This is a genomic window from Xenorhabdus ehlersii (assembly GCF_003610465.1).
Classification (GTDB): Bacteria; Pseudomonadota; Gammaproteobacteria; order Enterobacterales; family Enterobacteriaceae; genus Xenorhabdus; species Xenorhabdus ehlersii.
In genome coordinates this window covers 1-115343 of the sequence record NZ_RAQI01000006.1, presented here as the reverse complement: position 1 = coordinate 115343, position 115343 = coordinate 1, and the positions used below count along the sequence as shown (strand labels likewise).

General features: G+C 44.2%; 124 protein-coding genes, 1 other RNA gene and 4 pseudogenes (1 of these 129 running past the window's edge). 32 read left to right on the top strand and 97 right to left on the bottom strand.

All coding sequences use genetic code 11. From position 1 onward, the window contains the following. The 4 genes from cysW to BDE27_RS16905 form a co-directional block, all read right to left on the bottom strand. On the bottom strand, nucleotides 1–420 hold the 5' portion of the coding sequence (cysW, locus tag BDE27_RS16920; RefSeq protein WP_099132074.1) for a sulfate/thiosulfate ABC transporter permease CysW. The gene continues 414 nt to the left of window position 1, outside the view; 420 of the gene's 834 nt are visible here — the first part of the coding sequence; it begins with the start codon at nucleotides 418–420; its stop codon lies beyond the left edge, outside the window. Further along, nucleotides 420–1250, bottom strand: coding sequence for a sulfate/thiosulfate ABC transporter permease CysT (cysT, locus tag BDE27_RS16915; protein ID WP_099132075.1), 831 nt, complete (start codon nucleotides 1248–1250; stop codon nucleotides 420–422). The genes cysW and cysT overlap by 1 nt, the downstream gene beginning before the upstream one ends. Further along, nucleotides 1250–2248, bottom strand: coding sequence for a thiosulfate ABC transporter substrate-binding protein CysP (cysP, locus tag BDE27_RS16910; RefSeq protein WP_244208833.1), 999 nt, complete (start codon nucleotides 2246–2248; stop codon nucleotides 1250–1252). The genes cysT and cysP overlap by 1 nt, the downstream gene beginning before the upstream one ends. A 304-nt stretch (nucleotides 2249–2552) precedes the next feature. Beyond that, the gene (locus BDE27_RS16905) at nucleotides 2553–3128 is read right to left on the bottom strand and encodes an RpoE-regulated lipoprotein (protein ID WP_244589804.1); all 576 of its coding nucleotides are present in this window, start codon (nucleotides 3126–3128) and stop codon (nucleotides 2553–2555) included. 331 nt (nucleotides 3129–3459) lie between these two features. Here BDE27_RS16905 and BDE27_RS16900 point away from each other — a divergent pair, with 331 nt between their 5' ends. Then, complete coding sequence (locus BDE27_RS16900; protein WP_099132078.1) at nucleotides 3460–3702, top strand: hypothetical protein; 243 nt, start codon at nucleotides 3460–3462, stop codon at nucleotides 3700–3702. A 94-nt stretch (nucleotides 3703–3796) separates the two neighbouring features. On the opposite strand, the gene BDE27_RS16895 is transcribed toward BDE27_RS16900, so the two are convergent. Beyond that, nucleotides 3797–4219: a GNAT family acetyltransferase gene (locus tag BDE27_RS16895; protein ID WP_074019750.1), complete on the bottom strand. Its 423-nt coding sequence runs from the start codon at nucleotides 4217–4219 to the stop codon at nucleotides 3797–3799. A 320-nt stretch (nucleotides 4220–4539) separates the two neighbouring features. On the opposite strand from BDE27_RS16895, the gene BDE27_RS16890 reads away from it, so the two are divergent. Both BDE27_RS16890 and BDE27_RS16885 read left to right on the top strand, forming a co-directional pair. After that, on the top strand, nucleotides 4540–5757 hold the full coding sequence (locus BDE27_RS16890; protein WP_099132152.1) for a tyrosine-type recombinase/integrase: 1218 nt from the start codon (nucleotides 4540–4542) through the stop codon (nucleotides 5755–5757). 133 nt (nucleotides 5758–5890) lie between these two features. Next, nucleotides 5891–6169 (top strand): helix-turn-helix transcriptional regulator, encoded by a 279-nt coding sequence (locus tag BDE27_RS16885; RefSeq protein ID WP_208638606.1) that lies wholly within the window; start codon nucleotides 5891–5893, stop codon nucleotides 6167–6169. 173 nt (nucleotides 6170–6342) lie between these two features. On the opposite strand, the gene BDE27_RS19530 is transcribed toward BDE27_RS16885, so the two are convergent. Further along, entirely contained in the window at nucleotides 6343–6528 is a 186-nt protein-coding gene (locus BDE27_RS19530) for a YlcI/YnfO family protein (RefSeq protein WP_038205529.1), read from the bottom strand. 311 nt (nucleotides 6529–6839) lie between these two features. Between BDE27_RS19530 and BDE27_RS16875 the strand changes: the two genes are divergently transcribed. The 11 genes and pseudogenes from BDE27_RS16875 (at nucleotide 6840) to BDE27_RS16825 (ending at nucleotide 18117) form a co-directional block, all read left to right on the top strand. Then, entirely contained in the window at nucleotides 6840–7247 is a 408-nt protein-coding gene (locus BDE27_RS16875) for a hypothetical protein (protein ID WP_099132081.1), read from the top strand. A 2-nt stretch (nucleotides 7248–7249) separates the two neighbouring features. Beyond that, nucleotides 7250–9664 carry a primase-like DNA-binding domain-containing protein gene (locus BDE27_RS16870; RefSeq protein WP_099132082.1) on the top strand — a complete coding sequence of 805 codons (2415 nt, stop codon included), beginning with the start codon at nucleotides 7250–7252 and terminating at the stop codon, nucleotides 9662–9664. 525 nt (nucleotides 9665–10189) lie between these two features. Further along, on the top strand, nucleotides 10190–11155 hold the full coding sequence (locus BDE27_RS16865) for a hypothetical protein (RefSeq protein WP_099132083.1): 966 nt from the start codon (nucleotides 10190–10192) through the stop codon (nucleotides 11153–11155). After that, on the top strand, nucleotides 11152–11547 hold the full coding sequence (locus tag BDE27_RS16860) for a DUF1240 domain-containing protein (protein ID WP_099132084.1): 396 nt from the start codon (nucleotides 11152–11154) through the stop codon (nucleotides 11545–11547). The genes BDE27_RS16865 and BDE27_RS16860 overlap by 4 nt, the downstream gene beginning before the upstream one ends. Before the next feature lie 124 nt (nucleotides 11548–11671). After that, nucleotides 11672–12823 (top strand): phage major capsid protein, encoded by a 1152-nt coding sequence (locus tag BDE27_RS16855; RefSeq protein ID WP_099132085.1) that lies wholly within the window; start codon nucleotides 11672–11674, stop codon nucleotides 12821–12823. A 44-nt stretch (nucleotides 12824–12867) separates the two neighbouring features. After that, the gene (locus tag BDE27_RS16850) at nucleotides 12868–13416 is read left to right on the top strand and encodes an HK97 family phage prohead protease (protein WP_099132086.1); all 549 of its coding nucleotides are present in this window, start codon (nucleotides 12868–12870) and stop codon (nucleotides 13414–13416) included. 2 nt (nucleotides 13417–13418) lie between these two features. Further along, nucleotides 13419–13853: pseudogene (locus BDE27_RS16845) on the top strand (phage portal protein); the annotation flags it as partial. Between the two features lie 272 nt (nucleotides 13854–14125). After that, complete coding sequence (hemF, locus tag BDE27_RS16840; RefSeq protein WP_099132087.1) at nucleotides 14126–15034, top strand: oxygen-dependent coproporphyrinogen oxidase; 909 nt, start codon at nucleotides 14126–14128, stop codon at nucleotides 15032–15034. A gap of 248 nt (nucleotides 15035–15282) precedes the next feature. After that, nucleotides 15283–16353 (top strand): M4 family metallopeptidase, encoded by a 1071-nt coding sequence (locus BDE27_RS16835; protein ID WP_099132088.1) that lies wholly within the window; start codon nucleotides 15283–15285, stop codon nucleotides 16351–16353. Between the two features lie 233 nt (nucleotides 16354–16586). After that, nucleotides 16587–17645: a M4 family metallopeptidase gene (locus tag BDE27_RS16830; RefSeq protein WP_099132089.1), complete on the top strand. Its 1059-nt coding sequence runs from the start codon at nucleotides 16587–16589 to the stop codon at nucleotides 17643–17645. A gap of 235 nt (nucleotides 17646–17880) precedes the next feature. After that, entirely contained in the window at nucleotides 17881–18117 is a 237-nt protein-coding gene (locus BDE27_RS16825; protein WP_099132090.1) for a protealysin propeptide domain-containing protein, read from the top strand. A 233-nt stretch (nucleotides 18118–18350) separates the two neighbouring features. On the opposite strand, the gene der is transcribed toward BDE27_RS16825, so the two are convergent. From der to trmJ, 22 genes and pseudogenes are all read right to left on the bottom strand, one after another. Then, complete coding sequence (gene der / locus BDE27_RS16820) at nucleotides 18351–19847, bottom strand: ribosome biogenesis GTPase Der (protein WP_099132091.1); 1497 nt, start codon at nucleotides 19845–19847, stop codon at nucleotides 18351–18353. A 162-nt stretch (nucleotides 19848–20009) separates the two neighbouring features. Next, on the bottom strand, nucleotides 20010–21182 hold the full coding sequence (bamB, locus tag BDE27_RS16815) for an outer membrane protein assembly factor BamB (RefSeq protein WP_099132092.1): 1173 nt from the start codon (nucleotides 21180–21182) through the stop codon (nucleotides 20010–20012). A gap of 16 nt (nucleotides 21183–21198) precedes the next feature. Next, nucleotides 21199–21819, bottom strand: coding sequence for a YfgM family protein (locus BDE27_RS16810; RefSeq protein WP_099132093.1), 621 nt, complete (start codon nucleotides 21817–21819; stop codon nucleotides 21199–21201). A 14-nt stretch (nucleotides 21820–21833) separates the two neighbouring features. After that, nucleotides 21834–23111, bottom strand: coding sequence for a histidine--tRNA ligase (hisS, locus tag BDE27_RS16805; RefSeq protein ID WP_099132094.1), 1278 nt, complete (start codon nucleotides 23109–23111; stop codon nucleotides 21834–21836). Nucleotides 23112–23214: 103 nt separating this feature from the next. Further along, the gene (gene ispG / locus BDE27_RS16800; RefSeq protein ID WP_099132095.1) at nucleotides 23215–24336 is read right to left on the bottom strand and encodes a flavodoxin-dependent (E)-4-hydroxy-3-methylbut-2-enyl-diphosphate synthase; all 1122 of its coding nucleotides are present in this window, start codon (nucleotides 24334–24336) and stop codon (nucleotides 23215–23217) included. Nucleotides 24337–24427: 91 nt separating this feature from the next. Continuing rightward, complete coding sequence (gene rodZ / locus BDE27_RS16795; RefSeq protein ID WP_099132096.1) at nucleotides 24428–25444, bottom strand: cytoskeleton protein RodZ; 1017 nt, start codon at nucleotides 25442–25444, stop codon at nucleotides 24428–24430. Between the two features lie 123 nt (nucleotides 25445–25567). Beyond that, complete coding sequence (locus BDE27_RS16790) at nucleotides 25568–25939, bottom strand: fimbrial assembly protein (protein ID WP_244208827.1); 372 nt, start codon at nucleotides 25937–25939, stop codon at nucleotides 25568–25570. A gap of 127 nt (nucleotides 25940–26066) precedes the next feature. Beyond that, a complete protein-coding gene (gene rlmN, locus BDE27_RS16785) occupies nucleotides 26067–27245 on the bottom strand; it encodes a dual-specificity RNA methyltransferase RlmN (protein ID WP_099132098.1) in 1179 nt (392 codons plus the stop codon). Between the two features lie 238 nt (nucleotides 27246–27483). Then, on the bottom strand, nucleotides 27484–27912 hold the full coding sequence (ndk, locus tag BDE27_RS16775) for a nucleoside-diphosphate kinase (RefSeq protein ID WP_099132099.1): 429 nt from the start codon (nucleotides 27910–27912) through the stop codon (nucleotides 27484–27486). Between the two features lie 327 nt (nucleotides 27913–28239). After that, nucleotides 28240–28563, bottom strand: coding sequence for a hypothetical protein (locus tag BDE27_RS20080; protein WP_244208826.1), 324 nt, complete (start codon nucleotides 28561–28563; stop codon nucleotides 28240–28242). Between the two features lie 39 nt (nucleotides 28564–28602). After that, nucleotides 28603–28689, bottom strand: a pseudogene (locus BDE27_RS20570) (helix-turn-helix domain-containing protein); the annotation flags it as partial. Between the two features lie 300 nt (nucleotides 28690–28989). Further along, nucleotides 28990–29418 carry an enhanced serine sensitivity protein SseB C-terminal domain-containing protein gene (locus BDE27_RS16760; protein WP_099132100.1) on the bottom strand — a complete coding sequence of 143 codons (429 nt, stop codon included), beginning with the start codon at nucleotides 29416–29418 and terminating at the stop codon, nucleotides 28990–28992. A gap of 99 nt (nucleotides 29419–29517) precedes the next feature. After that, the gene (pepB, locus tag BDE27_RS16755; RefSeq protein WP_099132101.1) at nucleotides 29518–30813 is read right to left on the bottom strand and encodes an aminopeptidase PepB; all 1296 of its coding nucleotides are present in this window, start codon (nucleotides 30811–30813) and stop codon (nucleotides 29518–29520) included. A 168-nt stretch (nucleotides 30814–30981) separates the two neighbouring features. Then, on the bottom strand, nucleotides 30982–31176 hold the full coding sequence (gene iscX, locus BDE27_RS16750) for a Fe-S cluster assembly protein IscX (protein ID WP_099132102.1): 195 nt from the start codon (nucleotides 31174–31176) through the stop codon (nucleotides 30982–30984). 14 nt (nucleotides 31177–31190) lie between these two features. After that, on the bottom strand, nucleotides 31191–31526 hold the full coding sequence (fdx, locus tag BDE27_RS16745; protein WP_099132103.1) for an ISC system 2Fe-2S type ferredoxin: 336 nt from the start codon (nucleotides 31524–31526) through the stop codon (nucleotides 31191–31193). Between the two features lie 2 nt (nucleotides 31527–31528). Then, nucleotides 31529–33376: a Fe-S protein assembly chaperone HscA gene (gene hscA / locus BDE27_RS16740; protein ID WP_099132104.1), complete on the bottom strand. Its 1848-nt coding sequence runs from the start codon at nucleotides 33374–33376 to the stop codon at nucleotides 31529–31531. A 123-nt stretch (nucleotides 33377–33499) separates the two neighbouring features. After that, nucleotides 33500–34021 carry a co-chaperone HscB gene (gene hscB, locus BDE27_RS16735; RefSeq protein ID WP_099132105.1) on the bottom strand — a complete coding sequence of 174 codons (522 nt, stop codon included), beginning with the start codon at nucleotides 34019–34021 and terminating at the stop codon, nucleotides 33500–33502. A 42-nt stretch (nucleotides 34022–34063) separates the two neighbouring features. Beyond that, the gene (gene iscA, locus BDE27_RS16730) at nucleotides 34064–34387 is read right to left on the bottom strand and encodes an iron-sulfur cluster assembly protein IscA (RefSeq protein WP_099132106.1); all 324 of its coding nucleotides are present in this window, start codon (nucleotides 34385–34387) and stop codon (nucleotides 34064–34066) included. A gap of 78 nt (nucleotides 34388–34465) precedes the next feature. Further along, on the bottom strand, nucleotides 34466–34852 hold the full coding sequence (iscU, locus tag BDE27_RS16725) for a Fe-S cluster assembly scaffold IscU (protein WP_099132107.1): 387 nt from the start codon (nucleotides 34850–34852) through the stop codon (nucleotides 34466–34468). 24 nt (nucleotides 34853–34876) lie between these two features. Then, nucleotides 34877–36091: an IscS subfamily cysteine desulfurase gene (locus tag BDE27_RS16720; RefSeq protein WP_099132108.1), complete on the bottom strand. Its 1215-nt coding sequence runs from the start codon at nucleotides 36089–36091 to the stop codon at nucleotides 34877–34879. Nucleotides 36092–36153: 62 nt separating this feature from the next. Further along, nucleotides 36154–36654, bottom strand: a complete 501-nt coding sequence (gene iscR / locus BDE27_RS16715) for a Fe-S cluster assembly transcriptional regulator IscR (RefSeq protein ID WP_099132109.1) — start codon at nucleotides 36652–36654, stop codon at nucleotides 36154–36156. A 255-nt stretch (nucleotides 36655–36909) separates the two neighbouring features. After that, nucleotides 36910–37644 carry a tRNA (cytosine(32)/uridine(32)-2'-O)-methyltransferase TrmJ gene (gene trmJ, locus BDE27_RS16710; protein WP_099132110.1) on the bottom strand — a complete coding sequence of 245 codons (735 nt, stop codon included), beginning with the start codon at nucleotides 37642–37644 and terminating at the stop codon, nucleotides 36910–36912. A gap of 125 nt (nucleotides 37645–37769) precedes the next feature. Between trmJ and suhB the strand changes: the two genes are divergently transcribed. Beyond that, nucleotides 37770–38573 carry an inositol-1-monophosphatase gene (suhB, locus tag BDE27_RS16705; protein WP_099132111.1) on the top strand — a complete coding sequence of 268 codons (804 nt, stop codon included), beginning with the start codon at nucleotides 37770–37772 and terminating at the stop codon, nucleotides 38571–38573. A gap of 101 nt (nucleotides 38574–38674) precedes the next feature. Here the strand turns inward: suhB and BDE27_RS16700 are convergent, their stop codons facing one another. Beyond that, nucleotides 38675–39904 carry a 3-phenylpropionate MFS transporter gene (locus BDE27_RS16700; protein ID WP_099132112.1) on the bottom strand — a complete coding sequence of 410 codons (1230 nt, stop codon included), beginning with the start codon at nucleotides 39902–39904 and terminating at the stop codon, nucleotides 38675–38677. An 87-nt stretch (nucleotides 39905–39991) separates the two neighbouring features. Then, on the bottom strand, nucleotides 39992–41245 hold the full coding sequence (gene glyA / locus BDE27_RS16695) for a serine hydroxymethyltransferase (RefSeq protein ID WP_099132113.1): 1254 nt from the start codon (nucleotides 41243–41245) through the stop codon (nucleotides 39992–39994). Between the two features lie 359 nt (nucleotides 41246–41604). Between glyA and hmpA the strand changes: the two genes are divergently transcribed. The 3 genes and pseudogenes from hmpA (at nucleotide 41605) to loiP (ending at nucleotide 43993) form a co-directional block, all read left to right on the top strand. Beyond that, entirely contained in the window at nucleotides 41605–42795 is a 1191-nt protein-coding gene (gene hmpA / locus BDE27_RS16690) for an NO-inducible flavohemoprotein (RefSeq protein WP_099132114.1), read from the top strand. Between the two features lie 108 nt (nucleotides 42796–42903). Then, a pseudogene (locus tag BDE27_RS16685) lies at nucleotides 42904–42999 on the top strand (IS982 family transposase); the annotation flags it as partial. A gap of 241 nt (nucleotides 43000–43240) precedes the next feature. After that, entirely contained in the window at nucleotides 43241–43993 is a 753-nt protein-coding gene (gene loiP, locus BDE27_RS16680) for a metalloprotease LoiP (protein WP_099132115.1), read from the top strand. A 137-nt stretch (nucleotides 43994–44130) separates the two neighbouring features. Here the strand turns inward: loiP and glnB are convergent, their stop codons facing one another. The 6 genes from glnB to purL form a co-directional block, all read right to left on the bottom strand. Then, nucleotides 44131–44469 (bottom strand): nitrogen regulatory protein P-II, encoded by a 339-nt coding sequence (gene glnB / locus BDE27_RS16675; protein WP_045971762.1) that lies wholly within the window; start codon nucleotides 44467–44469, stop codon nucleotides 44131–44133. Nucleotides 44470–44484: 15 nt separating this feature from the next. Continuing rightward, on the bottom strand, nucleotides 44485–46107 hold the full coding sequence (locus BDE27_RS16670) for an NAD+ synthase (RefSeq protein WP_099132116.1): 1623 nt from the start codon (nucleotides 46105–46107) through the stop codon (nucleotides 44485–44487). Between the two features lie 173 nt (nucleotides 46108–46280). Beyond that, the gene (gene glrR / locus BDE27_RS16665) at nucleotides 46281–47618 is read right to left on the bottom strand and encodes a two-component system response regulator GlrR (RefSeq protein ID WP_099132117.1); all 1338 of its coding nucleotides are present in this window, start codon (nucleotides 47616–47618) and stop codon (nucleotides 46281–46283) included. Nucleotides 47619–47620: 2 nt separating this feature from the next. Further along, nucleotides 47621–48493, bottom strand: a complete 873-nt coding sequence (gene qseG, locus BDE27_RS16660; protein ID WP_244208825.1) for a two-component system QseEF-associated lipoprotein QseG — start codon at nucleotides 48491–48493, stop codon at nucleotides 47621–47623. Between the two features lie 5 nt (nucleotides 48494–48498). Further along, a complete protein-coding gene (locus BDE27_RS16655; protein WP_099132119.1) occupies nucleotides 48499–49938 on the bottom strand; it encodes a sensor histidine kinase in 1440 nt (479 codons plus the stop codon). Between the two features lie 708 nt (nucleotides 49939–50646). Beyond that, complete coding sequence (gene purL / locus BDE27_RS16650; protein ID WP_099132155.1) at nucleotides 50647–54534, bottom strand: phosphoribosylformylglycinamidine synthase; 3888 nt, start codon at nucleotides 54532–54534, stop codon at nucleotides 50647–50649. 265 nt (nucleotides 54535–54799) lie between these two features. Here purL and mltF point away from each other — a divergent pair, with 265 nt between their 5' ends. Beyond that, nucleotides 54800–56335, top strand: coding sequence for a membrane-bound lytic murein transglycosylase MltF (gene mltF, locus BDE27_RS16645; protein WP_099132120.1), 1536 nt, complete (start codon nucleotides 54800–54802; stop codon nucleotides 56333–56335). Nucleotides 56336–56339: 4 nt separating this feature from the next. Here mltF and tadA read toward each other — a convergent pair whose 3' ends face one another. The 4 genes from tadA to BDE27_RS16625 all read right to left on the bottom strand — a co-directional run bounded on the left by tadA (nucleotide 56340) and on the right by BDE27_RS16625 (nucleotide 59314). After that, complete coding sequence (gene tadA, locus BDE27_RS16640; protein ID WP_099132121.1) at nucleotides 56340–56867, bottom strand: tRNA adenosine(34) deaminase TadA; 528 nt, start codon at nucleotides 56865–56867, stop codon at nucleotides 56340–56342. Between the two features lie 48 nt (nucleotides 56868–56915). Beyond that, nucleotides 56916–57608: an HD domain-containing protein gene (locus BDE27_RS16635; protein WP_099132122.1), complete on the bottom strand. Its 693-nt coding sequence runs from the start codon at nucleotides 57606–57608 to the stop codon at nucleotides 56916–56918. A gap of 65 nt (nucleotides 57609–57673) precedes the next feature. Next, nucleotides 57674–58411, bottom strand: a complete 738-nt coding sequence (locus BDE27_RS16630; protein WP_339352909.1) for a DNA-3-methyladenine glycosylase family protein — start codon at nucleotides 58409–58411, stop codon at nucleotides 57674–57676. A 255-nt stretch (nucleotides 58412–58666) separates the two neighbouring features. After that, a complete protein-coding gene (locus BDE27_RS16625) occupies nucleotides 58667–59314 on the bottom strand; it encodes a hypothetical protein (protein ID WP_099132124.1) in 648 nt (215 codons plus the stop codon). A gap of 252 nt (nucleotides 59315–59566) precedes the next feature. Between BDE27_RS16625 and BDE27_RS16620 the strand changes: the two genes are divergently transcribed. After that, nucleotides 59567–59827: a YfhL family 4Fe-4S dicluster ferredoxin gene (locus tag BDE27_RS16620; RefSeq protein WP_099132125.1), complete on the top strand. Its 261-nt coding sequence runs from the start codon at nucleotides 59567–59569 to the stop codon at nucleotides 59825–59827. Nucleotides 59828–59829: 2 nt separating this feature from the next. Here the strand turns inward: BDE27_RS16620 and acpS are convergent, their stop codons facing one another. The 12 genes from acpS to trmN form a co-directional block, all read right to left on the bottom strand. Further along, nucleotides 59830–60210: a holo-ACP synthase gene (acpS, locus tag BDE27_RS16615; protein WP_099132126.1), complete on the bottom strand. Its 381-nt coding sequence runs from the start codon at nucleotides 60208–60210 to the stop codon at nucleotides 59830–59832. After that, nucleotides 60210–60941 carry a pyridoxine 5'-phosphate synthase gene (gene pdxJ / locus BDE27_RS16610; protein WP_099132127.1) on the bottom strand — a complete coding sequence of 244 codons (732 nt, stop codon included), beginning with the start codon at nucleotides 60939–60941 and terminating at the stop codon, nucleotides 60210–60212. Before pdxJ ends, acpS begins: the two co-directional genes overlap by 1 nt. A 68-nt stretch (nucleotides 60942–61009) precedes the next feature. Beyond that, on the bottom strand, nucleotides 61010–61747 hold the full coding sequence (gene recO / locus BDE27_RS16605) for a DNA repair protein RecO (protein WP_099132128.1): 738 nt from the start codon (nucleotides 61745–61747) through the stop codon (nucleotides 61010–61012). 9 nt (nucleotides 61748–61756) lie between these two features. Further along, nucleotides 61757–62662, bottom strand: coding sequence for a GTPase Era (era, locus tag BDE27_RS16600; protein ID WP_099132129.1), 906 nt, complete (start codon nucleotides 62660–62662; stop codon nucleotides 61757–61759). Further along, on the bottom strand, nucleotides 62659–63339 hold the full coding sequence (rnc, locus tag BDE27_RS16595) for a ribonuclease III (RefSeq protein WP_099132130.1): 681 nt from the start codon (nucleotides 63337–63339) through the stop codon (nucleotides 62659–62661). Before rnc ends, era begins: the two co-directional genes overlap by 4 nt. Before the next feature lie 228 nt (nucleotides 63340–63567). Beyond that, nucleotides 63568–64539: a signal peptidase I gene (gene lepB / locus BDE27_RS16590; protein ID WP_099132131.1), complete on the bottom strand. Its 972-nt coding sequence runs from the start codon at nucleotides 64537–64539 to the stop codon at nucleotides 63568–63570. A 22-nt stretch (nucleotides 64540–64561) separates the two neighbouring features. After that, complete coding sequence (gene lepA, locus BDE27_RS16585; RefSeq protein WP_099132132.1) at nucleotides 64562–66358, bottom strand: translation elongation factor 4; 1797 nt, start codon at nucleotides 66356–66358, stop codon at nucleotides 64562–64564. 229 nt (nucleotides 66359–66587) lie between these two features. Further along, complete coding sequence (gene rseC, locus BDE27_RS16580) at nucleotides 66588–67052, bottom strand: SoxR-reducing system protein RseC (RefSeq protein ID WP_099132133.1); 465 nt, start codon at nucleotides 67050–67052, stop codon at nucleotides 66588–66590. Next, nucleotides 67052–68011 (bottom strand): sigma-E factor regulatory protein RseB, encoded by a 960-nt coding sequence (gene rseB / locus BDE27_RS16575; RefSeq protein WP_099132134.1) that lies wholly within the window; start codon nucleotides 68009–68011, stop codon nucleotides 67052–67054. Before rseB ends, rseC begins: the two co-directional genes overlap by 1 nt. After that, nucleotides 68011–68658: an anti-sigma-E factor RseA gene (gene rseA / locus BDE27_RS16570; protein ID WP_099132156.1), complete on the bottom strand. Its 648-nt coding sequence runs from the start codon at nucleotides 68656–68658 to the stop codon at nucleotides 68011–68013. Before rseA ends, rseB begins: the two co-directional genes overlap by 1 nt. 46 nt (nucleotides 68659–68704) lie before the next feature. Continuing rightward, nucleotides 68705–69280 (bottom strand): RNA polymerase sigma factor RpoE, encoded by a 576-nt coding sequence (gene rpoE, locus BDE27_RS16565; protein WP_099132135.1) that lies wholly within the window; start codon nucleotides 69278–69280, stop codon nucleotides 68705–68707. A gap of 279 nt (nucleotides 69281–69559) precedes the next feature. Further along, nucleotides 69560–70327 carry a tRNA(1)(Val) (adenine(37)-N(6))-methyltransferase TrmN gene (gene trmN / locus BDE27_RS16560; protein ID WP_099132136.1) on the bottom strand — a complete coding sequence of 256 codons (768 nt, stop codon included), beginning with the start codon at nucleotides 70325–70327 and terminating at the stop codon, nucleotides 69560–69562. A 143-nt stretch (nucleotides 70328–70470) separates the two neighbouring features. Between trmN and srmB the strand changes: the two genes are divergently transcribed. Continuing rightward, nucleotides 70471–71811 carry an ATP-dependent RNA helicase SrmB gene (srmB, locus tag BDE27_RS16555; RefSeq protein ID WP_099132137.1) on the top strand — a complete coding sequence of 447 codons (1341 nt, stop codon included), beginning with the start codon at nucleotides 70471–70473 and terminating at the stop codon, nucleotides 71809–71811. A 76-nt stretch (nucleotides 71812–71887) separates the two neighbouring features. On the opposite strand, the gene BDE27_RS16550 is transcribed toward srmB, so the two are convergent. Both BDE27_RS16550 and grcA read right to left on the bottom strand, forming a co-directional pair. Then, nucleotides 71888–72931: a Tle-like phospholipase domain-containing protein gene (locus tag BDE27_RS16550; RefSeq protein WP_244208824.1), complete on the bottom strand. Its 1044-nt coding sequence runs from the start codon at nucleotides 72929–72931 to the stop codon at nucleotides 71888–71890. Nucleotides 72932–73115: 184 nt separating this feature from the next. Further along, complete coding sequence (gene grcA / locus BDE27_RS16545) at nucleotides 73116–73499, bottom strand: autonomous glycyl radical cofactor GrcA (RefSeq protein ID WP_099132138.1); 384 nt, start codon at nucleotides 73497–73499, stop codon at nucleotides 73116–73118. A 335-nt stretch (nucleotides 73500–73834) separates the two neighbouring features. On the opposite strand from grcA, the gene ung reads away from it, so the two are divergent. Beyond that, nucleotides 73835–74515: a uracil-DNA glycosylase gene (gene ung / locus BDE27_RS16540; RefSeq protein ID WP_099132139.1), complete on the top strand. Its 681-nt coding sequence runs from the start codon at nucleotides 73835–73837 to the stop codon at nucleotides 74513–74515. A gap of 66 nt (nucleotides 74516–74581) precedes the next feature. Here the strand turns inward: ung and grpE are convergent, their stop codons facing one another. Continuing rightward, complete coding sequence (gene grpE, locus BDE27_RS16535) at nucleotides 74582–75163, bottom strand: nucleotide exchange factor GrpE (RefSeq protein WP_099132140.1); 582 nt, start codon at nucleotides 75161–75163, stop codon at nucleotides 74582–74584. Between the two features lie 124 nt (nucleotides 75164–75287). On the opposite strand from grpE, the gene nadK reads away from it, so the two are divergent. The 3 genes from nadK (at nucleotide 75288) to bamE (ending at nucleotide 78429) form a co-directional block, all read left to right on the top strand. After that, on the top strand, nucleotides 75288–76166 hold the full coding sequence (gene nadK / locus BDE27_RS16525; protein ID WP_099132141.1) for an NAD(+) kinase: 879 nt from the start codon (nucleotides 75288–75290) through the stop codon (nucleotides 76164–76166). 132 nt (nucleotides 76167–76298) lie between these two features. Then, nucleotides 76299–77972, top strand: coding sequence for a DNA repair protein RecN (recN, locus tag BDE27_RS16520; RefSeq protein ID WP_099132142.1), 1674 nt, complete (start codon nucleotides 76299–76301; stop codon nucleotides 77970–77972). Nucleotides 77973–78084: 112 nt separating this feature from the next. Beyond that, entirely contained in the window at nucleotides 78085–78429 is a 345-nt protein-coding gene (gene bamE / locus BDE27_RS16515) for an outer membrane protein assembly factor BamE (RefSeq protein ID WP_099132143.1), read from the top strand. 51 nt (nucleotides 78430–78480) lie between these two features. On the opposite strand, the gene BDE27_RS16510 is transcribed toward bamE, so the two are convergent. Next, nucleotides 78481–78774 (bottom strand): RnfH family protein, encoded by a 294-nt coding sequence (locus BDE27_RS16510; RefSeq protein WP_099132144.1) that lies wholly within the window; start codon nucleotides 78772–78774, stop codon nucleotides 78481–78483. Further along, entirely contained in the window at nucleotides 78767–79201 is a 435-nt protein-coding gene (locus BDE27_RS16505; protein ID WP_208638605.1) for a type II toxin-antitoxin system RatA family toxin, read from the bottom strand. The genes BDE27_RS16510 and BDE27_RS16505 overlap by 8 nt, the downstream gene beginning before the upstream one ends. Nucleotides 79202–79358: 157 nt before the next feature. Between BDE27_RS16505 and smpB the strand changes: the two genes are divergently transcribed. From smpB to BDE27_RS16490, 3 genes are all read left to right on the top strand, one after another. Further along, nucleotides 79359–79841 carry an SsrA-binding protein SmpB gene (gene smpB, locus BDE27_RS16500; RefSeq protein ID WP_047768254.1) on the top strand — a complete coding sequence of 161 codons (483 nt, stop codon included), beginning with the start codon at nucleotides 79359–79361 and terminating at the stop codon, nucleotides 79839–79841. A gap of 50 nt (nucleotides 79842–79891) precedes the next feature. Beyond that, nucleotides 79892–80255: a transfer-messenger RNA gene (gene ssrA, locus BDE27_RS16495) on the top strand. Between the two features lie 1174 nt (nucleotides 80256–81429). Beyond that, nucleotides 81430–82218, top strand: coding sequence for a hypothetical protein (locus BDE27_RS16490; RefSeq protein ID WP_099134084.1), 789 nt, complete (start codon nucleotides 81430–81432; stop codon nucleotides 82216–82218). Between the two features lie 127 nt (nucleotides 82219–82345). Here the strand turns inward: BDE27_RS16490 and BDE27_RS20075 are convergent, their stop codons facing one another. From BDE27_RS20075 to BDE27_RS16285, 40 genes are all read right to left on the bottom strand, one after another. Then, on the bottom strand, nucleotides 82346–83527 hold the full coding sequence (locus BDE27_RS20075; protein ID WP_244208823.1) for a phage tail fiber protein: 1182 nt from the start codon (nucleotides 83525–83527) through the stop codon (nucleotides 82346–82348). A gap of 24 nt (nucleotides 83528–83551) precedes the next feature. Then, nucleotides 83552–84205, bottom strand: a complete 654-nt coding sequence (locus BDE27_RS16480) for a hypothetical protein (RefSeq protein WP_099134085.1) — start codon at nucleotides 84203–84205, stop codon at nucleotides 83552–83554. 6 nt (nucleotides 84206–84211) lie between these two features. After that, on the bottom strand, nucleotides 84212–84511 hold the full coding sequence (locus BDE27_RS16475) for a hypothetical protein (RefSeq protein WP_099134086.1): 300 nt from the start codon (nucleotides 84509–84511) through the stop codon (nucleotides 84212–84214). Next, nucleotides 84508–87888, bottom strand: a complete 3381-nt coding sequence (locus tag BDE27_RS16470) for a TipJ family phage tail tip protein (RefSeq protein ID WP_120211390.1) — start codon at nucleotides 87886–87888, stop codon at nucleotides 84508–84510. Before BDE27_RS16470 ends, BDE27_RS16475 begins: the two co-directional genes overlap by 4 nt. Nucleotides 87889–87891: 3 nt before the next feature. Beyond that, nucleotides 87892–88620, bottom strand: coding sequence for a tail assembly protein (locus tag BDE27_RS16465; RefSeq protein ID WP_099133932.1), 729 nt, complete (start codon nucleotides 88618–88620; stop codon nucleotides 87892–87894). A gap of 37 nt (nucleotides 88621–88657) precedes the next feature. After that, nucleotides 88658–89020, bottom strand: coding sequence for a hypothetical protein (locus tag BDE27_RS16460; RefSeq protein ID WP_099133931.1), 363 nt, complete (start codon nucleotides 89018–89020; stop codon nucleotides 88658–88660). Nucleotides 89021–89066: 46 nt separating this feature from the next. Next, nucleotides 89067–89786, bottom strand: a complete 720-nt coding sequence (locus BDE27_RS16455; protein ID WP_099133930.1) for a C40 family peptidase — start codon at nucleotides 89784–89786, stop codon at nucleotides 89067–89069. Nucleotides 89787–89788: 2 nt separating this feature from the next. Then, entirely contained in the window at nucleotides 89789–90541 is a 753-nt protein-coding gene (locus BDE27_RS16450) for a phage minor tail protein L (RefSeq protein ID WP_208638609.1), read from the bottom strand. 9 nt (nucleotides 90542–90550) lie between these two features. Continuing rightward, entirely contained in the window at nucleotides 90551–90883 is a 333-nt protein-coding gene (locus BDE27_RS16445) for a phage tail protein (RefSeq protein WP_099133928.1), read from the bottom strand. Then, nucleotides 90883–94347 carry a tape measure protein gene (locus BDE27_RS16440; RefSeq protein ID WP_099133927.1) on the bottom strand — a complete coding sequence of 1155 codons (3465 nt, stop codon included), beginning with the start codon at nucleotides 94345–94347 and terminating at the stop codon, nucleotides 90883–90885. Before BDE27_RS16440 ends, BDE27_RS16445 begins: the two co-directional genes overlap by 1 nt. An 8-nt stretch (nucleotides 94348–94355) precedes the next feature. Beyond that, complete coding sequence (locus BDE27_RS16435) at nucleotides 94356–94622, bottom strand: phage tail assembly protein T (RefSeq protein WP_099133926.1); 267 nt, start codon at nucleotides 94620–94622, stop codon at nucleotides 94356–94358. Nucleotides 94623–94630: 8 nt separating this feature from the next. After that, a complete protein-coding gene (locus BDE27_RS16430; RefSeq protein WP_099133925.1) occupies nucleotides 94631–95011 on the bottom strand; it encodes a phage tail assembly chaperone in 381 nt (126 codons plus the stop codon). 4 nt (nucleotides 95012–95015) lie between these two features. Beyond that, nucleotides 95016–95477: a phage tail tube protein gene (locus tag BDE27_RS16425; protein ID WP_099133924.1), complete on the bottom strand. Its 462-nt coding sequence runs from the start codon at nucleotides 95475–95477 to the stop codon at nucleotides 95016–95018. A gap of 34 nt (nucleotides 95478–95511) precedes the next feature. Further along, complete coding sequence (locus BDE27_RS20070; protein ID WP_244208822.1) at nucleotides 95512–95694, bottom strand: hypothetical protein; 183 nt, start codon at nucleotides 95692–95694, stop codon at nucleotides 95512–95514. A gap of 149 nt (nucleotides 95695–95843) precedes the next feature. Beyond that, nucleotides 95844–96287 carry an HK97-gp10 family putative phage morphogenesis protein gene (locus BDE27_RS16415; RefSeq protein ID WP_099133922.1) on the bottom strand — a complete coding sequence of 148 codons (444 nt, stop codon included), beginning with the start codon at nucleotides 96285–96287 and terminating at the stop codon, nucleotides 95844–95846. Continuing rightward, the gene (locus BDE27_RS16410; RefSeq protein ID WP_099133921.1) at nucleotides 96284–96604 is read right to left on the bottom strand and encodes a phage head closure protein; all 321 of its coding nucleotides are present in this window, start codon (nucleotides 96602–96604) and stop codon (nucleotides 96284–96286) included. Before BDE27_RS16410 ends, BDE27_RS16415 begins: the two co-directional genes overlap by 4 nt. An 8-nt stretch (nucleotides 96605–96612) precedes the next feature. Next, nucleotides 96613–96939 carry a head-tail connector protein gene (locus BDE27_RS16405; RefSeq protein ID WP_099133920.1) on the bottom strand — a complete coding sequence of 109 codons (327 nt, stop codon included), beginning with the start codon at nucleotides 96937–96939 and terminating at the stop codon, nucleotides 96613–96615. Nucleotides 96940–96986: 47 nt separating this feature from the next. Next, the gene (locus BDE27_RS16400; RefSeq protein ID WP_099133919.1) at nucleotides 96987–98204 is read right to left on the bottom strand and encodes a phage major capsid protein; all 1218 of its coding nucleotides are present in this window, start codon (nucleotides 98202–98204) and stop codon (nucleotides 96987–96989) included. 14 nt (nucleotides 98205–98218) lie between these two features. Then, a complete protein-coding gene (locus tag BDE27_RS16395) occupies nucleotides 98219–99073 on the bottom strand; it encodes a head maturation protease, ClpP-related (protein ID WP_167450631.1) in 855 nt (284 codons plus the stop codon). Next, nucleotides 99066–100328 carry a phage portal protein gene (locus tag BDE27_RS16390; protein ID WP_420882905.1) on the bottom strand — a complete coding sequence of 421 codons (1263 nt, stop codon included), beginning with the start codon at nucleotides 100326–100328 and terminating at the stop codon, nucleotides 99066–99068. Before BDE27_RS16390 ends, BDE27_RS16395 begins: the two co-directional genes overlap by 8 nt. Then, nucleotides 100329–101855: a terminase large subunit gene (locus tag BDE27_RS16385; protein ID WP_099133917.1), complete on the bottom strand. Its 1527-nt coding sequence runs from the start codon at nucleotides 101853–101855 to the stop codon at nucleotides 100329–100331. A 9-nt stretch (nucleotides 101856–101864) separates the two neighbouring features. After that, nucleotides 101865–102338: a terminase gene (locus BDE27_RS16380; RefSeq protein WP_099133916.1), complete on the bottom strand. Its 474-nt coding sequence runs from the start codon at nucleotides 102336–102338 to the stop codon at nucleotides 101865–101867. A 188-nt stretch (nucleotides 102339–102526) separates the two neighbouring features. Beyond that, nucleotides 102527–102865, bottom strand: coding sequence for an HNH endonuclease (locus BDE27_RS16375; protein ID WP_099133915.1), 339 nt, complete (start codon nucleotides 102863–102865; stop codon nucleotides 102527–102529). Nucleotides 102866–103082: 217 nt separating this feature from the next. Beyond that, on the bottom strand, nucleotides 103083–103304 hold the full coding sequence (locus BDE27_RS16370; protein ID WP_099133914.1) for a hypothetical protein: 222 nt from the start codon (nucleotides 103302–103304) through the stop codon (nucleotides 103083–103085). Continuing rightward, nucleotides 103301–103888 carry a BRO-N domain-containing protein gene (locus BDE27_RS16365; RefSeq protein WP_099133913.1) on the bottom strand — a complete coding sequence of 196 codons (588 nt, stop codon included), beginning with the start codon at nucleotides 103886–103888 and terminating at the stop codon, nucleotides 103301–103303. Before BDE27_RS16365 ends, BDE27_RS16370 begins: the two co-directional genes overlap by 4 nt. 314 nt (nucleotides 103889–104202) lie before the next feature. Further along, nucleotides 104203–104940: a PP2C family protein-serine/threonine phosphatase gene (locus tag BDE27_RS16355; protein ID WP_099133911.1), complete on the bottom strand. Its 738-nt coding sequence runs from the start codon at nucleotides 104938–104940 to the stop codon at nucleotides 104203–104205. After that, nucleotides 104937–105707, bottom strand: coding sequence for a serine/threonine-protein kinase (locus BDE27_RS16350; RefSeq protein WP_099133910.1), 771 nt, complete (start codon nucleotides 105705–105707; stop codon nucleotides 104937–104939). The genes BDE27_RS16355 and BDE27_RS16350 overlap by 4 nt, the downstream gene beginning before the upstream one ends. A gap of 204 nt (nucleotides 105708–105911) precedes the next feature. Next, nucleotides 105912–106178: a DUF4752 family protein gene (locus BDE27_RS16345; RefSeq protein ID WP_244208745.1), complete on the bottom strand. Its 267-nt coding sequence runs from the start codon at nucleotides 106176–106178 to the stop codon at nucleotides 105912–105914. Nucleotides 106179–106220: 42 nt separating this feature from the next. Continuing rightward, a complete protein-coding gene (locus BDE27_RS16340) occupies nucleotides 106221–106307 on the bottom strand; it encodes a hypothetical protein (protein ID WP_120211383.1) in 87 nt (28 codons plus the stop codon). Nucleotides 106308–106390: 83 nt separating this feature from the next. Beyond that, on the bottom strand, nucleotides 106391–107095 hold the full coding sequence (locus BDE27_RS16335) for an Rz1 family lipoprotein (RefSeq protein ID WP_099134119.1): 705 nt from the start codon (nucleotides 107093–107095) through the stop codon (nucleotides 106391–106393). A 63-nt stretch (nucleotides 107096–107158) separates the two neighbouring features. Beyond that, nucleotides 107159–107395, bottom strand: a complete 237-nt coding sequence (lysC, locus tag BDE27_RS20565; protein WP_422645823.1) for an Rz1-like lysis system protein LysC — start codon at nucleotides 107393–107395, stop codon at nucleotides 107159–107161. Beyond that, complete coding sequence (locus BDE27_RS16325; protein WP_099134121.1) at nucleotides 107310–107702, bottom strand: hypothetical protein; 393 nt, start codon at nucleotides 107700–107702, stop codon at nucleotides 107310–107312. The genes lysC and BDE27_RS16325 overlap by 86 nt, the downstream gene beginning before the upstream one ends. Then, the gene (locus BDE27_RS16320; protein ID WP_099134122.1) at nucleotides 107699–108100 is read right to left on the bottom strand and encodes a structural protein; all 402 of its coding nucleotides are present in this window, start codon (nucleotides 108098–108100) and stop codon (nucleotides 107699–107701) included. Before BDE27_RS16320 ends, BDE27_RS16325 begins: the two co-directional genes overlap by 4 nt. Further along, nucleotides 108097–108420 carry a phage holin, lambda family gene (locus BDE27_RS16315; RefSeq protein WP_244208771.1) on the bottom strand — a complete coding sequence of 108 codons (324 nt, stop codon included), beginning with the start codon at nucleotides 108418–108420 and terminating at the stop codon, nucleotides 108097–108099. Before BDE27_RS16315 ends, BDE27_RS16320 begins: the two co-directional genes overlap by 4 nt. 441 nt (nucleotides 108421–108861) lie before the next feature. Then, nucleotides 108862–109638: an antitermination protein gene (locus BDE27_RS16310; RefSeq protein WP_099134024.1), complete on the bottom strand. Its 777-nt coding sequence runs from the start codon at nucleotides 109636–109638 to the stop codon at nucleotides 108862–108864. Between the two features lie 2 nt (nucleotides 109639–109640). Then, a complete protein-coding gene (locus tag BDE27_RS16305) occupies nucleotides 109641–110609 on the bottom strand; it encodes a DUF7146 domain-containing protein (RefSeq protein WP_167450630.1) in 969 nt (322 codons plus the stop codon). A gap of 5 nt (nucleotides 110610–110614) precedes the next feature. Then, on the bottom strand, nucleotides 110615–112225 hold the full coding sequence (locus tag BDE27_RS16300; RefSeq protein ID WP_099134026.1) for a DEAD/DEAH box helicase: 1611 nt from the start codon (nucleotides 112223–112225) through the stop codon (nucleotides 110615–110617). A gap of 228 nt (nucleotides 112226–112453) precedes the next feature. Further along, nucleotides 112454–112828 carry a hypothetical protein gene (locus BDE27_RS16295; protein ID WP_099134027.1) on the bottom strand — a complete coding sequence of 125 codons (375 nt, stop codon included), beginning with the start codon at nucleotides 112826–112828 and terminating at the stop codon, nucleotides 112454–112456. A 230-nt stretch (nucleotides 112829–113058) separates the two neighbouring features. Beyond that, nucleotides 113059–113343, bottom strand: a complete 285-nt coding sequence (locus BDE27_RS16290; protein ID WP_167450627.1) for a hypothetical protein — start codon at nucleotides 113341–113343, stop codon at nucleotides 113059–113061. Next, a complete protein-coding gene (locus BDE27_RS16285; RefSeq protein WP_099134028.1) occupies nucleotides 113333–113572 on the bottom strand; it encodes a transcriptional regulator in 240 nt (79 codons plus the stop codon). The genes BDE27_RS16290 and BDE27_RS16285 overlap by 11 nt, the downstream gene beginning before the upstream one ends. 150 nt (nucleotides 113573–113722) lie before the next feature. Between BDE27_RS16285 and BDE27_RS16280 the strand changes: the two genes are divergently transcribed. The 4 genes and pseudogenes from BDE27_RS16280 to BDE27_RS16265 all read left to right on the top strand — a co-directional run. Next, entirely contained in the window at nucleotides 113723–114334 is a 612-nt protein-coding gene (locus BDE27_RS16280) for a helix-turn-helix domain-containing protein (RefSeq protein ID WP_099134029.1), read from the top strand. 340 nt (nucleotides 114335–114674) lie between these two features. After that, nucleotides 114675–114962 (top strand): hypothetical protein, encoded by a 288-nt coding sequence (locus BDE27_RS16275; protein ID WP_099134030.1) that lies wholly within the window; start codon nucleotides 114675–114677, stop codon nucleotides 114960–114962. Beyond that, on the top strand, nucleotides 114959–115120 hold the full coding sequence (locus tag BDE27_RS20560) for a host cell division inhibitor Icd-like protein (protein ID WP_099134031.1): 162 nt from the start codon (nucleotides 114959–114961) through the stop codon (nucleotides 115118–115120). The genes BDE27_RS16275 and BDE27_RS20560 overlap by 4 nt, the downstream gene beginning before the upstream one ends. A gap of 31 nt (nucleotides 115121–115151) precedes the next feature. Continuing rightward, nucleotides 115152–115343, top strand: a pseudogene (locus BDE27_RS16265) (hypothetical protein); the annotation flags it as partial.

The following is a 115343-nucleotide window of genomic DNA, read 5'->3' as shown; positions in this document are numbered from 1 at the left end:
GAACATCAATTGGATGTCATAACTCCCCAACCAGCCATTCGCACCATAAAACAACAGATAAAGTAATCCTGCTACAACCGGCGAAATCGCAAACGGAATATCAATTAATGTCAGCAATAATTGTCTGCCTGGGAATTGGAAACGTGTCACTAACCATGCCGTCATCACACCAAAAACTACATTAAGGGGAACGGTAATAAGCGCAATCATCACGGTTAGCCAGATAGCGTGCAGCATATCGGAATCGAAAAGGTTCTGGGCAACCATGTCGATTCCTTTAGAAAAGGCAGTCAAGAAAATCCATGCTATCGGTATGACCAACAACAGAAGCGAAAAAAATACACCAGTGCCGATCAGTAACCATTTCCCCCAATTTATAGCGGGACGTTGTGCCACTGTGTATGTGGAAAATTCAGTCATTAATGTCCCCCTATCCGTTTACCAAAGCGGCTTTGCAATATATTGACGCTAAACAGCAGTAATAACGACGCTGCGAGGATAACGGAAGCGATCGCACTAGCAGCCGGATAGTCAAATTCTTGCAGGCGGACAAAGATCATCAGTGAGGCAACTTCGGTTTGCCAGGCAATATTGCCGGCAATGAAAATCACGGCACCAAATTCTCCCAGACTACGAGTAAAAGAGAGCACAGTTCCGGCAATCAATGCAGGTGAAACCTCTGGTAATATCACCCGCCGAAAAGTTTGCCAACGGCTTGCTCCCAATGTCTGTGCCGCTTCCTCATATTCAGGGCCTAGTTCTTCAAGCACAGGCTGAACAGTGCGCACCACAAACGGCAGGCTAGTGAATGCCATTGCGACCGCAATCCCCAGCCAGGTATTGGCGACTTTGATATCAAAATGACCAAGCCAGGCCCCATACCACCCAGTTGCAGAAAAGAGTGTCGCTAGCGTTAAACCAGCAACCGCCGTCGGTAAAGCAAATGGCAAATCCATCAAACCATCTAATAAACTACGTCCAGGAAATTGATAGCGCGTTAATATCCAAGCCATCAACATGCCAAAAAACATATTGAACAAACTGGCAACCGCTGCGGCCAACAATGTCACCTTATAAGCGGCAACAACCTGTGGGTTGATGATGACTTGCCAATATTGCACCCATGTCATACTGGAAAGCTGTACTACCAGAGCACTTAAAGGCAATAGCAGGATAAGGCAGACATAAAACAGGCTACAGCCTAAACTCAGCCCAAATCCGGGCAAGACTCGTTTGCTAAATACCCACATTATTTGTGCCCTTCTTTCAATAACTGATCAAGCATACCGCCAGTATTGAAGTGAGTTTTCATTACTTGAGGCCAGCTACCGAATTGTTCTTCGAGGAGAAACAGTTTGGTTACAGGAAAACGGGAGTGCTGTGCTTTCATAACATTTTGATCGATTACACGATAATTGAAGCGGGCTATGATTTGCTGGGCTGCCGGACTATACAGATAATCTAAATACGCTTTAGCAACTGCTTCCGTACCGTTTTTCTGAACACTCTTATCCACCCAGGTTACAGGGAATTCAGCCAAAATATTCACTGGAGGTACAATGACTTGGTAATTATCTTCCCCATACTGTTTACGAATGTTATTGACCTCAGATTCGAAGCTAATCAACACATCCCCTATTCCCCGCTCAATAAAGGAAGTTGTTGCCCCACGACCTCCGGTATCAAACACCGCTACATTCTGTAAAAAATGCTGCATCAGTTGGCGAACCTTAGCGGGATCATGCGGATTTTTTTGCTGAAAAGCGCCCCATGCGGCCAAATAGGTATAGCGTCCATTACCTGACGTTTTTGGGTTTGGGAAAATTAACTTGACGTCATTTCGCACTAAATCTTCCCAAGTTTGGATATGCTTGGGATTACCTTTGCGCACCAAAAATGCCATGGTGGAATAATATGGAGAACTGTTATTCGGCAAACGCTGCTGCCAATTAGCGGGAATGAGATTGCCGCGATCGTGCAAGATCTGAATATCTGTGACTTGGTTATAAGTGACGACATCTGCCCGCAATCCATGCAAAATGGCCAATGCTTGTTTAGATGAACCTGCATGGGACTGCTTTATAGCTAGTTTATCCTGCGGGTTCTGTTCATTCCATTGTTTTTCAAATTCCGAATTCAAGCTCAAGAATAATTCTCGTCCAATATCATAAGAACTATTCAGCAACTCAACAGCCAAGGCGTTAGAGCTATAAACGTTGAGACAGGCACAAAACAACAGGCTAGTCATTCCGCTTAATAATTTATTTTTTATTGCCACTATTTTCATCTAACACCTTACTCATCACACCATTTGACAACACTTTCTCTACTGTATCCAGAATCTTTATAACAGGGTAGTTTACTGACTCCTGTTTTATATACCGAATTTTTATGAGAAATGATGAAAAGCGATAAGATGTAGAAAATATCAGGTTACAGGTGCCAGCCGCTTTTCAAGTAACTGAAACGGTTTGAACTCTGGCACTCTGCCCTCATCATACAAATGGATTAAAAGATTTTTTACTTGATATAAAGCTAGTTGTAGGCGTTTATCAGGATTTCCAAATAATACGCGAAACTTTCCAGCTCTTCAAAACATCATCAGAAGGCATTAACCCTTCAGGGCCTTCCCAAGCTCCGGTAAAAACATAACTGATATGCTGACTTTGTGGAGCAGTGCAAATGACTGTAGGTGGCACAGTGAAATCATGGGAGCGCTGACATTTTCCAAATGCCTGCTTATAGAGATCGGAGAAAGGTGTGCCTATTTTCGTTCCCCAAACTGTTTTAACCTCATCATCCAGCACGTCAATACGATTAACTTTACCATTGACCAGACCATGAAATTCCAGTTTTACCTGACCTTCTTCCATGCCCTGAATAACACTCACTAACTTGCCATCTTGCATCTCCATACCACTACGCAGACGATATTTTCCCGCCAATCCTTTTTCGATCGCAGATTGGGACATATCCGTCTGTTTATTGATTTTTCCTATACCCTGCTCAGAAACGCTTAAAGAACTACCAAACCAATTAAAAGGTGATAAAGTAGGCCATGACATTCTTAAAGTTCCAGCACAAGCCGTCAATAAGAATGAGCATCCGACTAAACTGCTGGCTACCATAACTCTCTTCTGTTTAGAACAGAAATTAAATGCAAAAAATTTATCCATCGCTGTTTTCTTACCTTTGGCTCTATGGCGTTGTCATTTGATATCTATCAGACCACATTCTAAAAAAAACATTCAATTGTAAATATACAAACCATTCATCAACAGAAACATCAAAATCATGTTTAAAAGATGTTATTTATCAAGTATTGCACATCTATTTATAAGATAAACTGTATGGTCAAATAGTATTTTAAATCTTCATCCGTACCTGACTGCCAATGATTATTTTCATATTTCCCTGTTATGGCTCATTGGCTAGGTGATATAACCCAAGAGAGAAATAATGAATACTCCTTATCAATATCATGTTAATTATCAACAGCCTTCTGACTGGATTGTATTAAAAGGAAAGTCCACATACTCTATACCTGAGCATTATTTTCTATCTAAGGATGAGAATGGGAATATTAAAGTGATACTTTACATTGACAATGAAAAGCCGGTAATGTCAAAAGATCTTCTTGTTATAAAAAACAAATATATGAGAAGATGGGTACACTCTATTCATGCTTCATCAAAAAAGTAATGATTCAAAAAGATAATGGCTAAATAGAGAGGTATATAAATAGTATGATTCCATTCAGCCATTTCATGGCTTGTATATTTATCTAACGATTCATTTAATCAATAATCAATCGCTTGCTAAACATGACATTTTCTTGGCCCAAATAATCATATTCCATTTTTTCACACATGCAGATTGTTGCATCATTTTCTTCTGGAACCACAATCAAAATACTGGGGCAACCTCTGGCCAATAATTTCTTTTCCAAGCGGGAGATCAATGCATTGGCTATTCCCCTGCCTCTGAATTCAGGATGCACTCCCAGATAATAGGCATGACCACGATGTCCATCATAACCGCCCATAACTGTACCAACCACTTCTCCCGCAACTTCAGCAACCAGAAATAAATCAGCGTCATGAGTAAGTTTACGCTCAATATCTATTTCTGGATCATCACCAGAGTTAATCAAATCACAACGTTCCCAAAGTGTGATAACGGCTTCAAAGTCGTCTTGCCGAAATACCCGAATTTCCATAGTTAGTAAGCCTATTTAATAAGCAGTTGAATCAATGTTAATTATCACTGCTTTTATTTTGGAATCAATATGAAAATGCGTTTATTGGTACTAGCAGGTATACTGCATATCTTTATAAACTAACCAAAATGAAAGCAGAAATGAATATACCTAATATATATTAGTTTAATGTTTCGATGTTTGTCTATGATTATTGTTTTTATTTTAAAATCAAATGATTAATTATTTATCTACCTGTATATTGTTCCAGTGCTTATTGACGTTTTACCTCTCTTGCAGCACACTATGTATAAACAATTATATAAATATCTTTAATGATCATGGCTGCCGAATTAAACAAGCTCAGTGATAAAAAACTTAAAACCCTACACGGAAAAGAAAGGAATAAGATTGAATTTTTTGCCGATGGCGCTGGATTGAGTGCAAAAGCATCTAAAGTTGGTGGTATTAGTTGGGTCTTTACCTACCGACTTGATGGTAAAAAGTTAAACCGTCTCACCATTGGGCGCTACCCTGATATGCCCCTCAAGCAAGCCCGTGAAACACGGGATAAATGCCGTAACTGGTTGGCATCCGGTAAAGATCCAAAGCTGCAATTTAATTTAACGATGCAGGAATCATTAAAACCAGTCACCGTAAAAGACGCCATTGAGTATTGGATCGAACACTATGGCAGAGACAATCGAGCCAATATTGATGCCCTCATTCGCCAATTAGAAAAGCATATTTATCTCTATATTGGTGAAATGGCATTATCTGACTGTGAAATAACATATTGGCTACAATGCTTTGATAAAATGAAAAAGGAAGCTCCTGTGGCTGCTGGCGGGATGCTTCAATTATGCAAACAATCTCTAAAATTTTGCCGTGTAAGAAGATATGCAATTAGCCATGTATTGGATGATTTGACTATTTCTGATGTCGGAAAAAAACAAACTAAAGGCCAGCGTTATTTAGAAGATAATGAACTTGGTCAATTATGGGAATCTATAAGATCAGGAAGCTACCTGCCCTATTATAATAAGTTATTGAAAATTTTGATTGTATTTGGTTGCCGGACGAGAGAGATCAGATTATCTAAATGTTCAGAATGGAATTTGAATTCTATGTTATGGACTGTCCCAAAAGAAAATAGCAAGACAGGTGAAAGAATTATTCGCCCGATACCTGAGCGTATGAAATCATTCTTAGAAAACCTTGTTTATCAAAATAATAAAAATGATTATCTATTAGGAGAACTTAAAAGCACCGAAACAGTATCTGAGTATGGAACGAAGATATGGAGAAGATTAGGCCATGTAGATAAATGGTCTCTGCATGATTTAAGGCGCACTTTTTCCACAAAATTAAATGATATGAAAGTAGCTCCACATATCGTAGATCAACTTTTAGGTCATATCTTGCCGAGCGTCATGGCGATATACAACAAGAGCCAATACCTACCAGAGAAACGAGTTGCTTTAAACCAGTGGTGCGAGCGACTGGATCTATTAGCGGGTAATCATGATAACGTGGTTATATTAAAAACAGCTCAATAATGGGAACTAATGAGTTTGATGATGAACATGATCATTGTGATATATACGTAACAAATGTGGCTTTCTTTCGTAATAATTTCTATTAAGTAAAATACCCTCACAAAAACAATTAAACAGTGAGGGTAACATAATCATGCAATACAGCACTCCTACACCAGAAGAACGTCGCTCCATCCTTTCCGAATATGGTGAACCTTATGATCGTCTTATCCGTGAAAAAGAACGCCAGCACATCACCTCTATTTCCAGAACGTCAGCATGGAAACTGGAAAATGAAGGCCGTTTCCCTGCCCGTAAGCCATTAGGTCGCAATTCCTGTGCTTGGTTGCTCAGTGATTTGCTGCATTGGGTACGTAATCCGCCCACAGTAGAAAACGTAAATAACCCGTATAGCCGTAAACGTACCAATTAAAGAATAACATCATGGAAAAATTAACAACCTTAATTGGTTGCGATCTAACTCACTCTAAAATCAGCTTAATTTTTGGGAATCAGTGGATTAATGGTAAGTACTAGCTATAGAGGTTCTTTAAGATTAAGCAGCCATCAATTTGAGAGACAACCCTCTTTTAGAGGGTTAATTGATTATTCTTGCTCAGATGATGCTTTGGATTTGCGCTGGCGGCGTTTAATTTCACCTGTCATAGCCGAAATTATAAATTGTGCGGTACTTTCACCCTCTTCTTTAAGTTTTTCCATTGAGTCAACAAGTTCATGCGGTACACGTGCTTCTAATTTTTTTGACTTTGCATTTATTGCTTTCGTTGCCATATCTGTATCCATTAGTAGTTGGTGGCTGACAGTATACACAAAAAATTTTCATGAAAAAGGATTGACGTGGCTGACACTTAAAAATAACATAGTGGCTGACACCTTGAATCATTCAAGGAACAAAAACAGCGACGCCCCGAAGTGCGGTAACACTATCGAGGCGTCTAACCACAACATTATCGGAGCTAATGCTATGGCTGACATACAGTCTAACCAAACTCGCCTAAAATTTACATTCCTAATTGCATCCGGCACTCAGCGGCTGGCTGGTATGTCCTCACTGATCTTCGTATCACGTCAGGAGATACACCATGAGTAATAAACCTATCTCATTAAAACAGGCGCTATATCGCGCAAGTCTGGGTGTTTCACTCTTCACATTTATTACCAAAAAAGCCAAAGATGAATGCGAAATCAACTTAAATAATCTGATTGCACTGGCGGGCGATATTCATCAGGAGGTTCACCGAGCTTTGTTGAAACATTCTCCACAGCCTCTTGTGAATAAATTATTAAATTGCGTTGTGTATAGGAAATCCGACCCATTAGATCAGGCCGCGTTTCGGGCGGGTTTATGCATCTCTTTATATGAGATCATTCTTGAACAGTCTAGCCAGCACTGTTCCGAAGAATTACATGATTTGCTTTCACTGGCCTGTGATATCAATCAGGAAGTTTACTATTCGCTTTATGCGGCTGTTAATGGCGAGGACAAGTGATCATGAGTCAGGGAAATAATATTCAAAAAAGCCGTCCGTTAGATGTTATTCGTGCAGTGAAGCAATCCGCCGCCAATTATTGGCAAAACCTGTTACCCGCTTGTGGCGTTGATATTCCCGCCAAGGGAAAGCATGGTGCTTGCCCGATATGCGGCGGAACTGACCGTTTTCACTTTATCGATGATAACCATAACGGCGACTGGCATTGTCGCCAGTGCGATGAGCCGAATCACGGTGATGGGTTGGATTTGGTGGCAAGAACCAAAGGGATCACCGTCTTTGCCGCGGCTAAGCTGGTGGCGGATGTGCTGGCAATGCCTTTGCCGGAACCCAAGATCGCCAAAGAACAATCTAGAGCAGCAAAACCTATTGCTGAACGCATCATGGCACTGGTTGCCACCGCTGTTAAGGGCGAATCTCAATATCTGCTGAAAAAGGGGCTGCAATGCCCCAATCAGCGGTTATTAAAAGATGGTTCGTTGCTGCTGGTGACTCAAACGCTGGATGGCACAATCACGGGCGCACAAACCATCAAGCCGAACGGTGAAAAACGCCTTGTTGCAGGTACGCAGAAGAAAGGCAGTTTTATCCCCATATCCAAAATTACCGGAACGCCGGACATTTTCATTATCACCGAAGGTTACGCCACCGCTTTAACGGTCAGGCAGTTACATAAAGGCGTTGTGCTGGCGGCCATTGATGAAAGTAATTTACTCACGGTTGCCGAACAGTTCAGAACACAGTGGCCCAACGCAAAAATCATCCTTGCTGCTGATAACGATTGGCACGAACCGGAAGAGCGGGACAAAAATGGTAGGTTAAAAAAGAATGTCGGCAAGATAGCGGCAGAAAAAGCCTCTATAGCGATTAACGGCTGGGTAACGTTACCGCCTACGGAATTAAAATCTGATTGGGACGATTATCGCCAGCGCTACGGCATTAAGATGGCAAAGCAGGCATTCAGCAACGGGTTATATCAGGTTGGGGAGCAAAAACTCATGGAAGCAGAAGCGGTGATTATCCACGAAACAAAGCCCAAAAAGGCCAATAACAATCTGGCACAAATGGCAGCCAGTCAGCGCGGGGCGCTATTGGTTGAGCGATACAGTAAAGTGGCAGTTAATCCTGATAGTGAAATGGTTTACCACTATAACGGTACAACATGGGAAACCGTGTCGGATAATGAGCTGCGCCGCGCAATGGTGGCAATCTTTGACCAGCACGAAACTCCTTACAGCCCGAACGGGATCAATAACGCTATCTATGCCATGAAATTACAAGTGCCTGTTATCGGCGAGCAGCGGCAGGATTTAATCGGGTTTCGTAATGGAGTGTATGAATTATCGACACAACAATTTACTCCTCATCAGTCGGAACACTGGTTAATGAACCATAACGGCATTGCATTCACCCCGCCTGCTGTCGGTGAAAATTTGCCGGATCATGCCCCAGATTTTTACCGCTGGTTATCTCATGCGGCAGGAAGCAATGAAAACAAAATGAATCGCATCAAAGCGGCCTTGTTTATGATTCTGGCAAACCGCTATGACTGGCAGCTATTTATTGAAGTGACGGGCGAAGGTGGCAGCGGTAAAAGCATCTTTACCTATATTGCAACCTTATTAGCAGGGGAGCACAATACCGCCAGTGGCAACATGCGAGCGCTGGACGAAGCCAGAGGCCGCTATCAATTCGTTGGGAAAAGCCTGATTACGCTGCCCGATCAGGTTAAATATGTCGGTGAGGGCGCAGGCATTAAGGCGGTGACAGGCGGCGACCTGATTGAAGTAGACGGAAAATATGAGAAACAGTTCTCAACTGTGATTAAAGCCGTGGTACTAGCCACCAATAATGAACCGATGAGCTTCACCGAACGCAACGGCAGCATAGCACGGCGGCGGGTGATATTCCCGTTTAACATTCCGGTCAAAGAGTCAGAGAAAGATCCACACTTGCCGGAGAAAATCCGTCGGGAACTGCCCGTTATTATTCGCCATTTATTAAACGAATTTGCCGACCAGAACAAAGCTAAAAAGCTACTACAGGCACAACGCGATTCTAACGAGGCGTTAACGGTGAAAAGCAATTCAGATCCGTTATATCGTTTTTGTGATTATCTAATACCTGTAGCCGATACTGTCGGGATGAAAATGGGTAATAAGAATATCAGCCCACGCGCACCGAGGCTGTATTTGTATCACGCTTACCTCTCTTTTATGGAAGCACACGGCTTTGAACGCCCGCTTACACTGACCAAGTTCGGCGAATCACTGCCTAAAATTATGATGGAATACAAAAAGGAGTATCGGAAAGTGCGAACCAAGAAAGGTTACTCTTATAACGTTGAGTTATCAGAGGAGGCCGAAGAGTGGCTGCCGTCTGTGCCTGAGTGTGGAGGATTTAAATCCCCTCAATAAACTTTTTATGTTTTAGTCTGCATCCCCTACATCATTTTAAATATCTATCTGTATTTAAAGGAAAATAATAGAGGTATAGTTATTTCTTAGCTATACATCAAATATACATTCTCTTCATTAGGATAAAAAAGGGGTGAATAGGGGTTACAGTTAATGAATATTATATTAATTGCCAAAAACCCAGATGTAGCAAGGCTTTCAGGGGAATGTGCAGAGGGTGCATAACTGAGAGGAGAAAAAAGATTTATAGGGGGTATCTCTGGCAGGCAAATAAAAGCCGGATGAGTCTGGGATAATAAATTTAGTGCATAATTTTTTTATTATGGTATGACTGAAATTAAAATTAAGTAATTGTCTGATTTTGCTTAAGAATAGAGATTCATCACAAATTTAAAGGAGGATCTTTTCCATGCTGGAATGGGTAAGCATTGTTGTTATATCCTGCTTAATTGATGCTAAATCGGAAATCTTGACACAAGTCAATCAATTATTAATTTGATATTGAGTGCTACGGAGAATTGAGGAATGACACATAAGAAATATAATCCCACTTGGGATGGCTATATGGGGGATGTTTTAAGGGGGAATGTGGGAATTAATCAGCTAAAGCCTCAACATGAATTTTTTGATGCTATTGGTCTAGAAAAAGTATTGAGGGATAATACCCAGTATCACTTTGTTCTCACATTATCAGAAGCTCAAAGCATTATTGAGGATATCAGTCCCCGCCGTCCACAAAGTCCAAATCATGGAGAAGCATTTGCAAGAGGTATGAACGAAACACACCTAAGTTATGAAGAAGCATTTGCAAGAGGTGTGGACGCAGGAAACAAGAAAAAAGATCCTATGGCGCGTGTATTTTCTGTCACTGATCCCATATCTACCTACGCAGGAAACATCTATGATTCACGTGGATTCCATGATGTTGTTCGAGAATTTAAGAGCTTAAGCATTAAAGCGGTAGAACATGTAGGAAAAAATGGGGAAAGGTATATTCACATATCAGGGCATGCAGGTCTTCGGAATCGTATCATGGGGACACGATATCGTGCCCAAAATCCCCAAATGCTTGGAATGGGAATTGGGCAGCAGGGTCTTAATGCAAGCGTTGTTCAAGGAATTAGATTCTCCATCATTTTTTCTATTGGATATCGAGTAATAGAAAGTATTTTTAAGGATGAATATATGCTAGCCGATTTTCTTGGAAATGTAACCATGGATATGGCTAAAACTGCTATTATTGCTGCTTCCTCCTGGGTTGTAGGATCACTTTTAACTGCCACTGCATTTTTAGGTGGAAGTATTATTGCCGTTGCTCTGATAGTTTTAGCTGTTGGAGTTCTAGCGGCTTATATTTTAGATACTCTTGATAAGCAATATGGGATAAGTGAAAAATTAATAGCACTTTTGAAAGAAGAAATGAAAAGAAAACCAAGAACACCGGAAGCGGATTTACAGCATTTTTTTAATGAATTAGGAAGGTTTAGGTGAATAGTAAATACCTCCAAGCATTAGGTGTGCTAATATTATTATTGTTAGTAATATTTACGGTTATTTTCGTTATTGGCGATGCTGTTTCATTAATATTAATGAAAGATGAAATAACATTTTCTGCCACTGTTGTTATTGGTGTCATGACTTCACCTCTATTATTTTACGCGTTATTATGCTCTATTTTTTTCTTTATTTTTAATAGGCAACCTAAATTTAATAAAGTGATTGTTAACTTTATGGTTTGGTTGGCAATTTTATCATTCATCATCAGCTTACCTGTCTCTTTTTATGTTAGCTATAAGTTAAAAAATGATGGTTATCTGACATGTGATAAAATATCGTGGATGTCACCAACAACCTACGTAAAAAATTTATTACTTTGTAAATGAAATGTTTTGTAAATATTTTATCTTCATGTTTCCCCTTGTTTAGCCTCTAAATCACAGAGGCTTTTTTATTATTTTTCACGGTGTTAAATAGTGTTTTAAAGAAAATAACTATTCCAAAAACACCATGAAAAAACTACTCGAATTACGCCAACAGAAAGCCGATTTAACCCAGCAAATGCGTTCGCTGCTCACCAAAGCCGAAGACGAAAAACGCTCACTCAATCCCGATGAAGCCAAACAGTTCGACGAGCTGCGCAGTCAGTCCGATGCCCTGAATGCAGAAATTGCCCGTTATGAGGCGTTATCGGATGAAGAACGCAATCAGGCCAAGAACCAGCCTACCAATGAAAAACTCAGCAATGACGAACTCCGCCACTATATTGTGACCGGAGAAACCCGCACCTTGTCTACAGGCGTCCCCTCCGAAGGTGGCTATACCGTTATCCCCGAACTGAATAAGCAGATCATGCAGCAATTGGCTGATGAGTCAGTGATGCGCCAAATCTGTACGCTCAAAACCACTCGCAGCAACGAATATAAACAGCTTGTTTCGGTCGGTGGTGCGGCGGTGGCACACGGCGAAGAAGGTAAGTCACGCGGCGAGACAACCACTCCGAAAATGGAAGAAGTCAGTATTAAGTTGTTCCCTGTCTACGCCTATCCCAAGACCACGCAAGAGATTATCGACTTTAGCGATGTGGATATCTTAGGCTGGCTGACCGCCGAGATTGCCGATACCTTCATTGATACCGAAGAAACGGATCTTGTCAGCGGTGACGGCAGCAAAAAAGCCAAAGGCTTTCTGTCTTATCCCCGTGACACCCAAGCTGACAAGGTACGTGCATTTGGTACGCTGCAAAAGCTGGAAGTTGCCAAACTGGAAGCCGATAGCCTAATTGACCTGAAATTTCTGCTCAGGAATAAGTACCGTAAGAATGCGGTGTGGGTAATGAACTCCACGACCGCCGCCCAAGTGCAGAAGCTGAAAAACGGTAATGGGGATTACATCTGGCGCGAACGTTTACAAGCGGGTGATCCCGATATGTTGCTAGGCTTACCTGTCCATTATCTCAAATTTATGCCCGATGGCGTGATCGGTCTGGGTGACTTCAAACGCGGTTATTTCATTGTTGACCATGAAACAGGTATTCGTACCCGTCCCGACAATATCACCGAGCCGGGATTCTATAAGGTACACACCGACAAGTACTTAGGTGGCGGTCTGGTGGACTCCAACGCCATCAAGGTGCTGGAAGTGAAAGCAGCCAGTAAATAAGCGAGAGGGGCGAAAAGCCCCTTGACTGCCTTGGAGTCCATAAGATGAATAATGATTTTGAAATCCGCACTGCCTCCCTGTCTGCCAGTGATAAAAAACTGACCGGTTATGTGATTAAGTGGAACAGCCGATCCCAAATCCTGTGGGATGAGTTTGTCGAACAGTTCGCCCCGAATGCATTTAGTGCCAGCTTAACAGCAAGTGCAGATGTCAGGGCATTGTATGAGCATGATCACATGAACCTGTTAGGCCGTACTACATCTGGCACGTTGAAGTTGACCGAAGATGCCACCGGATTACGCTTCGAACTAACCCCGCCTGATACGCAATTGGGGCGTGATGTGCTGACTCTGGTTGAACGGGGTGATATTTCCGGTATGTCCTTTGGATTCAGGGCGCTAAAAGATCAGTGGGATATTGGTCAGGAGCCTTATATCAGGACGGTATTAGAAGCGGAACTGAGGGAAATCACCATCACCAGTTTGCCCGCCTATCCTGAAAGCGGTGTTGAGATTGCCAAGCGCTCTTTGAATGCTCTCAAATCCCATGATGTGGATTTGTGTCATTACTGGCTGCAACTGTCTGAGGTGTAGTTATGTGGCCTTTTAAGCGTAAAGCCGCTGAGACTCGTAGTATCAGTATTGATGAGTTTCTTTCTCTGGCGGGTATGTCTAATACCAAATCCGGCGAGCATGTTTCCCCCTCAACCGCCGAGGGTTTACCTGCCGTGATGAATGCCGTCACGGTGATTAGTGAAGCCATTGCCACCATGCCCTGTTATCTCTATCGGGTTCAGCACCAGCACGGGAAAGAATCCCGCGAATGGTTGAGCGATCACCCGGTAGATTATCTGCTTAATGAATACCCGAACGACTGCCAGACCCCGTTTCAGTTTAAGCGAACACTGATGCGCCATTGCTTACTGAATGGTAATGCGTATGCGGTCATAGTCTGGGGAAAAGACGGACAGCCACAATCCTTGCACCCTTACCCGCCGTCAGCCGTTGTCGCGCAACGATTATCTTCTCACTAGCAGTAACATTCGTAGTTGTCCCTCCTAAAAACTTTCAGCGAGATAAACCGCAACTTCTTCACAAGATCAGAACGGTTAGCACATTAGCCTCGTTTTATTGATCACAAATTCACTCTTATTCTTTCTTTTCTCTCACATTGTTCTTATCTTATGTTTTGTTTATAGGTTTGTTCAGCGTTCTATGTATAAACAATTATATAAACAAACAAAAGATATCTCATTAAAAAATGAGGTTTATTTATTTAATATCAATTAGTTACATTATAAATATGAATATACCTAATATATATCAAGTTAAGAATTTTTTCCTCTCATTACAGGATCACCTCTGCAAGCAGTTAGAACAACTTGATGGTCAATCAATCTTCATGGAAGATTGCTGGCAACGAGAAGATGGTGGTGGCGGAAGAAGCCGTGTGTTGACGGAAGGTAAGGTTTTCGAAAAAGCTGGCGTGAATTTTTCACATATTTCCGGAGATTCAATGCCCGCTTCTGCTACGGCTCATCGTCCTGAGTTAGCAGGTCGCAGTTACCAAGCAATGGGAGTTTCTCTTGTCATTCATCCACTTAATCCCTATATCCCAACCAGCCATGCAAATGTACGTTTCTTTATTGCTGAAAAAAAAGGTGAACCTCCTGTATGGTGGTTTGGCGGTGGCTTTGATCTCACGCCTTATTATGGTTTCGAAGAAGATGCTATTCATTGGCACACCGTTGCCAAAAATTTATGTCAACCGTTTGGCGATGATATTTATCCTAAATATAAAAAATGGTGTGATGATTACTTTTTTATTAAGCACCGTAATGAACCACGTGGCATTGGTGGCTTGTTTTATGACGACCTGAATACGCCTGATTTTGATACCTGCTTTAATTTCACGCAAGCTGTCGGACATGGATTCCTATCTGCCTATTTACCTATTGTAGAAAGAAGAAAAGATTTAACCTGGGGTGAGCATGAAAGACAATTCCAATTATATCGTCGAAGCCGCTATGTTGAATTCAATCTTGTTTGGGACAGGGGAACGCTTTTTGGCCTGCAAAGCGGTGGAAGAACTGAATCCATATTAATGTCCATGCCCCCATTAGTACGTTGGGAATATGGCTACTCCCCAGAAGCAAACTCTCCTGAATCTGAATTATATACTTCATTTCTGATAAAAAAAGATTGGGTATAACAATTCAAAACAGGAATACAAGACAATTTCTTTATTCCTGTTTTACTCCTTGTTTATAAAAAATTTAATCTGAAAAAGATGGGTTATTTATCATAATACTGATAAAAACATTTATTATTTTTCATTAGCAATACCCTGCCATAAAAAGTCAATACTCACACTAATGACTCTCCTATTAATTACAGCTAGTATTCACTCCGGGCCCGAAAAAACGAATACAACATCTAACAACAAAACAGGGTATTATTATGAGCAATAATCAAACCAACATATACAGCTTAATTCCTCCATTTGTTCTGGAACATATCTCTGATGACTGTGATGCATATACTAATCAATATGTATTAAAGACATTAGGTCATGTTTATCAATTGATGAATGCTCCTGCTGAAGAAACTATTTCTCAACAGGATAAACAAGAAGCTAAAAAAGAGGTGAACGATAAACTACATCGCACTATCTATGATGCTAAGAATAAAGAGGAATTTCCAGGGGAAGAGTTATCTCGCAGTGAAGGTATGCCAGAGAGTTCAGATGATTCAGTTAATGAGGCTTATGAGTATATTGGTAAAACTCATGAATTCTATAAAAAAGTTTTCGGTCGCAATTCTCTTGATAACAAAGGAATCAAGTTAGTTGCTACAGTACATTATGGAAAAAATTATCTGAATGCATTCTGGACCAGAAAACAAATGGTATTTGGTGATGGTGATGGAAAATACTTCAATCGTTTTACCTCTGCCATTGATATTATAGCTCATGAGTTAACCCATGGTGTTATCGAAAGCGAAGCTGGACTGGATTATATCTATCAGTCTGGCGCACTTAACGAATCCATCGCAGACGTATTTGGCATTATGGTAAAACAATATGTTAATAACCAAAAAGTCGATGAATCCAATTGGCTATTAGGCCAAGGTTTACTGGGACCAAAATTTAACCCAGAAAATAAATCCGATGTTAGCTTACGCACCTTTATTAACCCCGGAAGTGCATTTTCTGGAGATAAGCAAGTTGGTCATATGGATCAATATGAAGATTTCCCCTTCATCATTGATAATGGCGGCGTTCACATACACTCAGGCATTCCTAACAGGGCATTTTATTTAATGGCGATGGAGTTAGGAGGCTATGCCTGGGAAAAAGCAGGAAAAATTTGGTATGAAACGCTACTGGATAAACGTCTATCTTCAGATGCAGATTTCGAAGATTTTGCCAAACTGACGATTGATAATGCTGAAAAATTATTCAACAAGAAAACGTCAGATATTGTTAGTCATGGTTGGAAAGAAGTTGGTGTTCTACTTTCCGAAGAATAATTAAATTACCATTAATAAAATACTAATTCATATTTTAAGCAGTAACGTTAAGATAATCCTGAAATAAATGATAAAGGGTTAAGGATAACCCTTTATCATATTTATAAATTAATATTTTATATCCCAACAAAAACACCTTCCATTAGTAGAAAAAATCATCATTTAGATTAATAATTAATTAAAGTCCCTAGAGATAAAAATATGCATAACATCTAAAAAACGGGGGTATCATTATGCGCAATCATCAAGACAAATTAAATAAATCTGGTATCATCCCACCATATTTATTGGAATACGTTGTTAAAATTTGCGGCCAAATCGATAAAGCATACATATTAAAAACATTAGATCATGTTTACAATCTAATGAACAGCTCTGCTGAAATGGATATATTAATTCATGGATATCAGCCAGGTTTTGACAACAAATTAAATAGAACTATTTACAATGCTGAATATAATGATCAATACCCAGGGGATAAATTAATTTTATGCGAAGGCATGGCTGTGATTGATGATATTGCAGCTACTGAGGCTTATAATTATCTTGGTAAAACATATGAATTTTACCAGGAAATTTTTGGCCGTAATTCTATTGATAACAAGGGTCTTAAATTAGTTGCTACTGTGCATTACCAAAAAAACTATATGAATGCATTTTGGGATAATAATCAAATGGTCTTCGGTGATGGTTATGCCCCTTATTTTAACTATTTCACTTCCTGCATTGACATTACTGCACATGAACTAACTCATGGAGTAACTGAAAGTGAAGCAAATCTTGACTATGCCTATCAATCGGGTGCATTAAACGAATCGATCTCAGATGTATTCGGTATTATGGTAAAACAGTATGCAAATAACCAAAAGGCTAACGAATCTGATTGGTTGATAGGTCAGGGAATATTTGGCCCTGCACTTAATCCGGACAATGATCCTAATGTTGCCTTGCGCTCATTCAAAAATCCTGGAACAGCAAACCCGAAAGATAATCAAGTTGGTCATATGGACCAATATCAAGATTTATCCGTCAGAGATGATAATGGAGGTGTCCACAAGTATTCTGGTATTCCTAATAAGGCATTCTATTTATTGGCAACAGAGTTGGGAGGGTATTCTTGGGAACAAGCTGGAAAAATTTGGTATAATACATTATTAGACAAACGATTATCCCACAAAGCCAGTTTTAATGATTTTGCACAGCTAACCGTTGATAATGCTAGCACATTATTTGGCAAGGAAATTTCAGATATTGTGACTCATTCATGGAAACAAGTCGGAACTTTACTCTAAAAGTTGTAATACCTCTCTAATCATTCAAGACCAGGGAAGGTCTTGATTACGTTTATATATTTACTCTTAATTTAATTAAACTAATCATCTTATCCCTCCATGCCATATCATAAAAAGTCATATCATAAAAAAATTTACATTTTTAGTAGTGACTAACATGGTTAGTTTGGCTACTATTCAGATTGGGACAAATATACACCAACACCATAACATACATACAAAATAGGGCATTATCATGATTGACAATAAAGCAAAAAAACAAAATATAATCCCCCCTTATTTATTGGAGTATATTGCAAAAACCTGTGATGCTAATGACAAAGAGTATGTTTTGAAAACATTAGATCATGTTAACAAACTCATGAAGCAATCAACCAAAGAAGATGCCTTAAACTCTGAGGATGATCCTTTATTGTATAAAAATAGAAAAAATCCTGAACCAGAAGATAGTTATTCATTACCAGTAAAGTAGCGTTACTATCTGATTTATATACTTTTTAATATAATAAAAAAGAAATACCTAAATTAATAAAACTCAATATACAATAAATCCATTGATAAGTTTGAAAGATTTTAAAGCTAATTAGATTAATTTTTAAAATCATTTCTATCTGCTCTGTTTTATGATGGTTAAACTATTCTTTAAATACATAAATAATAAAGGGCTAAGAATAGCCCTCTATTTATATCAATATTTTTAAATAATTACCGTTTTTTCAGATGTTCCATTAAACGCTTACGTTTACGGAGCTGAGTTGCTGTTAATGTATTTTTCTTATCCGCATAAGGATTAGCCCCTTCTTTAAATTGGATGCGGATAGGTGTTCCCATCACCTTCAAAGAACGACGGAAATAATTCATCAAATAACGCTTATAGGAATCAGGTAAATCTGTTACTTGATTACCGTGGATAACCACGATAGGTGGGTTATATCCACCTGCATGGGCATATTTCATTTTCACCCTACGACCACGGATCATTGGCGGCTGGTGATCATCTTCTGCCATGCGCATTATACGGGTCAATAAGGAAGTACTAACGCGGCGAGTTGCACTTTCATAGGCTTCCAGAATTGACTCAAATAAATTCCCAACACCACTACCATGTAGTGCAGAAATAAAGTGAATACGGGCAAAATCAACAAAACCCAAACGTAGCTCAAGCATATCCTTAACGTGATCTTTGTCTTCCTGATTCATACCATCCCATTTGTTGATGGCAATAACCAGGGAACGACCACTGTTAAGAATAAAACCAAGCAGAGAGAGATCTTGATCAGAAATCCCTTCACGAGCATCCACTACCAGTAACACAACATTGGCATCTTCAATCGCCTGAAGCGTTTTAATCACAGAGAATTTTTCAACCGTTTCAGTGACTTTTCCACGCTTACGAACGCCCGCTGTATCAATCAAAATATATTCACGGCCATCACGCTCCATGGGAATATAAATGCTGTCACGGGTCGTACCAGGCATATCATAAACGACAACACGCTCTTCACCCAGAATACGGTTGGTTAATGTGGATTTACCCACATTAGGACGGCCAACAATTGCAAGTTTCAGAGGCAAAGTTGTAGGATCAAATGCCTCCTCCTCTTTTTCTTGTTCAGCAGAAGCATCCAATTCGGCTTGCTCCATTTCTGCCCAATAAGCTGCGTTAGCCTCTTCTTCCGTTAATTCAACGTCTTCTTCCGTTTCTTCTTTATCAGAAAACGGCAACAACACACGTTCAATCAATTGTGTTACACCACGGCCGTGAGAAGCTGCGATGGAATAAACATCCCCTAAACCTAGTGAATAAAACTCAGCTATAGAGGTATCAATATCGATACCATCGGTTTTATTCGCCACCAAAAAAGTTGCTTTTTCACGACTACGCAGATGCTTGGCAATCGAATGGTCAGCAGGCATCAATCCCGATCTGGCGTCAACCATAAATAGAACAATGTCTGCCTCTTCTATGGCCATAAGAGATTGCGTAGCCATATGCGTTTCTACGCCTTCTTCCGTACCATCGATACCCCCCGTATCAATGATGATGAATTCCTGCCCTTCAACCTCTGCCCGTCCATACTTACGATCACGGGTTAAGCCAGGGAAATCCGCTACCAGCGCATCTCTGGTTCGGGTTAATCGGTTAAATAAGGTGGATTTTCCAACATTGGGGCGCCCAACCAGCGCAACAACAGGTATCATTTTCTTGATGCCTCATGACTAGATTTAAATCGATACCCTGCTGAAAGTGACATCTCAATATTGTTCATCACAGCAAGATACAAAGATACTAAAAAGACGAAACGGCCCCTGTTATTGTCCAGGAGCCGTATAATTTCGTGTTATTTAAAACACGCTCTGAAGTTAGCGGGTATACAGATAAACTGTCCCGTCCTTCGCTTGCAACATCAGTTTATCGCTGGCAACAACCGGACGACTCAACAGGCCGGAACCATCAACCTTGTTCTGCGCCACAAATTTGCCATCAGCCATATTCAACCAATGCAAGTAACCTTCAGCATCACCAACAACCAGATAGCCATTGTACATTTCCGGAGCTGTCAGGTTACGGTGCAAGAGATCATTTTGCGACCATAATGTCACGCCATCACTCTTGCGCAGGGACAAAATACGATCATCTTGATCAACAATGAAAATGTTGCTGTCAGTGACCACCATATCATGCACCGATCCCAGATCACGCTTCCAGATGATTTGGCCTGAACGCATATCCATTGCCACCAAATTGCCATTATAAGCAATCGCGTAAATAACATTGTCAGAAATGACCGGAGTCATATCGACATCATTCAAGCGATCTATTTCGGTAGAACCCGTTACCTGAGAAATACGCTGTTGCCAAATTAGTTGCCCCTCAGACAACAGCACCGCACTAATACGGCCATTGTCACCACCTACAATAGCTGCACCATAGGCTACGGCAGGAGCGGATTCACCACGAACGGATAATGAAGGTGTATCCATGTTAACTGACCAGGCAATATTACCATCAGTTTCGTGTAATGCCTGCAACATACCATTGCCGGTATGAATCAAGACAAAACCATCACTCACTACAGGACGGGACAACGCTTCGCCAGCAACCGTCGATTCCCATTCAACCTTACCGTTCGTTGCATCCAGCGCGATGATTTTTGCTTTTTCTGTTCCAACATACAGACGATCACCGGATACAGTCAAACCACCAGAAAGCAGCGCTGGCAAACGAGATGACAATAAACCTGCTTTTTCTGACAGATCCGTTGCCCATATCTCTTTGCCGCTGTCTATATCAAATGCTTTGACAACACCATGACGGTCAGCAACATAAGCTGTTGAACCCTGCCAGGTTGGTGATAAATGAGAGTAATACTCCCCCGTACCACTCCCAACGGACTTATCCCAAACGATACGAGGTTTGAATTGATTTTCAACCTTCGGTAACGGTGACATTGTTACCGTATCCTGTTCACTTGAACAACCTGCCAGCAGAACAGAAGCAACCAGCCCAACCAAGAGTGTTTTTCGCAGCTGCATTATGAAGTTGGCTCCCTTAGTTGGATAAATTATTAAGTTTGATTTTCATAAAATCCTTAATTACCTGCGGGCCATCAAGTCCAAGCCCTGTGGAATAAGCTGCACGTGCGCCAGCAATATCCCCTTTTTTAGCCAGAATATCCCCACGAATATCCTCAACCATAACCTGCCAGCCTTTGCCTTTGACCAAATCCAGCGTTTTCAACGCAACTTCTGCTTTATCTTCCGCCAATTGAACCCGAGCCAGACGAAGGTTAGACAATGCCTGCATATTCTCATCTTTGGCTTTACCGGATGCCGCTAGCAAATTTTTCTCTGCCTGAGCCAGATCATTCTGAGCAATAGCCTGTTTTGCCAGTTCCAGATCAGCCATAACACCGTAGACATTGCCCGTTTCATTAGCGAACTTTTCTACGGCAACAACATTTTCTTTCGACCCCGACGCCAATGATTTGTTCAATTCTTCAAATACTGCCGCCGTATTATGTAATTGGTTGGTTTGATGACTCTGCCAGTAACGCCAACCCAACAAAGCACCAATGCCTAGCACCAGGCCAACAGCAAGGTATTTACCGTTGGTAGATAAAAAACGCTTGATCGCGTCAACTTGTTCAGTTTCTGTGGTATAGACTTGCACTAGAGTCTTTCTCCTTAGCCTAACAGTTCGCTCAAACGCGCTGCGACCGCTTGTTGTGACAACGTTTCTTGTTCACCGTTGCGTAAATCTTTCACTGTAATATTGCCTGCCTGAATTTCATCTTCTCCCAAAATCAAGGCAACTTTGGCACCGTGTTTACTTGCACGTGTTAACTGTTTCTTAAAGTTACCACCGCCATGGTTGGTCATCAAACGCAATTCTGGCAGTTGATCACGGATTTTTTCGGCCAATATCAATGCCGCTTGCTGGCTACCTTCACCAAAGGAAGAGAAATAAACATCGGCAACGGTCAGATCTGCAACAAAGTCAGGATTGACCTCCTGCACCAACAGGACCATACGTTCCATGCCCATGGCAAAACCAACCGCTGGTGTTGCCTTACCGCCCAATTGTTCAACCAAGCCATCGTAACGACCGCCGGCACAGACGGTTCCCTGCGCACCCAACGCTGATGTCACCCATTCAAAAACCGTACGGTTGTAATAATCCAGGCCGCGAACCAGACGCTGGTTAATGCGGTATTTGATCCCTGCGCTATCAAGTAGCTGACACAATCCATCAAAGTGCTCTTTTGACTCGGCATCAAGATAATCAAACAACTCCGGCGCATCATTTAAAAGTTGCTGAATTTCAGGGTTTTTAGAGTCCAATACACGCAGTGGATTGGTATACATACGGCGTTGACAATCCTCGTCCAATTTCTCTTTATGTTGTTCAAGGAATGCCACCAGTGCCTCACGATAATTTGCACGGGCTTCTAATGAACCAATTGAGTTCAATTCAAGTGTGACGTGATCAGCAATGCCGAGCTCGCGCCACCAACGTGCTGTCATTAAAATAAGTTCAGCATCAATATCTGGCCCTTGTAAGCCAAACACTTCAGCGCCTAACTGATGGAATTGACGGTAACGGCCTTTTTGTGGACGCTCATAACGGAACATAGGCCCGATATACCATAAGCGCTGTTCCTGATTGTACAGCAGACCATGCTGAATACCGGCACGGACACATCCTGCGGTATTTTCTGGGCGCAGGGTCAAGCTTTCACCATTGCGATCGTCAAAGGTATACATCTCTTTTTCGACAACATCAGTTACTTCCCCAATTGCACGTTTGAATAACGGGGTCTGCTCTACAATCGGTGTCCGAATTTCGCTAAAACCGTAACCTGACAGCACACGCTTTACTGTAGATTCAACTCGTTGCCAGATGGCCGTTTCAGCAGGAAGGCAGTCGTTCATGCCACGAATAGCTGGGATATTTTTTGTCACGTTTTATCTCTTATTAATATTTATACAATGCCACCGATTATAAAAGCGAATACTTGCAAGGTTCAATCTGCAAGCAAATCTATATGCTCATATCCCCAATAAATTACTCATCAAGCTGATTGATGCTGATTCGGTTCTTAGCATCAAGGATAGCTGCCTTCGCCCGAATCTTCGCCTCAAGTTGATCAATCAAGTTGTTATTGTCAAAACGCTCTTTTTGACGAATACCATCTTCATAAAAACCGCTTTTTGTTTTCGCTCCCGTTACGCCAAGCGTTGAAACTTCAGCTTCCCCAGGGCCATTCACGACACAACCAATGATAGAAACATCCATTGGGGTAATTAAGTCTTCAAGACGCTGCTCAAGCGCATTAACCGTCCCGATAACGTCAAATTCTTGGCGCGAACAAGTTGGACAGGCAATGAAATTAATGCCCCGTGAACGAATACGCAATGCTTTCAGAATATCAAAACCGACTTTAACTTCTTCTACTGGATCTGCGGCCAACGAGATACGCAGCGTATCGCCAATTCCTTCTGACAATAAAATGCCAAGCCCAATTGAAGATTTCACCGCACCAGCACGGGCTCCGCCTGCTTCCGTAATCCCCAAATGCAGCGGTTGATCAATTTTTTGCGCCAGTAAACGGTATGCCCCTACCGCCAGAAAAACGTCCGAGGCCTTGACGCTTACCTTAAATTGATCGAAGTTCAGGCGATCAAGAATATCTACATGGCGCATTGCCGATTCAACCAACGCTTCTGGTGTGGGTTCACCATATTTTTCCTGTAGATCTTTTTCCAGCGATCCACCATTAACCCCAATGCGAATCGGAATGTTATTGTGGCGGGCACAATCCACAACCTGACGAATACGCTCTTCGTTACCGATATTGCCAGGATTGATACGCAGACAGTCAACACCATATTCTGCAACTTTCAAGGCAATGCGGTAATCAAAATGAATATCGGCAACAAGAGGGACATTGACTTGCTGTTTGATGGACTTGAACGCTTCGGCTGCATCCATTGTTGGAACAGACACCCGAACAATATCAACACCTACACGCTCTAACGCCTTAATTTGATTAACTGTCGCTTCAACATCTGTTGTTCGTGTGTTAGTCATTGATTGCACTGCAATCGGTGCGTCATCCCCGATGGGAACATTACCGACATAAATACGTGTTGATTTACGTCTTTTTATCGGTGATTCATTATGCATTTTTACATTACTCCCCTACATCCCTGTATTTTTGTTTATAAGAATTACAACTATGCTGTGGTGAATAACTCTGCCAAAACAGTTAAGGCATTTATTTTAGTGTCAGTTTAGCCGTGATGCCTTTCTTCACGAAGGAACTCAGATCCACGGGTTTTCCCTGGAATTGAACCTTAACCTTGGCAGGTGCGCCAATATTCACCGAATAAGGTAATTTACCGGAAAGTTTTAGACTATCCCCTTTCTTTTTGATGCCGCTAAACAAAACCTTACCTTTAGCATCTTTGACTGCCAGCCAACATTCATCGCTGAAATCTATCACTAATTCATCGTTACTGGCCGTATTGATATTATTTACATCAGTCGATGAGGGACTCACAACAGCGCTATTCACCTCTGCATTGGCAGCAGCAGTTGTATTTTCTGGCGTTGCATTGGTTGCAGACTGATTTGTTGTTGTGGATACCGGCACGCTGGAAGATACTGGAGCATTACTGTTTACTTCAGTGCCATTTGCCTCTGCCGACGATGTTTTTCCTTGGGAAACACCATTTTGAGCAGCCGTTACGGATTGATTTTCTTTAAGAGGTGCTACATTATTTTCCCCAGCACTTGGAGCCAGTCGGTTATTTTCAGAATCTGTTATCTGACTATTCTGAGCATTTGATTGTGTGGCCATTGAAGACAGTTCTGTTTGTTGTACTTTATAGTTCTGCCACCACCACAGGAATGTCATTCCCAACAACACAATAATAACAGCCCATGTTATCTTCATTAACCAACCGTCACGTTTCTTGCGTTTTTTCCCCGCTGAAAAACTTTGCATAGGCGCCGTTTTTATAGCCTTGGAGGGGATCTGTTTATCCAAGGTACTCAAGATTTCAGATTCAGGCACCTGAACCAATTTTGCATAGGCACGAATATAACCACGAAGGAATGTTGGTGAAATATTTGACGGGATATTATCTTCTTCAATATCACGAACAGTGGACAGTTTAAGACACAAGCGATCTGCCACAGTTTGCTGAGAAAGCTCATGTTTTTCACGAGCCTGACGCAGAATCTGACCTGTTGTCAGATTGGCTTCTTCTGGATAAGTTTCAGTCTTCATTAGCAAGGGATACTGGTACTGTTCTGGGTTAAAGAATTTACGCAAATTAAGTTAATAGAACATATCACTTAATTTGTGTAGCGAAATCATCTAAATACTGCATACTGCGTTGAACGCGAAAAATCATTTATCACAGCGATAACGACCTGTGTCGCTTTTCATGCTTGCCGTACTTTCCATGATCAATTGCTCAGCTTTTTCATACTGCTTTTGTTCACAAAGAAAAATATAGTAGTGATGCACTACGGTATCACTTTCAGCCGCATACTGCATCGCCATTCTATAATGCTGACTGGCGGTTTCTGGGCGGCCTGCATATTGTTCATGCAGTGCCATGCCCAGATGTGCCTCTGGATGATGAGGTTCCGCCAGCAAGACTTTTTGAAAATGATACTTAGCGGCCGGTAAATTTCGTTCCGCCAAATAAGCCTTCCCTAGCTGCAATCGTGTATCTATGGCAACAACCTGATGGGCGCGATGCGTTGATCGTTCCACACATCCCGTTAACAGGACAAAACAAACTATAGACCAAATTATTGATTTCCGTATCATACCATCTTCATTTATAAGGATATGTTAAACTTTGCCAGATTTTTAGCCATTAATAGATATTAAACAAAAATTAGACTGTTTTTACCTGAATAGGTTCACCTGCAAGGCGTTTTTTCATGGTTCGCTTGGTTCTGTCAATGACATCACCGGCAAGCTGCCCACATGCTGCATCAATATCATCTCCCCTCGTTTTACGCACGATGGTTGTAAAACCGTATCCCATCAGGACCTTGGCAAAACGATCTATACGGCTGTTCGAGCTGCGCCCATAAGGTGCACCTGGGAACGGGTTCCACGGGATCAGATTGATCTTGCTAGGAGTATCTTTCAGGCATTCGGCCAATTGATGCGCCTGCTCAACGCTGTCATTGACATGATCAAGCATCACATACTCCACCGTAACACGTCCCTGGTTAGCATTAGATTTTGTCAGGTAACGACGTACTCCCGCCAAGAACTCGTCAATATTGTACTTGCGGTTAATGGGCACAATTTCGTCGCGAACGTCGTCAGTGGGTGCATGTAAAGAAATTGCCAGTGCAACATCGATCATATCTCCCAGTTTATCCAGTGCAGGAACAACACCAGACGTTGACAATGTCACACGGCGTTTCGACAAACCAAAACCGAAGTCATCCATCATGATTTCCATTGCTGGCACGACATTATTCAAATTGAGTAATGGTTCTCCCATTCCCATCATCACTACGTTGGTAATGGGGCGACGGCCACTGGATTTCAGTGATCCTATAATCTTGGCGGCGCGCCAAACCTGACCAATAATCTCGGAAACTCGCAGATTACGGTTAAAGCCCTGCTGAGCAGTAGAACAAAATTTACACTCTAAAGCACATCCCACCTGAGATGAAACACACAATGTCGCGCGATCATCTTCTGGGATATAAACCGTTTCAACCTGTTGATCACCTACGGTAATCGCCCATTTGATAGTGCCATCAGCAGAGCGTTGCTCTTCTGCAACTTCGGGTGCTCTGATTTCGGCAACTTGTTGCAATTTCGCCCTGAGCACTTTGTTGATATCGGTCATCTGCTCAAAATCGTCATAGCAATAATGGTAAATCCATTTCATGACCTGATCGGCACGAAAAGGCTTCTCTCCCATATCGACAAAAAATTGACGCATTTGTTTACGGTTAAGATCGAGCAAATTGATTTTACCGTTTTTCTTTTCAGGTGTGACAGATACGGCGGAAGTTGCAGGTGATACGGTTTCGTTAAGTTGGGACATTGTTACATCGCCTCGTTGTTACACTTTCGGCTCTATGCTGATCTGATTTCAGCATTAAGTTTTCATGCGGTGACTGCCAATTCAATGATCATTCTCTCTTTTAATCAGAGCCATATTGAATGGACATTGAAATAAAATAATAAACGCCCCGCTGAATCAAATCAGTGGGGCGCATCATTGTACAAACTTTACTGTTTATATGCTACTTAGAAGCTATTGCTACATACAACGAAAAGCGTTAGCAGCGAGGGAAGATTTCATCATCACTGAAAAAGTAAGCAATTTCACGACTTGCAGATTCAGTAGAGTCAGAACCGTGAACCGCATTTTCAGTAAAACTATCGGCATAATCTGCACGCAGAGTACCAGCCAAGGCATTATCAGGATTAGTGGCACCCATCAGATCGCGGTGACGTTGAACGGCATTTTCACCTTCCAGAACTTGTACCATAATTGGGCCAGAGGTCATGAACTCCACCAGACCATCAAAGAAAGGGCGGCCTTTGTGTTCAGCATAAAAACCTTCCGCTTGTTCGCGCGTCAAATGCAACATTTTGGCTGCGATAATTTTAAACCCTGCACTTTCAAAACGGGCATAGATAGAACCGATAACATCTTTCTTCACTGCATTGGGTTTAATAATGGAAAAAGTACGTTCAATTGTCATTGCGTAACCTCTTTGGCACTTTCAGTGATGATTCATTTTAATTTTTACGCCCCAAACAAAACTGAAGGGCAACTCTACCCTGTATCTGACAGGGATAAAAATAGGTGTTGATTATAGGAGGAGAGTTTCTGCTTGCCTACAAAAAACACAACATTTTATTAAAACTTTCTTAGCGAAAATATCATTTTTTAGCATAAATCACATTTTCGCTTCGTTATACACGATGAAAATAATCATTTTATAAAAATAATGCCTGTTCAGGCGATAAATTCCCAAACAGGCATACTGACCAAGATCATTGAATTAGTATTTTTCACTCAATGTCGATTATAAAACCTTCTCTGTTACACATTGAATAAAAGGCTTAATTTCGTCAGCCCTTTTCTTGCTTATATCTTGTTTACTTTCATCAGAGACTATAAATTTTCCTGTGAACTTTTCTTTAGGATCCTGGGTAGTTTTATCTGACGTACCAATAATATTGATAGTATATTTGTGTCCCGTCGGTAATAGATCTGTACACTCTCTTAGCATTCCCTGACGGGAAGATCCCTGATCTGTTATTTTTTGACTATTAGTTACTGATGTATCAGCAAATGAAGCAGGTATATAAAATGCGCCCAGCAGCAAAACAAATAAAAAATTTTTCATCTTTTTTCCTCACTGTTTACGTTGAATTAATAATAACCACTATGCTATTGACTTGCTCTCATCGTCTTTGAATTCCAGTACATCTCCCGGCTGGCATTCTAAATATTGGCAAATGGCATGTAAGGTAGAAAAACGCTCTGATTTTCATCGTATATATCACATGTTTGGTAAAGAATACGTGAAATGATAGTCAGGCAAACTGAATACGTCTTATATTTATACCCCATGTTCTTGCCAACTTTCGACGTCCATCACAATATTTGTTTAGCCAGCGTTATCAAATTACATGAAAGTAGATTACAAGAAAGTCACAGGGCAGAATAGATGAAACAGCAATGTTATGCGTTACGTTTAAAATAAATTCTATTGCTGTAGTAGCTGGTTTCATGACGAAGAAAATAGTGTCATGGTAAAGCAATCAAGTTGTTATTGATTAACAATAGGGATGGTATCACGTAACCAACTCCCTAATTTTCGCTGATAAAAGGGTTGGGTATGATGAATCAAGAAATGGCTGATACCCCCTTCTTGTTCATCAAGCAGGCAAAAATCGACAGATTCCTCTTCATCAAGATATTTGCAAGCCAGTTCGCCGGCTTCTTGAATCAACAAATTAATCTCATTTTCTGTCAATGTCACACTGAATTCCAAGCCAATTAATACATTGGGTTTTTCATCCACACTTTTATCATGGGCCATAATTAAAAAAGCCTGTCGAACAGATTTATGTTGTTTAAATAATTCAATTAGTGACTCAATAAGCTGAGTCGGCTGTTCTTCTGGCTGACTTAGAGTAATAAGGCTTCCGCCAGGAACCTCTATTTCAGTAGCGATAGATCCATTTAATAAGCTCATGAAAATCTCCGACGGTACTGTTTGAATTGAAGTTAAGGTCATCGATAAATTCAACAATAGCTCCCCACAAGAGGAGCTATTAAGAATAAGTGTTTTAGTTTATTTCGCTTTTGTCAGCAATAAATTGGCAATGGTACGTACACCATATCCCGTTGCACCCGCAGCCCATTGTTCAACAGAGGATTTACGGTAAGTTGCTGAACAGTCAATATGTACCCAACCTTTTTTGTAATTTTCGACAAAGTGCGACAAGAATGCTGCTGCGGTACTTGCTCCTGCCGAATGTGCCGGTGACGCAATGTTGTTCAGATCAGCAAAATTGGATGGCAGATGGCTACGATGGAATTCAGCTAGCGGTAAGCGCCAGAATAATTCATTTTCATTATCAGCCGCTGCCATTAAGTCAGATACCAGTTGATCATCAAAACCTAATATTGAGTGGTAATCATTTCCTACTGCTGTTTTCGCTGCGCCAGTTAAAGTGGCAGCATCAATAATAAGTTGTGCTTTTTCTGCACTGGCATCAATCAAACCATCAGCCAGAACCAGACGCCCTTCCGCATCTGTGTTCATCACTTCAACAGTTTTACCATTGCGGTAGTGAATGATATCGCCCAATTTGAAAGCATTACCACTCACCATATTATCTGCGATACTCAGGAACAGTTTTACACGATGTTTTAAACCACGGCTGATTGCCAGAGCCAGTGCCCCCGTTAATGTCGCTGAACCGCCCATATCTGATTTCATAGAATCCATGAAATTAGAAGGTTTGAGGCTGTATCCACCGGAATCGAAGGTAATACCTTTACCAACCAAACAGGCAAAAACAGGTGCTTTTGCATCTTTTGTTGGATTGAAATCTAATGCCAAGAACACGGGATCACGAGAAGAGCCACGGCCGACGGTATATACCCCCGCATATCCCTGTTCACGCAACTCATCCCCTTTGATGATGCGATAACTAACAGCATCACCCGCTACCCCGCGCAATAAATCGATAGCTCTTTGGGCAAGCTGTTCTGGTCCCAAATCTTCTGCCGGAAGGTTGATGGTATCACGCACCCAATCAATGAATTTGATCCTTCTCTCCAGCTCCTGTTTTTCCGCCGCAGGGAGTTGTGGCCATTCAATTGTACGTAATCCCTTAGGTGAACGAAAGCCCAACCAAAATGACCAACTTTTTTCCAGATCCCAGCCATCACCCACTAAAGCAATATTGCGAATTCCTTGCCCGTCAATTTTACGCCCAGCACGTTGAATTGCGCCCAGCTTGCCATTGCCTTCCAAATGAATCGTGATCCCCTGCTCATTTGAGCTAATTAGTGCTTTTTCACCCCAGCAAGCGTTAGCTGGCTCATAAGACAGTGTTATGGGCATGATTTGTTTTGTCATTTTTTCTCACTTCTTATCTTATTTGTTCACTGTTTCACAGTGAGGGTTTATAAAAAAACTGGCGATTGCCAGTTTTCCACTAAATACAGACTATGCCAAGCTATTGAGCAAGAATCGGTGAGCTTACACTATTTTTTATTTGAAGTTTTGCCTTAGGCAAATTGCTCACTATTCATATTCATCCAGCCATACCAGCAAGATAGCTTCCAATATTTTTTCGTTGGATTTCTGTGGATCGTCATCAAAACCATCCAGCTCACAAATCCATTCATGCATGTCGGTGAAACGCACTGTTTTTGGATCTACATCAGGAAATTTATCATACAGTGCTTCGCCAATATCACGACTGTCAGACCATTTCATTTTCTGTTCTCCTGTCAGTGTTCGCGTGCATGGTTAATGGTGTATTTGGGGATTTCAACGACTAAATCCTCATCGGCAACTTTGGCCTGACAGCTCAATCGACTTTCTGGCTCCAATCCCCATGCCTTATCCAACATGTCATCTTCCAGTTCAGAGCTTTCTTCCAGTGAATCAAAGCCTTCCCTGACAATACAGTGACAAGTGGTACACGCACAGGATTTTTCACAGGCATGTTCAATTTCAATGCCATTACGTAATGCAACATCCAGAATGGATTCGCCTTCCTTCGCTTCCAATACTACCCCTTCAGGGCAAAGTTCGTTATGAGGTAAAAATACAATTTTAGGCATAATTAAATCTCATCCACAGAATGACCCGCCAAAGCCCGGCGGATTGATGTGTCCATACGGCGTGCTGCAAATTCTTGCGTTTGCTTGTCCAATTGTTTTATTGCACTTTCAATTAGCTCAGGAGAGGTTCCCTGAGCACTTTCAATTAATACATGTGCAGCAGAATCAATAGCAGCCAGCTCTTCTTGACTCAGTAAATCCGCATCTTTTTCCAATGCACTGGTTAAATTTTCCAGCATTCGAGCTGCTTCTACTTTTTGTTCAGCTAATTTGCGGGCCTGAACATCTTCCTGTGCATTAGACATGGAGTCTTTGAGCATATGGGCAATTTCTTCATCCGACAAACCATAGGAAGGTTTCACCTGAATCGAAGCTTCAACACCTGTGGATTTTTCTAATGCACTGACGCTTAACAGACCATCGGCATCAACCTGAAAGGTCACACGAATGTGTGCACCACCAGCCGGTAATGGCGGAATACCACGCAGTGTGAAACGCGCCAGTGAACGGCAATCATTTACCAGTTCTCTCTCGCCTTGCACCACATGAATGCTCATCGCACTTTGCCCATCTTTGAAAGTGGTAAATTCTTGCGCTTTGGCAACAGGAATGGTGGTATTACGTGGAATGACTTTTTCAACCAGCCCTCCCATTGTCTCCAGACCAAGTGACAGCGGGATAACATCAAGTAGCAGCATTTCGCTGTCTGGTTTGTTGCCCACCAAAATATCAGCCTGAATTGCAGCACCAACAGCTACCACTTTGTCTGGATCGATAGCAGTTAATGGTTCGCGGTCAAAAAACTCCCCCACCATGCTACGTACCAACGGCACTCGCGTTGAACCACCCACCATGACGACCTGCAAAACCTCGTCAATCGTTACACCTGCATCTTTCAGCGCCCGACGGCAGGAGAGTAATGTGCGTTTGACCAAAGAGGCAATCAATGCGTTAAATTCGGTACGGGTAATACTGCCTTGCCAGTCAGCAATATCGATTTCCGCCTTATCAGCCTCGCTCAAGGCAATTTTGGTTTGGGTAGCGACATCCAGCAATTGACGCTGTAATCTGTGATCGTTATCGTTGATCCCAGCCTGTTCACGTATCCAATTTGCTAACAGCGAATCAAAATCGTCACCACCGAGGGCAGTATCTCCCCCCGTTGCCAGCACTTCAAACACCCCTCGGCTAAGGCGAAGAATAGAGACATCAAATGTTCCGCCACCAAGATCGTAAACGGCGATTATCCCCTCCTGACCGGAATCAAGACCATAAGCCACGGCTGCCGCAGTGGGTTCATTCAAGAGACGAAGAACATGTAAACCCGCCAAACGAGCAGCATCTTTAGTGCCCTGACGCTGGGCATCATCGAAATAAGCAGGCACGGTGATCACAACACCATCAAGTTTACCATCCAAGGTTTCTTCTGCCCGTTGCGCCAACGATTTCAATATCTCAGAAGAAACCTGAATAGGATCTACTAGCCCCGCCACGGTATTGATCAATGGCAAACCATTTTCACTGGCCTGGAACTGGTATGGCAGGTTAGGATAACGCTGTTGAACGTCAGCCAAAGAGCGTCCCATCATCCGCTTGACTGAACTGATTGTATTAGTAGGATCAGACGCAGCCTGTTGACGCGCTTGCCAACCAACTAGAATCTCTTCTTTGCCATACTGTACAACAGAAGGAAGTAAGTGACGGTTATCACTGTCTGCCAATGTTTCCGCCTGACCGCTACGGACGGTCGCAACCAGAGAGTGAGTTGTACCAAGATCAATCCCCGCAGCCAGCCGACGCTGGTGCGGTGCGGCAGATAAACCCGGTTCGCTGATTTGTAATAAAGCCATATGTGCCCCTATAAATCTATATCAGCATAAATCTATATCAGCCGAAATTTATTCAACTGAAATTCATTCAGCCAAAAATCATTCTAAACAATACGATTCAGCTAAAAATCAGTCAAAAGTCCGCTAAAAATCATCCAACAACCGCTCTTCCAGTTGTTCAACCTGCTGTTGCAATTTATCCAGAAAGCGTAATTTACGGACTGTATCGGCTGCAATTGACCATTCGGCAGCATTGAGTTGCTGTTCCATCTGCTCACTACGTGTTTTAATCATTTTATGCAAGCGAGAGGAAAACTCGTTCAAGGCTGTTTCTGAATCTACGCGATGTTCAATGGCATCAAGCTCTTCACGCAATTCCAACTGCTGCATCAAAAAAGCCGTATCCTGCATCGTGTGCTGCTCATTGGACAGATCAAATCCTTGCTGAGACAGCATATATTCTGCGCGTTTCAGGGGATGTTTTAGGGTCTGATAACCATCATTGATGGTAGCAGCTTGTTGGAGTGCCAGCGTTTTTTCACGTTCTGGCTGGTTGGCAAAACGATCAGGATGAAACTGGCGTTGCAATTCCTGATAACGAGTCGCCAACTGTTCACGATCAATCGCATAACGTGCCGGCAACCCAAACAAAGTAAAATAGTCCATAAGTTACTCTTAGTTTCGCAAAATGCGGGTCAAAAAATGGGGTTAAACGTGGAAACTTTCTCCACAGCCGCATTCGCTGGAAACATTGGGGTTGTTGAATTTAAAGCCTTCATTCAGACCTTCTTTAACGAAATCCAACTCAGTACCATCAAGATAAATGATGCTTTTACCATCAACGATGACTTTCACGCCCTTATCTTCAAAAATCTGATCTTCTTCATTTATTGCATCAGCAAATTCAATCACATATGCCATACCAGAGCAGCCGGATGTTCTCACTCCCAAGCGCAACCCGACACCTTTTCCTCGATTGGTAAGAAAAGCCAAAATACGTTGGGCTGCACTTTCCGTCAGGGAAATTGACATACAACACCTCACTTTAAAACCAGTAAAGGTGGATATTGCTGCAATATCCACCAGAATTATTTTCTTTTTGTGAAAAAGTTATTTGGCCTGGCGCTTGCTCTTGTAATCAGCAATAGCCGCTTTGATAGCATCTTCTGCCAAAATAGAACAATGGATTTTCACTGGTGGCAGTTCTAACTCTTCAGCAATATGAGTGTTTTTAATTGCCTCAGCCTGTTCCAACGATTTACCTTTCATCCATTCTGTTACCAAAGAACTGGATGCAATTGCTGAGCCGCAGCCATAGGTTTTGAAACGTGCGTCTTCAATGATACCTTCATCATTGACTTTGATTTGCAGCCGCATGACGTCACCGCAAGCGGGTGCCCCTACCATGCCACTACCCACTGTTGGATCTTCGTTATCGAATGAACCAACATTACGTGGGTTTTCATAGTGATCAATTACTTTGTCGCTGTAAGCCATGTCGTTACTCCTGAAACCGTCTGATTAATGATGAGACCATTCGATGGTGCTAATATCCACACCCTGCTTGAACATTTCCCACAATGGAGAAAGATCACGCAAGTGGCCAATCGCGTTGTGAATCAACTTGATTGCATAGTCTATTTCTTCTTCTGTGGTAAAACGTCCCAAAGAGAAACGAATAGAACTGTGCGCCAGTTCATCATTCATGCCCAATGCGCGCAGGACATAAGAAGGCTCCAGACTCGCTGAAGTACATGCCGAGCCAGAAGACACTGCCAGATCTTTCAATGACATCATCAATGATTCACCTTCAACATAGTTGAAGCTGACATTCAGAATGTGTGGCGCTCCCTGTTCCAAATCACCATTCAGGTAAACTTCTTCAATATCTTTGATACCGTTCCACAAACGCAGACGCAAACCACGCAGACGTTCTGCCTCTGATTCCAGCTCTTCTTTCGCGATACGGTAAGCTTCACCCATGCCAACAATCTGGTGAACAGGCAATGTACCTGAACGCATACCGCGTTCATGACCACCACCATGCTGTTGGGCTTCAATACGTACGCGAGGCTTACGGCGAACATACAGTGCACCAATTCCCATCGGGCCATAAAGTTTATGGGCAGAAAAGGACATCAGATCAACTTTTAGCAGGCTGAGATCAACAGGCAATTTACCAACACTTTGGGTGGCATCAACATGGAAAATAATGCCACGACTGCGGCATAATTCACCAATGGTCATGATATCCTGAACAATACCAATTTCGTTATTGACATGCATGATGGAAACCAGAATGGTGTCTTCACGCATGGTCGCTTCCAACTCTTTCAGATCAATCAGGCCGTTGTTCATTGGCGCCAGATACGTGATCTCAAAACCTTCGCGCTCCAGCTGACGACAAGTATCTAAAACCGCTTTATGCTCAGTTTTGCTGGTGATAATGTGCTTGCCTTTCTTCTGATAAAATTTTGCAGCACCTTTAATTGCCAGGTTATCTGATTCTGTCGCACCTGAAGTGAACACGATTTCACGTGGATCCGCACCAACTAAGTCAGCAATTTGATTGCGTGCAATATCAACCGCTTCTTCAGCCTGCCAACCAAAACGGTGTGAACGGGAAGCTGGGTTACCGAAGACTCCGTCAATAGTCAAATAGTTCATCATCTTTTCAGCAACACGTGGATCGACTGGTGTTGTTGCTGAATAGTCCAAATAAATGGGTAATTTCATTGCTCACATGCTCCGTAAGACACTTTTAATACTTTCATTGCCACACAAGTATTTGCCGCAAGTTACGCACGCAGATTAACGTTAATCGTCTCTTGAAGTCTGCCGTTAGGGCCAGGGGTACGGCGCTTATCGCCGTCTTGACGATCAGCAACATCCAATACTTCTTGGTTATTTACTAATTCTTCTAAACTGATGCTACTCAGGAAACTGGTGATACGATCACTTAGGTCACGCCACAAGGCATGAGTCAAACACCGATCGCCGCCTTGACAACCTTCTCGGCCCTGACAACGAGTGGCATCTACAGATTCATCAACGGCTGAAATCACTTCGGCAACGAAAATTTTACCGGCATCTCTGCCCAATAAATAGCCGCCACCTGGACCACGGACGCTAGAAACCAGACCATTTTTACGCAGGCGGGAAAACAACTGCTCAAGATAGGAAAGGGAAATACCCTGACGTTCAGAAATATCGGCTAACGGCACCGGCCCTTCTTGTGAATGCAATGCCACATCTAACATAGCTGTTACCGCATAACGTCCTTTTGATGTCAGTCTCATAACAAAAACTCCGTGGTGAAATATGGGTAAAATTGTGGCATTCCTGAGTATTTTAGTCAACTATTTAACCGAGTAATTTACTCAACTATTATTTGACGCCCTTTCACTTTTTCACGTGCCTATCCCACAGCTTTCCCAACTGCTTTCCGCTATTATCCAGTTACATATTTTGTCCCGTTACACTGTATTTCCTATCGGCTGCTTCCTGTTACTTTCTGCTACAGTTTTAACTGTACATTTTTTAACTGCATCAATTTATTTTTTATCCCACTTCTCCATGGAAGTCAGTATACCACGCAGGATATTCAGCTCTTGGGTTTCTGGCCGTGCACGAGTATAAAGACGTCTTAATTTGTTCATTATCTGGCCCGGATGCGCTTTGCGAATGAACCCAGACTTTTTCAATATCTGTTCAAGGTGCTGATAAAAACGCTCCATATCTTCGACAGGTGGATACTCTACTTCGTGCTCTGGAGACGTTGCTTCTTCTAATTGCTCTTGAGCCGCAAGGTATGCCATGCGAATTTCATAGCTAACCAGCTGAACCGCCATCGCCAAATTCAACGAACCATATTCCGGGTTAGTTGGGATATAAAGGTGATAATTACACTTTTGCAACTCTTCGTTAGTCAAGCCAACACGTTCACGGCCAAAGACAATAGCAACGGGAGAGTGACTGGCGGTTTCGACACAGCGTTCACCACATTCACGTGGCTCAACCATCGGCCAGGATAGGGTTCGGGAACGGGCACTGGTGCCAATGACTAACTCACACCCAGCCAATGCCTCATCCAACGAATTCACAATCGTTGCATTGCCGATAACATCACTTGCACCGGCTGAAAGTGCGATAGCGTGAGAGTCAGGTTGAACAAGCGGATTCACCAGATACAGGTTGGTCAATCCCATTGTTTTCATGGCCCTGGCGGTTGATCCCATGTTCCCCGTATGGGAGGTTTCTACCAGAATAATGCGGATATTCTCTAACATGACGGCTTTTAAATTCAGTATAAGAGCCGAATATCTTAACACAGCATTAGTCATTTTGACGAACTACTGCTATAATGCGCGCCAATTTATTTCCCGTTCTTTAAAATTCTGGTGGAAGATACCCCATGCATCCGATGCTAAACATCGCTATACGCGCTGCGCGTAAGGCCGGCAACTACATTGCCAAAAGCTACGAAACTCCTGATGCTGTTGAAGCAAGCCAAAAAGGCAGTAATGATTTCGTTACCAATGTTGATCGTGGAGCAGAAAAGCTGATCATTGACATCATCCGTAAATCTTACCCTAAACATACGATTATCACCGAAGAAAGTGGTGATCACATAGGAGAAGAGGATGATTTCCAATGGGTTATCGATCCACTGGATGGCACAACCAACTTTATTAAACGTCTTCCCCATTTTGCTGTTTCCATCGCTGTGCGTATTAAAGGCCGCACAGAAGTATCCGTAGTTTATGATCCAATGCGCAATGAGCTGTTCACTGCAACTCGTGGGCAAGGCGCTCAATTGAACGGCTATCGCCTGCGTGGTACTAATGCTCGCGATCTGGATGGAACGATCATTGCAACGGGTTTCCCATTCAAAGCCAAACAACACACTATCCCTTACATGAATGTACTGGGTAAATTATTTGAGCGCTGTGCAGATTTCCGGCGCACTGGTTCTGCAGCACTGGATATGGCGTATGTCGCTGCCGGACGGGTAGATGGTTTCTTCGAAATTGGCCTGAAGCCATGGGATTTCTTGGGCGGAGAGTTGTTGGTACGTGAATCAGGTTGTATTGTTTCTGATTTCGTTGGTGGCCATAACTATGTCAACTCCGGCAATATCGTTGCAGGTAGCCCACGTATCGTTAAAGACATTCTGTCTGAAATGCGTGAAGAATTGACTGAAGCATTGAAACGTTAATTTGTTATTATTAAATAAATATAATTTGAGCAATGTTGTTTTTAGGGTACCTATCATCAGGTGCCCTTTTTTCTTACCTTCGTTTTTAATTAGCGCGAGAGTCAATGGGCTTCAACTTTTGGTCTCAGGAACAGGGCAGGCAACACAACCAGTGCCATCACCCAAAATATACCATTTCCTATCTGTTCATACATGAAACCAGCAATCATACTCATGACGGCAATACCGCCCCCCATTGCTACAGCAGAGTAAGTCGCCTGCAACCGGATGATTTCGTTTTCTTTTCTGGCGCCAATAAAACGCATCGCAGCCAAATGGCAGACTGTAAAAGTACCACAATGCAGGATTTGAATAATAATCAACACCGATAATTCGGTCGAGATTCCCATGAGCCCCCAGCGAACAACACCACAAATTCCTGACAATAACAGCAGATTACGGGCGCTCCAACGGCGGAATAATTGCTTGCTAAAAGTAAAGATAACAACTTCCGCCACCACGCCCAAAGACCAGAGATAACCAATGGTTGATGAGGAATAACCCGCTTGCGCCCAATAAATGGAGCCAAAACTGTAATACCCCGCATGAGCAGCCTGCAATAAAGTTACACAGAGTAAAAACTGCCACACTGATTTTTCGGATAAGAGTTCTTTAAAAGAAACGGCATTGATATTGGCGGCTTTAATCTTACCTGCCGGCATGATGGAAGGTTTCAACATCATTGCCAATGACATGGCTGTAACACTGAATAACAAAAAAGCAAGAATGATATGGTGTGTGCCAAATAACTCGCGACCGATCCAATGATTTAAACTGTCAAACGATATATTCCAGCCAAAATTCAGGCTGCTGATTGAGAAATTTATCCCATTGGCAGACATCAATATGCCCGCCAATGAAGAACTAATAACAAATGCAATCGAACCCCAAACCCTTACCTTGCCATAATCAAACGTAAACTGCTTTTGCCATGTTCCTGCCAAAGCATCTGATAAGGGAACGAGTGGTGAGAAGAATAAGTTGAAACCAATCATGATAAAGAAAAGCCATGCCCAATGGCTGTCGAATACAAAGCCAATGGTAAAAAGCAATGCCAACAATGAGAGGAGACGTAATGCTTTAATTAATTTAGCGGGGTCTTTTACCGTAGGAGAGATAACCAGACTGCCGACAAAGCGAGCTACCATTCCAACACCTAGCAATATCCCTATCATTGAGGCATCAATACCTTCACCTTTTAACCAGACAGACCAAAAAGGCAAGAATATGCCGTAAGAGAAAAAATAGGTGAAATAGCCCAAGCTCAACCAAAATGTCGATGGAACAACCATCCAAATGCCCCCGTTTTTGATACAAAAAACCCGCTCAAAACTTACGTTATGAGTCGGGCTTATTACTGATACTACATTTTATTTAAATTATGCGTAAACCGGATATTTTGCGCAGATATCCAATACCTTTTGCTTAACACTTTCAATGGTTGCTTCATCATTGATGTTATCCAGCACATCACACATCCAACCAGCCAGTTCACGGGATTCTGTTTCCTTGAAGCCACGGCGGGTAATTGCAGGCGTTCCGATACGGACACCAGAGGTGACGAATGGGCTGCGTGGATCATTAGGTACGCTATTTTTGTTAACAGTGATATTGGCACGCCCCAAGGCCGCATCAGCATCTTTACCCGTAATGTCTTTGTCCACCAGATCCAGCAAGAACAAATGGTTTTCAGTTTCCCCAGAAACCACTTTGTAACCGCGTTGCAGGAATACTTCTACCATTACTTTTGCGTTCTTAGCAACTTGATGTTGGTAGGCTTTGAATTCAGGCTCCATCGCTTCTTTCAATGCAACTGCCTTACCGGCAATAACGTGCATCAACGGGCCGCCCTGAGAACCAGGGAAAACAGAAGAATTCAGTTTCTTGTAAAATTCTTCATCGCCGCCCTTCGCCAAAATCAGGCCACCACGTGGGCCAGCCAATGTTTTGTGCGTTGTTGTTGTCACAACGTGTGCATGAGGAACTGGGTTTGGATAAACCCCTGCTGCAACCAGACCCGCTACGTGAGCCATGTCAACGAACAGATAAGCACCAATTTCATCCGCAATTTCACGCATCTTCGCCCAATCAACAACGCCAGAATAAGCAGAGAAGCCACCAATGATCATTTTAGGCTGATGTTTTTGCGCCTGGATGCGAATATCGTTGTAATCGATCTTACCTTTTTCATCAATACCATAGGGTACGATGTTATAAAGTTTACCAGAGAAGTTAACTGGAGAGCCGTGAGTCAGATGGCCACCGTGCGCCAGATTCATCCCTAAAACTGTATCGCCGGGTTTTAGCAGCGTCATATACACCGCAGCATTTGCCTGAGAACCAGAGTGTGGCTGGACATTAGCATAATCTGCACCAAACAGCGCTTTTGCGCGGTCAATCGCAAGCTGTTCAACTACATCGACATACTCACAGCCACCGTAGTAACGTTTACCCGGATAACCTTCCGCATACTTGTTAGTAAGCTGAGAGCCTTGTGCCTGCATTACTCTTGGGCTGGTGTAGTTTTCAGAAGCAATCAATTCAATGTGTTCTTCTTGACGACAAACTTCCTGTTCCATCGCTTGCCACAGTTCGGGATCGTAATTCGCAATATTCATTTCACGCTTTAACATTTGGTTCTCCTGACTCAGCTACATCTCTAAAAAATACCCCTGAGGGCCAGAATGGCACACAGTGTAAACTCTTTTTATCGAATGAGATAGTCTTGACAAAATAAATTACGCAAACGTTTGCATTACACCTTGGCAGCCCATTAGAAGCTAAATAACCTACTGTTTCGCTAATGATTACGGATTTATTACTGATATTTGTGATCCTGGTCGCGATTCATGGTAATTAAAATTCTATTTTTTTGATTTAAGGAAAGATAATTATCTTTTTTCAATTTGATATATTCCCAAACTCTATAAGTTGCATTTAAAATACAACTTATAGATTCCAGCATTATGTGAGAAAAATTCAGGAGATCCCCATGCTAGACAGTCAGGTTATCGCAACCATAAAATCGACCATTCCATTAATTGTTTCTACAGGTCCTAATCTCACTGCGCATTTTTACGAACGTATGTTCAAGCATAATCCTGAATTAAAAGATATTTTTAACATGAGTCACCAGATCAACGGTGATCAACGTGAAGCGCTTTTCAATGCCCTTTGCGCTTATGCTGGCAATATCGATAATCTGTCAGCACTCTTACCTGCCGTAGAAAAAATCGCCCATAAACATGCCAGCCTCAGTATCCAACCTGAGCATTATCAAATTGTAGGTAAGCACCTACTGGCAACGATTGATGAAATGTTTCATCCTGGTGACGAAGTTCTTAATGCCTGGGGAAAAGCCTACAACGTATTAGCTAATGTCTTTATCAATCGAGAAGAGGAAATTTATCACAGCGGTGAATCCCTGGAAGGTGGTTGGCGTCATCTACGTCAGTTTCGTGTTAGCCGAAAACAACCACAAAGTGATGTCATCACTAGCTTTGAGTTTGTGCCTGTTGATGGTGGCAAGGTCATGGATTACAAGCCAGGGCAATATTTGGCGATCTATATAGAAGATCCAGCACTTGAAAACCGTGAAATCCGCCAATATTCGCTGACCGCCGCACCAAACGGAACCCGTTACCAAATTGCCGTCAAGCGTGAACCTCAGGGCAAAATTTCAAACCACCTGCACGATAAGGTACAGGAAGGGGATATTGTGATGCTGGCAGCACCACACGGTGATTTCTTCCTTGATGTGCAATCTGATACGCCAGTCACGCTGGTTTCTGCTGGAGTTGGTTTGACTCCGATGATGAGTATGCTGCAACACCTGCATAACCATAATCACGTTGGCTCAGTAAATTGGTTCCATGCCGCAGAGCATGGCGGCCATCATGCTTTTGCAAATAAGGTAAATGAAATTTCCCAATCTATGCCTAATTTGTATTCACAAGTTTGGTATCGTGAACCTAGGGACGTAGATCAGAAAGGCATACATTACCAACATACTGGGCTTATGGATCTATCCCTCGTGGAGAAAGCAATAACGGCAGAAGGAATGCAATTCTATTTCTGTGGACCAGTGGCTTTCATGCAACATATCGCCAAACAATTGCTGGCAATGGGCATTGATGAGCAACATATCCATTATGAATGTTTTGGCCCACATAAAGTCATTTAGTACGGTTTACCTAATACACCCGAATTCTGGATAAGAAATTGAACCAAAAGCCTGTTCCAAGATCAGTATGTTAGACCAATAAAATACCGACCTAAAAAGGAGCAGGTTATGGATAAATTAGTTGAAATTTTCTGTGATATCGATGATTTTTGCCGTTTTTTCCTTCCTCAATGGGAACAATGTTGTCTCGACAACGGGCGTCGTCGGTAAGAGAAAATGAGCTGGCATTTTAAGAACTCATTTAAATAAACGAAAAGCCATTTTGTTAAAATAATTTAAACTAAATTATTTTACTTATGATTTGATTATTTTTTAAAAATGTTACCGCATTCACATAATCATAAATATTAGAGTTTATTCCTATTGTTATTTTTAGCAAAATTCATAGTCTTTTAACGCTTTTAAAAAACTATAGTTGCGTGTATTGCAAAGGAAAAACAATATTATGAAAATTAAAGCTCTTGTTGCAGTCGCTGTTTCTGCTGCAATTCTGACAGGTTGTAAGAATATTGATCAGGGAATGCTGACTCATTCTGGAATGCAATTATTCCAAGCGGCAACACTAAGTGATTCTGATGTCAAACAGTTATCTAACCAAGCATGTAAGGATATGGATGCACAGAATAAAATTGCACCGGCATCCAGCCAATACACTAAGCGTCTGAACAAAATCGCCAAAGCATTAGGTAGCGAAGTTAACGGTACATCGGTTAACTATAAAGTTTATCTGACTAAGGATGTGAATGCATGGGCAATGGCTAACGGTTGTGTGCGTGTATACAGCGGCCTGATGGACATGATGAACGACAATGAAGTAGAAGGCGTTCTGGGCCATGAAATGGGTCACGTTGCACTGGGCCACACCCGTAAAGCAATGCAGGTTGCTTATGCTACAGTTGCTGCACGTACCGCAGCTGCATCAGCCGGCGGTGTCGCCGCGCAACTGAGCGATTCTCAGCTTGCAGCACTGGGTGAAAAACTGATCAACTCGCAGTTCTCGCAACATCAGGAAAGTCAGGCTGATGACTTCTCTTATGATCTGATGAAAAAACGCAATATCAAAACTGAAGGTTTAGCAACCAGCTTCGAGAAACTGGCTAAACTGGGCAGTGGTGAAACCAGCATGTTTGATTCACACCCACCTTCACAGGAGCGCGCTCAACACGTTCGTGATCGTATCGCAGCAGATAAGAAATAATAATTTCTGTACAATACAAGTAAGATAAGTGATAACGGATTGAAAATCGGACATCCCCGCACGTCATCTCACATTAGGGTGTGGGCTAACCGATAATATTCCCGTTATCACTTTTTCAGATGATTTTAGTGACTTAATTAAATCGCTTCTTCGTCCTGCTCACCGGTACGGATACGCACAACACGGGCAACATCGAAAACAAAAATTTTGCCATCGCCAATTTTGCCTGTTTGTGCAACCTGCATGATTGTCTCGACGCAGGTATCAACAATATCATCCGGTACGACAATTTCTATTTTTACCTTTGGCAGAAAATCTACCATATATTCTGCGCCACGATACAGTTCAGTATGCCCTTTCTGACGGCCAAATCCTTTCACTTCTGTCACGGTCATACCAGTGATACCCACTTCAGCCAGAGCTTCACGCACATCATCCAGCTTGAAGGGTTTGATAATTGCATCAATCTTTTTCATGAAGTTTTCCTGTAATTACCAATTGTTACGTCCGAAACCGGAAGTTATCGGGTAACGCCGATCTTTACCAAAATCACGCTGCGTAATGCGTGGGCCAATAGGTGCTTGGCGACGTTTATATTCATTAATGTCAACCAGTCGGATCACCTTGCGCACAATGGCGTCATCAAAACCTTCAGATACCAGATCAGCCACTGATTTATCTTTTTCAACATACCCTTCGAGAATCGCATCCAAAATGTCATATGGAGGAAGGCTGTCCTGATCCAGTTGATTTGGTGCCAACTCCGCTGACGGTGGACGATCAATCACACGCTGAGGAATAGCTGGGGATACTGTATTACGATATTTAGCCAATGCAAATACCATCGTTTTAGGGACATCTTTCAAAGCATTAAAGCCACCTGCCATATCACCGTACAGGGTTGAGTACCCTACTGCCGATTCACTTTTGTTACTGGTGGTCAATACCAGGCGACGACGCTTGTTAGACATTGCCATCAAAATAACTGCGCGGCAACGTGCCTGTAAATTCTCTTCTGTCGTATCTTTTTCTGTTCCCGCGAACATGGGTTCAAGCTGTGCCATAAACGCATCAAACATGGGTTCGATGGAAACAACGTCAAATTCAACCCCCAGCAATTCTGCCTGTTCTCTGGCATCGTGGATACTCATTTCTGAGGTATAGCGGAATGGCATCATGACCGCCTGCACGTGATCTTTGCCCAAAGCATCCACAGCAATCGCCAATGTCAATCCGGAATCAATCCCACCTGACAAACCAAGCAAGACGCCTTTAAAACCGTTTTTTTGCACATAATCACGTACAGACAGCACCAGCGCCTTATAAATTTGCGCCAGAGGGGGCAATTGAGGGATCGGATTTGCCATTGGTTCAATCTTCATCTCATTGAAACGGCATTGCTCAACCTGTTCCTCAAATGCCGCCATGCGATGGGTTATTTCACCATTGGCATCAAAGACCTTAGAACAGCCATCAAAGATAAGCTGATCTTGCCCACCCACCTGATTAAGATAGATAATTGGCAAATGAGTACGCTGACAGTGGGACTTAATTAATGTACTGCGGATATTCGGTTTTTCACGATTAAAAGGAGAGGCGTTAATCGACAAGATGATTTCTGCACCAGCCTGTTTCAAGGCATCAATTGGGGCATCAAACCACAAATCTTCACAAATCAACAAACCGAGGTTATAACCCTTGAATGGTATAACACAGTTTTGATCCCCCGCTTTGAAATAACGCTCTTCATCAAAAACGCCATAATTTGGCAGTAACTGTTTGAAGTAACGTGCCACAATTTCCCCTTGCCAAAACAGGGAAAGTGCGTTGTAAAGTTTGCCATCCTGTTGCCACGGATGCCCTACCAAAATACCAACCTGAGCGCTTGCTTGTTGCAAACGTACCAATTGTTCACAACAACGCTGATGTAAATCAGAGCGGAATAACAAATCTTCAGGAAAATAGCCAGACAGCGCCAGCTCAGAAAACATAACCAGATCAGCGCCTTTTGCCTGCTGCTCCCGAACTGTCTGCAACATACGTTCGCTGTTGCCTTCAATGTCTCCTACCAACCAATTTAACTGGGCAAGAGCGATATTAAGAGTACGACTCATAGAATGCGGCTCTCCTGGGCCATAAATCATCTATCTTCTTTACTGGATTTCAGCAGCAAAGCAATTCAATCTCTATACCCGGTGCTTTTCAAGCTGCTTGTATTTCGCAATCTGAAACTTAACGGGGTATATAATTTCCATTCAGTGTAAGAATTTCTGCGGTAGCAGAAAAGTTATTCCTTAAAATCGTTAGAATCCAGTTCGTGGCGTGCCAGCAATTTATAAAATTCTGTCCGGTTACGCCCTGCCATGCGGGCAGCATGGGTCACATTACCTTTGGTTATCTGCAACAATTTACGCAGATAATTCAGTTCAAACTGCCCACGGGCTTCCACGAATGTCGGCAATGCCGTATTTTCCCCTTCCAATGCCTGAGTAACCAGAGCATCACTAATGACCGGAGCCATCGTCAATGCCACACACTGTTCAATGACATTGACTAATTGACGCACATTACCCGGCCAACTTGCTGCCATCAGGCATTTCATGGCCGTGGTAGAAAAGCTGCGAACAAAAGGTTTATGGCGTTTGGCAGCATCACGTAACAGATGATTAGCCAATAGAGGAATATCTTCTGCACGTTCGTTCAAAGCAGGAATTTTCAAATTAACAACGTTTAATCGATAGTAGAGATCTTCCCGAAACTCATTACGCTGCATGGCCTTAGGCAAGTCTCGGTGAGTGGCAGAAATAATTCTGACATCAATATCGACATCCCGATTACTCCCCAATGGGCGAACTTTGCGCTCTTGTAACACTCTCAAGAGCTTAACTTGCAACGCCATCGGCATATCACCGATCTCATCAAGGAATAATGTTCCTCCTTGCGCCGCTAAAAATAGTCCTTCTCGGCTGCTGACAGCGCCCGTAAATGCACCTTTGGCATGGCCAAATAATTCAGATTCAAGCAATTGTTCAGGTAAGGCACCACAGTTAATGGCAATAAAAGGCTTCTTCACTCTAGGACTTACCCGATGAATAGCCTGAGCCAGAACCTCTTTACCAGTTCCACTTTGCCCGTTAATCAGCACACTCACATCGGATTGAGCCACCATCTTTGCCTGTTCCAATAGGCGCAGCATCAGAGGGCTACGGGTAACGATTTTCTCGCTCCATTGTCCATCAATGGCTGGTGTTGATAGTTCCAACGCATCATCAATGGCTTTATAAAGTGCGTCACGATCAACAGGCTTGGTCAGAAAACTAAATACACCTTGCTGCGTTGCTGCCACCGCATCAGGAATAGAACCATGTGCAGTCAGAATAATGACAGGCATACCGGGATGCTGTTTCTGAATTTCCACAAACAGCGCCATACCATCCATTTCATCCATGCGTAAATCACTGATCACTAAATCTACTTTTTCTCTCGCCAGTATGCGTAACGCCTCAAAACCACTCTCTGCGGTCGTGACACGAAAGCCTTCACTGGTCAAACGCATTCCCAATAGTTTTAGCAAGCCAGGATCATCATCAACTAAAAGAAGATGGGCGGAATTGCGTACTGTCATTATTATTCGGCTCCTTTTTCTTCTGATTTTTCTTCTGAAGGATTGGCTTCCGCTTTAGTATCCGCGTTTGTTGCGGGTTTGTCTTTCAGTTCTGCTTTATTATCCGATGAAGTGTTCGCATTAGGAGTAGCAACACTACTTTGTTCTTGTTTACGGGAGGAAAGTTGGCGTTCAATATCGGTCAGATTTTCTAGTTTGCGGGACATTGAATGAAGCTCATATTCTAAACGTGCTCGTGTTTCTTTCAGACGATCAATTTTGCTATCACTGTCAAACTGGAAGCGCTGGAATTTGACTCTTTCTTCAGCAAGATTAATTTTCAGATATTGCTGTTCACGCCACAATTGAAGTAATGGCCGCAAAGCGATAGGAAATTGTGCACTATACCGATTAAAGTATTCCACCGTTTTCCTGCGTTCAGCTAACACAGAAGTCGCCCTGCCAATTAAAATACTTTGCTTAAGCACTTGATGCCAATCAGTCGGAGTCTCTGGGGCAAAACGTTTCGCCGTCTCACGAGCTTCTGCCGAAGACAACCGATCCGTACAATCGATAAATCTCAACCAATAAAGTCCGTTTTCCATCGCCGCTGGCTTCGTGATGTCCCAGATTGAATCACAATCCTTAAGACGATAATCCGTAACACTCTGTTCTGGTAAGATAGACTGCGCCAGGGTTGTCAAATTGTCTGAGCCACTCGTTTTAACACATCCTGCCAGCAAATAGGGAACGAACAATAGCAATATGGCCCGCAAGCGCAGGGTCGAAACACGTGCCAAGATAGATGGCCTGACAGCCATTTTTTTCATTGGGTTAATCACAATATTTTGCTGTTCCGTCTCCGTCATAAAGCGGTAAGTAAACCTGTTATACATATTATTTAGTCATTCTCTGCGGTTAATGGCAGTTCAATTCGAAAACATACATCAGCAAATTCGGATTCTACCAGGCAAAGCTCCCCCTGCATTTGTTTAATGCAATCTTGCGCGATGCTCAAACCAAGACCGCTTCCTTTAACTGCACCTTTTCGTTGAAGTTTTCCTTGGTAAAATGGCTCAAAGATCATACTTTTCTCTAACTCTGGGATAGGCGTTCCTGTATTGGCAATGTCAATTTGAAGGTTTTCCCCCACTTGCCGACTAGAAATCCAAATGTTACCGGATTCAGCGCCATAGTGCACTGCATTGGAATAGAGATTATCAATCACCCGTGTTAATAAACCACGCTCCGCCCAACAATAATCCATATCCAATTGAATTTCTGTATAAATATTTTTTGTCCGTGCTGGCAATTGGTGTGATAATACGACACCATCCACAATTTCTTTTAAAGAAACAATCTGATGTTCGGCTGCGCCATCCGCTAATTTGCGGTTATATTCCAGTAATTGCTCAATAAGCTGCTGTAAATGCCTGCTACTGCTATCCAAGATACTGACAACTTCCCTTTGATCTGCCGTCAGAGGCCCTGCAATTTCGTCAGCCAATAGCTCCGTTCCTTCACGCATACTTGCCAGAGGGGTTTTCAGTTCATGGGAAATATGGCGTAAAAACTCATGACGCTGAGACTCAAGCCAGGATAAACGTTCACTCAGCCAAATAATGCGTTGAGCCAATGATCGTAATTCCCGTGGTCCTTTAAAGGAATCAATCTGATTTTCCAGTGATTGCCCTTCTCCAAGCCGATTGATCATCCGCTCAATGCCTTTTACTGGCCCAATGATCATACGCGTAAACAAGGCTATCAAGAAGGCGCTTAGCAAGAATAAAATAAGGCTCTGCCAACCGAAAAATTGCCCTTTATCGGCGATATCTTTTTGCAGTTGTTCACCACGGCTAAAAATAATATTACGGGTTTCCTGTACCAAAAGATTATTAGCCCTGGAGAATTCTTCAAGTAATTTAGATGAAGCCGCTTCTGGTGCTCCATTACTACAAGAAATTTTGCTCAAACCTGACAGTAATTCATTGAATTTCTTCGTATACTTTGTATTAGCTAACATCGCCATCTGATTACCAAGCATATTCATGTACTGCCGATACTGGCGTTGATAAAGCTTTTCTAGCCGACTATCGCCTAATACACAGTATTGGCGGTAACTACGTTCCATCTCAAGGGCGACTCCAACCATCGCTTCGCTACGGCGGGCATCCACCAGCGTTGAACGATTAATCTCAGCCGCTTGGGTACTAAGCTGATCAAGACTTTGATAAGCCTGATAAGCCAAAACTAATAGTGGCAATAATACCAGCCAGAAAGCCATGACAACCAATTGGCGCAATGAGCGTGGAAATAAACGCCATTTTTTCAAAGAAATCATCTCATAACCTGTAATTACATTGATGCTACAGTTACTTTTATCTTCTTATTGAAAATGGTCAGAATAATAGTTGAAAACAGCGGATAATTGAAATAATCGGTAAATTGGAATATGCAGATGCATACATAAACACAGCGGACAGGAACAATCTGCAATAATGATGGCGGGACAGTAACTTTTTACCATCCCGCCAATGAGGAACCTTCATGCTATTCAATGAACATGTAGGTGGTGCCTCACTCCACGTGTCGCCCTGTGTTTGATAAGGCCCGAAGGCGAGTATCATTAAGTTGGACGGTAGGCACCTTACTTCGGCGTCATTCTGGGCTTTATGTGGATGTTCCCACCTCATTGCGGGCCGACATAAAAAGATGAATGAGCAACTGCTCCATATTATGCATATTACATGCCAACTTGAAAAATTATTTTTAACCAGTTGATATAATTGGAAATAAATAAAAATGTATATTTACTGCATTTTCTTATCGATACTTCTTCATATTTGATATGGATTAGTGTCGCTTATTTATGACATATTACTATCTAAAAATATTTTTCAATTTATATCAAATAATTAAACGTCTCTTTTTTGAGACACCATAAAACACCATTGTCGCAATACAGAGACACTGCCAGAAAAAATGATGAATAACACCAAAGCGTCAGATAAAAAACAGAGGCCCTGATGAATTTTCAGGGCCTTTTCTATTAACCTAACTGTTTGCGGGCATTACGGAAAATACGCATCCACGGGCTATCTTCTCCCCATTCTTTAGGATGCCAAGAGTTGCTAACAGTGCGGAATACCCTTTCAGGATGAGGCATCATCACCGTGACCCTTCCGTCAAGGCTGGTCACAGAAGTAATACCGTTCACAGAACCATTTGGGTTCGCTGGATAGTTTTCTGTCACTGAACCGTAGTTATCCACAAAACGCAATGCAACCTGCTGATGTTTTTCAAGCTCCATCAAACTCAAGTGGTTTCTGAACTCCACCTGTCCTTCACCATGAGCCACTGCGATCGGTAAGCGAGAACCCGCCATATCTTTCAGGAACAATGAAGGGCTGTTTGCCACTTCTACTAAGCTAAAACGGGCTTCATAGCGTTCTGAACGGTTACGGACAAAACGTGGCCAGTGTTCTGTGCCAGGGATCAATTCATGCAGATTAGATATCATCTGACAACCATTACACACACCAAGTGTTAAGGTATCCGGCCTTGCGAAGAAGCTCGCAAAATCATCACGTACCCGTGAATTAAACAGAATGGATTTCGCCCAACCTTCACCCGCGCCAAGCACATCCCCATAGGAGAAGCCACCACAAGCAACCAATGTTTGGAATTGATCTAATGTGATCCGCCCCTCCAATAAGTCACTCATATGAACATCTACCGCCTCAAAGCCTGCTCGGTGGAATGCCGCCGCCATCTCAACATGAGAGTTAACTCCCTGTTCACGCAATACAGCAACGCGCGGACGCACTTGTTTTGCAATATAGCAAGCAGCAATATCTTCCGCGGGGTCGAAAGTTAATTTCACATTCAAGCCAGGATCATTCATATCCTGTTTTGCCTGATGTTCTTGCTCTGCGCACTCAGGGTTATCACGCAGACGCTGCATTTGCCACGTTGTTTCTGCCCACCATAAGCGCAATGTGCTGCGCTTCTGACGATAAACTTCCATATTGCCACTGGAAATCACAAAATCATCGCCCGTCTGGGCCTTACCCAGATAGTGCACACATTCATTTAATCCATAATCTGCCAACAGGTTTTCAATTTGCTCTCTGTCAGTCTCACGAATTTGAATTACCGCACCCAGTTCTTCATTAAACAATGCGGCCAGGATATCTTCATCAAATGCACTGATATCGGCATACAAGCCACAATGGCCTGCAAAAGCCATTTCAGCTAATGTCACCAATAGCCCACCATCTGAACGGTCATGGTAAGCCAGCAATTTTTGTTCTGAAATCAAGTGCTGGATCGCATTAAAGAAACCCGCTAATTGCTCAACGCTGCGAACATCTGCGGTTTTATCCCCAAGTTGGCGATAAACTTGAGCCAATGCCGTTCCACCCAGCGCATTTTGCCCTTTACCCAGATCGATCAGCAGCAACGCATTGTCATCTTCAGTAGATAACTCTGGTGTCACGGTACGGCGCACATCTTCTACTCGCGCAAAGGCACTGATAACCAATGAAAGTGGTGAAGTCATTTCACGCACTTCCTCATTTTGACGCCAGCGGGTTTTCATTGACATCGAATCCTTGCCAACTGGAATGGTCAATCCCAATGCCGGGCACAACTCCTCACCCACTGCCTTGACGGCGGCATACAAACCTGCATCTTCACCTGCATGGCCTGATGCCGACATCCAGTTAGCTGATAACTTCACGCGTTTCAGATCCTGGACATAGGCGGAAGCGATATTGGTCAGTGCTTCACCCACCGCCATACGTGCCGATGCCGCAAAGTCCAATAATGCAATCGGTGCTCGCTCGCCCATTGACATGGCTTCGCCATAATAGCTGTCCAAACTGGCGGTCGTAACAGCACAATCTGCGACTGGAATTTGCCAAGGGCCAACCATTTGGTCACGGGCAACCATACCAGTGATGGAGCGATCTCCAATCGTAATCAGGAATGTTTTTTCCGCCACGGCAGGCAAATGCAAGACACGTTTAACCGCTTCTGCTAGCTCTATGCCCTTGCGATCCAAACTTTGCCCTGGAGCTTGCAAAACCTGCACATTTTTCAGCATCTTTGGCGTCTTACCGAGCAAGACATCCAGCGGCATATCGATTGGCTGATTATCAAAATGAGTGTCATTCAGCAACAAGTGCCGTTCTTCCGTTGCTTCCCCAACCACAGCATAAGGAGCACGTTCACGACGGCATATTTCTTCAAACAGGGCTAACTGCTCTGGTGCTACCGCCAAAACATAACGTTCCTGGGATTCATTGCACCATAACTGCAATGGACTCATGCCGGGTTCATCGTTAAGAATATTGCGTAACTCAAAACGCCCGCCTCGACCGCCATCACTGACTAATTCAGGCATGGCATTTGACAAACCACCAGCCCCGACGTCATGGATAAATAAAATCGGATTTTTATCCCCCAATTGCCAGCAACCGTCGATAACTTCCTGACAACGGCGTTCCATCTCCGCATTGTCACGCTGCACAGAGGCAAAATCCAAGTCAGCATCAGACTGACCGGATGTCATTGAAGATGCCGCACCGCCTCCCAAACCGATATTCATGCTTGGCCCACCCAACACAATCAATTTTGCGCCGACCGGAATATCCCCTTTCTGAATATGTTCTTCACGGATATTCCCGATCCCGCCAGCCAACATGATGGGTTTGTGATAACCACGCAATTCTGTACCATTATGGGAACAGACTTTTTCTTCATAGGTTCTGAAATACCCTAGCAATGCTGGACGCCCAAATTCATTATTAAACGCTGCACCGCCTAATGGACCTTCCAGCATGATGTCCAATGCACTGACAATGCGATCAGGTTTACCAAAATCTTCTTCCCACGGCTGTTCAAACCCAGGAATTCTCAAGTTTGAAACCGAAAAACCGACCAGTCCGGCTTTCGGTTTAGCTCCCCGTCCGGTTGCACCTTCATCACGTATTTCGCCACCTGATCCCGTTGCTGCACCAGGCCAAGGTGAAATTGCGGTTGGATGGTTATGAGTTTCCACTTTCATTAAGATATGAGCAGGCTCTTGATGGTAGTCATAAACACCAGTTGTAGAGTCAGGGAAAAAGCGGCCAACATGAGAACCCTCCATAACCGCCGCGTTATCTTTATAAGCAGAAAGCACGTAATCCGGCGTTTGTTCAAACGTGTTTTTGATCATTTTGAACAAAGACTTGGGTTGGGTCTGACCATCAATAACCCAATCTGCATTGAAAATTTTGTGGCGACAATGTTCAGAATTTGCCTGCGCAAACATATACAGCTCAACATCCGTCGGATTGCGTCCCAACGCCTGAAAAGCGCTCATCAGGTAATCAATTTCATCTGTAGCCAGAGCCAGCCCTAATTCAATATTTGCCGATTCCAGTGCTGCCCGCCCCGATTGCAAGATATCAATCTGTTTTAACGGCGCAGGTTGCTGGTGAGAAAACAGGACTTCGGCTTGTTCAAACTGAGTGAACACACTTTCCATCATGCGATCGTGCAATAATGCCGACAACGTTTGCCATTGCCCGTCATCCATATCAATACTCTGAATATAATAGGCGATCCCCTTTTCTAAACGGACAATCTGCTTCAGTCCACAATTGCGGGCGATGTCTGTCGCTTTCGATGACCAAGGGGATATCGTGCCTGGACGAGGTGTGACTAATATTAGTTGTCCTTTAGGCTCAAGTTTGGCCAAAGAGGGGCCATATTTTAATAGCTTATTTAATTTCTCTCGCTCATCTTCCGTAATTGGGGCATTAACTTCTGCAAAATGTACATATTCTGCATAAATGTCGGTAACAGGGAGATGTTGATCTTGACACTGGGAAAGGAGCTTAGTGATACGAAATGCCGATAAAGCGGGTGAGCCACGCAGAATTTCCATAATAATAGGTTCTCTCATCTTAGAAGCAAAGCCTGACTGATGCCTCAGGGAAACAGCAAGCATTATAGAGGAATGTTTCCTCTGACGAAACCGTTTGCGTGGTGATTTATCCACCCAACAATACACTCAATAAAATGCCGAAATGGGTTTAATAGGGTTGCACATCCCCCTTTTGTTGCGCAAAATTCCCGATTACTGGAAATTTAACCATGCTATTATCTTGCACTTCACACGGTTTCCAATCGTTCGGGAAAGAGATAACTACTTGAATAACATAAAGATAAATTATTTTGTTATCGTAATTATCGCGCTCCTCTCTGCTGCCATCATCGGCCTTAATATCAATTGGCCCAATAAACAGCAGGAGCAGATAAACAAAATTCTGGCACGAGGAGAGCTACGGGTTAGTACTATCAGCTCTCCTCTGATCTCTCTTAACAGCAAAAATGAACCAACAGGATTCGACTATGAGTTAATCAAGCGGTTTGCCGATTATCTGGGAGTTAAACTTGTGATTAAGTTTCGTCCCAACATTAAGCAACTTTTTGACGACTTGGAAAACGATAAAACCGATTTCCTGGCTGCTGGGCTTATCTACAATAAAGATAGGCTGGACCAAACACGCACTGGCCCTGCCTACGCTTCAGTCATACAACAACTGGTTTATCGCAAGGGGGCGGCACGTCCACATTCGTTTGGTGATCTAAAAGGCAAACTCATCGTCACGGCAGGTTCAGCCCATGTAAGCGAACTGAAAAAGTGGAAAGAAAAGTCTTATCCTGAGTTAACTTGGGAAGAAACACCCCACAAAAATACACAGCAATTGCTCGAACAACTCTCTGAGGGAAAAATCGACTATACAATCAGTGACTCCCTCAGTTTAGCTTTGCAACAGCGTATTCATCCCAATTTGGCAGTTGCGTTTGATGTCAGTGAAGAGAATCCCCTGACCTGGTATTTAAAGCGCAATAGTGACTATAGTCTCTACTCCGCTATGCTCGATTTTTTCAGTATGTTGACTGAAAACGGTATCATGTCACGGTTACAAGAAAAATATTTCAGCCATATCGGTTCATTCGATTATTTCGATACGATTTCCTTTATTCGCGCCATCAATAATCTCTTACCAACCTATCAGCCAATTTTTCAACAATACGCGGGATCGCTTGATTGGCAATTAGTGGCAGCTATCGCATGGCAAGAGTCACATTGGGATCCACAAGCCACTTCACCCACTGGCGTTCGAGGTTTGATGATGCTCACTCGCCCGACAGCAGAATGGGCTGGAATTCACGATCGGCTGGATCCAGAAGAGAGTGTCAAAGGAGGAATGGCTTATCTGAACTATCTGATGGAGCGTTTGCCAAAAACCATTTCTGAAGATGAACGCATTTGGTTTGCCCTTGCAGCTTATAACATGGGATATGGACACCTTCTTGATGCCCGTAAATTAACTGCTGCGCAAAAAGGTAATCCAGACAGTTGGCTGGATGTTAAAACCCGTCTTCCCCTGCTCAGCAAGAAAAAATACTACGCCAATACAACATATGGTTATGCCCGTGGCTATGAAGCTTATCGCTATGTTGAAAATATCCGGCGTTACTATTTGAGCCTGGAGGGATATCTTAGGGCAAAAGCCAACCGCGAGAAAGCAGAGAGAAGCGAAGCACCAACGGATACCACCATAATCAGCACTCCCCAAGTGGAAAATAACAAAATAACAAGCAATAATGCTGAGTCTCACGAAAAAGCGTCGGAGAATAAAACGCCGACGCAATCTGAAACAGCCACTAAACCATAACTGGCTATGGCATTTCCTGTTGCTGAGTTTTCAATTTTTTCAATGCCTTATGCTGCTCCCTACGTTGTTTAAAAAAAGAACTCAGCATAGTGGAGCACGCTTCCGCCAGTACACCGCCGGTAATTTCAATTTGGTGATTCATACCTGGATGGCGCAAGATATCAATCAATGATCCCGCTGCTCCCGTTTTCATATCGCTGGCACCATAAACTAACCGTTGTATCCGGCTGTGTACCATCGCACCTGCGCACATGACACAAGGCTCTAAAGTGACATACAGTGTCGTATTCAACAAACGATAATTCTGCAATTGTCTCCCGCCCCGCCGTAACGCAATAATTTCTGCATGGGCAGTAGGATCATGGTCAGTGATTGGATGGTTAAACCCCTCAGCAATAACCTTATTATCTGCTACCAATACAGCACCAACCGGAATTTCCCCCTTGGCTTGTGCTTGCATTGCTAAATCTATTGCCCAACGCATCCAATATTCATCACTAAAATTTTCGGTCACTGTATATAATTCTGTCACTACCCATTCTCTTACTTATAAAAATTCCACCTATTATACCCAATCACCTCAATCTACCGGTTCAATCTGAATCTCATCAAGAAAAGCATTAAGGAACAATTTCATACGCTCTGCCCTTTCACTTGCCATTTTTCTACCTGATACAGTCTGAAATTCTGATTCAATTTTAAACAGCTTAGTAAAGAAATGATCGATAGTATAAGCCTTATCATTATATTCACGCTGCTTTGCCAGTGGATCATGCAAGTCATACAATGAAGAACCCATACGGCCAGCGGTATAAAAACAACGCCCAACACCAACCATGCCAATGGAATCCAGCCGATCCGCATCTTGCACGATTTTTGCTTCCAACGTTTTGGGGGTTAGGCCTGCTGAAAAACTATGCGCTTCAATGGCATGGCAGGTGGCATTAATCTCCTTCTCGTTCCATGCCAAATCTTTCAGTATCAATGCTGCTTTTTCTGCTGCCATGCGCGAAGCAAGGTGTCGGTTTGGCGCATTTTTTTCAACACTCACACAATCATGCAATAGCACAGCGACAAACACTAATCGCAAGTTGCCAGATTCCGCCTCACAAATTTGTTTCGCATTTCTCCATACTCGGTGAAGATGAGCAATATCATGAGCACCATCATCACCTTCTATTGCCATGGGTAAAATCTGTAGAGCCAAATCTTCAAACGGTGAAAAAGATGATATAGCCAAAATTTCTCCTGTTTCTCCAAACTTGTAATCCATTTGGTTCTCTTGCCAATCGTCTTGAAGTTTTACGAAAAGCACCTGACAAAGAAGTTAGAACGGTATTAATATCCACTACTGGATTGCTGTTGCCATAAATGCGCTCCCACCAACGCTTTCCAGGGAGAAAAATCTGCCAACCATTTTTCTGCCTGTTCCGCACTCACTTTGTTTTCCTGGCTGAGCAAATATTGGAGATTACGCCTGACGGCAACATCGCCATGCAGTGAGCCATCCAGGTAACTGAATCCTCGTAGCAAGGCATAATTAACGGTCCACATACCAATGCCCTTGATAGCAAGCAAGCTATCCGTCAGCCGTTTCACTCCATTTTCTCCTTCTGGAATATTTAGTTGCAATAGTCCAGAATCAATAAGTTGACAAACATTCAATAAGGCATTGGCTTTACCCACAGAAAAACCACACTGACGGAGATCATGCTGCGAATATTGCATCACCTGCTTATAATTCGGGAAACACAGTAACCCAGAAGAGTGCTGAAGCCCCACCGCCTGAATAAAACGCCGTCTAATGGAAATTGCTGCACTTAAACTAATTTGTTGCCCGATAATCGCCCAACTAAGCGCTTCAAAAGGTGTCGCGGACTGATAAATGCGTAAGCCGGTTTGTCTGTTAACCAATTCTCCAATAACAGGATGATCTTGATAGATAGATTCAAATACATCAACAGGTTGTTTCAAACCAAGCATATGGGAAGCTAGCGTCGATAACGCTTTATGTTGTGAAGAACAATCTTTATTACCATCAATATCAAGCTGTATTTTTGCCCTACTCTTTTCCATTGTGATTGTCAAAAGGGCCGGATTTTCATACCAAATAATCCCTTTTTTAATTTGATTATGTTGTACGATTTCAGAAACGCCCATTTCATCCCTCTGATGAAAGGCCAAAAAATCTCTCGTGTGATAATTATTAGGTAATATGATTTCCGTTAAGCAGCTTGATTTCATTGGGATAGCTCCAGAAGACACGCAGAATTAATCTCACTATCTAACAGACTTTAAGTTTAGATACAATAGCAACTCAACCAACACAATTTATAAAGTAACATTATCAATTTTATATTTAATTAATTCCTCATTTAATTTTCTTATTTGATATTTTGACGGGCTTAACATTAATAGATAAATACCAATCGCCATAAGTAAAATCATACTTAACATGACTAAAAAGAAATCTAAAGCACTCCCGATAGTATTACTCAAGGCATCAACTTTGAATAAAAAAACAACCAACACAACAAATGCTAAAGTGAAAAAATAAGTTGAAAATATCTTTTCAAAACAATAAGCAAAATAATAGTAAGAACTGACATTGATTTGAATCACGCCAGAATTTAAAATAAGGTATGTTTTCAACTTCTTAAGAAGATCTATATATTCAGGACTCAATCCATCTTGTTTCAGCTTGATAAATATATTCCTAAATTTATCAGATTTTATCTTTGTAACATCAAACATTATCTCAGATGCAATTTCATATTTAATATAGTCTTTACTCAAATCATCTAAATAAATATTGTACTCATTGAGATATTTAATATATTTTTTTGCCTTTCTCTCTCTAAACACACACACATCGGCATAAAGCTTCTTTAATACGGACAGAATAATACCAACAAAAGTCCCGATAGATCCCAAGACTTTCACGATATCATTACCATGTTTTACGATGTATTCAAGCATGTTTTCACTCTAAAGAATTTAAAACATACTTAAGTATATACTATGATAAATGTACTGGACTGCTTTCTGATGTGTTAACATATGCCTCAGATAGTTTTTCTTTGCATAATACATTTAGTTGTAATCATTTCTTTGTAAGATACATTTTCTATAAAAAATATTGTATGAAATAACAAGGGGTGATCGAGAGCAACAAATCAGGAGGAAAATTAAGCCTTTAATTAAAAGACTTAATTTATGTAAGAGGTTGAAATGGCACTACTAATTACCAAACGCTGCATTAATTGTGATATGTGTGAACCCGAATGCCCTAATCAGGCCATCACAATGGGTGCAGAGATCTACGAAATTGAGCCTGAACGCTGTACCGAGTGTATCGGGCACTACGAAAAGCCAACTTGCCAATCTGTCTGCCCAATTACGAACACCATTATCCTTGACCCTAACCATCAGGAAACTGAAGAGCAGTTATGGGATAAGTTTGTGCTTTTACATCATGCTGATAAGATCTGAATTTAATTTTCCAATATCACCGTCGCACAGGCATAACGCCGTTCATCTGCTAGTGTGACATGCATGGATTTTACCCTCAGTTTGTTAGCCAGCACTTCGGCCTCTCCATGAAGTTTTAACGTTGGTTTTCCCAGTGGATCATTAATCACTTCAAATTGATTAAAGGCCAATCCATTGCGGATACCTGTCCCAAAAGCTTTAGCTGCCGCTTCCTTGACAGCAAACCGTTTTGCCAGGAAGCGGACAGGCTGGTTATGTTGTTGATATTGCTGCCATTCCCCATCACTCAGAACACGCCTTGCCAGACGTTCACCTGAACGTCCGACAATTTCTTCAATGCGGGATATTTCAACAATATCTGTGCCTAATCCAAGAATGGCCATTAACGGCGTGCTTCCCGCAATAAAGTTTTCATATCCGCAACAGCCGCAGGTAAGCCACTGAATACAGCACGGCCAATAATGGCATGCCCTATATTCAATTCATAAATTTCAGGTAAGGCTGCAATACGCTGCACATTGTGATAGGTCAAGCCGTGACCTGCATTGACTTTAAGCCCTTTAGCGGCTGCGTAAGTTGCGGCCTCTTTGATACGCTGAAATTCTTTTTCCTGCTGTATCTCATTCCCTGCATCTGCATACGCACCCGTGTGAATTTCAATAAATGGCGCTCCAACTTCGACAGCAGCATCAATTTGTTGATGATCCGCATCAATGAACAAAGACACTAAAATCCCCGCTTCTGATAAAGCCTTAACAGCCGCAGCAATGTGCTCTTTTTGCCCAAACACATCCAATCCACCTTCGGTTGTGACCTCCTGACGCTTTTCAGGTACTAAACAACAGAAAGCAGGTTTGATTTGGCAAGCAATCCTCACCATCTCATCTGTGACCGCCATTTCAAGGTTCATACGGGTTTGGATTGTATTTTTTAATAATTGGACATCTCTGTCAGTAATATGGCGGCGATCTTCACGGAGGTGAACCGTTATACCCTCTGCACCCGCTTGCTCTGCAACAAATGCTGCCTGAACGGGATCAGGATATTGTGTCCCGCGGGCATTACGTAAGGTTGCAATGTGATCAATGTTGATACCTAACAATACCTCAGCCATTTTTAGCTCCTGCAATAACATAAGATTCAGTAAAGTCTACACTCTTCATTATGAAAAAGTGGCTTACTTTAGTTTTCATTTTTCTTGTCGGGATTATCAGTTTTTTTACGTACGAATTGACGAAATAGCTCACGGCTTTTTAACGGTTTCCCCCCCAGATAAGGTTTCAAGGCAATGCGAGTAAAACGCTTTGCCGCTTTCAAGGTCACCTGATCGGGAAATTCGCTATTTGCCAACGCCTTGAGTTCATAACCTGTAAAACTGTAATGATCCACAACCAAACTGGCGATAAACCCTTTTTCTTCACGATAATGGTAAGTCATGGTATCCGATACAGGTTCACCACTTCCTGCACAGTGAAGATAATCTACTCCGTATCCCATATTGGTTAGTAGCGCTAATTCAAAACGACGCAATGCACATTCTGGTGTGTGTTCACTCGCTGCAAGCGCTTGCAAACATTGGAGGTAATCAAAAAAAAGCGAGGGATATGCCGTTCCTTGCTCAAGGAGTTTGGACAAGAGTTCATTCACATACAAGCCGCTGTAGAGCACACTTCCCGTTAAGGGGAGAGCCAATGAGATAGGCTCTGCGTCTCTTAATGTCTTGATTTCACCCCGCCCACTCCAACGAATAAGCAGCGGGGTGAAAGGTTGCAAGCAACCTTTTAGATTGGAGCGACGGCTGCGTGCCCCTTTCGCTAAAACACGTACCCGCCCTTCATTTTCAGTAAAAAAATCCAGCAATAAACTGGTTTCACTGTAAGGGCGCCCGTGAAGCACAAAGGCTCTCTGCCAGCCGTCCACAAATCAGCCTTATAAGTCGTCGACGTAACCGAGGCTACGCAGCGCCCGTTCGTCATCAGCCCAACCGGATTTCACTTTTACCCACAATTCCAAGTGAACTTTCATGTCAAACAGCTTTTCCATATCTTGACGGGCTTCTATACCAATCTTCTTGATTTTACTGCCTTTATTACCAATCACCATTTTCTTCTGGCCATCACGCTCTACCAGAATCAAACCGTGGATTGTATAGCCTCCACGCTCATTGGTAACAAATTGCTCAATTTCCACTGTCACGGAATAGGGGAGTTCATCACCCAAAAAACGCATCAGTTTTTCACGGATGATTTCTGACGCCATAAAACGCTGTGAGCGATCAGTAATGTAATCTTCAGGGAAGTGATGATCCGCCTGTGGTATATGATCACGCACTATGTTGGCAATAGTATCAACATTCATGCCTTTTTCAGCACTAATCGGCACAACATCGATAAAATTCATCTGTTGGCTAAGAAAACCGATATGTGGCAGAAGAATGGTTTTATCCGTCACATTGTCCACTTTATTGATAGCCAGTAAGACAGGACAACGCAAATGACGTAACTTATTTACCACCATTTCATCATCGGGTGTCCAGTGCGTACCTTCCACAACAAAAATAACCAGTTCGACATCACCAATGGAGCTGCTCGCCGCACGGTTCATCAGGCGGTTGATCGCCCGCTTTTCTTCAATATGAAGGCCCGGTGTATCAACATAGATGGTTTGGTAAGCCCCTTCCGTATGAATCCCCATGATGCGATGCCGCGTCGTTTGAGGTTTACGGGAAGTGATGGATACTTTTTGGCCCAATAACTGATTCAATAATGTTGACTTACCAACATTGGGCCGACCGACTATTGCAACGAATCCGCAATAGTTTTTTTCTTCGCTCATTCAAGCTCCAGTTGTTTTAATGCTTGTTCCGCAGCCGCCTGCTCTGCCTTGCGGCGACTGGAACCGACTCCTCTGACAGGTTGTTCAAATCCACTGACCTGACAGTGAATTGTAAATTCCTGATCGTGGGCTTCCCCACGAACTTGAACAACCAGATATGTAGGCAACGGCAGATGACGCCCTTGCAAATATTCTTGTAAACGTGTTTTAGGATCTTTTTGCTTATCGCCCGGGCTAATTTCATTCAAACGGGTTTCATACCAATTCAGGATAATCTTTTCGACCGTCTGAATATCGCTATCAAGAAAAATAGCGCCGATTAAGGCTTCAATGCTATCCGCTAAAATGGATTCGCGACGATGTCCTCCACTCTTTAACTCACCCGGCCCCAAACGCAGACATTCACCTAAATCGAATTCCCTGGCTAGCTCCGCCAGAGTATTACCACGAACCAATGTTGCCCGCATGCGGCTCATGTCCCCTTCATCAACACGGGGAAAACGATGGTAAAGGGCATTAGCAATGACAAAACTCAGAATTGAGTCACCTAGAAATTCCAAACGTTCATTATGCTTACTGCTGGCACTGCGGTGAGTCAATGCTTGAAGCAACAAATCGTGCTGTTTAAAGCTATATCCTAGCTTATGTTGTAACCGGTTCGTTATTATGGGATTCATGTGCTACCAATTCAGTTAGAATTCATCAAATAAAAAGCACACGCAACAGACCTGTGAGGCAATACCAACCAGCAATTTACCTTGGGAACATTTTTTGCGGTATGCCTTACAAAACTGTTGCGTTTGCACTAGCTCCCAACGTATTCATTCTCTTCAGGAGCCAGTCATCTCGTTTGAAAGAATATTCTACACTGGGAGATAAATTAATGCTGCGCTAATATATAAATATTAGTGAATTCCACCAATTCGACTGAAACGCACGCCAGTAGGCCATTCACCTTCCTGTTTTTCAAAGCTCATCCAAATGGCGGTTGCACGACCTACCAGATTTTTCTCCGGTACAAATCCCCATGAACGACTATCATCACTATTGTCACGGTTATCACCCATGGCAAAATATTGCCCCTTAGGAACAACCCAAGTCCCCATAGGCAAGCCTTCTTGAGAGAAACCCGGGAAACGCTGTATGACAGGAATAGTCAAAATATGGTGTGACACATTACCTAACGTTTCAACTCTTTCGTCCTGGCGAAAAGCGTATGGCCCTACTGGTTCATCAACAGGAACTTGATAAACACCACTTATACGAACGCCTTCTGGTGTCACCTCTTCTTTTATTGTCCATTCACTTGGGAACACATTCCGATAAGTAACAGGTAAATTACCCTTACATTCCGTATTCCAACCACAGCCAGGGTAAACCTGAAGCTCTTTATTGACGTAATCGTAAACGATCTTATCTCCAGGCAAGCCAATAATTCGTTTTACAAAATCTATGCTTGGGTTCTTCGGATATTTGAAAACTGCAATATCTCCACGCTTAGGCTCGCCTGTTTTAATTAAGGTTGTTTGCGTAATTGGATCTTTTAAACCATAAGCAAATTTTTCAACCAGAATGAAATCCCCGATCAACAATGTCGGCATCATTGAACCAGAAGGGATCTGAAAAGGTTCATAAACGAAAGAGCGCAGAACCAACACAATGGCTAACACTGGAAAGACAGATGCAAGTGTTTCAACCCATGAAGGTTTGTTAAGTCCTTTAGCCAAAGCTTCCTGAGCTTCTGCTCCTGTCGCCTGTTCCTGAATATGAGCAAGTTTTTTCTTACGTTCAGGTGCGAACTTAAATCGCTCTATGCACCAGAGAATACCGGTGATTAACGTTGCTAACGTTAATATCAAGGCAAAAGTGTTAGCCATTTGAACTCCTTACGACCTTGTGTTAATTATCTTTGCCAACATGCAGAATTGCTAAGAAGGCTTCCTGCGGCAGTTCAACATTACCGACCTGCTTCATGCGTTTTTTACCTTCTTTCTGTTTCTGCAATAGCTTTTTCTTACGGCTGACGTCACCACCATAACATTTCGCCAATACGTTTTTACGTAATTGCTTAACGGTAGAACGCGCAATAATGTGAGTTCCTATGGCAGCCTGAATGGCAATGTCAAATTGCTGGCGTGGGATCAGCTCTTTCATTTTTTCCACCAGCTCACGTCCACGGTACTGGGAATTGTCACGGTGAGTAATCAACGCCAGGGCATCAACACGCTCACCGTTAATCAAGACATCCACACGAACCATGTCTGAGTCCTGGAAGCGGATAAAATTGTAATCCAGCGAGGCGTAACCACGGGATGTTGATTTCAAGCGATCAAAGAAATCCAGAACCACTTCAGCCATTGGAATTTCATAAGTCAGCGCAACCTGATTACCGTGATAAACCATATTTGTCTGCACACCGCGTTTTTCCACGCAAAGTGTAATAACGTTACCAAGGTACTCTTTCGGCAACAACATGTGACATTCTGCAATCGGTTCACGCAGTTCCTCAATATTGTTTAATGGCGGCAACTTGGATGGACTATCAACATAGATAATATCACCACTGGTTGTCTCAACTTCATAAACAACTGTTGGAGCCGTTGTGATCAAATCGAGATCATATTCACGTTCCAGGCGTTCCTGAATGATTTCCATATGCAGCAAGCCGAGGAAGCCACAGCGGAAACCGAAGCCCAACGCAGTCGAACTTTCTGGTTCGTAGAATAATGACGCATCATTTAAGCTCAGTTTGCCCAACGCATCACGGAATGCTTCATAGTCATCAGAACTTACCGGGAACAGACCAGCATAAACTTGCGGTTTGACCTTTTTAAAACCAGGCAGGGCTTTTTCCGCAGGCTGACGGGCCGTTGTCAGTGTATCCCCAACTGGTGCCCCCAGAATATCTTTGATGGCACAGACCAACCAGCCTACTTCACCACAATTCAATACATCACGATCAATACGTTTCGGTGTGAAAATCCCCAATCGGTCAGCGTTGTATACCTGTCCGGTGCTCATTACCTTAATTTTGTCACCTTTACGCAACGTACCGTTTTTAATACGGACAAGTGAAACAACACCAAGGTAATTATCAAACCATGAGTCAATAATCAGGGCCTGTAATGGAGCATCAGGATCGCCTTCTGGTGACGGTATCTCTTTCACCAGACGTTCAATGACATCCTGTACGCCCACCCCCGTTTTTGCAGAACAACGAACAGCATTTGTTGCATCAATACCCACAATGTCTTCGATTTCTTCAGCGACACGCTCTGGTTCAGCCGCAGGGAGGTCAATTTTGTTCAGAACCGGAACAACTTCCAGATCCATTTCAATGGCGGTATAACAGTTGGCCAATGTCTGGGCTTCAACCCCCTGACCTGCATCAACAACCAACAATGCACCTTCACAAGCAGCCAGTGAGCGGGAAACTTCGTAAGAGAAGTCAACATGCCCTGGCGTATCGATAAAGTTTAATTGGTAGACTTGCCCGTCATTCGCCTTGTAATCAAGGGTTACACTTTGTGCTTTGATCGTGATCCCACGTTCACGTTCAAGATCCATTGAATCCAGTACTTGTGCTGCCATTTCGCGATCAGACAAACCACCACAGATTTGAATAATCCGGTCAGAGAGCGTGGACTTACCGTGGTCAATGTGGGCGATAATGGAGAAATTTCTTATTTGCTTCATTATTAAATCTTTTTTGCCTTAATATTTCTGAATCATTCGCCTATGGACACATTGATGGACATAAAGCGACAGTTTATTGGTTCGGCCACTGGCCTGAGGAGCTGTATTCTACATGCCAAGCCCGTGAAAACCAAACCCGTGAAAATTTCGCCATGCCTGTCGTTTTCAATATGACTCAGTCGTTTTCAGTAATGATAAATTAAAGTTGAAACTCGTAGGGTAAAACAGATTATTCTTGCTGTAGAACCTTAATCGAATCAGGAGGTAAACCAATTTGTAACACAACAGGCTGGTACGCTTGCAAATTATCCCAATACGCAGCAATCTGACGAGCAATGAAGAAACCAGCAATCCCACCACCAATCCCTCCTAAACAGATCCATAATTGACCAGTCGTCCAAAATTGGAAAAGCACTGCCCCCAAAAACAAACCCAACAATGGTGTCAAATAAACTAGCATAGCTGAGCGTAGCAGGCTGCTTTCAGGAATGCCTACTTCAACCTTTTGACCCGGTTGGAGTGGTTGAGAAATTTCCAGTTCCAACTGATGGATGCTTTCTGGCCCTATCTTTTCCAGTAAATAAGAACCACAGGCTGTTTTGGTTTGGCAGCTACCACAGCCTGAAGATGAGCCATAACGTAATAATGCCCGGCCTTTGTGCCAACGGACAACAGTTGCCCACTCTTTAACCATCAGTTTTCTCCCGTAAATGTCACACTTGCTGCAATTTGTTCGGCTGTTGCGAAAGGCAGCTCACCAATGACTGTTATGCTGTTTTTGCCTTTGACCAAAGTATAAACCGTTCTTCTGCCTTGTCGAAATGGTTGTTCATCAACAACCTTTTTATCTGAGTTCACAACATTTACAGAAAAATTAAACAATCCATCGTTATACATGATGGATTCTAACCATTCGGTCTCTGATAGCTTCCGGCTGTTACGTGAAATTTCTTTGAAGCCGTCAGGCATTTTTCCAACCAGCCAATTGAATTTCAATTTATCAGCAGGAGGAATGAGTAACATAGGCGGTAATTTCAAATCAGTAATCATATTCAATTCCATTTTAATATAGTCATTCACAGTTGATGACACGACACGGAATTGCTCAATGACTGTTTTATTATCTTTATCTAATAGGTCAATCAGCAGAGGGAGATGACTTTTCTCATCAATCAGAAGGTTATAGTTATAGCGGGATTTATCTTTCGATATGATGCGTACAAAACTCACAGGATGATCGCCAACATTCGTGCTGCCTGCATCAATAAGACGATAAAATTTTTGCAATTGGGCAAAATCAGCAAAGATGATCGGTGGAAGATAATCGATAATATGAGAACCACGGATACTAAATGAGTCTAATCCAGGTTCGTAATAGCTGATTTGGTCACCGCGCTGGATAATTTCTCTACGTGAGCCATCCATTTGGATGATTTGAGCAATAACCTGCCCATCAATAATGGCATGACGGTAACGCAAGGGGATGAGAAATTGCTGCTCTAAAATGATGAAGCCAAGCTCATAATCCAGCGTTTGCACTGCCTTACTCATATCCACTAACAAAGCCTCAGCGTTGCTTTGTTGCGCTGAGGCCTTTAGAGGATTTATCAGGCTACTCGCCAATAAAAAAACGACACCCCAAATACGTTTCATCACTGTTGTTGTGATTGTTGGGGCGCTTGCTCTTCAGGAACCTGATTAGCCTGAGTGACACCATAATTTTTTTCAAAGTGAATGCGCCGGGCGAGTTCATATTGCTGCAACATCGCATCAATTCGTTTATTGCTTTCTCGCACTTGCATACTCAAATCACCACCGAAAGTTTCTTCTTCAGCAGGGGTTGCTAAGCCAACTGTTGAGGCTGTTCCCATCACAGGCAATGTGTTAAAAGCTGGCGCCTCAAATTGGTTATCTGTTTCAACACTGCTATTACTATTATACTGCTGGACACCGATAATCACGGTCAGCGATACACAGGCCGCAACACCAATTTGTGCAATTTGACTCTTCCAGACGCGAATTTTATGCCAGAATGGCATGTTAGCCCATATTTCAGGTTTTGGCTGAGATTCCAGAACAACCGCTGAATTAATATGAATGGGTTCTTTTTCAAGCGCCAACGCGACTTGACTTGCAATATCCAAATGCAATACATCCCCCACATCGCCACGCAGCACATCACGCACCAGGTGATAGCGTTCCCACTGTTTCTGCATGACCGCATCTTCAGAGACCAAATGAACTACTTCACTATCAAGAGCTTCTCCATCCATTAATGCGGAAAGTTTTTCTCTTTGCATGCCAAAGTACCCTTCAATATTGTTTTGTCCCACTGTTTTCCACTATTTATTGTTGGATAAGTGGTTGAACTTTATTATCAATTGCTTCCCTTGCCCGAAAAATTCGTGAGCGCACGGTGCCTACAGGACATTCCATGATGTCGGCTATCTCTTCATAGCTCAATCCATCCAACTCCCTCAACGTGATCGCTATCCTCAAATCTTCTGGAAGCGATTCAATAGTGCGGAAAACCACTTCCTTTAATTCTTCAGACAACATTAAGTTCTCAGGGTTCGAAATTTCTTTTAATGAACTTGACGTATCATAATTTTCTGCATCGTTGGCATCCAGATCATTGGATGGTGGACGACGCCCCTGAGCAACCAAATAATTTTTCGCAGTATTAACGGCAATACGGTACAGCCATGTATAAAATGCACTATCACCCCGGAAAGAAGAAAGTGCCCGATAAGTCTTAATGAAAACCTCCTGAGCAACATCGGGAACGTCGCTTTGAGGTACGTAACGAGCAATCAGGCTCGCTACTTTATGCTGGTATCTCATCACCAGCAAATTAAATGCCTTTTGGTCGCCCTTCTGGACGCGTTCAATCAGCATTTGATCCGTTAACTGCTCGCTCATCCGAGGTTCACTCTCCTGAGGTAAAACTCCACATTTATACTTAAATTAAACCAATATGATGTTCTGATTTCCCGAACAAGCATGACTTTGAGTATCAGTTCACTGTGAAGTTCAACTTTAGTTGTAATTTTGATTACAACCACCTGTTATTTTCGTATTGCACTTTTCTAAATCATAGCCGCTATTTCACAGGACACGCGATTTTAAACTGAGAAAAAGAAAACCTTTGTTTTATTATACCGAAAAATCCAATTTGCCATCTCAATAGTGCTAACATCATCAATAATAAAGATAAAAATCTGTTATTAACTGACGAAAGTCGTCTGAATATGTGTCATCAGAGGAACGAATCGTTAATTCACTCACCTGGATGTCCTGTTCTTGCCGTGACAATCCCAGTAATAGACGATGCAACGGCTTATCTTGCCTGTCACGAATATTGACGCGGAAATGGGTAAACCATCCCAAATCTGACGCCATTTTTTCAAATTGTTCACCAATTTCATAAGGGAGTACCAGGCAAAATAACCCTGTCGGCGTAATCAATGCCCCTACACACGCCAATAACCCCTGATGCGTCAATGACTCCGTATAGCGAGCCTGATTGCGAGCTTCATTTCGACATGCAATAGCCGGCTCAAAGTAAGGAGGATTACTAACAATCAAATCGTATTGAAAGTTAATTTTCCGCAATTCATTTTGTTGCACATGTTGTCGCACGAAATCATGAATATCCTGCTGATATACCCTAATACGGGAAGGCCACGGTGATTGCTGTACATTATCCACTGCCTGCATTGCAGCAAAGCCATCCAGCTCCACCGCATCAATAACGGTATCTTCGTTTGTACGTTGGGCTATCATCAACGCAATCAAACCACTGCCACATCCAATATCCAGACATCTTTTCCTGTTATATACTGGCGCCCAGGTTCCCAACAACACACCATCCGTTCCGACTTTCATCGCACATTTATCATGTCCAACAAAAAACTGTTTAAATGTAAAACCACCGCGGCGAAAAACGGGTTTCTGTATCGATGCCATGACCTATATCTGCTGAAATTAGAATTTGTCATAGCATAAATCTTATGGCCGACGGATAAAAGCAACCTACTTATTAGATGCTTTTATAGGATGAAGAATGCGCCTAACCTGTTTATAATCGGCGCCCCAAACAGAGGTATATGATGACTGCGACAAATTTTTCCGAATTCGAACTTGATGAATCCCTGCTTGAAGCACTGAACGACAAAGGCTACGAACGCCCGACCGCCATTCAGGCAACAGCCATTCCTGCGGCTATGGACGGCCGTGATGTATTAGGCTCAGCGCCAACAGGTACCGGTAAGACCGCTGCTTACCTACTGCCAGTACTGCAACATTTACTGGATTTTCCTCGCAAAAAATCGGGGCCTCCACGTATCCTGATTTTGACGCCAACCCGTGAACTGGCAATGCAGGTTGCAGAACAGGCAAAAGAACTGGCGGCCCATACACATTTGGACATCGCCACAATCACTGGTGGTGTTGCCTATATGAATCACGCGGAAGTATTCAGTGAGAATCAGGATATTGTTGTCGCAACGACAGGGCGTCTGTTGCAATACATCAAAGAAGAAAATTTCGACTGCCGTGCAGTGGAAACGCTGATCCTTGATGAAGCTGATCGCATGTTGGATATGGGATTCGCCAACGATGTCGAAACGATTGCAGGTGAAACCCGCTGGCGTAAACAAACGTTGTTATTCTCCGCAACCCTGGAAGGGGAATCCATCCGTGATTTTGCCGAGCGCCTGTTAACTGATCCTGTTGAGATCGATGCCGAACCTTCTCGCCGTGAGCGCAAGAAAATTCAGCAATTTTACTATCGGGCTGATTCGTTAGAACATAAAACAGCTGTGCTGTGTCACCTTCTCCTGCAACCTGAAGTGACGAAATCTATTGTTTTCGTGCGCAAACGAGAGCGTGTCCGCGAACTTGTCGATTGGCTGAACCAGGCGGGCATTCAAGCGGGTTTCCTTGAAGGTGAAATGGTGCAAGCCAAGCGTACCGATGCCGTAAAACGCTTGAATGATGGTAAAGTCAAAGTCCTGGTCGCAACCGACGTTGCTTCCCGTGGATTGGATATCGAGGATGTCAGCCACGTTTTTAACTTCGATTTGCCTCGTACCGCGGATGTTTACTTGCATCGTATTGGTCGTACTGCTCGCGCAGGTCGTAAAGGAACAGCCATTGCTCTGGTTGAAGCACACGATCACCCACTTTTGGGCAAAATCAGCCGTTACCTCAGCGAACCTTTGAAAATACGAGTAGTTGATGAGCTTCGCCCACAAACCAAAGCGCCAAGCGATAAAAAGGGCTATAAACCATCCAAAAAAGTGTTAGCAAAACGCAAAGAGAAGAAGAAAACAGACGAAACGAAGAAAAACCGTGTGAAAGTTCGTCATCGCGACAAAAAAAATATCGGTAAACGTCGTGCTGTTTCTAGTAATCCTAGACCAGAATTAACTGAATCTAGCAACGATTAACTAATAACCAATTGTAGAATATGGGCGAAGCCATACAATGAATTCGCCCATGTTTCAGCAGACTGAGCGCTAAATATTACACAGCATAATGCTGCTCACTTTGCTGCGATGTCATATCTGTATCTGTAACATCCGTGGACGCCAACATGGTATTGCTATTATTCAACCAAGGCTTTTGCTCCGCCATCAATTCGAGGACAGCTTCCAAAAAATGCGCCTTAAAAGTATGGAAGCCATATCGATTAGGCAACACAACATCCCATATGCTCTCCAATTCATATTCATATTTAAGCTCTATTCCGTGCCCCATCGGTTGACGAATTGGCAATGTTTTTTGTAAGTTCCCCAGCCAATCATGCTGGACGGTATAATGGCGAATCAAGCCACTGTCAGCCAATTCACGAGCGACTTCGGGTGATACCCCCATATGTTTCAATGTAGCGTCAGAAACACTAACAGAATTATAAATAACTGCTGGTTTTCCAGTTGCCAATGCAGCCACGGTTGCTAATCCTCCCCCCAATGAATGCCCGGTGAAAATGACATTTTCACCAAATACTTCTAACGCCTTATGTGCCAATTCCACGGCTTGATTATATTGCTTTTCATTGTAACCAAGCCCTTGACGAATACTTACCATAAAATCCTTTAATTCATTCGATCCTGTGAAAGAGACAATATATAAGCCTTTATTATGGTATACACCGGCCTGAAATCCTGTTGAATAATCATTCAGAGTGTCAGGATCAATGCCCAATTTTGATAAGTCCTCATCAGACAGGCGCACATAATCACCAATTCCTAAACTACTTTGTCGATAAACATCACGGGTAACCAGCGTCAAGGTATAATCAACCAGTTTAGATTGTTTTCCCGCAATATCATTGGCTTTCAATTCAGGGGCTGCCATCGCACTGGCATTTAAGTTATTAACCAATGATTGATAGAGCGCATTAGCCTGCTTGGTATTTTCTGAAAGTGAAATGCTCGGGGAAGAAATGTGATCAACTTTGTCAGGTGGTGACTGAGCTGAAGAATTAGATTGAGGTTGTAGCGCATTTTCTTGTGATGAATAGATCCCTAGGCCACTGAAAAAATCGGTATTAACTGATAAAATCATAAAATTCCCCTACAGATTATTTAAATTTGGTGGTTTAAAAGCCCAAACTCTCTATCGGCAGAATTTTTAACAATATTAAAACAAATTTAATCTTTAATTAACAAAATAAATTCACATAATAAAAACATGGAAATAAAAAAGGGAGTATCACTTCTCCCTTTAGAGGTTTTGCTTGATACAAGAATTACAAGCTTTCTGTAAAAGTACGCGCAATAACATCACGTTGCTGTTCTGGAGTCAGTGAGTTAAAACGTACAGCATAACCAGATACACGAATAGTGAGTTGAGGATACTTTTCGGGGTGTTTTACTGCATCTTCCAACGTTTCGCGGCGCAGTACATTAATATTCAGATGTTGCCCGCCTTCTACACGTACAGCCGGCTTAACCTCCAGCGGGATCTCGCGATATTCAAATTGCCCCAACTCCTCTTTGGCAACAATCTGGCCTTCATCGTAATCTGTTTTAGCACAGATGCAACGCGCTTCATTTTTTTCATCATCCAACAGCCAAAAAGAATTCATCAATGCAGCGTTATCAGATTGGGTAATTTGAATCCCAGTAATCATTTATACCTCCAACATCATCAACTTAGTTATTCAGTCAAACCATAATTTAATCAACCATCGTTCCTGATTTCCTGTATACCAGTACAAATGAGAAGATTCTTTGATTGTAATCAACTAATTTCATAAGGTTATTGATAATAAATTCATAACTTTATATTTTAAATCATCTTTTACAACAGGATTGAATGAAATTATTTTCATGTTTTTTCAAAAAAATTTATAAAAATAGATTTTCATCCTGAGAATTAAGCTCAGATTGGGATCTGAGGGTTTCCCTATCCCAAGGGAATCGGTAAGCTTAAGTCATCTGATAATCATTTAGAAAGGGATTGGCTATGTCCGCACCTCTCACATGGCACGATGTCATCGGCAATGAAAAGAAACAGCCTTATTTTGTTGATACATTGGCTTATGTTGCCAATGAACGTCAGGCTGGAAAAACCATTTATCCGCCTCAAACAGATGTTTTTAACGCATTCCGCTATACCGAATTGGCTGATGTAAAAGTCGTGATTTTAGGACAAGATCCTTACCACGGCCCGAATCAGGCCCACGGTTTGGCTTTCTCTGTACAGCCGGGTATTCCTGCACCGCCTTCTCTCGTCAATATGTACAAAGAACTGGAATCGGACATTGCTGGATTTACTCGCCCAAATCACGGTTGCTTGATAAGCTGGGCAAAACAGGGAATATTATTGCTCAATACCGTACTCACCGTTGAGCGCGGTAACGCACATTCTCATGCTCATTTGGGCTGGGAAACGTTCACTGACAAAGTTATTGCAGCAATCAATGAACATCGCAACGGAGTCATTTTCTTGCTTTGGGGATCTCATGCCCAGAAAAAAGGCCATTTCATTGATATCCGACGCCATCATGTATTAAAAGCCCCTCATCCTTCACCTTTGTCTGCCCATCGTGGTTTCTTAGGTTGTAAACATTTTTCACAGGCCAACAACTTATTGGAATCACAAGGGTTATCTCCAATAGATTGGGAACCTCAATTGCCCCAATAACCGATCTCTGCCTACAAAAATGCCGCCTTTCTAATGGCGGCATTGCATCACGAGAGACCGTAACCTTTATTTAGAAACAGCAACCATTGCAGGACGCAATAGACGACCATTCAAGGTATAACCTTTCTGCATCACCAACATAACCTGATTAGGTTCATGCTGATCTGATTCCATCATGGTCATCGCCTGATGCACTTCTGGATTGAAAGGCACATTGGTGTCACAGACCACTTCAACGCCAAACTTACCCACTGAATCGATAAAAGATTTCAGAGTCAGTTCAATACCTTCAATCATTGGCAATAGCGCTTCATTGGTACGATCAGCCGCATCTAATGCACGTTCCAGATTGTCGATGACCGGCAGAAGTTCATTGACGAATTTTTCCAATGCAAATTTATGTGCTTTTTCTACATCCTGCTCAGTACGACGGCGAATGTTTTCGATTTCAGCACGTGCACGCAACAAAGCATCACGTTCATTAGCCTGAGCCTGTTTCAGTTGTTCTTCCAACTCAGCAACACGCGGATCAACAACGTTTTCAGTCTCTGGCGCATCTGCCTGTTCCGCATTTATTTGTTGCTCTAATACATTTTCTGTATTTTCTGCGACTTGCCCGTCAGGTACTTTTTGGTCTTTACTACTCATGAATATCTCCGCGTATTTTGTATTATCTTCGCCATTTGAGCTTATTATGGGGATCAAAACGCGGGATTCAAGGGAACAATCATTATTGTGAGGGCAAAACCATATGCTGAAGGAAATAACAGCAATGAATAATGAATTCAAATGCATCGGTATTGTCGGTCGTCCACGTCACCCGGAAGCGCTGGCTACCCACGAAATGCTGTATCACTGGCTGGTATCTAAAGGTTATTGTGTCATTGTGGATAGACAGGTTGCGAAAGACATTAATTTAAAAGGTGCTCAGACTGGAGGATTGACAGAAATTGGTAAAACTGCCGATCTTGTGATTGTTGTCGGTGGTGATGGCAATATGCTCGGTGCAACCAGAGTATTATCACGTTATAACATCAAAGTCATTGGTATCAACCGAGGCAATTTGGGCTTTTTAACGGATTTAGATCCCGATAATGCTTTACAGCAACTATCCGAAGTCTTAGATGGCAAATATCGAGACGAAAAACGTTTTCTGCTTGAGGCACAAGTGACAAAAACCGGGCATAAATCCCGCCGTAGTACTGCATTAAATGAAGTCGTACTACATCCAGGAAAAGTTGCCCACATGATTGAATTCGAAGTATATATTGATGAACGTTTTGCTTTTTCTCAACGTTCAGACGGCTTAATCATAGCAACACCCACTGGCTCTACGGCCTATTCACTGTCTGCCGGAGGGCCTATATTAACCCCAAACTTAGATGCTATCGTGCTAGTGCCGATGTTTCCACATACGCTTTCGGCACGCCCTCTCGTTATCAGCAGCGAAAGCAGCATTCGCCTGAAATTTGCCCAAAATAGCAATGACTACGAAGTCAGTTGTGACAGCCAGATCGTCCTGCCAATCCAAGATAGTGAAGAAGTAATCATCAAACGCAGTGACTATAATCTGCACTTAATTCACCCAAAAGATTACAACTACTTCAATACACTGAGCACGAAACTGGGTTGGTCGAAAAAAATGTTCTAAAAACGAACTCACCTACTTTACTGTATAAAAAACCAGTTTATACTGTATGGAAGCACAGACATGTTTTTATGCACAGGAACATGTTCTTATACAGTAACGTGTTTATATACAGTAAAAAGAAGGAGGAGCACGATGCTGACTCAATTAACCATCAGTAACTTTGCTATCGTTCGCGAACTTGAAATTGATTTCCGCCCAGGGATGACAGCAATCACAGGTGAAACCGGAGCTGGTAAATCCATCGCGATTGATGCATTAGGTTTATGTCTTGGCAATCGTGGCGAAGCTAACATGGTTCGCCCGGGTGCTCCGCGTACCGATCTTTGTGCCTGTTTTTCACTGGCTGATGCGCCTTCTGCCCGCAAATGGCTTATAGACCACCAGCTTGATGGAAGTTTTGATGATGACAATGAGTGCCTGCTGCGCCGTACAATTACCGCTGATGGGCGCTCTCGCGGTTTTATCAATGGCACTGCTGTACCACTTTCTCAATTACGTGAACTAGGTTCTCATCTAATTCAAATTCACGGGCAACATGCCCACCAATTGTTATTAGAAAATCGTCACCAAAGGCGCTTACTGGATATTTACACGGGCGATTTCGAACTTCAGCAAGAAATGAAACAGGCTTACCAGCAATGGCGCCAAAGCTGCCAGGCTCTCTCCCAATTCCAACAACAAGCTCTTGAACGTCGCTCACGTCAACAATTGCTGGAATATCACCTGAAAGAACTGGACGAATTGTCACCACAGCCAGGTAATTATCAAGAACAGGATAGTGAATACAAACGGCTAGCAAATTGCGGGCAATTTTTGTCTGTTAGCCAAAATATCCTCCAGATTTTAAGTGATAATGATGAGCAGAACATTGTCAGCCTCCTCAGCTATGCCCGTAGTGAACTGACAGAACTTGCCAGCATGGATCACAAACTCAGTGGCCTGCTTAACATGCTGGAAGAAGCTGCTATCCAAATCAATGAAGTTAGTGATGAGTTACGTCATTACAGTGACCAACTGGAACTGGACCCCAATCGTTTATTTGAACTGGAACAGAAAATATCCCAACAAATCAGCATGGCCCGTAAACACCATGTTGCGCCAGAAGAGTTACCTGCATTACATCAACAGTTGTTGGAAGAGCAATATCAGTTATCCCAGCAGGAAAATGATTGTGCGCATCTTAGTGAACTTGTCAGTTTGCATTACCAGCAAGCCCTGACTGTGGCAGAAAAATTGCACCATATTCGCCAGAAATATGCCGCAGAATTGGGCCAACTGATAACGAACAGTATGCACCAACTTTCTATGCCTCATGGCCGTTTTACCATTGATGTTGCCTTTGAAGCGGAGCATTTAAATATTGATGGAGCCAGCAAAGTTGAATTCAATGTCACAACTAACCCCGGCCAACCTCATCAACCATTAGCAAAAGTGGCATCAGGTGGTGAACTTTCCCGTATTGCACTGGCAATCCAGGTTATTACGGCGAAAAAAATGGAAACCCCTGCGCTGATTTTCGATGAAGTTGATGTAGGTATCAGCGGTCCAACAGCGGCAATTGTTGGGCGTTTGCTACGTGAATTGGGGGAATCGACCCAAGTTATGTGTGTCACCCACTTACCTCAAGTCGCAGGATGCGGGCATCAGCATTTTTATGTCAGCAAGCAAACAGACGGCGAAGAAACAGAAACTCAAATGCAGCTATTGGATAAAAAAGCACGACTTCAAGAACTCGCGCGGCTTTTGGCGGGGAGTGAAGTTACAAAAAATACTTTGGCTAACGCAAAAGAACTGTTAGCGGCATAAATTGAGACAACTTTCTTGTATAATTGCAGTCATAGGTAAATGCGTAGAGGTTTTCAATCTCTTCAATGTTTATTATTATCGACGACCTAAATCCTAAAGGAATGTAATTACTATGCGCTGTAAATTATTGACTGCCGCTGCTGTATCACTTGTTATGCTGACTGCGGGTTGCTCCATGTTTGAGCGAATTGTTTATCGTCCTGATATTAATCAAGGGAACTACCTTACGCCGGCTGCGGTATCAAAAATCCATAAAGGAATGACTCAGCAGCAAGTTTCTTACACTTTGGGAACACCAATGCTGACCGATCCGTTTGGGAGTCAAACTTGGTATTACGTATTCCGCCAACAACCAGGCCACGGGAAAACAACTCAGGAAACCCTGACACTTACCTTTGATAGCCAAGGTGTGCTAACTGATATCAAGGATGAAAAATCACTGCCAGAGAATCAGTGAGATGTGTGTTTTATTTATTCGCCAGTAGAGAACCTGGCGAATAAATAGACATTATCGCGCATTGTTTTTCGCGCGCTCTGCTCGTTTACGGCGCATTTCTTTTGGATCAGCAACCAGAGGGCGATAAATTTCTACACGATCTCCCTCTTCCAGCTTATCAGTCAGTTTGGCAGGACGGCTATAAATACCAACTTTATTTTTAGCCAAATCGATATCATTACGTAATGTCAAAAGGCCGGACGTTACAATCGCCTGTTCGACGGTTGCTCCTTGCGGTACTTTCACATTACGCAGATATTGCCGTTCAGGCAGAGCATAAACGACTTCGATATTCATCTCAGACACTATACACCTCACGTGCACGTTGAGTAAAAGCCTGAACCATATTCCCAGCCAGCTCTTTAAATACCTTGCCAAAGGCCAATTCAATCAACTTGTTGGTAAATTCAAAATCGAGATGCAACTCAACCTTACAAGCATCTTCACTTAACGGAGTAAAATGCCACCCTCCCATCAACTTACGGAAAGGCCCATCAACAAGTTGCATACTGATGCGTTGATTATCAAATAGCGTATTGCGCGTTACGAACGTCTTACTGATCCCTGCTTTAGCAACCTCAACGGAAGCCGTCATTTCATTATTGCTACTGCTTAGTACACGGCTACCCACACATCCCGGTAAAAAATCCGGATAAGATGTCACATCGTTGACCAATTTATACATTTGTTCCACGCTGTAAGGCACTAGCGCAGAGCGACTAATCTGTGGCATATCATTTCCTGTAAAACATAACAGCGCTAAATAGTATCACTTAAACATGGTTAAATAAAAACCTGACGACATTTAGAACAATAAATACGCACTTATCGCTAAATATCATACAGAAGAGATTTCTTTCACTAACGCATACAGTATAATACAACGCATTATGACAAAGAAAAAAGCATACAAACCCGGTTCGGCAACAATTGCCATGAATAAGCGAGCCCGCCACGAATACTTCATTGAGGAAGAATTCGAAGCAGGCTTATCCCTACAAGGTTGGGAAGTTAAATCACTACGCGCTGGCAAGGCTAACATCAGTGAGAGTTATGTTTTGCTCAAAGATGGTGATGCTTATCTTTTTGGTGCCACGATTACGCCATTAAACGTTGCTTCTTCCCACGTAGTTTGTGATCCGACACGGTCACGCAAGCTACTACTTAACAAACGCGAGCTTGATTCACTGTATGGTCGAATCAATCGAGAAGGTTACACCATCGTCGCACTTTCCATGTATTGGAAAAATGCTTGGTGCAAAATCAAAATTGGCGTGGCAAAAGGTAAAAAAGCGCACGATAAGCGTTCAGACATCAAAGAACGTGAATGGAAATTAGACAAAGCGAGAATTATGAAGAATTCTGGGCGTTAATCACTGGCATTATCACTCAATATTCTGATATACTTGCTCTTAATACGCTTGGGGCTGATTCTGGATTCGACGGGATTCGCGAAACCCAAGGTGCATGCCGAGGGGCGGTTGGCCTCGTAAAAAGCCGCAAAACAATAGTCGCAAACGACGAAAACTACGCACTGGCAGCTTAATAACCTGCGCAGAGCCCTCTCTCCCTAGCCTCCGCTCTTAGGACGGGGATCAAGAGAGGTCAAACCCAAAAGAGATCGCGTGGATGCCCTGCCTGGGGTTGAAGCGTTAAATCCAATCAGGCTAGTTTGTTAGTGGCGTGTCTATCCGCAGCTGGCAAGCGAATGTAAAGATCAGACTAAGCATGTAGTACCAAGGATGTAGGAATTTCGGACGCGGGTTCAACTCCCGCCAGCTCCACCAATTTTGGTGGGTCAGTGTCAGGACAACAACTTGAAAAACAGTCAGTTAGCAAAGTTGATAGGACACTGCCATGACAGTAAAAGGACTTCAAAGTGCACGTAAAATGCACGTGAAGTTAAAATCGAAACGCCTCAGATTCCCCCTCTGAGGTGTTTTTGTTTGTGACTAATGTATTTCTATTTGTAAAAAAGTGTAACAAAAATACACGCCACTTTTGCCTGTTTTGGGTTTGGTTTCCCCTCGGATTGTTCTCTCTAGATTTCGTATTGAAGAATGGTCATCATTATTTTATTCAAGAAATTTACTGCAAAAATTCCCCGCTGAACTAGTTCATTTCTGTACGTATAAACAGTATTTTTAAATATTCAAATTTTTTGATGATATTTGGCAGGTGAGTGTTTTTTACTAAAGAAATTGAGGTTGGCTCCAAGGTGGGGGTGGGAAACAAAGCTACTATCACCATAGGACAGCAATCCGCCCTTTAACATAAGTGGGCTTTTAAATCCCAATTAACAATGTTGATTAGGATTCTCGGCTCACAGACGACCTTTTTTGGAATTTTCCAAATAAGTCTCGTAGTCATTATGTTCAGTAAAAGAAGGAGCCTCCGAAACTGGTGGCTCCTTAAACTAAAGAGATCCCTGTAGTTAATTTCCCCAGAATAAAGTTAAACAAGTGCACTGCTGCGATTTCAAATGACGGCTGTGAGCGGTATTTAATCGCTCCGTTTGAAACGGAAGAAGCCCAAAAGACGGGAAATCCCACCTTTAGCTAACATGTTGATTTTACTCATTTCCCGCTCAGGGCAAGAATTCTGGTTCTCTGACAGAAATAAGAGATATCAAGGGGTTGGAAGAAATTATCCAAGTAGGGAAATAACACATCAATAATATAACTCACAAATACAGTTTTAATTTGAAATATATTTTTTATCACATTTCGATAAATTAGCTCCCTTTCCACTTCACAGATTAGGAATATTCTGATCATATATTAAGTAAACTTAATTAATATAAAGGCAATGCAAAGGGAGTTAATAACTAATCCTATGATTTTTATGAATAATAACCTTTATGTAATATATGGATGAGATACGGTAATTTGTGCTTCGTCTTATAGACTTACAATAAAAATTAAGCTAACTTATTGCGCCTTGTGGGGTATAGAATAACAAATGACAACCACTGTATATGATTGCGACAATATGGTCGTAGCCTGTGATACCCGCTGGTCAGTAGATCTTCCTTTAAATGATGGTAAGCATATATTACTCGTTGATAATACTGGATTTAACAAAATAACTTACCGCAAAGGAGGCGTTTTAGTCTGTGCCGGAGACGGTCCGACTATCGCCAAGATGAAGGAATGGTGGTTTGCTGAACACCTTGATGCAGAAGCGCTGCCGGATCTTGAGCATAATGGATATTTCAAAGTATCTATACTAATGATTTCAAGTAACGGTGATAGGCTATTTGATGCTGGCCCTAAAAAAGCTATTCGTAATGAAGAAAATCAACTTCTTCACGCTATCTTTTCTGGGAGTGGTACAGATCATGCCGTCAAATTTTTTACACATTGTGGTTGTGCGAAGTCTTCAGTGGAAGGAGCCATTCTTCTTGATCCGCGTACCGGTGGAGAAGTCAAGTTTTACGAGCTTAAAACAGGCAAAAATAACCTTGACGATGAAACCATGAACTATAATAGTATCATTGAGTCTATGATATCAAAGGGGGTGCTTATGAAAGCAACTGATATGTACATTGCTAATTCTGGTGATGCGGAAGCTGTAGACTGGAAAAATCATCCTCAAGCAAACGATATTGCCAATTGGTTAGCTAATGGCTCTGTGAAAGCGTATGCGCCCACAGGCGGTAAAGACATCGAGTGGTCCGAAGAAAAAAATAATAAAATCAAACAAGCAGCAAGGAAAATTGCTGAACTAGAAAAGACCATGAATAACTAATCATCGACTCATGACTAAGCCCTCCAATGAGGGCTTTTATATCAACAGATTACTCACCTACCTCTGCCTCCCCCTGCCCCAAATTCCACACCGAATCTGCTGGCATAAGGGGCGCGCAGCCCCTATATTATTTTGACTCAGATAATCTTTGTTGCTGATTCCAGATAGAATTCTCTGGCATCTGGACACGGACATCTAAGCGAGTACCTTCGGGAATGTCACAGGGTTCACCGTCCTGATAGTAAACCTTTTCCTCATCGACAATAGCTTTTATCCGCTTGTTCTGGAACCGTTCAGGCAAGTGCGAATGCTGACGGTGGAAGGTCTCAATCATGATACTGCCGTCCTTTTGTACCCTGTCATCAATGTAGATAAGTTCCAGCCCGTTGTTATTCTTCGGCGATGAGATACCGCCATGCACGCCCCATGCGCCATCAGCGTTATAGCCCAGAACGCCAGAGACCTGATAGTGACCGAGGCCGAGTTTGGTGACAATGGCACCCTCGGATTCGTCGTTGGTGATGAATGTGCCATCGGGGAAAATTTGGATGATGGGGGAAGCTTTTTTGATGAACCCCCCTTCGGCTACATATACATTACCATTCCATCCAAGCGCCAAAACATCACCGTGCACCCCTTTTCGAAATATAAAACCAGACCGGTCGATGACGCCCTCTTGAATAATTACATATCCATAATCACCTTGTGAGCCAAAATTCACATCCAGTCCACTATCGTGTTTGATGAGAAAATTACGCCAACCGTCGCCTTTAACCTCCACCCCGTCAAACGAGGCGGGTTGATTTTGGATAACCGCACCTTCTAATCCAATATTTCGCACAAACTCCGCTTTATTCGGAATATCCGCCCCGTTCTGGCGCTTATCCAGTTTCCCCTCCATTGCCGCCTGTAGTGCCCGTATCGATTGCAACGACACGGTTTGACCATTCGGCAAGGTCACGTTGATTGTCCCATTCTGTGACATCCATTTGTCCATATTCTGGAGGAACTGGGTAATATAACTGTTGTTGGCTACCATATGCCGGACACCATCCATGATGGAATCGGGAACCGTGGTCTGAATCTGGTATTTCGCATTATTCAGGGTGACAGCAACGTTATCCGCCAGTACCAGCTCGGTATCCGAGTTCACCGCCTGAATCATGTGGATTAAATTGTTGTTGTCTGACCGGATTAATATAATCTGTCCGGGTGCAACGCCGTTGATATTCGATTTAAATTGCGTGCCCGTGCTGCGGACAATAGCCGAGCCGGACACCGTGGAGATGGTGCCTTGTGAATAGAACATGATAGGTTCCTGAAATAGTCGTCGTTAATCGTAAAGAGCGCAGTCAATATATGGGCTGGTCAGATCCTCTACCCTGACCTCAACAATCAGGGATGTTGCGCCGGATACGGCTGCCGGAATAAATTGTGTAGATTGTCCATTGAAAAACGCAGAGAAAGACGTGTCCCTGTATTGTAGTCTGGGTAGGTCTTCGGGGATATCGATTGTCGAACTCACCCAGCCTGTCGTTTGCATTAACAGGGCGCGTTTCCCCCGCAATGTCATTTGCTGTTTAGTGTTGTATTCCCCGGCAATAGCCAGCGGGTTTGTGTCGCTGGTCAGGACGCATTTTCCGTTCTCATCCCAGACAGCAATCCCCCAGTCGGGAACGGGCTGCGGATAAACCAGGGTAAACAGGTAAATATCACACAACACCGGGGTACGGGCATCCGGCGCTGATAACTCAATATTCCAGCGTCCTTTTTCACTACTGAGTTCACCATACGGTGCATTCCATGCACTATCAGTATGCACGCACATAAACGCCATGCACGGCTGTGTTGTGTTAATGTGCGTGTCTATATGTTCATACCATCGGCCAACGGTGACCGATATTTTCCGCACAAAAGAGAGCGGTGTCGTTTTGGGTGTCCACCACGGAACCCCTTCATTTGTTGTTAAAAATGCGCCCCAGTCCATAGTTCCTCACGCTGTATAATACGCAATCAGCCAACCCTCAGCAGCCACATTGCGCCCGGTTGAAATAATGATTTGATTGTCTCTCACCAAAAACTGGCGTTTTTCATTCGGCCAGCCCCCTGTTTGTGTACACATAAAAACATAAGACAAACGGAGGCCGTCACTCATCGGTTCACGGGGGACAGTCAGTGCGCCTGTCGTCTGCCCACTGGTCAGTTTCATAAATCCCGCATAAAGAAAAGGACGGATGCCGGTATTACGCTGCCGCCCCTGCTCGTCCCACACACCAAAACCATAATCACTCATCGAAATTGTCCTATATACCCCATTGCTGCCCTGACCCGTCCGTTCTGGTCATAACACGCAATTGCCCCATTCGCCCAGCGTAACCCTGCCCGGGAACGCATGTCATTAAATTCAAAAGCGCCAGTGACCGCATTAATCAAAAAGCCCGCCCGGTACTGCACATAGTTTTTTGACCTGATAGCATCAGATAAAATAATTTCCCTGATATAGCCTTTATCAATAAACCCGTCCCTGATAAACACCTGACCATTCTTCACCGTCATAAACGGCTCTAATTTGCCGTTAGCTGGGTTATAGAACGCAATATTATTGGCAGAAAATCCAATATACGACTCCAGCCTGCCGTTCTTAAATTCACCGCTAATCACCATCCCGCCCGCATTATATTTTGTGCCATTGCGGTTAATGGTGATATTCACGCTGTGGATGGCGTAACCGGCATTCTGACTAAATTCCGCCTGCATTTTACTGTTGATAATCGCCTGCTGTTTGCCAAATTGCGCCTGAACCTGTTGTGCCGATTCAGCGACCGCTTTCTGTGTACTGGATATTGCCTGTTTGTTAGTCACCACATCCGCAGCAATTTTACCCACACTATCGTTAGTGTTCCCGATGTGAGTACGGATTTCGGTAAATTGCTGACCAAACGATTTATCCCGTTCAGCTATCGTGGTTTCAACTGTTTTGATGCGGGAGGTATTGGTTCCCAGCTGTGAGTTGATATCTGTGACTCTTTGCGCCCATGCCTCGTTATCGGTTGCCCGCACTTGCCATAACTCGCTAATCTCCGCCTTACTCTCCCCGTCACGCACCATCAGTTCCCGGGATAATTGCTGCTGCGCGTTGGTGAGTATCAGGGCAGTTTCAGCGTTCCAGTTCATGTCAGACTGCAACCGTTTCCCAGCCTCGGCGGTGAGGAACACATTACCGGTTGCCTCCACTATCCAGCTTGTGTCTGTCGAAGACTCGCCCCGGATAAACGCTGTCCACGGGGATTGGTTGCCGGATTTATCCACCAGCCTCGCACGGAACCAAAATGCCACACCGGCCGCCAGTCCCTGCATGGTGTGCGTATGTTGCGGGTAGGGAATATCCGCCAGCAACATCAGCCCCTCACCGTCATTGGTCGGGCTGTACTGGATTTCGGTTTTCAGTGTGTCATCAGTCTGGGCGGCAAAACCCCAATCCAACTGGATACCGAAGATGATCGGTGTCGTACGGAATGCCAAAGGCGCGGGAGGATTGCCTTGTTTTCCCGTGATATTCACCTCCTCAGAAGAGACGAATAAGCTCGGTATATCAAAGGAATTTATGGCCTTGATACGCGCCTGATATCTTCCTGAATAGGCGTTAGGTATCTCAAAACCCAAAGATGCAGAGCGGGGAATGGAGATCCAGTTACCACTGTCTCTGCGCCATTCCCCTACATAGGCAATCGCACCCTCCGCCGCCTCCCATGAGATCCGTACAGTGGTGGTAGATATTCCCTGCTGAACGAATGAAAATCCCGTGATATTGACTGAGGGCGGTGGCGACTGGATGCTGGCCGGAATGACAGAAATAGGACGCTCGTCAATGCGCGCACCTGTGTCTACGCGGGCGTACTTGTCAGGATCATGATAAATTCCGTTGATTTCGAATGTGCCATCGTTGTTGTCCTTGATACCGACAACGCGATATTGCTGAATGAATAAATCATTAGCATCCACAGCCCAGCCTGATTCCGCTCTCGGTGTTTCACTGTAAGCGGTAGTGACCGTCACGACATTGTCATTAATGGCCTGTATGGTTCGACCCTGTGATACACCAGAGGGCAGATTGACCAATAATCGGTCACCGGGCGCGGCCTCTAGTTTGCGGTCTAGGGTGATATTGCGATCATTAACCGACTGAATGCGCCCCCCCATAACACGCCCGGCTCTGTTCTTGTGCGCCACGCCAATTATTTGACCGGGCATGGGGATTTGGCCATCCAGCCCCACACGGAATGAAATCATTGCGTCATGTGAATTGGTCAGGATTGCCCATTTACCCCGGCGTTGCGCCTCACTCTGACGGGTACAGCCAATGGCGGCGATGTCGATTTGATTGATACCATAGCGGCGGATTAAGTTATCATCTGAAACAACTTCAACCTCATCATTGTAGTGGTTGTCTGGATTTGACCAGCTCACCATTGCAACCGTGCTGCGGTTACGTTCACTACCGCCACTGTAGATGAAATCGCCATTAATAACACTGGCCTGAGTAAAGATATATTTGATGTCATCCGGCATGTCCGCTATGGCCACAAACTGGTTAGCTCCCCAGTAAACTGAACCACGGAATATCGCACCAATATCAGTTAGCACCTTATATGCATCTTCGCGAGACTGGATATAGACATCACAGGTAAATCGCGGCTCCATGCCACCTCGCCCATCAGGGACAGGCTGATCGCAGTATTGCGCCACGCGATATAACTCGGTTTCATCAATTTGCGTCCTGTCGATTTTGTCACCGAGTCCGCACAGATCATTCAGTAACAGGTCATACAGCACCCATGCTGGGTTATTGCTGTGCGCCCATTTAAATGTTCCATTCCAGATGCCCGTATATGTACGCAGTTCCGGGTCGTAATTAGATGGCACGCGAATGATGCGCCCCGCTGGTTTACATGAAATCAGCGGCACATTGCCATTAAATAACCGTGCGTCAAATTCAACATACAACAGTGCGGTATTTGGATAGCGTAATTTGGCGTCAATAATTTCAGTGAACGCCATGACGTTCATTTTATCCACAATCCGCTCACTGGTACTGTTCGGTGTTTTTCTGACAACCCGAATAGTCCAGCCTGTTTTTGCATCAGGCAGGTTGATGCGATATGAGCGTTCATACAACGTGGTGGTTTTGGCATCAATACAGGTATCAAAAATAGTCTGGTAGCTACCGCCATCTGTCGATAACTCAATAGAAAAATCAATGCGATAGCCGACCGTATCCGCGTTCTCTTTTTGCATTCTCAATGCAGGCCAGCCGAGACGTACACGAACGGCAGATAATTTTGTATTGGATATATATTTTGTCCAAGGCGCGACGGCTTTTATTTCTGTGCCAATCCGAATTTCATTTTCCGCCGCAGGCATTCCCTTGATATATTCCTGATACTGAGTACCGGGGCGAAACTCCCACCGCACCCCCTCAAAATTGGGCGTACCATCGGGGCCAATAATCGGTGTGTTGTCCAGATATATGTTGGTGCCAGCGAGTCCACCCGCAAATTCCCCTTCCCCCAGTGCCAATAGCACCCGCGCTTTTGCATTGGATTGTATATTATCAGGCATCTCTACCGGTGTTCGTCCACCACCGCCACCTTTCGCCCCTGTTATAGTCATCATTTACCCCTTCCGTTTCTCTTCTTCTTTTTTACGCCACTCTTGGTCTTTTTTTTCGTTCCTGTCTTCGTGTGGTTTTCCTTTTAGGATCTCACCAAAATTGTATTTTCTCTGCCTCTCAATCTGCTCTGTTTGATACTGATCTTCGGTGTAGACGCCAGCGGAAATAATGGCCCCGCCGATTTCGCGCGAACCATAGAGAATAGGAACAGGGTTGCCCTGCGCCGTCGTATTGACGGGGCTGCCAAAGGCGTAACTGGGTTTATTGTCCGGTGATTCACGCATACCCAATCCCGGCGGTTGAGGCGCGAGCATTTGAGAAACTCCGCCCATTGCCATTGATGCGCCTGACGCACCGACAAATAACGCTGTCGAGGCGCTCCAGCTCAACGGGTTCCACCATGCGACCACAATCAGGGCGATACCTAAGACGACATTGAACAATCCAGCACGTTTGCTGCCTGTGATTACGGGCATAATATGGATATCACTGTCACCTTTAGTCATGTCTAGTTCATCTTTGTTGTAGCTCCTGCCACCCACAATGATCGAAAATGTGAAGCCCTGCTTGTGGGCGCTAAGCATGAACGCCTCGAAACCGTTAATGAGTTTACTCATGGCTCTGATAGCGTGCGGGGCATCTCTGGCTGCGTATTCAAATGTGGCGCCGAATTTGGCGTCCAGAACACCATGCAGGTGGATTGTACGAAGTGGGGGATCTGTATAAGTCATATTTCACCTATAAAAAAACCCTCCGAAGAGGGTTCAGTTATTCATCTGATTCGTAACAGTATTCGTACCATTCCTTATCAAAATTAAGATACCAAGATGGATACTCTACATCTTCTATGATGGGGATTTTATCGACAGTAACGAACGCTTTCCAACCGACATATGCACCGAATCCGTTTTTAGCATTCATCTTGCCACAGACAACATTAAAGCGCTTTTTACTGACATATAAGTCTTTAAATAATACCGATGTCGGGTCCTTTACGTCATCGGAAATCACTGATTCTGCGACCTTTCTCTTATAGAATCCGTACAGTCCATTTTGACTGAATATGTCTAATATGCCGGATACTACCAAAATAGCGATTACTAAGATAATCACGTATTTTATTTTTTTCATTATAGTTTCTCTGGTTAGTTAAAAATCACATGTCATCTATTACACATCAGAGAAACTTATCTGGCAAGCACCCGCCATACCTGACCATTCTAATTGTGCGATCTTTCCAATAGCCACCATACGGCACTTTCTGGCTCAACTGCCCATAAAGATGATGCAGTAATAAATTACCCTCCAGTAAAATTCCGGCATGATTGGGTACATCCGCCTGAATCTGCATAAGTACCACATCACCCGCCTGCGGGTCGCTCGTGACTTCAATAAAACCGGCTTTCTCAAAATTCTCCATGTAGAGGTTCTCACCCCGCTCCCACCAAGGATAATTAACCCGATAGTCATTCAGTTCAATGCCGTATTGCTGGCGGTAATAGCTCATAATGAGGCCGTAGCAATCATAAATCCCCAGCACAAATGGACGCCCTGTCAAAGGCAGTTCACCCCGAGGATAGATTGTCCGCAGATCGCTTTCCGGGTAACTCACAATATGCCACGGTAGCTCGGTGAAATCGCACTGCGCCTCATCCAGATCACTGGGCTGAGTGGTTGCGTCCGGGTGACTGTGAACGATACCAGTAATGGTTCCCCACATCGAGGCGGCCAGATAATCGCCGGGATCTAGCTGAAACTGTTCAGTAGGATTGGGGGATAAATTTTTACAGGGCAGGTATTTTTCTACGCGACTTTTTTGAGCGATTACACCGCAACATTCATTTGGGTATTCCCGTTTAGCATGCTCAAATATTGCCGCCAGTGTCTTATCACGCATAATTATCTCCTGATCAGAGACGACGCCGGAAATCCACCGAATGGCAGGGCGCTGTCCTCACCGTGGCGCAATTTACAGGCAATCACAGTGCCGGGGCAGCGGTCTTTACTGGGATCATCAATCGGGTTGTTGTCGATATCAAAATATTTCGTTCCGGCATAGTCACAGCCCTGACCTGTTTTGTACCAACCGCGAGCGCACCACGTGCACACGCCGTGAATTTGCCGGGTGGGAATAATCAGGCCGTCCAGTGATGCCGGACTTGCCAGCTCAAAAACCACGGTCGTATCCGTTTCGGATATTTTCCTGTTCACATAAAACATGAGCTTACGCTCCTGCTGTGGATCGGCGGTAGGGTTACCCTTAGGAAAATTTTTGGCATCCAGATAATGAACAAAAGTATCGTGAATCACCACTTTGGCCTGCACCATGTCGTCAAATTGCAAACATAGCGCGGTGACCGTTCCCTCAATATTGGCGACGGATAATCGAGGGCGGGCAGCCTGCCCATCCGTGGACATCCCCAGATCTTCTATCTGGACAGGCCACGGCTTATATTCCACACCCTGCCACCAGAGGGACTTTGGCTGCGGCTGACTCCCCGCCTTCTTTGCGGCCTCGATCTCACCGGATGTCACGGGCATGCCATGAGCATGAAAACGGAGCACGTCGGCACCGAATTTTGTCCCATCAATCTCATAGAGCCGGACAATATTACCGGCGTCCAATTTTTGTACATCAGCAGTAAACACGATTATCCTCCGCTATGGCGCGTGCGCTTCAATGAATTCGGTTGAAAGGGCATAGGTTTTGTAGTCAATCGCCTGATATTTGTAACTTTCACACCGGAACAAACCTTGATCTGCAAGCGGTGGCTTCCAGATGAATGGCGTATGGCCTGTGTGTCGATCAAAGAATGCGATAATTTCAGCGATGTATTTTTCATTGCCGACAAAATCAACGCTCCACCTCATCGATTTGGGATTAATTCCCGCGCCAGAGACCTGTTCATATCCGTCGCCGAACTTAGCCTTTCGGATCGCAAACTCAACATTGGAACTGGCATTCACTCGTGGCAGCCATTTAAACGTTTCCATTATCGCCCTCTTATCACTTTGTTGATCGCGCCGCCTTGTCGCAAATCTCTGTCACGTTCGGCGTAATAAACTTGGGCGACAGCCTGAGCAAAGCGACGCCCGAACGCTTCGTTGTCGCCGCTTGTTGAGGAGCTTTCTGTTTTTCCGTCTGTGATGTAGACATTGATATTTGTATTATCCTTGCCTCCCAATCCCTTTGGGGTGATCGCCCGAACGCCCAGATTGCCGTCGCTCATTCTGTCCAATGGCATGATAGCTTCGGGACCCGCCTCTCCCATCAGTCCTGCACCTTTGGCGAAAGCAAACATGGTGGGACTACTGACAATCTGCCCGCTGTACTGGCTTAAATTGGCTGACTGGTAAACGCCCCCTTTGGCGTTCTTGGTGAACATGGAGGCAAAGCCGCTGAACATTCCACCACCCCCCCCCATCGACTCCATGCCTTTCATAATGGTACTGGTGATCAGTGCCTGTGCTGCCATTTTAATCAGACTCTTAACCACATCCTGCGCCAGAGACGCGAACAGCTCCGACATCCCTTCCCGCAGGGATTTGCTCCCGGTCAGGAGGCCGGTGATCATGTTTCCCATTCGCTCCTGCGTGGTTTCAAACATCGTGACAGCAAGTGACTGCAACTCACCCTGACTCGCAAAGACCTGTTTGGCAGCTTCAATACGTTTGCTGTCCGTATCGCGTTCGGCAGCAAGAATAAGCTCACCTTTACGTTGCTGGGTTATCACATCCTCGTCAGCGTAAGCCTGATAAAGGGCTTTCTTACGTTCCAGCTGGTTTTCAATATCCTGAATCGGATCAACATCGCCCAATAGGTCATTTTTCGCAGAAACCGCATACTGCTGGCTGGCCTCCGCCTTGCCTCTCACCTCGTCTTTCCAGATTTCACTTTTTCGGTAAGTGTACTCGGCGGGTGACTCAATCTGACCATTGGCCTTCTGCCGCTGGAGTTGTTCGGTCGCCTCCTGAGTTCTTTTGGCAACATGGCGGAACGGATCAGCCTCAATAGCAGCCTGTAAATCCTGATAACGCTGCTTGGCTTCTCCCAGTGTTTTATTGAGTCTACCAATTTCGTCGTTTTGTTCTTTTGTGAAGTTTTTACCAGATGCCATTGAAGCGGCGAATAGCTCGGCAGCTGCGTTACCTTCCTTATAGCGAATCGCTTCTGTTGTCAGTTGTGTGTTAAGTTCGGCTACTTTATTCGTGTAATCTTCCACTGCTTTTGCAGCTTTCCGGGCGGCGCTTTCTGCCGCATTTCGGGCTTCTTTGGCTTCGGACTCTCTTTTTCTCGCGGCCTCCTCATTATCGTAGCTCTGCATACCCATTCTTATGTAGCTGTCCGCATAGGGCGCGGGCAGGTTGTTGTTTTTCGCGTCAAGCTCTAGTTGTTTCTGTTGTTTCTCCCGCCCCGTATATTTTGATAGTTCTAATCGGTCAACCTGTTTATCCATCATTGACGACTGAGAAGCAGACAGCTCCGGTGCTTTCATTGCGCTGATAAGCAGATTGATGCGGTTAACTGCTGCCATTGTGTTTGACGACACTGCACCCATGTTGTTAGCGAAAGCCAGTGCACGGGCGGCTGCATCGTCCAACTTGCTAGTACCGAAAGATAACGCATTGTTTGTTTTTTCAGCTATACTGGGGACTTTGTTAAACTCAGCAACAATACGTTCCGTTGAATACTGGCTGTTTTTGCTGGCGATCAAGGTTTCGTCCACTTTCGACCTGAATTTTTCTTGCAGGGCAACCAGTGCTTCATTTAATTCAATACTTTTCGCTTCTCTCTCGTTTATCTTCTCTTTCAAAACGAGAATGGCTCGCTCTGTGCCCGCAGCAGTGCTTTTAAAGTATGTGGGGCTTTGTCCCCATCGGGCAGCTTGACCGGATGAATTTGCTAAGAATTTAGCATCGTTAAGCTGAGACTCTTTGACTTTAAGATCTGTCTTTAATGCATCTAATTCATCTCTAACCGCTCCGATGGCATTTTTTATCTTCTTGGTTTCGTCATCCAATTGGATGAGTGATAACGCTCCTAGTTTGTCTTTGATGGTATCGATGGTGTTCGCATACGCCAGTGCTTCTTCTTTAGCCTGCCTCTGGTTTTGGTACAACATGTATGCCGCGGCGGATGCCATAACCAGCACCCCCGGCAATCCACCAACAGCACCGAGCAGTGCGCCACCCATTCTTCTTCCGAGAGAGGTCACCGCATTCAGTCTTGACTGAGCCGCTGTTCTGGCCGCTATACTTTGCGCAACAACGGCATGGGCTTTTGCCTGTGCTTCTATCGCGCGGTTTAATCTACTCTGAGCGGCGGCAAATTGTTGCGCGTTGGTGGTATGAAGCAGTGCTGAACGCGCCGCCAGTACATGGCGCTGAGCCTGACGCTCGGTCGCTCTCGCATTTTCCACCTGGATACGAGAATTGTGGTAGGCCTGATTGGCGTTATTTATCTCCGCTTTTGTGTTTTGGATCAACGCCGACGTTGAGGCGTGAATTGCCAGCGTCCTGTTACCCAGCGCTTTTGCCCCGAACAGACCAGCGACTACCATGCCCGCCGCCGCGACATCGTTGATATTTTTAGACAAGTAATCCAATGTCCCGGCGAGCACGCGGGTTGTCCCTGTAGCCTCGTTAGCCCCGCCCACCCACTGCATAAAGGCATTCTGAACGCGGGTTAACGATTTCTCGACCGTTGCTCCCATTGAGCCGCCTTCCGTTTTCAGTTTCTCCAGCTGGCTCAACAAGGCGGGAATGACTTTTTCCATCGTCAGCAACCCGTTATCCGCCATGCCTTTTAATTTCGTTCTGGCAACCCCCATGCCATCCGCCAGCGCCTGAATGATTCGGCTGCCGTTCTCCGCCATTGCGTTAAATTCTTCCCCGCGCAGCACGCCGGACGACATCGCTTGCGAGAACTGAACCAATACCGAACTGGATTCTGAGGCACTCGCCCCTGATATCCTCAGTCCCGTTGACAGGACTTCCGTCATATTGACGATATCCTGCGAGGCGTATTTCAGTGCTCGCATAGGGGCGGCTGCACGGGCAAAGACGGTGGCATTGGCCTCAAATGACGTGCCGGTTTTCTGACTCATTTCCATGAGTAAACGCTGGCTGTTCGCCAAGTCTACACTGGATGACGTTGCCAGCTTTAAACGGGCATTTAAGTTTGTCCATTTGTCCGCCGTTTCAACCAGTTTATTGGTTGCAAAAATGCCCGCAAACGCCCCCGTCAGGCCAATCGCGGACGCTTTGACAGAAACCAGTTGGTTATTCAGATCCCGCAAAGCAGCGCTACTGCCCCGGACGGCAGCGGCGGAGCGCCGGTTACCACCTTCCATCACCCGGTGATAGCTTTCCCCCAGACGGGCGGCCTTGGCAATTTCACTCTGGTATGAGCTTGAATTCGCCGATATTTTTATAATAAGTTCGCGGAGTTTTGCCACAATGTCACCTATGTGAGGTTAGCAAAGAAGTCTTCAAAGTCGTCTCGTTTCTCTTCGTCTGAATCTCCCCATTTAAGCAGTGCGTCGCTCAAACTGATTTTTGCGCCCTGTGATTGATAGACCGCAGAGGCGATTTGTGCCGCCTGAATATCGCCTCTGCGGTCGCTGAGGGGGCTGGTACGGTCGTAAGCCATCCACAGCATTAATTCACTGGCGCTTAACCCGCCCTGCAGCTCAGACAAGGTTTTACCCAGTCGCAAAGCAAGTGTCAGCATGAAGGAGGTCAATGGGGATCTGACTTTTTTTCAGCTTCGTCACGGTCAGTCACCAGACTGAGTGCCTGATGCAACAGACGGGCATGCGCAGGGGCGTAGATTTTCATCACCTCATCGGTGTCCTCCGGCGTGAAGACCGGCACACCCTGCTCATCACACAACACCGCAATAAAGAGCGCGACATCGGCACGGGTATTACGCAATACCTTCTCTGCGACCGACAGAGGTGCCTCCTCCTCGGTTTCCGGCTGCATGATCTCATTCCATGCGACCCATGCGGCGGCAGAAGGTTCACGCAGGATAACCGTGGCGTTATGCCACTCTTGTACGGTCACGGTTTTGGTGCGAAACCCCAGACGCGGGGTTAACGCCAGTTGGCGAAGATTCATGGGATTATCCTTTCTGGGGTGATGTTGATTTTTTATTCAGCGGCGTTGGGCGCCCTTTCATGCGCAGGGTGAATGAGGCATTCACGATGCCGTTCGCGGCTGCGCTCCATGATTCCTGTCTGACCTCAGCCAGAAAGGTGTAGCCATTACCACTGGGGAACTGGACGCGGAAAGCATAGGCGTGGTCGGTGTTGTAGGCCAGACGCAGGATGTCCTGCCCTTCCTCTTCGGCTGTCCAGTGCCCGGAAAGGGTGATTTCAGCGGGTGCCGCCAAGCCATTAATCATCTCCTGTTCGCGGGAGCCGAGCGTGGTGACCTCAATGTCACTTTTTTGACCGCCGGTGTAATTAATCTCTTTCACTGAGGTGTCAATAGCCACCCATTTGATAAGGGTGTTCGTGGCATCATTCGTCGCTTCGGCTGAAACCGATAACGACGTCTCAAGGGTCTTTTCAAATTTAGCCATGGATTTATCTCCGGCAGGGTTCAGTAATAAAGGGTTAAGTGTAGATTTTGCCTGTCATGGTGGCGCGGTAGAGTTCAGTGTCATACTCGAAACTGTTCTCACGTTCCACTTCGACAGGTTGTAGAGGTTTGATGGCATTAAATGCGTCGTCACAAATCTGTTCAGCGCGCTCAATCGTCGTCGCGTAGACATCAATCTGAATTCGCGTCATTTTCACGGAGTGACCACTCAGCACATCAGTGTAGAGGCTGTACGTGGAAAATATGCACCACGGGGAGTCAGAACCTCTTTCGGTCGGCGGAATTAAGTAAGGAAAAACCCGGCCGGGCAATACGGGATCTAACCGTTTAAACAGGTCGCCATCTTTCATTTTGCCAGTACCTCATCAATGGCTTTCAGGGCAATGTCAAAAGCGACGTTGGCGGCTTCGTCAGCTTTAGCATCAAACGTCGGATCAATAAACGGCTGCGGGGCCATTTTCGACGTGCCTTTTTCCAGAAAGCGCCAGTAGTAGGCGTTGCGCGGGTCGTTTTTCTTCATGCGGGTATCACTGTTCGTGCCGGATTTATTCGAACCGCGCACATAGACACCGGAAGAAATTGAGCCATCCCGCTGTTTTCGTCGGTTGACCGCCATGATATTTTTTTTGAGTTTGCCGGTTCTGACCGGTGCCCGTTTACGGGTTTCGTCACGCAGGATTTTCGCCCCCGCGTAAGTGCCTTTGCGCAAGACTTTGTCGCTTTCGGCTTTACTGAGCAACTCCAGATCTCGCGATAATTCGCGAAACCCCGAAAAATCCACTATCGTCATTGTTTAACTCCCTCCTGACAAAGCAGTTCTAACAGGGTTAACTTATTGTCCGGCATCACCGCCTGAATCGCGTACGTGTTGCCTTTGAAAATGATCTCCATCGCGGCATTGATATCACTGCGATAACGTATCCAGAACCGAACGAGGCTTTCAGACAACACCGCCTTGGATGCCACCAGCTCTCGACCGCTAATGAATTTCACCTCCGCCCAAACCGTCGCCACGGTGTAACGCTCTTTCATTACGCTGCCCGATGGTGTTCGATGGGTGCGGATACCCTGAATGTTAATTCGATGGCGAAGCCTGCCAATGTCCATGATTTACCTCACAGGCTGTAACGTTTATAGGGTTGCAGTAATGCCTTGACTGCAAAAGGAATGATTGCCGCCGACTGCCCCACAACAACCGCTGTCCGATTCTCATACCAGTGCCCGATCAGCAATAATATGGCCTGAGTAACGGCCTCGTCTAACACCAGTGCGTTATCCGTCGCCTGAGCTGGGGTTATCTCTTCTTTCGGTGTGTGCAGGGTTTTTCTGTCGGTGTAATTCAGGACATAGTGAATGGCGGCGTTTTCGTATTGCCGGAGCAGTGCATCATCAGCGGGTGAGTCTATCCGGCAATGATCTTTAATCATTGAAAGGGGTATCATCCGTCACCTGTCATAAAAAGGCGGCCTGTGACCGCCGTCAGAAGTGATTAACCTTTGGCTGTTGCAGGGGCGGTAAAATCACCGTAAATGAAAGCCTCCGGGCGTTTTACCACCAGCGCGAGACGCTCCTCACAACGAATAGAAATCATGTTCTTGCCAAAGTCGTCTTCATTTTCGCTGGAAATAACCACGTTCATTTGTTCACGGTCAAAAATCTGCGCGGCGGAATCGAAAGCGCCTACCAAGAACTTGCCACGGAAAGCCGCCACATCCGTAGCAATGACGGGCAAACCCCACAAGGTGGGCGTGGTGTAGCCTTGCGGATTAGACAACAGGTAACGCCCCATGCCATCCTTAATCAGTTCCACTGTCGCCCAGTCAACAAAGTGGGTCACAATCGCAGACGGTGGAAGCAGTGCTAATTGCGCCTGCAACATCGCCAGCCGGATATCATCAATGGCGGTCGCTTTCTCCACCTTGATTTCCGCCTTGTACTGACTGGCCTGCGGCACAATGCCCTTAATATTGCCGTTCGCCCCGTCACCAAACAGAATCTGCTGCTCTTCCACAAATTTCAGGCCGTAGCGCATTTCACTGTCAATCAGGGACTTTAGCTGCCCGAAATCGTCCAGCACCTGCTTGGATGCCTTGAACATATGCGCCAGTGTCGCCACAGGGGTAATTTGCGTGGCAAACGCAATATCACTGTAGGGCTTTGCGGTGCCCTCAGGTACGGCAGCCGCTTTGTTGGTAAACCCGGTTTGCTGTACCCAGAAGATGGCGTTAGAGGTGGTCGTCCCGCCGGCAATCAGATCGCGGATAAACAGGCGGTGCTTGGGTTTTACATCAATCTCTGGCAGGCGGTGCGGCTCGATAACGCGGTCAGGCAATTGGGGTGTCGTCAAGGCCGCCTGCACCGGCACGGGGATACGACGGTTAGCGGAAATATTGCCGTTCACCTCTTTCATCAGTTCAGCGGAAATCACCTGCTGCCCCAGTGTCTGCGCAACGTGTACCGCATTTTTCAGCGGCATTTGGGCGACATGTTGCTGCAACTCACCCAGCTCTGCCTTGAGGGATTTTTCCGCTTCACGCAGGGTGTTCAGTTCGGCCGCCATTTTGTCAACAGATGCCTTGGTTTCAGTGGACAGGCCGCCGACCTTCTTCGCTTCGTTCAGGGCTTCTTCGGCCTTGGCGTTGAACTGGCTGTTGGCCGTTTCGATTTTGGCAGACAGGTTTTGTAACATTTCAATCGTATTGGACATAATTAGATCTCGGATTATAGTGAGTTGGGTATAAAGTTGTTAACAGCGTTCGCCAGTTCGGTTAGGGCTGCTTCGTTGATGTCATCGGTAGCGCTCGGCATACCGTTATTGCGGGTCGTAGCGCCCGGCGTACTCCCGTTTAACGCGTTAATCAGTCTTCTGCGTTCTGCACGTGGCACGTTGGATTTCGCCAATAATGCATCCAGTTTACGCATGGCGGCCTGCGGGCTGTCGTTGCCGTCGTCAACCACATCAGCGGCTAACAACCCATCGGCAAAACCCTGCGACAAGGCGTCGGTATGGCTAATGAAAGTTTCATTATCCATCATGTTGGTAATGGTATCTTTGTCGATACCTGTCCGGGCGGAATAGATATCTACCAGCGAATCATCAAACGGTTTGAGTGCCTCTGCGACCGCGATTAGGTCATTTTTATTGCCACAACAACATGTCCATGCGTTATGGATCATCAGGAATGCGCCGCGACCTATGTTAATTTCATCGCCTGCCATCGCGATAATCGAGGCAGCAGATGCCGCGAGTCCCAGCACGTTAACCGTGACTTTCCCGCTGTGGTTGCGCAACAGGTTGTAAATGGCAATACCCTCAAACACATCGCCGCCCGGACTGTTGATATTGACGATGACATCCTGATTACCGATTGCCCGTAATGCCCCGGCTACCCGCTTGGCTGTGACCCCCTCATCCCAAAAACTCTCGCCGATCACATCGAGAATAGAGAGGGTGTTATCCGTATTCGCCGCTCTGATCCCGCCGTTCCACTTGTCGAGCGCTAGGGGTCTTACGTCGTTGAATGCCGCATTCAGCGGCCTGCCCTCCGGCGCAACGGGCATGTTGTGTTTAATCATCATGGTTGTTATCCTCTGGCCGCGGTGTTTTCTCTTGCTCTTCCCCTAACAGATCTATCGGGGTCAGGTTCAATTGCACCGTGAAGACGTCACCGCCCTCAATCGGCGGCAAATTCTCTTTGCGCCTGACTTCATTACGGCTCATCCAGGCGTTTTGTAACGCGGTGGCATAGTAAGACGCCCTGCCCCGGCTATCAGCACGCAGCAACCCTTCCACGTTGAATTCAGCGTAATAATCGCTGTCGGAATCGAGCAGGCAACGCGATATTTCCTGTTCGATATTGACCAGCAACGGTCTGAGTGTGTGGGTCAGGAACTGCATGTTCATCCCTTCCAGTGACGACGCCCAACTGGATTGCTTCGTTGAGTGGCCTACCATCACGGGGGGCACCCTGAACCAGCGGCAAATCTCTTCCACGCTGTACGAGCGGCTTTGCAACAACTGGGCGGTTTCCGGGTTCATCGTGATGTTCTGGTAAGTGAGATCAGCCGGCAACACCATCATTTTTCCGGCGTTTTTTGACCCCGTGAAGGTGGTAATGTGTTTTTGAATGGCATGAGTTTGCTCTTCGGTTAAATCCGTCCTCGCTGAGATGAAGCCGGAGCTTTGCAGTCCATTCTCAAAGACTTTTGCCGCCGCTTCATCCGTGGATAACGCAGCACCGATCACATCACGCCCTGTTTTAATCGGGATCAGTCCGCTCAACCCGTCGATACCAAACCCACGGATATGCATCATATTTTTGGGCGGGATAGTCCGGCGTTCGCCTTGGTTTTCCCCCGCACTGTCGGCGTACGTGTATTCAATATCACCGCTCGGGAGCCGCTTGACGTTCATGTTTTGCGGTAACAGTGGGATCAACGCGACCAGTTTGCTACCAATGAATTTTTTTTCGATGAACGCGTTACCCCGCAGGCAGAGACTGGCGACCACGGTTAACATAAACCGGGATTGCGTCATCTCCAGATTGGGGCGGTTGCATAATATCGGGTAAACAGGGTGATTTTTCGCCAGCTTTCGCGAGCCGTCATCATTCGATTGGTAGATTTTTAATGGCAGTGTTGACACGGTTTCACTCAGCAACCGGACGCACGCCCAGACCGTGGACAATTGCAGGGCTTTATCTGCGCTCACCGTCTTGCCACTACTGCTTACCCCGATCCATTCCTGCCAGAAAGAACCGTCTAGCAGCCCTATCGGCACCCCCATCCAACTCAGGAGGGCGCTTTTAATCTTGCCTATTTTTTTCGCCATTTATACCCCCACTATAATTGGGTTCTTGAGGAAGGAATCGAGGCCGGAGGTGCTTTTCGCGTTATTCAGTGCCCCCGCTGCCATCACCAGTGCGATCATGCCATCCATACGCCCTGTCGATTTATCTTTCGCCAGCTTCCGGTTTCCAGCGGGATCTTGTTCAACCACCGCGTTCGCGGCACACATGGTTAATACGGGGTGGTTGGCGTGGTTAATCTGTCCCTCCAGTAATAATTGCTCCGTTTTATCCATCGCCGGGGACATCTCTTTGTAACCCTGCCCGAACTGTTCCATTTTCAGGGATAAGCCGACCCGTCTGGCTTCCTTCTTGAAGATGTCGATCCGCCATCGGTCAAAATTAAGCACGTCGATATCAAATTTATCTGTAATTTCAATCAGTTCTTTCACGATGTATTCATAATCCACCGTTGCCCCCGGCGTGGTACGCAGAAAGCCTTGCTTCTTCCACACATCGTAAGGCACGCGATCCGTTTTCGCCCTGTCCAGCAATGTCTTATCCGGCGTCCAGAAGAACGGGTGAACGTTCCATTTGCCTGACGCAGATTTGCCGATAATCACCAGTGCCGTGAGGTCTTTTGCCGCTGACAAATCAAGCCCGGCGTAACATTTGCCGACGATAGGCTCCAGCTCGCCAGCACAGGCCATCCACGTATTGCGTGAAATGAACGGCGACACCAGCGACACCCGCTGATTTAATACCAGATTACGAAACCTGTTCTCTTCCGACGGCATCCGCGCGGCACGTTTGGCCTGCCCTTCAACCTCTTCCAGTGACAGAAAGATATCCAGCGCAGGATTGGCCGCTTTCCACGCGTCAGGGTCGGTAATTTCCAAATCCATCGGCGCAGAGTGAACATGTGACACAATTTTTGGATCGTTAGAATGGGCGGCATCGTCCAACCAGATGCTGAGTAAATCAGCGTCCGTGGGAGCCTGTGTACTGATAGCGACCAGTAACGGACGTTTATGTGCGCCCTGTGAGGTCGTGATGGCATCAATAAAATCGTTTTGAGGGCCTTTGACCTGCCCGACTTCGTCGAGTATCGCCAGCACCGGTGACAGTCCGTGAGTCGTTTTACCGTCAGCGGATAATGCCTTGTACTCGACATTACAGGGCTTGCCAATCAGGCGTTTGCTGCTGGGTATGATGTGAATCAGTTGCTGTAACCGGGGGTTCAGGTTAATCATCTTTACCGCCAGATTGAAGACAATGGCGGCCTGATCGCGGCTCATCGCTCCGCTCACTATCTGTGAATTCTGTACCGCCTCGGTGCCAACCAGATGTGCCAGCAGAATGCCCGCAATAAGGCCGGTTTTACCGTTCTTACGGGCAATCGACAGGTACGCCGTGCGTGTCCCGTGGGGATTATCGTAGATGTCCAGAATAAATTTTTTCTGGAATACCTCCAGTTTCATTGGTTTACCCAGCAGTACCCCTTCCGGCACAATGCAATAACGTTCGATAAACGCGATAACCTTCTCACCGCGTGATAATTTACGGGGCATCATTTCTCCTTAGTGCCAAGGTGAGGCCAGCAAATCATCGTCCTCAACATCACCTAGCAGGGTGCGCGCTTCGGCATCATTCCGATTTTTGTTGCGCTGGTCACGACTCTCACCATTGGTGGCGCGTGAATGGATTTGCAGGCCGGAACGCTGGGCGATAATCACGCGGGTTAGTTCCAGTTTGTACTTGCGGTTTTCTTTGATGGCTTTCTCGTCACGCGTATCGGCATAATCCGACTCCAGTTTGCGCAGGTAGTGACTGACTGCCATCAGGGCGTATTGGTTATTCGCCAGACTGACCGCCTCGATAAGGTCAGATGGCGTCCACAGATTAAGGGCTTTTGTGCGAATGTTATCATTGTAGAAGTCAATGGCTTCCGGCATTAAGCCTGCATGCGCCGGGGGTTCTATGGTGTCCTGAAATGCATTGACAATCGCCTGCATTTTGCCTTTAAGGCTGTCAGAACGCGTGCGCTTTGTCATTGACAGCCTCCTTTCAATGTCAAGTGTTTTATGTCTTTTTTTTGTTAAAAAACTGCGTTAGCGATATCTTTGAGGGACGGCGGCGGTCTAATAGTTTCCAATCGAAACTTTTTACCCGCCCTCCGTGATGATTTTGTGAGAAATCATTTCATTTGTTTTATTTCCGTTTAGCCTAAAATTTCATTCCGTTATTTATTCCAGTGTGAGTTGCTATCCAGCGGGTAACCGTTCGCATCACAACCAACTTCTTGATTATGCTTCTCAATGCGTTGCTTCGTGGAGTTATGGTGCGACGCACACAGTGATTGCCAGTTCTTTCTGCCCCAAAATAAACGCTGTGCCACTTTGATTGCGTCATTGTCATTGGCGTTAATGGCGTCTTTGAGTTTATGCGGGACAATGTGATCAACGACTGTGGCCGCCGTCAATCTGCCCTGTTGTCGACACATCACACACAGGGGATGTTGTTGCAGGAAGGCCAGCCGTGCCTTGTTCCACTTGCTGCCATAGATACGGGGTTGGGACATGCTCTTTCTCCTGCGTTCCTGATTGGTCATTTGACTACATTGTTATCACGACTCAATGAATCATGATGGCAATATAAGCCGCTATTCCGGCGAGACCACCAATACCAAAAACCTATACAAACCTCTATCAAGCACCCGAAAGTGGATGCTTTGCAGAATTTTGTATTCAGTTTAATGTTCGTTCTATTTGCTCTGGTACAATTGCGGAGCAATTGCATCAAGCCCTCTTGCTCTTCGGCTTTTCAGTCGAATACTTACTCGCCCATGCCTTGGCGATGCTCAGGCAGTCGTCAAACAGTTTGCCTTTTCTGCTGGCTGACGCTGAGCGACGATAGTGCTCTTTTGCCCTGTCACTTGCCATACCTGCAATAGATGAAGAAAAGCCGAGCTTGATTAACTCGGCCTGTACGTTCTTCTCGATAAATTGTTCGTGGTTCATGCAGGCTCTCCCTCGTCGGGGAACTCGTCAAGTCCGGGCAATGTAAGTTGGGATAACTCAAGAATGGCCTTTTCCGCCTTGCGAATCTTCTTGAGGTGACGCTTACGTAAGTTCATTAAATCACTGCCTTTGCGACCGAAGTTGTCGAATGACCACTTATTGGCAGCCACCAGACGATTCTGCATTTCACCAATAGTCAGCTCTTTGAGGCTTTCCATATCCATCAAGGACAAATCTCGTGGCTGACTTTCCTTTTCTATTAAATCCAGCACCCATTTACGCAGTTCCTTTGCTACAGGAGTGTCAGCCAACATCCCTAACAGATAGAGTCCACGCAACGAAAAGATACGAACCCGCGTCTTCAAATTTCTATAAGTAATTGATTCTTTCGAGGTCATTACAACAGTGACCTCGGTCATGGCTGGAGTAAACTCATCGGAATTGGCGTTATACAGGTTGGTGACTGATTTGGTTTTGGCGTAATCCAATAACTGAGCAACTTGTTTACCCGTAAACCAAATCTTCCCATCGCCATTGTCAAAAGGGATCACTTCTTTTTCTTTGAAAGTTAATACTGTACTCACGATGCTTATCCTTACTTAGGTAATGAACCTTTGCCGCATAGGAAATCAGCCCATCGAGTAGCATCAGTTTTAGCTGATCCCTCAAAGGCTCATTCCTAAATAAAGGCTCGATGTTTAGATTGGCGCTGCGGTGCGCGGTGAAAATAAAAATGCCACCAGCCCGTGTGCGTTGGGTACGCGATGGGAACGGGTGGCAGCATGGGTTATTTCTTTAACCACTCAAGGGAATGGGTATAGGAATAAAAAAGCCATCACGCGAGGTGGTGGCTTGGGGTTTAATTTGATGGAATTACACCTGATTGAAATCAGGGTTATTATGAGATCTTAAAGCTAGCTGCCACTAGTGAGTAATCATCAATCGGCGTGGCTTTTTCAATTCGTTTTTGTAAGCTGGAAGCAAATCTGACTGGATTACGCAGAGTATTATCTGAAAATCTTGGTCGTTTTTCCCAGAAATAATGTGCACCATCAGACATAATGTATAAATCCAATGCTCCATCAGCATCAACAATCTCAGAGAGAGAGTAGTGAGTCTCTTGATATTTCAGGTCAATAACTTTTGAGAGGGCTGATGTCAGGGTGTTTTTCCCTTTCATTCCTTTCAGTTCTTTCTTTGTGAATAAACCTTCATTAATCAACTCTTGATGCTGAGTATGGTCTGTTGATAATTGAACAAGCTTCCTTCCTTTTCTTGCGTAAATTCTTGTGTCTCCAATATGTCCTATATACAAACTATTCTTGTTGATATAACAGAATGTCAAAGTTGTCGCGGCTCTACGGAAATTAGCATTACTCTCAGAAAGCTTAGATATATCCTTTTTTATTACAGAAAGCATTTCACCTATATTTAAATCATCCCCAATAACGCTATTTGATAGGTGTTTTATGGCCATTTGAGAGGCTTCAAGTGCTCCATCATACGCTCCAACACCATCCGCGACAGCCATTATATATCCGCCACCTGCAATCTTAGGAGGCATAATGGAGTCTTGATTACCTCGTGTAGCGCTTTTCCCCAACGAAAAGAGTCCGCAGTTCAATAAGGTAATCATTGGTTGTTCTCCTTAATGATTTTCTCAAAATCTATCAGCATATCCGAAACTGAGTTATACCTCATTGCTGGCTTATGGGCTGTACTTTTATGAATAAAATCATCTATTCCTTTTAATTGCCCGATTCCAACTTCACCGATAACTACACCAAGAGCAAAGATATCTGTTTTTTCATTATAAAGGCCACTATAGACTTCAGGTGCCATATATTTATGAGTCCCCATGACATCACCAATATGACTCAATACCTCAGATTCCGCTACGTTATCTGAGTTCTTTACCAAACCAAAGTCAGAAACTTTATAGATACCATCGGGGAATTTAAGAATATTCGCAGGCTTCAAATCCCTGTGCCAGTATCTTTTTTCCTCATGCATGTATCTAACTCCATTAAGTATCATTTTAATAATACTTATTTTTTCAGTCGATTGGAGTTGCCCCTTGCTAAGCTCGCTTCCTAAGTGGTTCTCTGCAAGATCAGTGATAAACCAAGGGTTATTGGCAGATAAGTGGTGAATGTAAATTGGTGCTACATTTGAATGATTACAAGAAGCCTGATACTTAGCCTCTCTTTGAAATCTACGTTTCCATTCATCGATTGTAAAATTTTCAAGTAACTTTTCATCGGCGATCGATAATACCTTCCTAGCATAGTTACCACATTTATTATTATCAAGGCTGTAAAGTTCCACCTCTTCTACATACCCGAAACCACCTCTTCCAATTACTCGTATCGGATTTATAAAATAATTACTTCGCCTTTCCATATCTTCATCCTTTGCTTATGTTGCCTTTTTATGGGGCAAAATCTATAAGCAAAGAGAGGAATACTCCATTATTTCTTATATTAACTATCATAATAGTGGAAGGTTGTCACAGTTTTTACATCATATTTAAACTTACCCTCACCGACCCCACATTCTAACCTACTCCTGCCACCCCAGTATCATTTGCTCTGGGGTGGCTGGTTATTATTTGCCATCTGATTGTTGCCGATACATCATAATAACTAAACTACCTTTTGTAGCGACACGTACAGTTTGATTATCCTGTAGCTGGTCGAGTTTAAATGCATCATACAGCTCGTTAACAGCTTTTTGCCTTCGCTCTTCCTTGCGGCGATTGTAATAGGCACTGACCAGTAGGCCGCCCAACCAGTTCATCGCCTTAACCAAAATATACAGGTAACCCATTGCCATGAGACCGCCTGTCATATAGCCAATAATCATCTCACCCATTATTTCCTCTGCATTCAGCCTTAACATATTCCTGCAAATAGCTTAATTTTGCCCGGTCGTTGATGATACCTTCTCGGATATCGAGAACAGTTGATCCAGTTTCTCCAGTGAGTTCGACGGGGGTTGCATCGCCCACGCCGCCGGCGGTAACGGTTTCAGTAAAAATAATAAAGGCCGCCTAAGCGACCACTATATTATTCAGCGACATTTTGTTAATCTGCTTCAAGCTTATTCCTGCTTTTACTTTGCATTTCAATATATTCTTGTAAATATTTTATTTTTACTCTATCGGTCATAATACCCTCACGAGCATCAAGAAGAGTTAAGGCAGCCACTTTAGTAAGAGCAATATCAGTTTCCCCATTTACACAATAAGAATAAGGAGAGATGTGTTTCTCTACTTTTTCTTCAGAATTCAAGTTTGGCAATTCAAGCGCAGATATCGAAAATACTTGATCTAACTTTTCCAGTGAGTTTGAAGGAGGTTGCAGTGCCCATGCTGCTGGAGGAGGGAAAAGAGCCTTTACTTGTTTTTCATTTGATTTATATTCTGTAATTACCTCAGATAATTGATTACCAGAAACAGACAATGCACCTAAAAATCCTATTGCAGGAAACCATAATATTACAAAAAATATATTAGAATATTTCGTTGATGATACTTCTCTACGCACCTCTAAAAAATCAGACTTTATTATATGAAATGCAATAACCAAAAGCCCCATTAAAGAAACAATACTCAAAGAGTATAATACCATCCATAAAACACTTACTTTTTTTGCTCCAATGAGCATCTCACCCATAAGATATGAGCCAGTGACCAAAACACACATCGAGGCTAACAGAGAAATTACATCTTTAATTTTCTTATTTATTATCTTTATATCATTATTTTCTAAAGCTTTATTTGAAAGCATACACCCACCTCTATAAGATAAGATTTTTATACACTAATTTTATTAGGAGCCTTATCAATATTCTCACATATTCAGGGATGACCTGCCATTCTCTTCTATTTCCCGTATCGCCTGCTTATCCAGATTGCACTGCTCAATCACCGTCAGTAGCTGCTCATTCAGTATGAGACTGTCACTCCATGTCATTGTGTCCGGTATCACCGGAGGCAAACAGTCAGCGAGCAAATGTGCTGGAATGGGTACCGGTGGCACCGGAACGTATTCGGTTCGTGTGTTGCTGCAACCGGATAACAGCCCCATCAGGCACAGTGCGATTGGCACAATCATGATTGACCACCGCATCTTTGATGGCCGCTTTAGTCTGCTCAGAATCCACGGCTGACCGGTTCCGGCTTTCGCTATTAATGCGTGAGATATCATTGAATATCCTGACAGTCTGAAAGGTATTGGCGGTCATGACTTGTTGATGCTGATACTTCGTGTCCAGCTCGTTATAATCCTTGTCCTTTTGGTGATACTTGCTGTAGTAGAACCACAGCAGGCCACCGAGCAGACAAAACACGGTTATCAGCGTACCGATAATGAACATGCGCAGCCTGAACGTCATAGACGCTCAAACGCATTTTCAAACGTCGCCTCTGAATACGGTTGTTGGCCGTTCTCGTGCCGGATAATGGACTTAGCCAGCGCAATCAGCGTGGGTTTATTCATGTCGAGAACTTGATGCGGATCCACACTCAGCGCCTTAGCTACCCCGTTGATATAAGCCGACGTGTTGTTTTCATTGGTTGGGGCCCAGCGATTGATAATCTTAGATACGCTGTTGTACCCGCCCTTATGATAATTACACAACAGTTTCATCAGTGCCCGAATACCATACTCGGGTGATTCAAACCGGCAGAACCGTTTTTCAATGTTCGGGTCATGCTTCAACTGACCTTGCCATTGATTAGCTAAGTTATGATCAATGTTGCCCGGATTGTTATTGCGAATGCCTCTGGTCACTGTTTATCCCCCAAACGTTTATTAATGGCACGAACAGCAAACTCGCGTAGCTTCTCAACACCAATAAACCCAATGGCACCCCCGATAGCCGGTGCAAAACTGGCAGGAATACCAAACATCTCTAATCCACTGGACACACTCCATGATAGCGCACCACACAGCAGTGCCTCGACCCAGCGGTTCTTTCGTTCCACGCCGTCATAAATCAGGCGACCGTAGCAAATTAATGCCGCCAAAATAGAGCCGGATATTTGCGGCCATGAGTTTTTCAGGCCGTTGAGTAAGTCGGCCCATAAGTCAGGATTTTCTTTCATCTTCATATTTCCACCCCATCTGAACAATGGGCGTCCGTGGGGTGAACGATGGTTACCCCTGTGAGTAGGTTAATAGGAGGTCGTTATGGGAATTCCCATATCGATCGAATGAATATCAAATAGTTAGGATTGCAGATACGAAAAAGGCCGCATTTGCGACCTCGTTAAGAGTGTGCCCTCAGAATCGAGGGCGGTAGATACGCAGCGCGTACTGATAACAGGCTGTGCCTGCATGATTTCAGATGCTAAATTGTGGTCCTGCCAATATGAGCGTTTGCGGTCGGCTGGAACATGTAACTCCGCTACGCACCCAACACTTTCTCGGTAGTTGGCGACCAAAAAACAAAAAAACCCCGCGAGTGCGAGGCTTGGAAATTCGTAGTGAGTATAGTTACAAGTTCCCACTATTTGAAGATGTTAGACCAAGGCCGGACAAAATGCAACGGTTTATTTTGTCACCGCATTGAATGCAGCTTCGGCACGCTTTTCTTCCGAATAGCATTTCTCCACCAGCACTTGATAAAAGGGCTTCCAGTTCCGCCGCCATGTCCTTTCGTTCAGATCGGGTACATAAGCCTTGATTGCCGCATAAGCCACTGACGATGGAACTCGACTGTAACCTCGTCCTGAGCATCGCGGGCAGATTTTATAAACTGGCGCCCCCTGGATTTTAGTCTGTTCCTCATCAAGCACCAAGCCCCGCCCCTTGCAGCGGCAACGATTTGACAGAATGCCTTTGCCATTACATTTCTGGCATAGTTCACCCACTCGCTCTTTCTCAATCCACGGCTCAAGAATCACCTTACCATCAGTACGAACAATGCCGGGATGCTTCTCTACTTCCTTCATTCCGTAAATAAGCCCTTTCCCTAGACACTCTGAGCACTGACAGGTGGACGCAGCGGATCGGGAATATTCTTCAAAGGCCATCTTCGATAAGATCACCAAACATTGCCCCAGCTTATTTCCCGCCGCTTTTGCTACCAGTTTAGGAACTCTTAGCCTTGCGTACTGTGTCAGTGCTTCTACAGTACTGAATCGACCCTCTTTGCTGATGCCGTTCTTGGCGAAAAATGCCGTCATGCCAAACTTAGCCTGTGATTCAGCCATCCCTAAAGCCGCCGCAGTGTCCATGCCTTTCATCCTATCAGGGGCGGTACTGGTTGCATCACTAAACGCCGGTGACTTCGGATGAAAATGTTTCAGGGCTGATTCCAGTTTCATTGTTATGCTGTCTCCGCTGTCTTTTTCGGAAATACTAATTCTCTGGCCTGATCCCCGTTTTGGAGCAGGTCGTTAAAATCCCCACTGTCCGGCCAGCGAACACTGACCCTTTCCAAATCGTTATTTGCCTTTAGATTTTTAGTCGCACACGCCATTGCCGCCGCATGACCTGTGGCGCTCCAGTCCGTATCCGCGAAGATAATGAGGTGTTTAACTCCCCTAGGAACCAGAAAGCGCTCCATAAAACCCGCATTCACGACTGACCAAGTGTTAACGCCGTAAATCTGTTTGCAGGACAGCGCGGTTTCGATGCCCTCAGCAATCCCCAGTGTTGAATCCACCGGAAACAAACGAATAGCTGGTGACTGAGCGTGATCGCGATAGCTATCTTCCTGCGTAGCATCCAGTTTCTTTTGCGGGGTAATGTCGGCCTTTTTGTCCCCGTCAAGGTAGGTGCGATGCAGATAGCATAATGTCCCTTTCGCGTCGGTCACCAGTGACCAGAGCGCCTGTAGCTTCCCATTGCGGACAGGCTGATCGGCGCAATACCTCACGTTATCAGCGGGCAGAACATGAATGCCCCTGCTTCGCAGATAGTCTTCACCCTGCGTGCCTTTCAGGTTGGGCAGATTGGAGTAACAGGCGGTCACTCGGTTTCTGAATTTGGTGATATTTGTCTCTTTTTTCACTACGCTGCGCTTGTCTGACTGGATACCCAGCAACAGATCAATCTCATCAGCCAGTGTGACAAACTCTTTGCCCTGCGTCAGGGTGAGTAACTTCCAGCCGTCCCCCGCATTGCAGGTGCAAATAAACGTGCCTCGCCCGTCACGATCATCAATGCGAAACTTGCCTTTCCGCCCACAGATTGGGCACTTCCCTTTAAAATGGTTCTTACCTGTCACAGGTGGCAATTTGTAATAAGCAAAGATTTCAGGCCAGCGACCAACAACGGCCTCGGTCGTTTTTATTCTGTTCACTGTGTGCCTCCCTGATGTGATGGTCTGCCTAATTTTTCACGGATATCGCGCACTTTTTGGTGGGCAACCTCAAGACGCATTTCCTGCTGTTCCTGTTGAGTTCGCTCGGCTTTCTTACGGGATTTCGCCCACGCAATTTGTTTATGTTTGATAAAATTACTCACTTCGGGGGTCAGTTCCTGCGGGGTGTCGTGAAACCCGCGCGGCCAGACGCCGAACTTGTCTTTAAACGTGTTTGATACCCAGCCATCACTGATAGTCTTGCCCTGTGAAGCCCGCTGGTTCTGGTAGTACTTTAATTGTGAGTAGAAACTCTGCTTTTCGGCCTGTGTGTAGACACGTTCTTTCTTGCTGAGTTTCTGGATAGTGCGGCTGGTATCGACATCAACATCCTCACCTGTCAGCGGTTTAAAATCACACTTCGGGCAGACATAGACCCCTGCGGGTTTCATGTAATGACAAGAGGGGCACTCTTTGGGCAGTTTTTCTCGCTTTTCCTGTTCCCGGTAACTGTCACGGGTTTTCATGCCGTCGTTTTTACTGGGTAGTTCGTCATATTCGATATCGTCGGGATAACCGAGGCGGTGGACTGTGCCGGAGTGATCGAAGATAAGGCAGCTTTCTTTACCCGGTGCAGTACGTAAGCCTCTGCCGAGACATTGAGTCCAGCGTATTTCTGACTTAGTTGGCCGGGCGTAGATAATGCAACGGACATCGCTATCAAAACCAGCGATCAAGGTGCCAACATTCACGAGGACTTTCGTTGCACCCTGCTCGAAACGGTGAATAATAATCAGGCGTTCTTCGTGGGGTGTCTGGGCGGTAATAATCTCAGCATTCACCCCGGCGCGATCAAATTCGACCGTGACGAAATTGGCATGACTGACCGTGACACAAAAACAGATAGTCGGCTGATTATTACCATTCGCTAACCAATTACTGACAATATCGCCCACCAAATCTGCGCCGCACATGATTTCGGCTATCTCATCTTCCTTGTAGTCACTGCCGTATTCGGCGCTTTGATTACTTTTCACGCCGCTTAAGTCGGGCTTGGTGGGTGCATAGAATTCATACCGGCTTAAATCGCCACGCTGGATCAACTCTTTCATGGTGGTTGGCTTAATCAGCTTCTCGTAGTAGTGACCGAGGAACGGGGCAAACGGTGTACCTGATAACCCAATGACCGGGATGTCGCTATCGCGGATAATTTCCAGCATCCGCTTACGGCGTAAGTGCGCCTCGTCAATGATCAGTAAGTCGATATTGTCCGGGAATTCACGGCGAATGATGGTATCGGCCGAAGCAATCTGGATTAATCGGCTCGGGTCATAGTTCGGATGGTCACGCCACACATAACTGATTTCGTGCTCTGGCAAACCATACTCGATAAAGCGGGTTGCCGTCTGGTCTACGAGGATCGTATACGGCACACAGAACATGACACGCATTCCACGGGACACATAACCATCAGTAACGAAAGCCGCCAGCCCTGTCTTGCCTGAACCTGTGGGGCTGTACACCATGAAAGTACGATGCTGCTTCCAGTCCTGACGCAGCATATTTAGCGCGCGTTCCTGAGCAAAGTTGGGGGTAATTTCTAGCATGATGTTACTCCCTTTATTTTTCTGTGTTGCCGTGCGATACTTTGCGCAGGTAACTTTTCGTTAGTGCCTGCTGCAAGAGCCTGAACAGTTTTACTCGCCAAAGGTTGGCTGTTCGGTTTCTTGCACCCGCTTACTCTTCCATTCTGATTCAACATTGATACCCTCACTTGAATGTTTTCCACTGCCAGAGCACAACCTTTCCTAATTTCTGTGACTTCTCAGTCCTTGTTAGCACCTGAACTGGGTAGCACGGATCACATCAACCCCGTTCACGCAATAACGCAGAGGTTGTTTGCCATCTTTGAGCAGCACGAAGCCGGACACGCCAGCGGGTAACTCGCTTAATTTCAGCAACGAACGTTTACGGGGTGATCGGTTGTCGGCTTCGATAGCGCACTTCTCACCTGTTCGGGTGGTCACCATGTAATCAACCCGCCCATTGCGCCCGTCACTCAATCCGATCACGGTGAAATTCTTTTGCAGGAACCAGCCTTGCTCACGGATCTTTGCTGTGAGTACAGCTTCAAAGTTCTGCATGTCAGCAGCAGTGAGAAACTGCTCTTCCAATAAGGTGATTAATTTTTCTTTCAGCTCTGTGCTCATGTTGATTTCCTCAATGGTTATTTTTGTATCACTTGGGTAGTACGGCGATTTTTGAAACCCTATTAGTGCACTTAATTAACTTATGTACTCCCTACTAAGATCTATTTAAGTAATGTGTTCTTACTTGGCTGTGCTTTACCTTACTGAACTCTCCAACTCCCCCTTACCCCCTCGGTTCTCTTCCCTATCGATGTACTAGTTATGTGATACATGAAAACCCCGAAACTTGATTACTGATTAACTACCCTCAACGGCTCCGCTGCATAACCCTGTGCCGCTCTCTCATACTTCGTGACAAACTCTCTGAGCCGGATATTTGCTGCCCGTCGTGCTGCGTTGTCCTTCCGGTATGACACGGGTTCCTCATCCCATGCCGCCTGATACACTTCTGAGTACTTGGCGGTTATTTTTGCCCGTGTGCTGGCTCTCAGCTTCGCTAACGTTTCTTGTATCCACACGCCATCGTCAGGGTAAAAATGCGATGGCATGGTCACTTTGGTGTAATCAGGAAACATGATCATGCTCCGTGGGCGGTGGGAACACTTTAGGCAGATCAGGGCGTAGCTCGTGGGCTTGGACTGCGCCGTTTGTGGCTTCGACGATTATCACCACGTTTTCTGGTGATATTCTTTTCTTCCCAGTTAACCAATCACTCACCGTGGATTGAGCTTTGCCAATATGTTCTGCAAATCTCTTCTGACTACCCCATAGTTTTATAGCCCTCTCTATTGCTGTGTTAATCATAATCTCCTCAATCACAAATTAATCGCTATAGCTATTATACAAATGATGTAGCAATAATCAAATGCTATAGCGATTTTGATTTATCATCGCCATAGCGATATAATAAGATTATTAAGCGATTCATTAACGATTACTCATAAAGGTTGAAAAATGACATTTACAGAAAGGCTGAATCGTGCAATGCACGAAGGTGGGTTTAGTCAAGGCGCGCTGGCTAAAGCTGTTGGAATGGCTCAATCCAGTGTGTGGAAGTTAACTTCGGGTGCAGCCATTCGCACCACTCGACTTGTCGATATAGCTCGCGTTTTAGATGTACGCCCAGAATGGTTATCTGATGGAACGGGACCAATGAGGGAAAGCAGCGATGAACCAGAGTGCAATGATATAGAATTCATTGAATACAAAGGAATGTTTCCGGTTGATATGTACGAGGGGGATGAGCCTACCGATGATCAAATAATGATTCCTAACTTGGTGGAATCTAAAACCTGTAGAGCATACAAATTACATGTGAATAGTGGATGTTCGGAAGCTCCTGCGGGCACAATTATAGTTATTGATAGTAATGAGACAGCAGGAACAAATGATCTGGTGTATGCCAGAGTCAACAAAGTGTTATCAGTCTATAAATTCGTTCAAGGTGGCTCTCATGGATATCTATCTGTTGATGATAACCGCGTTCCACTGGTTGATGTTGGGGGTTCTGATGTTGAAGTTCTTGGGGTTATTGTATTCCTCCTCCGAAACATGAAACACCGCTGATAGCCCAACTGCTCTGCCATCTCTTTATTTGGGACGGGAGTTGCATATCTCCCAGTTCCCATTCTAATTAACTGAGACAATTTCACCCTCCTAAACTGTACACACATACAGTATTATACTGCATTAATTATAACTCATTTGCAATAACATAAATTCTTTATTTTACTTCATAAAAATCAACATACTATCCCATTCCCAGCAAGGCACCCAAAAAAATAATCGCTTTGGCGGTTGACATATTAATCGCTATAGATATCATTACTGCACATGGTACAGAAAAGAAAAATCGATACCAAAGAATTAATGCATTTACTTTTTTGTTTTGTAGCCGGAGGGGCTAATGAAAAGCGGTAACCAAAGCGCAGCTTATAACGCGGAGTTAGTTCAGAAGTACAATATTGTCGATTCATATTCAATCAAACGCATAAATAAAAAGCGTCCCAATCACTCATTACTTAAAGGATATTATAGTGGTGAAATAATATATTCCTTATATATAAGGGATGGGGATTATATGGTGTTGGTTGATGCTTTCAAAAACTTAAATAGTGCCAACCAGAATGCCCAGAGAATTATTGGCAATCACCCTCAAATGGAAAAATATTTAGCAACGCTGGGTAAACCATGAAAACTTTTATCTTTGCAGCAATAGAGCGAGCTAACACAAAACAAAGCCGCCCTATATGTATTAAGGCTCAGGCAACTAATGAGCAGGAAGCGAGAAAGTCACTAGCTCCTACGCATGTAATTTTAGGCTGGATGGGTCAAATAGTTAATCGTAACTGAGATAAACAATATTAATTCTGAGGGAATAAAAATGAATACATCAACAAGCACTTCTGCATTATTAGCGGCTGAATGTAGAAAAGATTATGTTCATTACCGTCATTTGGCTAACCTATTTTCTCCTCGTTCTCAAGACCGTAATTTTTTCAATAAAAAGGCTTGGTTGCAGCGCAAAAAATTTCGTGATTGGTCTGCTGTTTTAGTCAAACAAAGTAAATTTATT

Excerpts from the sequence above, each read along its gene's own strand:
- cysT (WP_099132075.1), bottom strand. The coding sequence starts at position 1,250 with ATGTGGGTATTTAGCAAACGAGTCTTGCCCGGATTTGGGCTGAGTTTA.
- grcA (WP_099132138.1), bottom strand. The coding sequence starts at position 73,499 with ATGATTACTGGGATTCAAATTACCCAATCTGATAACGCTGCATTGATG.
- BDE27_RS16850 (WP_099132086.1), top strand. The coding sequence starts at position 12,868 with ATGAATAATGATTTTGAAATCCGCACTGCCTCCCTGTCTGCCAGTGAT.
- lysC (WP_422645823.1), bottom strand. The coding sequence starts at position 107,395 with ATGGGGCTGTTATCCGGTTGCAGCAACACACGAACCGAATACGTTCCG.
- iscR (WP_099132109.1), bottom strand. The coding sequence starts at position 36,654 with ATGAGACTGACATCAAAAGGACGTTATGCGGTAACAGCTATGTTAGAT.
- BDE27_RS16505 (WP_208638605.1), bottom strand. The coding sequence starts at position 79,201 with ATGCCACAGATTAGTCGCTCTGCGCTAGTGCCTTACAGCGTGGAACAA.
- BDE27_RS16875 (WP_099132081.1), top strand. The coding sequence starts at position 6,840 with ATGAGTAATAAACCTATCTCATTAAAACAGGCGCTATATCGCGCAAGT.
- BDE27_RS16405 (WP_099133920.1), bottom strand. The coding sequence starts at position 96,939 with ATGATACCCCTTTCAATGATTAAAGATCATTGCCGGATAGACTCACCC.
- BDE27_RS16310 (WP_099134024.1), bottom strand. The coding sequence starts at position 109,638 with ATGAAACTGGAATCAGCCCTGAAACATTTTCATCCGAAGTCACCGGCG.
- BDE27_RS16465 (WP_099133932.1), bottom strand. The coding sequence starts at position 88,620 with ATGACTTATACAGATCCCCCACTTCGTACAATCCACCTGCATGGTGTT.
- pdxJ (WP_099132127.1), bottom strand. The coding sequence starts at position 60,941 with ATGGCTGAGGTATTGTTAGGTATCAACATTGATCACATTGCAACCTTA.
- BDE27_RS16445 (WP_099133928.1), bottom strand. The coding sequence starts at position 90,883 with ATGGAAACGTTTAAATGGCTGCCACGAGTGAATGCCAGTTCCAATGTT.
- der (WP_099132091.1), bottom strand. The coding sequence starts at position 19,847 with ATGATACCTGTTGTTGCGCTGGTTGGGCGCCCCAATGTTGGAAAATCC.
- BDE27_RS16300 (WP_099134026.1), bottom strand. The coding sequence starts at position 112,225 with ATGCTAGAAATTACCCCCAACTTTGCTCAGGAACGCGCGCTAAATATG.
- BDE27_RS16430 (WP_099133925.1), bottom strand. The coding sequence starts at position 95,011 with ATGAATCTTCGCCAACTGGCGTTAACCCCGCGTCTGGGGTTTCGCACC.
- BDE27_RS16370 (WP_099133914.1), bottom strand. The coding sequence starts at position 103,304 with ATGAACCACGAACAATTTATCGAGAAGAACGTACAGGCCGAGTTAATC.
- BDE27_RS16720 (WP_099132108.1), bottom strand. The coding sequence starts at position 36,091 with ATGAAATTACCCATTTATTTGGACTATTCAGCAACAACACCAGTCGAT.
- bamB (WP_099132092.1), bottom strand. The coding sequence starts at position 21,182 with ATGCAGCTGCGAAAAACACTCTTGGTTGGGCTGGTTGCTTCTGTTCTG.
- BDE27_RS16340 (WP_120211383.1), bottom strand. The coding sequence starts at position 106,307 with ATGCAACCCCCGTCGAACTCACTGGAGAAACTGGATCAACTGTTCTCG.
- BDE27_RS16835 (WP_099132088.1), top strand. The coding sequence starts at position 15,283 with ATGAGCAATAATCAAACCAACATATACAGCTTAATTCCTCCATTTGTT.
- hmpA (WP_099132114.1), top strand. The coding sequence starts at position 41,605 with ATGCTAGACAGTCAGGTTATCGCAACCATAAAATCGACCATTCCATTA.
- loiP (WP_099132115.1), top strand. The coding sequence starts at position 43,241 with ATGAAAATTAAAGCTCTTGTTGCAGTCGCTGTTTCTGCTGCAATTCTG.
- suhB (WP_099132111.1), top strand. The coding sequence starts at position 37,770 with ATGCATCCGATGCTAAACATCGCTATACGCGCTGCGCGTAAGGCCGGC.
- BDE27_RS16625 (WP_099132124.1), bottom strand. The coding sequence starts at position 59,314 with ATGCTTGAATACATCGTAAAACATGGTAATGATATCGTGAAAGTCTTG.
- rseA (WP_099132156.1), bottom strand. The coding sequence starts at position 68,658 with ATGCAAAGAGAAAAACTTTCCGCATTAATGGATGGAGAAGCTCTTGAT.
- ndk (WP_099132099.1), bottom strand. The coding sequence starts at position 27,912 with ATGACAATTGAACGTACTTTTTCCATTATTAAACCCAATGCAGTGAAG.
- hscB (WP_099132105.1), bottom strand. The coding sequence starts at position 34,021 with ATGGACTATTTTACTTTGTTTGGGTTGCCGGCACGTTATGCGATTGAT.
- BDE27_RS20560 (WP_099134031.1), top strand. The coding sequence starts at position 114,959 with ATGAAAACTTTTATCTTTGCAGCAATAGAGCGAGCTAACACAAAACAA.
- BDE27_RS16630 (WP_339352909.1), bottom strand. The coding sequence starts at position 58,411 with ATGGAAAAGAGTAGGGCAAAAATACAGCTTGATATTGATGGTAATAAA.
- era (WP_099132129.1), bottom strand. The coding sequence starts at position 62,662 with ATGAGCGAAGAAAAAAACTATTGCGGATTCGTTGCAATAGTCGGTCGG.
- rlmN (WP_099132098.1), bottom strand. The coding sequence starts at position 27,245 with ATGTCCCAACTTAACGAAACCGTATCACCTGCAACTTCCGCCGTATCT.
- smpB (WP_047768254.1), top strand. The coding sequence starts at position 79,359 with ATGACAAAGAAAAAAGCATACAAACCCGGTTCGGCAACAATTGCCATG.
- ung (WP_099132139.1), top strand. The coding sequence starts at position 73,835 with ATGTCCGCACCTCTCACATGGCACGATGTCATCGGCAATGAAAAGAAA.
- BDE27_RS16490 (WP_099134084.1), top strand. The coding sequence starts at position 81,430 with ATGACAACCACTGTATATGATTGCGACAATATGGTCGTAGCCTGTGAT.
- trmJ (WP_099132110.1), bottom strand. The coding sequence starts at position 37,644 with ATGTTAGAGAATATCCGCATTATTCTGGTAGAAACCTCCCATACGGGG.
- BDE27_RS16670 (WP_099132116.1), bottom strand. The coding sequence starts at position 46,107 with ATGAGTCGTACTCTTAATATCGCTCTTGCCCAGTTAAATTGGTTGGTA.
- BDE27_RS16460 (WP_099133931.1), bottom strand. The coding sequence starts at position 89,020 with ATGAAAAAAATAAAATACGTGATTATCTTAGTAATCGCTATTTTGGTA.
- BDE27_RS16635 (WP_099132122.1), bottom strand. The coding sequence starts at position 57,608 with ATGGATTACAAGTTTGGAGAAACAGGAGAAATTTTGGCTATATCATCT.
- BDE27_RS16345 (WP_244208745.1), bottom strand. The coding sequence starts at position 106,178 with ATGGGTGAGATGATTATTGGCTATATGACAGGCGGTCTCATGGCAATG.
- BDE27_RS16410 (WP_099133921.1), bottom strand. The coding sequence starts at position 96,604 with ATGGACATTGGCAGGCTTCGCCATCGAATTAACATTCAGGGTATCCGC.
- BDE27_RS16890 (WP_099132152.1), top strand. The coding sequence starts at position 4,540 with ATGGCTGCCGAATTAAACAAGCTCAGTGATAAAAAACTTAAAACCCTA.
- BDE27_RS16415 (WP_099133922.1), bottom strand. The coding sequence starts at position 96,287 with ATGACGATAGTGGATTTTTCGGGGTTTCGCGAATTATCGCGAGATCTG.
- BDE27_RS16295 (WP_099134027.1), bottom strand. The coding sequence starts at position 112,828 with ATGAGCACAGAGCTGAAAGAAAAATTAATCACCTTATTGGAAGAGCAG.
- BDE27_RS20080 (WP_244208826.1), bottom strand. The coding sequence starts at position 28,563 with ATGAAAAATTTTTTATTTGTTTTGCTGCTGGGCGCATTTTATATACCT.
- BDE27_RS16425 (WP_099133924.1), bottom strand. The coding sequence starts at position 95,477 with ATGGCTAAATTTGAAAAGACCCTTGAGACGTCGTTATCGGTTTCAGCC.
- BDE27_RS20075 (WP_244208823.1), bottom strand. The coding sequence starts at position 83,527 with ATGTTCTATTCACAAGGCACCATCTCCACGGTGTCCGGCTCGGCTATT.
- ispG (WP_099132095.1), bottom strand. The coding sequence starts at position 24,336 with ATGCATAATGAATCACCGATAAAAAGACGTAAATCAACACGTATTTAT.
- BDE27_RS16895 (WP_074019750.1), bottom strand. The coding sequence starts at position 4,219 with ATGGAAATTCGGGTATTTCGGCAAGACGACTTTGAAGCCGTTATCACA.
- BDE27_RS16870 (WP_099132082.1), top strand. The coding sequence starts at position 7,250 with ATGAGTCAGGGAAATAATATTCAAAAAAGCCGTCCGTTAGATGTTATT.
- BDE27_RS16380 (WP_099133916.1), bottom strand. The coding sequence starts at position 102,338 with ATGACAAAGCGCACGCGTTCTGACAGCCTTAAAGGCAAAATGCAGGCG.
- trmN (WP_099132136.1), bottom strand. The coding sequence starts at position 70,327 with ATGGCATCGATACAGAAACCCGTTTTTCGCCGCGGTGGTTTTACATTT.
- iscX (WP_099132102.1), bottom strand. The coding sequence starts at position 31,176 with ATGAAATGGTCTGACAGTCGTGATATTGGCGAAGCACTGTATGATAAA.
- BDE27_RS16865 (WP_099132083.1), top strand. The coding sequence starts at position 10,190 with ATGACACATAAGAAATATAATCCCACTTGGGATGGCTATATGGGGGAT.
- glnB (WP_045971762.1), bottom strand. The coding sequence starts at position 44,469 with ATGAAAAAGATTGATGCAATTATCAAACCCTTCAAGCTGGATGATGTG.
- BDE27_RS16335 (WP_099134119.1), bottom strand. The coding sequence starts at position 107,095 with ATGCTTTCAAATAAAGCTTTAGAAAATAATGATATAAAGATAATAAAT.
- BDE27_RS16455 (WP_099133930.1), bottom strand. The coding sequence starts at position 89,786 with ATGCGTGATAAGACACTGGCGGCAATATTTGAGCATGCTAAACGGGAA.
- rnc (WP_099132130.1), bottom strand. The coding sequence starts at position 63,339 with ATGAATCCCATAATAACGAACCGGTTACAACATAAGCTAGGATATAGC.
- BDE27_RS16350 (WP_099133910.1), bottom strand. The coding sequence starts at position 105,707 with ATGGAAAGGCGAAGTAATTATTTTATAAATCCGATACGAGTAATTGGA.
- grpE (WP_099132140.1), bottom strand. The coding sequence starts at position 75,163 with ATGAGTAGTAAAGACCAAAAAGTACCTGACGGGCAAGTCGCAGAAAAT.
- BDE27_RS16760 (WP_099132100.1), bottom strand. The coding sequence starts at position 29,418 with ATGAGCTTATTAAATGGATCTATCGCTACTGAAATAGAGGTTCCTGGC.
- BDE27_RS16395 (WP_167450631.1), bottom strand. The coding sequence starts at position 99,073 with ATGATTAAACACAACATGCCCGTTGCGCCGGAGGGCAGGCCGCTGAAT.
- BDE27_RS16830 (WP_099132089.1), top strand. The coding sequence starts at position 16,587 with ATGCGCAATCATCAAGACAAATTAAATAAATCTGGTATCATCCCACCA.
- iscA (WP_099132106.1), bottom strand. The coding sequence starts at position 34,387 with ATGTCAATTTCCCTGACGGAAAGTGCAGCCCAACGTATTTTGGCTTTT.
- rseB (WP_099132134.1), bottom strand. The coding sequence starts at position 68,011 with ATGAAACGTATTTGGGGTGTCGTTTTTTTATTGGCGAGTAGCCTGATA.
- BDE27_RS16620 (WP_099132125.1), top strand. The coding sequence starts at position 59,567 with ATGGCACTACTAATTACCAAACGCTGCATTAATTGTGATATGTGTGAA.
- BDE27_RS16855 (WP_099132085.1), top strand. The coding sequence starts at position 11,672 with ATGAAAAAACTACTCGAATTACGCCAACAGAAAGCCGATTTAACCCAG.
- BDE27_RS16325 (WP_099134121.1), bottom strand. The coding sequence starts at position 107,702 with ATGACGTTCAGGCTGCGCATGTTCATTATCGGTACGCTGATAACCGTG.
- fdx (WP_099132103.1), bottom strand. The coding sequence starts at position 31,526 with ATGCCTAAAATTGTATTTTTACCTCATAACGAACTTTGCCCTGAAGGG.
- lepB (WP_099132131.1), bottom strand. The coding sequence starts at position 64,539 with ATGGCTAACACTTTTGCCTTGATATTAACGTTAGCAACGTTAATCACC.
- BDE27_RS16655 (WP_099132119.1), bottom strand. The coding sequence starts at position 49,938 with ATGATTTCTTTGAAAAAATGGCGTTTATTTCCACGCTCATTGCGCCAA.
- BDE27_RS16385 (WP_099133917.1), bottom strand. The coding sequence starts at position 101,855 with ATGCCCCGTAAATTATCACGCGGTGAGAAGGTTATCGCGTTTATCGAA.
- cysP (WP_244208833.1), bottom strand. The coding sequence starts at position 2,248 with ATGACTAGCCTGTTGTTTTGTGCCTGTCTCAACGTTTATAGCTCTAAC.
- BDE27_RS16275 (WP_099134030.1), top strand. The coding sequence starts at position 114,675 with ATGAAAAGCGGTAACCAAAGCGCAGCTTATAACGCGGAGTTAGTTCAG.
- BDE27_RS16480 (WP_099134085.1), bottom strand. The coding sequence starts at position 84,205 with ATGGACTGGGGCGCATTTTTAACAACAAATGAAGGGGTTCCGTGGTGG.
- BDE27_RS16355 (WP_099133911.1), bottom strand. The coding sequence starts at position 104,940 with ATGATTACCTTATTGAACTGCGGACTCTTTTCGTTGGGGAAAAGCGCT.
- BDE27_RS16885 (WP_208638606.1), top strand. The coding sequence starts at position 5,891 with ATGCAATACAGCACTCCTACACCAGAAGAACGTCGCTCCATCCTTTCC.
- iscU (WP_099132107.1), bottom strand. The coding sequence starts at position 34,852 with ATGGCTTACAGCGACAAAGTAATTGATCACTATGAAAACCCACGTAAT.
- bamE (WP_099132143.1), top strand. The coding sequence starts at position 78,085 with ATGCGCTGTAAATTATTGACTGCCGCTGCTGTATCACTTGTTATGCTG.
- lepA (WP_099132132.1), bottom strand. The coding sequence starts at position 66,358 with ATGAAGCAAATAAGAAATTTCTCCATTATCGCCCACATTGACCACGGT.
- BDE27_RS16435 (WP_099133926.1), bottom strand. The coding sequence starts at position 94,622 with ATGCTGACACTTGCTTTGCGACTGGGTAAAACCTTGTCTGAGCTGCAG.
- BDE27_RS19530 (WP_038205529.1), bottom strand. The coding sequence starts at position 6,528 with ATGGCAACGAAAGCAATAAATGCAAAGTCAAAAAAATTAGAAGCACGT.
- BDE27_RS16375 (WP_099133915.1), bottom strand. The coding sequence starts at position 102,865 with ATGTCCCAACCCCGTATCTATGGCAGCAAGTGGAACAAGGCACGGCTG.
- BDE27_RS16390 (WP_420882905.1), bottom strand. The coding sequence starts at position 100,328 with ATGGCGAAAAAAATAGGCAAGATTAAAAGCGCCCTCCTGAGTTGGATG.
- pepB (WP_099132101.1), bottom strand. The coding sequence starts at position 30,813 with ATGACAAAACAAATCATGCCCATAACACTGTCTTATGAGCCAGCTAAC.
- hscA (WP_099132104.1), bottom strand. The coding sequence starts at position 33,376 with ATGGCTTTATTACAAATCAGCGAACCGGGTTTATCTGCCGCACCGCAC.
- BDE27_RS16550 (WP_244208824.1), bottom strand. The coding sequence starts at position 72,931 with ATGATTTTATCAGTTAATACCGATTTTTTCAGTGGCCTAGGGATCTAT.
- recN (WP_099132142.1), top strand. The coding sequence starts at position 76,299 with ATGCTGACTCAATTAACCATCAGTAACTTTGCTATCGTTCGCGAACTT.
- purL (WP_099132155.1), bottom strand. The coding sequence starts at position 54,534 with ATGGAAATTCTGCGTGGCTCACCCGCTTTATCGGCATTTCGTATCACT.
- qseG (WP_244208825.1), bottom strand. The coding sequence starts at position 48,493 with ATGTATAACAGGTTTACTTACCGCTTTATGACGGAGACGGAACAGCAA.
- rseC (WP_099132133.1), bottom strand. The coding sequence starts at position 67,052 with ATGGTTAAAGAGTGGGCAACTGTTGTCCGTTGGCACAAAGGCCGGGCA.
- BDE27_RS16280 (WP_099134029.1), top strand. The coding sequence starts at position 113,723 with ATGACATTTACAGAAAGGCTGAATCGTGCAATGCACGAAGGTGGGTTT.
- BDE27_RS16825 (WP_099132090.1), top strand. The coding sequence starts at position 17,881 with ATGATTGACAATAAAGCAAAAAAACAAAATATAATCCCCCCTTATTTA.
- rodZ (WP_099132096.1), bottom strand. The coding sequence starts at position 25,444 with ATGAAGACTGAAACTTATCCAGAAGAAGCCAATCTGACAACAGGTCAG.
- glrR (WP_099132117.1), bottom strand. The coding sequence starts at position 47,618 with ATGACAGTACGCAATTCCGCCCATCTTCTTTTAGTTGATGATGATCCT.
- acpS (WP_099132126.1), bottom strand. The coding sequence starts at position 60,210 with ATGGCCATTCTTGGATTAGGCACAGATATTGTTGAAATATCCCGCATT.
- rpoE (WP_099132135.1), bottom strand. The coding sequence starts at position 69,280 with ATGAGCGAGCAGTTAACGGATCAAATGCTGATTGAACGCGTCCAGAAG.
- BDE27_RS16900 (WP_099132078.1), top strand. The coding sequence starts at position 3,460 with ATGAATACTCCTTATCAATATCATGTTAATTATCAACAGCCTTCTGAC.
- nadK (WP_099132141.1), top strand. The coding sequence starts at position 75,288 with ATGAATAATGAATTCAAATGCATCGGTATTGTCGGTCGTCCACGTCAC.
- BDE27_RS16285 (WP_099134028.1), bottom strand. The coding sequence starts at position 113,572 with ATGATTAACACAGCAATAGAGAGGGCTATAAAACTATGGGGTAGTCAG.
- BDE27_RS16700 (WP_099132112.1), bottom strand. The coding sequence starts at position 39,904 with ATGGTTGTTCCATCGACATTTTGGTTGAGCTTGGGCTATTTCACCTAT.
- BDE27_RS16905 (WP_244589804.1), bottom strand. The coding sequence starts at position 3,128 with ATGGTAGCCAGCAGTTTAGTCGGATGCTCATTCTTATTGACGGCTTGT.
- BDE27_RS16400 (WP_099133919.1), bottom strand. The coding sequence starts at position 98,204 with ATGTCCAATACGATTGAAATGTTACAAAACCTGTCTGCCAAAATCGAA.
- BDE27_RS16290 (WP_167450627.1), bottom strand. The coding sequence starts at position 113,343 with ATGTTTCCTGATTACACCAAAGTGACCATGCCATCGCATTTTTACCCT.
- hemF (WP_099132087.1), top strand. The coding sequence starts at position 14,126 with ATGAATATACCTAATATATATCAAGTTAAGAATTTTTTCCTCTCATTA.
- srmB (WP_099132137.1), top strand. The coding sequence starts at position 70,471 with ATGACTGCGACAAATTTTTCCGAATTCGAACTTGATGAATCCCTGCTT.
- BDE27_RS16315 (WP_244208771.1), bottom strand. The coding sequence starts at position 108,420 with ATGAAGATGAAAGAAAATCCTGACTTATGGGCCGACTTACTCAACGGC.
- glyA (WP_099132113.1), bottom strand. The coding sequence starts at position 41,245 with ATGTTAAAGCGTGAAATGAATATTGCGAATTACGATCCCGAACTGTGG.
- BDE27_RS16470 (WP_120211390.1), bottom strand. The coding sequence starts at position 87,888 with ATGACTATAACAGGGGCGAAAGGTGGCGGTGGTGGACGAACACCGGTA.
- BDE27_RS16475 (WP_099134086.1), bottom strand. The coding sequence starts at position 84,511 with ATGAGTGATTATGGTTTTGGTGTGTGGGACGAGCAGGGGCGGCAGCGT.